The organism is Aeromicrobium sp. REDSEA-S38_B2, assembly GCF_001628525.1.
Lineage (GTDB): Bacteria > Actinomycetota > Actinomycetes > Propionibacteriales > Nocardioidaceae > Aeromicrobium > Aeromicrobium erythreum.
The window spans coordinates 1-113,439 of the sequence record NZ_LUNH01000103.1; the positions used below are offsets into that span (position 1 = coordinate 1).

Genomic DNA, 113,439 nt, shown 5'->3' on the forward strand with positions numbered 1-113,439 from the left:
CTGCGGGGTGCGCGGGTGGAGGGGCCGGAGCTGGACGGGGCGTACTGGTACGAGAACCTGCGGGGCACGGTGCGGTTCGACGCGGCGGTGCGGGCTGCGGTGGACGAGGGGCACGAGGTGTTCCTGGAGGTCAGTCCGCATCCGGTGCTCGCCGCCGCCGTGCAGGAGACCGCTCCGGACGGACTCGTGCTCGGTTCGCTGCACCGCGAGCGCGACGAGCACCTGCTCCACGAGCTGGCGCGGGCGCACGCGCACGGCGTCGAGGTCGACTGGACGGCCTTGCTGGACCGCACCCTGCCCGCCCGGCTGCCCACGACGGCCTTCGAGCCGGTGCGGTACTGGCTCGCCCCGGAGCCGGCCGACCGGTCCGTCGGCGACCGCTACGGCATCGTGTGGCGGACGGTTGCCGAACCGTCGGTTCCCGACCCCGGAGCGGCGACCCTCCTGACGCTCGGCGAGCCGCCGGCCGACCTGGAGAAGGTCCTGCAGGGCGTGGGCACGAGGTTCGTGCCGCTGGACCTCGCGGACCCGCAGGACGTCGCCGGCGCGGCGGGGGTGCTGTCCTTCGGCGGCGGGGCTGCCGAGCAGCTCGACCGGGTGCAGCGGTTCCTGGCCTGCGACGTCGACGTCCCGCTGTGGTGCGTCACGCGCGGCGCCGTCGCGGCTGCGGAGGACGACCTGGTCGACCCGGACGCGGCGATGGTCTGGGGGCTCGGCCGGGTGGTCGGGCTCGAGCGCCCGGAGCGCTGGGGCGGGCTGCTCGCCCTCCCCGCCGAGGTCACCGCCGACGACACTGGCGCGCTCCTGGCCGCCCTGCTGGGCGACGACCTGGAGGACCAGGTCGCCGTGCGCCAGGGCCGGCGGCTCTGCCGTCGGCTCGTGGCCGCCCCGGCCGACCGGAGCCGACGGCGCTGGTGGCCGGGCGACGGCACGGCCCTCGTCACCGGGGGCACCGGAGCGCTCGGGGCGCACGTCGCCCGGTTCCTCGTCGCACAGGGTGTCCGCGACCTGGTCCTGCTGAGCCGTCGGGGTCCGCACGCCGACGGTGCGCAGGAGCTGGGCGAGGAGCTGCGTGCCGCAGGGGCGGACGCCACCGTCGTGGCGTGCGACGTCGCCGACCGCGGCCAGCTGACGTCGGTGCTCGACCGGCTGCGGTCCGAGGGCCGCCGGGTCGAGGTCGTGGTCCACGCCGCCGGGGCGCCGGACGCCCGCCGGCTCGAGGACGTCGACCGCCCGGAGGAGGTCTGGCGCGCGAAGGTGGAGGGTGCGCGGCTTCTCGACGAGCTGCTGCCCGACGTGTCGTCGTTCGTCCTCTTCTCCTCCGGGGCCGCCACCTGGGGCAGCGCCGGGCTCGGCGCCTACGCCGCGGGCAACGCGTTCCTCGACGGGGCCCCTCGTGGCGGACCTGGTGCCCGACGACCCGGAGCTCCCGACGCCGCGCACCGCGGCGCCGGCCGCGCAGGCGGCGCCGACGACGGCCGAGGAGGCCGTGCACCTGGTCCGGGCGCAGATGGCGCGGGTGCTGGGCCACGCCCGGGCCGACGACGTCCCGGCGGACCAGCCGATCGGCGAGCTCGGCTTCGACTCCCTGTCGGCCGTGGGTCTGCGCAACGAGCTGCAGCGCGCCACGGGCGTCGAGCTGCCGGCGACCGTCGTCTTCCAGCACCCGACGCCCCGGGCGCTCGCGGAACGGGTCCTGGAGCTCGGCCGCGCGGCCGGCTCCCCGACCCCGTCGGCCGCCGGTGGATCCCTGGTCGAGGGGTACCGGCGTGCGGCGGAGTCCTCGCGCGTGCGTCCGTTCCTGTCGCTGATGGCCGACCTCGCCGAGTTCCGCGAGCGGTCCGCCGACCCCGACGTCCTCGCCGAGCACGTCGTCCCCGTCGCGCTCGGCACGTCGGGCGACGGGCCCGTGCTGGTCTGCTGCGCCGGCACGGCCGCGCCCTCGGGGCCGCACGAGTTCGCACGGCTCGCGGCGGCGCTGGACGGGTCGTGGTCGGTGCTGGGGCTGCCCCAGCCCGGATACCTGGCGGGCGAGCCGCTGCCCGCGTCGATGGAGGCCCTGGCCGCGGCGCAGGCCGCGACCGTCCTCCGCGCGGTGGCGGCACGGCCGGTCGTGCTTGTCGGCCACTCGGCCGGCGGGCTGATGAGCCACGCGCTCGCGACCGCGCTGACGCAGCAGGGGCACCGGCCCGACGGTGTCGTCCTGCTCGACTCCTACCCGCCCGGTCGCCAGGACGCCGTGGAGGGGTGGATCGACGTCCTGACCCGCCGCCTGCTGGACCTGGAGACCGTCCCCCTGGACGACACGCGGCTCACGGCGATGGGGGCGTACGACCGGATGCTCGGGGGCTGGGTGCCCGACGACCAGCAGGTCGCCACGCTGCTCGTGCGGGCCGTCGACCCCATCGCGGCGTGGCCCGACGACGACTGGCGGGCCTCGTGGCCCTTCGCCCACGCGACGGCCGACGTGCCGGGGGACCACTTCACGATGATGCAGGAGCACGCCGGGCAGGTCGCTGCCCGGATCACCGACTGGTGGGAGGCACGATGACCGAGACCGACAGCACCGCGACCCACGCGACCCCGGACGGGCGCGCGCAGCTGGGGCGGCGGCTCCAGATGGTCCGCGGCCTGCTCTGGGGCTGGGGCAGCAACGGCGACGTCCTCGCGTCGGTGCTCAGCGGGTCGCGGACCGACCTGCTCGACGCCGGCCCCCTGCTGCGCGGGGAGCCGGTGGCGCGCAGCCGCACGGAGACCTGGGTGGTGGGCGACCACGCGACCGCGCGCGCCGTCCTCGAGGACGCCGCGTTCGGGCGGGGCCCGGCCCGGGTCCCGGAGTGGGCGCGCGCCGCCGACGTGGCCGACGCGACCTGGTGCCAGCCGTTCCAGGAGGCGGAGCGTCAGGACGTCGCGCCCGACGTCGATCCCGACGGGGTGGTGGACCGGGTCCGCGACGCCGTCGGCGCGCGAGGGGGCCGGCTCGACCTCGTCGCCGACCTCGCGTGGCCCGCTGCCCTGGCGGCGTGCGACGTCCGCGACGCGGAGGCGGCGCGTGCCTGGCGCGTGGCCCCCGACGCGACGCTCGTGCCCCAACGGCTCGCCCAGACCGTGGCCGCGCTCGAGGTGCTCGACGCCGGGCACGACGTGGCGCGCCTGACGGTGGCGACGCTGCTGAGCGGGGTCCTCGTCGACGCCGTGCTGCTCCTGGACGGCCGCCGGGTGGCAGGTCTCGACGACGAGCCCGGGACCCGTGCCGTCGTGCGCGAGACGCTCCGGCTCGCGCCGACCCGCGCCCTGGTCCGCCGCACCGCGACCGCGGCCACGACACTCGGTGCGGCCGCGCTGGGCGAGGGCGACGAGGTCATCGTCGTGACGGCGGTCGCCGACCGCGACCACGCCCTCCTCGAGGATCCCGACGCGTTCCGGCCGGACCGGGAGCCGACCACCCCGTCGCTGTCGGACCTGCTCGCCGAGCGCGACCCGCTCGAGCGGCTCGTGCGCGAGCTCGCCGTGCTCGTGCTGCCCGTCCTGCTCGAGCGCCCCCTCGAGCTCGTGGGCCCGGTGACCCGTGACCCGCGGTCGGCGGTCGTGCGGTCCTGCCTGAGCTTCCCCGTCGTCCGTGAGGAGTCCTGAGATGCGTGTCGTGTTCTCGTCCATGGCGAGCAAGAGCCACCTGTTCGGGCTCGTGCCGCTCGCGTGGGCCTTCCGTGCCGCCGGCCACGAGGTCCGTGTCGTGGCGTCCCCGGCGCTCGTCGAGGACATCACCGCCGCCGGCCTCACCGCCGTCCCCGTCGGGGACGACGTCGACCTGGTCGACTTCATGACCCACGCGGGCTACGACATCATCGACTACGTCCGCAGCCTCGACTTCAGCGAGGAGGACCCGAGCACGCTGACCTGGCAGCACCAGCTGGGCATGCAGACGGTGCTCACGCCGACGTTCTACGCCCTCATGAGCTCGGACTCCCTGGCCGACGGGCTGCTCGAGTTCTGCCGGTCGTGGAAGCCCGACCTGATCGTCTGGGAGCCGCTCACCTTCGCCGCCTCCGTGGTCGCCGAGGTGCTGGACGTCCCGCACGCACGGCTGCTCTGGGGCCCGGACATCGCGGTCCGCGCGCGCCAGCGCTTCCTGGCCCTGCGCGAGGAGCAGCCCGAGGGGTTGCGCGAGGACCCCCTCGGGGAGTGGCTGACGTGGACCATGCAGCGTCTCGCCGGCGACCGACCGGTGCACTTCAGCGAGCGCGCGGTGGTCGGGCACTGGACCATCGATCCGGCGCCGGCCCCGATGCGCCTCGACACGGGGCTCGACACGGTGGGCATGCGGTACGTGGACTACAACGGGCCGTCCACCGTTCCGTCCTGGCTGTTCCGCGACCGGCCGTCGCGGCCGCGCGTCTGCCTGACGCTCGGGATCTCCAGTCGCGAGAACGACATCGGCCAGGTGCCGGTCGCTGACCTGCTCCAGGCGCTGGGCGACGTCGACGCCGAGGTCGTCGCCACCTTCGACGAGGACCAGCTCGCCGGCGTGGAGCGCCTGCCCGACAACGTGCGGCCCGTCGGATTCGTCCCCATGCACGCGCTGCTGCCGACCTGCGCGGCGACGGTGCACCACGGCGGGCCGGGAAGCTGGCACACCGCAGCGATCAACGGCCTGCCGCAGGTGGTCCTGCCCGACGGCTGGGACACCGGCGTGCGTGCCGCCCGTACCGAGCAGGTCGGTGCCGGCATCGCCCTGCCGGTCCCGGAGCTCACCGTCGAGGGACTGCGCGACGCGATCGTCGCCGTGCTCGAGCAGCCTTCGTACGCGGAGGGCGCGCGGCGTCTGCGCGAGGCCATGCTGTCCGAGCCGACCCCTGCCGCCGTGGTCGAGGAGTGCGTCCGTCGCGTCGAGGAGCACGCCCCGTGAGCGCCGACGTGCCCTACGTGCGGGTGGGCCGCTCGGCACTCGTGACCAGCTCCCTGTGGCTGGGCACGGTGAACTTCAGCGGCCGGGTCGACGACGACGACGCGCTGGCGCTGCTCGACCACGCCCGCGACCGCGGGGTGAACTGCGTCGACACCGCCGACATCTACGGGTGGCGGCTCTACAAGGGGCACACCGAGGAGCTGCTGGGCCGCTGGCTGGCGCAGGGTGGCGGGCGGCGCGAGGACACCGTCGTCGCCACGAAGGTCGGCAGCCCCATGGGCGACGGTGTGCTGGAGCGGGGGCTGTCCGCCCGGCACGTCGTGGCGGGCTGCGAGGCGTCGCTGCGCCGGCTGGGCGTCGACCACGTCGACCTGCTGCAGATGCACGAGTACGACCCGACGGCGCCGTGGGACGAGGTGTGGCAGGCGATGGAGACCCTCGTCGCCAGCGGGAAGGTCCGGTACGTGGGATCCAGCAACTTCGCCGGCTGGCAGATCGCCGCGGGCGAGGAGGCGGCGCGGCGCCGCCAGGGCGTCGGCACCATCAGCCATCAGTGCCTCTACAACCTCGCCCGGCGCGACGTGGAGCTCGAGGTGCTCCCGGCCGCCGAGGCCTACGGGGTCGGGGTGTTCGCCTGGTCGCCGCTGCACGGGGGCCTGCTGAGCGGTGCGCTCGACAAGCTGCGCCGCGGCGTCGCGGTGAAGTCGGCCCAGGGCAGGGCGCAGGAGCTGCTGCCCGCCGTGCGCCCGTCGCTGGAGTCGTTCGAGGCGACGTGCCGCGAGCACGGCCTCGACCCCGCCGAGGCGGCCCTGGCCTGGCTCTTGGACCGGCCGGGGGTCACGGGCGCCGTCATCGGTCCCCGCACACCGGAGCAGCTGGACTCCGCCCTCCGGGCGGCATCGACCACGCTCGACGCGTCGCTGGTGGCGGCGCTCGAGACGATCTTCCCGCCCCCGGCTCCCGTCGCGGCGCCGTGGGCGTGGATGGGGTGATCCCACCCCGACCCGTCGTCCGCACGGACGGCGGTCGTCATGAAGAGAGGACATCGAGGGGCATGGCAGCACGACAGAGCATCGTGAAGGACGTTCGTGACGTGGTCCGGTGGCACGTGTGGACGCGGGTGCGTCCGTCCACGCGGACCCGCGTCGCGTACGAGCTGTTCGCCGACGACCACGACGCCACGACCGAGGGCGCCTACATCAACCTGGGGTACTGGGAGCCGGGCTGCAGCAGTCTGGAGGAGGCCAACGAGGCCCTCGCCGACCAGCTGGCGCAGGCCTCCGGCATGGGCCCGGGCGACCACCTGCTCGACGTGGGCTTCGGCCTCGGCGCGCAGGACTTCTTCTGGTGGGAGAGCCGTCGCCCGGCCAGCATCACCGGCATCGACCTGACGCCGAGCCACGTCGCGGCCGCGCAGGAGCGGGCCGTCGCGGAGGGACTGACCGAGTCACTGTCGTTCTCGGAGGGGTCCGCGACGGACCTGCCGTTCGAGGCCGAGCGCTTCGACCGGGTGACGTCGCTGGAGTCCGCGCTGCACTACGACCCGCGAACGACGTTCTTCGCCGAGGCGTTCCGCGTGCTGAAGCCGGGAGGGACGCTCGCCATCGGCGACATCATCCCGCTGGACCTCGACGGGGAGCGCTCGAGCACGCCCCGACTGGCGCCCCAGCGCAAGGGCTCGCTGTCCGGCGGCATGCCGGCGGCGAACTGGGTCCCGCGCGCGGTGTACGCCGAGCAGCTCGAGGCGGCCGGGTTCGTCGACGTCGAGGTGCGCAGCATCCGCGACCGCGTCATGGAGCCGTGGCTGGAGTACTGGCAGCACAAGCTCGCCGAGGACAGCTTCAAGTCGAGCGTCAGCCGGCTTTTCTACTCCCAGGTGAAGCGGTCGTTGACCAGCGACGCCGGCATGAAGGGTGAGCTCCCCGCGCTGGACTTCGTGATCGCCTCGGCCCGGAAGCCGACCGCCTAGTCCAGGAGGTCCTCACGCACGAGGGCGGCCACGGTGTCGACGTGGTCGCGCAGGAAGAAGTGGCCGCCCTCGAGCGTACGGACGCGCCCCGGGACGATGGAGAGCGCGAGCCAGCGCTCGGCGTCGGCGACGGGCGTCAGCGGGTCGGCGTCGCCGCACAGGACGGTCAGCGGGGTGCGCAGCAGCGGCCGCGGGTCCCAGGTGTAGTCGCGCAGGACGCGGTAGTCGGCCCGCAGGGTCGGCAGCGCGTGCTCGCGCAGGTCCTCGTCGTCGAGCACGGTGCCGGGGTCCAGGCGCCGGACCTCCGCCAGCAGGCCGTCGTCGTCCGGCAGGTCCGTGCGGCCCGCGTGCTGCTCCGGTGCCGTCTGGCCGGAGACCACGAGACGCACCGGGGCGTCGACGGCGGCCGGCTCGAGGAGTCGCGTCGCCTCGTAGGCGACGAGGGCGCCCATGCTGTGCCCGAGCACGGCGAACGGTCGGGTCCGCGCCCGCGAGCGCCAGGCGTCGGCCACGACCTCGGCGATCGCCTGGGCTGTGGGCAGCTGCTCCTGCGTGCTGCGGTTCTGACGTCCGGGGTACTGCACGGCCCACAGCTCGACGTCCGGGGCGAGGGCAGCGGCCAGCGCCACGAACGAGTCCGCGGCCGCGCCGGCGTGCGGCAGGCACAGCAGGTCCGCGGACGCCCCAGCCTCGCGGCGGAGGCAGCGTAACCAGCCGTCGGCGTCAGTCACGGCTCACCCGCCGAGACGGACTGGCAGGCTGTCGATGCCGCGCAGCAGCAGCGAGCGACGGAACGCGACCGCGTCGAGATCGGTGGCGTGCACGTCGGGGAACCGCTCGAACAGCGACCGGAGGGCCACCTCGCCCTCCAGCATCGCCAGCGGACGGCCCAGGCAGTGGTGGATGCCGTGGCCGAACGTCAGGTGTCCCTTGGTGTCGCGGCGCACGTCGAAGCGGTCGGGGTCCGGGAAGCGCGCGGGGTCGCGGTTCGCGGCCGCCCCAGCCACGAGCACCATGCTGTAGGCGGGGATGCTCACGCCGTCGATCTCGACGTCCTGCGCGGCGAACCGCGTGGTGGTCTCCGGCGGGGCGTAGAGGCGCAGGACCTCCTCCACCGCGTTCGGCCACAACGTCGGGTCGGCCTTCAGGACGTCCAGCTGCTCGCGGTGGCGCAGCATCAGGTAGCTGCCGATGCCGATTAGGCTCACCGACGCCTCGTACCCGGCCAGCAGCAGCACCAGGGCGACGGAGACGAGCTCGTCCTGGCTCAGGCGGGCCTCGTCGACGTCCCGGGCTTGGATGAGCGCCGACAGCAGGTCGTCGCCCGGCGCGGCCCGGCGCCGCTCGACGAGGTCGAGCATGAAGTCGACCACCTCCTCGGCGGCCGCCCCGCGCGCCTCGGCCCGCTCGGGGTCCATGATGAGGATCTCGGCGCTCCATCGACCGAAGTCGCTGCGCCGGCCCTCCTCGACGCCGAGCAGCTCGCAGATCACCTGGATCGGGAGCGGGTGCGCGAACGAGGCCACCACGTCGGCGTCGGGGGTCTCGGCCATCGTGTCGAGCAGACCGTCGACGATCTGCTGCACGCGGGGCCGCATCGCCATGACCCGGCGCGCCGTGAACTCCCGCGCGACGAGCTTGCGCAGCCGGGTGTGGCTGGGCGGGTCGCTGGTGCCCATGTTGTTCACGAAGTAGTGCTTGGCGCGGTCGCTGAAGCCGAGGTAGGCCGGGAAGTCGACGTCGACGTCGGGGTACTGGGCCTTCGGGTCGCTGCTCAGGCGCAGGTCCGTGAGGGCGGTCCGGGCCTGCTCGTACCCGGTCACGAGCCACGCGTCCTGGCCGAAGAACCGGACGGGCGTGACGGGCCGACGCTCGCGCAGCTGGGCGTACGTGTCGTACCAGTCGACGTGGAAGGCGTCGGAGTCCAGGTCCGGCACCTCCGGCAGCGCCGTCATGACACGACCTCGAACCGCGGCAGGGGGAACACGAGTGATCCGCCCCCTGCCAGGAACTCGGCCTCGCGCTCCACGAAGCCGTCGCGGTAGATCCACGGCAGGACCAGCAGCTGGTCGGGCCGGCGCGCCTTCGCGTCCTCCTCCGAGACGATCGGGATGCCAGTCCCCGGCGTGAACGTCCCCGCCTTCTCCGGGCTGACCTCGCCGATGCACGGCAGGTCCTCCGCGGTCAGGCCGCAGTACTGCAGGATCACGTTCCCCTTGGTGGACGCGCCGTACCCGAGGGTGGTCCGGCCCTGCGCGCGCGACCGGTCGAGGAAGTCCACGAGCCGGTCGCGGTGCTCCTCGGTCTGCCGGGCGAACGTCTCGTACGGAGCCGGTGTCGCGAGCCCGGCAGCGCGTTCCGCAGCCCGGATCCGGTCGAGAGCCTCCGTGTTCGGCGCGTGCGGACCGCCGCGGTGCCCGAGCGTCACCCGGAGGCTGCCGCCGTACACGTCGGTGACCTCGGCGTCGATCACGACGAGGTCGCTCCTCTCAGCCATCCAGTCGAACTGGGCGAGCGCGTAGTACTCCAGGTGCTCGTGGCAGACGACGTCGTACGCGCCGGCGTCGAGCATGGAGGCAAGGTAGCTCTGCTCGGCCACCCAGAGGCCGTCTGGGGCGAGGACGTCGCGCACGTCGCGCATGAAGGCCACCGGGTCCGGCAGGTCGTAGTACATGGCCACGGAGGTCACGATCCGCGCCCGGCGCTCGCCGTACCGCTCCTGGAAGGCTTCGGCGGAGAACGGCCCGGCGACCAGGTCGGCGCCGTCGGGGTACAGGTGCCGGAACTTCTCCCCGACGAGGTCGAAGCCGACCAACGTGGGCGCGTCGGGCAGGTAGGAGCGCAGAAGCGTCGAGTCGTTGCTGCCGATGTCGACCACGAGGTCGGAGGGGCCGACGTCGACCTTGGCGCGCACGGACGCGACGAGCGAGCCGAGGTGGTTGATCATGAAGGGTCGGATGCCCGAGCGGTATCCGTAGCCGTCGTTGAACATCAGCCCGAAGTCTGCGGTGTGGCGGAGCTGGACGAGACCGCAGCCAGGCGGTGTGCACCGGACGAGGTCGAGCGGGACGGACGGCACGGCAGCGTCCGGGCGGTCCGGGAAGACGCTCGTGAGTGCCTGGTCGCCCAGGGACAGGATCGGTTCGAGGTCGGTGTGTCCGCAGATGCGGCAGGCCGAGATGCTCACGTCGACGACCCTACTCGACGCCCGCGCCGCCGGAGAAGCGCGGATTTCGTCCGTGGAGGTGCTCGCGCACGGGTCGGGGCGTCCTTCGGTTGCGTCGCGCGCCGGGCCTGTGGGCACAATGGCACATGCGCATCCTTGGGGGATTGTTCGGGATCATGATGGTGCTGTCAGCCGGTTCGACTGCTGCGGTCGAGGCGAGGCCCGCCGGGCCGGAGGAGTCCTGGGACGACCGGAAGGTCCATCGTCTGGTGACGCAGATGACGGTCGAGGAGAAGCTGTCCTTCGTCTACTGGAACTACAACCTGGACGACCCCTTGGAAAAGCTCTGGCTCCCTGGTGTCCCTCGGCTGGGGATCCCTCAGCTGAGCGGGACGGACGGCCCCGCCGGTGTGACGATCAGTCGTCCGGCCGTCGCCATGCCGGCGCCGGTGGCGCTCGCGTCGACCTTCGACGAGGACCTGGCGCGAAAGTACGGCGAGGTGCTCGGACGAGAGGGGCGTGCCGCGCGACAGGACGTGATCCTCGGTCCTATGGTCAACAACATCCGGGTGCCACAGGCCGGCCGGAACTTCGAGACGTTCAGCGAGGACCCGCTGCTCACGGGCCGCATCGCGGCCTCGCAGGTCCGCGGGGTGCAGAGCCAGGGGCTGATGACCTCGGTCAAGCACTACGCGGCCAACACGCAGGAGACCGACCGCTACACGACCGACGTCGACATCGACGAGCGGACCTTGAGGGAGATCGAGCTGCCCGGCTTCGAGGCGCCGATCCGCGCCGGGGCGTCCTCGGTCATGTGCGCCTACCCGAAGGTCAACGGCACCTTCGCCTGCAGCAACGAGACCCTGTTGACCTCGATCCTGCGTGAGCAGTGGGACTTCGAGGGCTGGGTCATGTCGGACTGGGGCGCGGCGCACGCCACCGAGGACATCGAGGCGGGCCTGGACCAGGAGATGGGGGTCGACGTCAACCCCGACGGCTCGCTCGCGCCCGGAAAGTTCTTCGGCGACGCGCTGGGCAGGGCGATCGAGGAGGGTCGCATCCCTGAGTCGCGGCTCGACACGTCGGTGACGCGCATCCTCACCCAGATGGAGCGGTTCGGGCTGCTCGACGCCGACCCGCCCGCCCGCCCCGAGCGCGACGTCGCGGGTGGCGTCGCGGTCGCGCAGCGGGTGGCCGAGGACGGCGCCGTGCTGCTGCGGAACGAGGACGACGTGCTGCCGCTCGACCCGGACGCGCAGCAGGACCTGGCCGTGATCGGGCCGACGGCGAAGGAACCCAAGGTCACCGGCCTCGGCAGCTCCTACGTCGAGCCCGACTACGCCAACGCCCCGGTCGACACCATCCGCGAGCGGGCCCAGGGCGCCGACGTCAGCTACGAGGTCGGGGAGGAGCTGCGGGGGACGCCGATCGGGCCCGACGCGCTCCAGCCCGCGTTCGAGGGCGGGCGCCTGACCCCCGATGCCGGCGGCGTGCTGTACGAGGGGACGCTCACCGTGCCCGAGACCGGCGTGTACCGGCTCGCGGTCCGGATGGACGGCGGCAACGGCGGCCTGGTGGTCGACGGCGCCGCGCCGATCGGTGTCGGCGACGTGTTCGGCCCCCTGACCAGCGTCCCGATCCGCCTGGAGGCCGGAGAGCATGATCTGCAGCTGACGGGGACCGCGCCGCCCGGAGGCGACCCGACCGTCGACGTCGACCTCACGTGGGTCACGCCCGACGCCGCGCAGCAGGCGCAGGACGCCGCCGTCGAGGCAGCGCGCGACGCCGACGTCGCGGTGGTCTTCGGCTACGACGACGGCGCCGAGACGGCCGACCGCACGTCGTTGGGCCTCCCCGGACGCCAGGACGAGCTCATCGCGGCGGTGGCGGCCGCGAACCCGAGGACGGTCGTGGTGCTCAACACCGGGTCGTCGATCACCATGCCGTGGCTCGACTCCACGCAGGCCGTGCTCGACATGTGGTACCCGGGACAGGCCGGTGCCGAGGCGACGACCGCGCTGCTCTTCGGCGACGCGGAGCCGGGGGGACGGCTGACCCAGACGTTCCCCCGCTCGGTCGAGGAGACGCCGGTCGGGGCCGACGCGCGCCGGTTCCCCGGCGTCGACGGCACCGTGCACTACGACGAGGGCATCTTCTCGGGCTACCGCTGGTACGACCAGCAGGACGTCGACCCGCTGTTCGCCTTCGGGCACGGTCTGTCGTACACGACGTTCCGGTACGGGCCGCTCACTGTGCGGCCGGCCCGCGACGGGGGCCTGGTCGCCCGCGTCAAGGTGGCCAACACCGGTGACCGCGCCGGCTCGGAGGTCGTCCAGGCCTACCTCGGGGCCAGCCCGAGGGTCGACCTCCCCCAGGCGGAGCGTCAGCTGGCGGGCTTCGAGAAGGTCCGGCTGGCCGCGGGGGAGTCGCGCTGGGTCACGGTGCGCATCGAGCCGCGCGCCCTGCAGCATTGGGACGTCGAGCGCGACGCCTGGGTGACGGGCACCGGCCGCCGGACCGTGGAGGTCGGGTCGTCCTCCAGGGACCTGCGCCGCAGCGCCGAGGTGATGGTGCGGGAGAAGCGCCGCTAGGCCTGGCCGCCGCGCGGGGGACGGGGGCGACCTCCGCGTCCGTCACCCGTGCGGCGCCCGCCCGCGTCGCGGCGCGGGCCGCCGCCCGCGCGACCGTCCGGCCGGGGGCCTCCGCCTGGGCGGCCGCGCCGCCCCCGCTGGTCGCCCGGTCCGCGCGCGGCGCCGCCACGGGACCCGTCGAGGAGCTGGAACAGCGTGATCCACTGGTCGGGGTGCACGAAGGCGACGATCTCGTCGTGGTGGACGTCGGCGCGCGCGAACGCGCTGTCGACCTTCGAGCGCGGCCACTCCCGGGTCAGCGACCGGTAGAGGCTGCCGCCCTTGCCGACGAAGCCGATCTCCACCATGTCCGCGAAGCGCGACCTCGCCGCCGCGTCGCGCAGGAGGGGCTGTGGGCGGCGGCGCAGCCGCATGATCGCGGAGTGCACGCGCGGCACCGGTGTGAACAGCGTGCGGTCGACCTTGGCGACGTACTGCCACTCGAAGGTCGGCCACGTGGTGACGGTGAGGGCCGTCCACCGTCCGTAGTCACCCGTCCGCTTGCGCGCGAACTCCTGCTGGGTCACGAGGGTCGCCGACGTCAGGGTCGGGGCGGTCAGGCACCAGTCGACGATGGCGGAGGTGATGCCGTAGGGGATCGCGCCGACGAACTGGAACGGCTCCTCGGGGTGAGGCGCGGTCAGGAAGTCGGCGTGGACGACCTCGATGCTCGTCTCCTGGGCCAGGTCGGTCGAGAGTCGTCGCGCGAGGCGCTGGTCCAGCTCGTAGGTGCGTACCCGCCCGGCGCGTCGGGCGAGCTCGCGGGTGAGCAGCCCTTCGCCGGGACCCGCCTCGACGACGAGCCCGTCGGGGTCGACGTCGGCGGCGTCGGCGATGCGCCGGATGGTCGCCGGGTCGCGCAGGAAGTTCTGGCCGAGGACCCGCCGGTCGCGGTCGCGCTGGCTGCGGCCGCCCACCGGCCGCTGCGGGCGACCGGAGGAGGGTCCGCGCCCTCGCGGACGGTCTTGCGGACCTGCCATGGGCTCCTGCTCCTCGTCGGTGCGCCGGCGGGACGGGCCCCGTCGGTACGTCTCAGGATACGGTGGGGACGCGCCGGTCCGACGCGTCGGGCGGTGCGCCTGACGCCGTCAACGCGAGGAGGAGTCGTGTCCCACGTGGTCCCGCCGATGTCCGACGAGAAGGCCCTGCTCGCCTGGCTGGCCGAGATGCGCGCGCACGAACCGGTCTGGCGCGACGAGTACGGCGTGTGGCACGTGTTCCGCCACGCGGACGTCCGCGAGGTCCTGAAGGACACCGCCACGTTCTCCTCCGACCCGAACCGGGTGATCGAGGGCTCCGAGCCGACCCCGGGGATGATCCACGAGATGGACCCGCCGGACCACCGCGCGCTGCGCAAGGTGGTCAGCAGCGCGTTCACCCCACGGATGGTCGAGAACCTGGAGCCGCGAGTCCGCGAGGTCGCACGCGATCTGCTCGACGCGGCCGGACCGCGTTTCGACCTCGTGCAGGAGATCGCCTTCACGCTGCCCGTCACCATCATCGGAGAGATGCTCGGCCTGCCGCGCGAGGACCAGGAGCAGTTCGGCTCCTGGTCGGCCTCCCTCATCGACATCCAGATGGACGACCCGACCGACCCGGCCCTGGCGGAGCGCATTGCGGCGATCCTGGATCCTCTGACGTCGTACCTGCAGCGCCTGTGCGCCGAGCGCCGCGCCGCGCCCGCCGACGACCTGGTGAGCAAGCTCGTCCTTGCAGAGGTGGACGGGCGCGGGCTCGACGACGTGGAGGCGGCGAACTTCTCGACCGCGCTCCTCCTCGCGGGCCACGTCACCACCACGGTCCTGCTCGGCAACATCGTCAACACGCTCGATGAGCATCCCTGGGCGTGGGATCTCGCCCGCGAGCACCCGGACCGGATCCCCGCCATCGTCGAGGAGGTCCTGCGCTTCCGTCCACCCTTCCCGCAGATGCAGCGCACGACGACTGCCCCGGCGCGGGTCGGCGGCGTGGACCTCCCGGCCGACGTCATGGTGAACGTGTGGGTGCTGTCGGCCAATCGCGACCCGGAGGCGCACGAGGACCCCGATCGCTTCGACCCCGACCGCGGGGTGCGCGGCGCGGCGCAGCTCTCCTTCGGCCACGGCATCCACTTCTGCCTCGGGGCACCGCTCGCGCGCCTCGAGAACGTCGTCGCGCTCGAGGAGATCGTCCGGTCCCGCGGCCGGCTCGTGGTCGACCGCGAGGACCCGTCGTTCGCGATGTTCGACCAGATCGTCCTCGGGGTGCGCACCATGCCGGTCCACGTCTAGGTCGTGGGTCTCGTCGGTGCACGTCCCGTGGGGGACGGACCGCTGCGTCGGCTCCTCGACGCCCGCCTGGTCGTCGGCGAGGCGTTCGCGCACGGGGACGAGGACGGCCTCACCCCGGCGGAGCGCCTTCTGGTCGTGGGGGCCGTGCCGGCGCGCCGACGTGAGTTCGCCGCGGGGCGCCGTCTGGCGCGCTCGGCGCTTGACGAGCTCGGCGTCCGCGCCGACTCGATCCTCTCGGGACCGCGGGGCGAGCCGATGTGGCCGGTGGGCGTCGTCGGAAGCATCACCCACTGCAGCGGCTACGTGGGCGTCGCGGTCGGCCGCCGCACGGAGGTGCGCGCCGTCGGGATCGACGCCGAGCCGGACGAGCCGCTGCCCGAGGGCATCCTGCACAGCATCGCCGACCCGACGGAGGTCTCGATGGTCGCGGACCTGACGGCGAGCGCTCCCGGACCTGCATGGGACAGGCTCGTGTTCTGCCTCAAGGAGGTGGTCTTCAAGGTGTGGTACCCGCTCGCCGGGAGCTGGCTCGACTTCGACGACGCGGCGGTGGTGGTCGACCGGGGCTCGGCGACCTTCCGGGCGACGTTGCTGCGCCCGGCTCCCGAGCTCGCCGCGCTCGGGCTGCCCTCGACGTTGCAAGGGTCGTGGGTGCGGCACCGGGGCATCCTGGTGGCCGCCGTACGCATCGACGACCTCGAGGGGAGCGCAGGATGATCGACCGCGGTGACGACGTGTGGTTCCGAAGGCTGAACGAGGGGCAGCGCGACGCGCCGCTGTTGTTGGTGCTCCCGCACGCCGGCGGGTCTGCCACCTACTACCGGCCGCTCGGTGCCCTGCTGCCAGAGCTCGAGGTGCTGGCGGTGCAGTACCCGGGCCGCCAGGACCGGCACCGGGAGGCGCAGCTGCCGTCGATCGAGGCGCTCGCCGAGGAGGTCTCGACGCGACTCGCCCCCCGTGCCGCGGCGCGGACGCTGGTGCTGTTCGGTCACAGCATGGGCGCGGTCGTGGCCTTCGAGGTTGCACGACGGCTTGAGGGTCGGGGCACGGCGGTCGCGCACCTCGTGGTGTCCGGCCGGGGTGCGCCGGGGTGGTCGGAGGCGGCGCCGGTCACGCTCGACGACGACGCGCTGCTGACCGAGCTCCTGCGCCTCTCGGGGACCGACGTCGCGGTGCTGGACGACCCGGAGATCCGCGCCCTGGTGCTGCCCGCGGTGCGGGCCGACTACCGCATCGTCCGCGCCTACCGCGGGTCGGCGGACGCCGTCGTCCAGGCCCCGCTCACCGTCATGCACGCCCGCGACGACCCGCTCGTGCCGGCAGACGCGGTTGCCGGATGGCGGCGGAACTCGCGCGGAGCGCTGACGGAGCTCACCTTCCGCGGCGGCCACTTCTACCTCGTGGACCAGGTCGCCGAGGTGGCGGAGGTGCTCAGGCGGGCCGCGACGGGCTAGGATCGACGTAGTTCTCACGGGCCAGGACGACCAGCACGATCCGACCAGTGGAGGAAGGGGGCGTCCACCGATGGAGCACGCGCCGACCTTCGTGGACACGGCTGCCGCGGGACGCGGAGCCGTGCTCGATCGAGAGCGCGCCGATCCGCGCGACGCCTTGCTCGGCTGGCTCGCCGAGCGTGCCGCGGCTCGCGCCCTGCGGGTCGAGCGGACCTCGTTCGCCGACCTTGAGCACTGGAGCCTCGACGGCACGCACGGAGCGATCCGGCACGATTCCGGCCGGTTCTTCTCGGTCGAGGGGTTGGCCGTCGCGACGAACCACGGGTGGCGGCGCGAGTGGTCGCAGCCGATCCTGCTGCAGCCGGAGGTCGGGTTCCTCGCCCTGCTCGTGCGGGAGGTCGACGGCGTCATGCACGCGCTCGTCCAGGCCAAGGTCGAGCCCGGCAACCTCGGGAAGGCGCAGCTGTCGCCGACGATCCAAGCGACGCGCAGCAACGTCCTCGGCGTGCACCGTGGCCACGCGGTGCGCTACATCGAGCACGTCAACGGCACGGCTCCGGGCCACGTGCTGCTCGACGTCCTGCAGTCCGAGCAGGGGTCGTGGTTCCTGCGCAAGCGCAACCGGAACCTCGTCGTGGAGGTGCAGGAGGACGTCGAGCCGCACCCGGACTTCCGCTGGACGCCCCTGTCGGTGCTGCGCTCGGCACTGCTCGTCGACAACGTTGTCAACATGGACCTGCGCAGCGTGATCTCCTGCCTACCGACCACCGGACGCCTCGGCCCCGTCGACGACGGCGGCCCCGTCGTCGACGAGCGCGTGCAGGCCCTGCGCCGCTCCCTCGCGGCCCGACCGGAGCCCGACCACGCGCTGCGCCGGTGGGTCACCGACATCCGGTCCCGGCGCGAGCTGGTGCAGCGGCTGCGCCCGCTCTCCGACACGGCGTCGTCCGGCTGGGTCCTCGGCGAGGACGCCATCGAGCACGTCGACGGCAAGTACTTCTCCGTCTTCGGCATCACGGTCACCGCCAGCGGACGCGAGGTCGGCTCGTGGTCGCAGCCCATCGTCGCCGCGGCGAGCCCGGGGCTCCTGGCCCTGCTCGTCACCCAGGTCGACGGTGTGCTCCGCGCCCTGGTGCAGATGCGCACCCAGGCGGGCGGCTTCGAGGTCGCCGAGCTCGCACCGACCGTGCACTGCCAGCCCGCGAACTACGCCGACCTGCCCGAGTCGGCCGCGCCCCCGTACCTCGACGTCGTCGCGACGGCCGACGAGGGATCGGTGCTGTACGACTCGTGGCAGTCCGAGGAGGGCGGACGCTTCCACCACCTCCAGAACCGGTACGTCGTCGTCGAGGTGCCGCCGTCCTTCGACACGTCGCAGACCCCGGAGCACCGGTGGGTGACCCTGGGCGAGATCGGCGACCTGCTCACGCACGAGAACTACGTCACCATCGAGCTGCGCACGCTCATGGCCTGCGCGCTCGCCCTCGCACAAGGGGAGCACCCGTGAAGCGCACCATCGACGACCTCGCCGTCTTCGGGGGGCCCGCAGCTTTCCTCAACACCGTCACCGTCGGTCGCCCTTCGATGGGGGACCGTGAGCGCTTCGAGTCGCGCATGGCCTGGGTGCTGAACAACGAGTGGCTCACGAACAGCGGCCCGTTGGTCAGCGAGTTCGAGACCGCCGTCGCCGAGATCGCCGGGGTCAGGCACTGCGTGGCCACGAGCAACGCCACAGTGGGCCTGCAGCTCGCGATGCACGCGGCGGGGGTCCGCGGCGAGGTCATCATGCCGGCCATGACGTTCGCGGCGACGCCGCACGCCGCTAGCTGGATCGGTCTGGAGCCGGTCTTCTGTGACGTCGACCCGGTCACGGGGCTGATCGACCCCGACGACGTGAAGCGGCGCATCACCGAGCGCACCGGGGCCGTCGTCGGCGTCCACCTGTGGGGCCAGGTCGCGCCGGTCGAGGAGCTCGACCGACTCGCGCACGACCACGGCCTGGTCATGCTCTACGACGCCGCCCACGCCCTGGGGTGCACGCGCGACGACCGGCCAGCGGGCAGCTTCGGCGACGCCGAGGTCTTCAGCTTCCACGCGACCAAGGTGGTCACGTCCTTCGAGGGCGGGGCCCTGGTCACCGACGACGCCACGCTCGCCGCGCGGGCCCGGAGCATGCACAACTTCGGCCTCGGCCAGGGCGGACGGGTGGAGCACGTCGGCACCAACGCGAAGATGAGCGAGGCGTCGGCCGCCATGGGCCTCACCTCGCTCGACGCGTTCGCTGAGGTCTGCGAGCACAACCGCCGCAACCACGAGCTGTACGCCGAGGAGCTGCGCGGCGTGAAGGGCCTGCGGCTGCACGAGCTCGACCTTGAGGAGCGCAGCAACTACCAGTACGTGATCGTCTCGGTGGATCCCGCGCACACCGGGATCGACCGAGACGAGATTATCAGGGTGCTCGCTGCCGAGCAGGTGGTCGCGAAGCCGTACTTCTCGCCGCCGTGCCACCTCATGGAGCCCTACCGGACCGAGACCCCCCAGCGCATCGAGAGCGCGGAGTGGCTGGCGGCGCAGGTCGTCGCCCTGCCCACCGGGCCGGGCGTCTCGGCCGAGGACATCCGCAGGATCTGCGACGTGCTGCGGCTGGTCGTCGCCGACGGGGAGCACGTCGCGCGCCGCCTGACCGCAGCGAGGAACGCACCGAGCTAGGGCCCCGGACAGGGGCACGTCCACACCTATGGAGACATCGATGAAGGTTCTAGACGTGGCACGACCCGGCGTCGACCACCACACGGCACGCGACCTCGTCGCCGAGCGACTCCGCTCGATGGGCGAGGACGGGGTCGAGGCGAAGGCGGCACACCTGGCCGCCCTCGTCTCCCACTACGGGGCGCACCCGTTCACCCCGCTGGAGCAGATGCGCCAGAGGCTCGGCCTGGACCGCGACGAGTTCGCGGCCGTGCTGGAGGTGTTCGACCGCGTGCCCGAGCTGGCGCTGGCCGTGGAGCACGGCCCGGCGGGCAAGTACTGGAGCAACACGATCAAGCCGCTCAACGAGGCCGGTGCGCTCGACGCCGCCGTCGAGCGACGCTTCGCCTTCCCCGTGAGCGTCGGCCTGTACCCGGGCCCGACGTGCATGTTCCGGTGCCACTTCTGCGTGCGTGTGACCGGGGCGCGGTACGCGGCGGACTCCCTCACCCCCGGCAACGAGGTCCTGGCCTCGGTGATCGACGAGGTGCCGAACGACGGTCGCACGACCATGTACATGTCCGGTGGGCTCGAGCCGCTGACCAACCCGGGTCTGGGCGAGCTGATCACCCGCGCCGCGAACCGCGGGCTCGACCTGACGATGTACACGAACTCCTTCGCGCTCACCGACGCGACCCTGTCGCGGCAGCCGGGGGTCTGGGACCTCGGGGCCCTGCGCACCTCGCTCTACGGCCTGAACGACGAGGAGTACGAGGAGACCACCACGAAGAAGGGTGCGTTCAGCCGCGTCAAGGCCAACCTGCAGCGGTTCATGCACCAGCGACAAGAGCGGGGCAGCGACCTGCGGCTCGGCTTCAACCACATCATCCTCCCCGGCCGCACGGGGCGGCTGATCGACCTCGTCGACTTCATCGCCGAGCTGAACGAGTCCAGCCCCGACCGTCCGCTCGACTTCGTCACCGTGCGCGAGGACTACAGCGGTCGCGACGACGGCCGGCTCGACGAGCAGGAGCGAGACGAGCTCCTCCACGGTCTCGACGCGTTCGTGGAGTACGCCGAGCGGCATACCCCGGGGATGACGATCGACCTCGGCTATGCGCTGGAGAGCCTGCGTCGCGGGGTCGACGCGGAGCTGCTCCGGATCCGGCCGGACACCATGAGGCCCACCGCGCACCCGCAGGTCGCCGTCCAGGTCGACCTGCTGGGCGACGTGTACCTGTACCGGGAGGCTGGCTTCCCCGACCTCGACGGAGCCCACCGCTACATCGCCGGGCGGGTCACCTCCGATCACAGCCTGCACGACGTGCTGCGCGAGTTCGTCGAGTCGGGGCGCGAGGTGGAGCCGGCTCCCGGCGACGAATACTTCCTCGACGGCTTCGACCAGTCGGTCACGGCGCGGTTGAACCAGCTCGACCAGGATGTCGCCGATGGGTGGGGACGCTTCCGCGGGCTCGTCAGGGCGAGTTGACGGTGCAGGCACGTCAGCTGCGCGTCGCTGGAGGGTGGGAGTTCACGCCGACGGTGCACCACGACGCACGCGGAGTCTTCGCGTCCCCCTTGCAGGAGGAGGCGTTCGTGGCGGCCGTCGGGCACCCCTTCCCCGTGGCGCAGACGAACCACATCGTCTCCGACCGCGGGGTCCTGCGCGGTGTGCACTTCACCGCGTCGCCCGGTCAGTCGAAGTACGTCCACTGCGCCGCCGGTCGGGCGCTCGACGTCATGATCGACGTGCGCACGGACTCGCCGACGTTCGGCACCTGGGAGGCTGTGGAGCTCGACCCACGGCGATGCAACGCGCTGTACTTCCCGATCGGGACCGCGCACGCCTTCATGGCGCTCGAGCCCGGCACGATCATGTCCTACCTCGTGAGCACGCCGTACGATGCGGAGCTCGAGCTGGCGATCGACCCGTTCGACCCCGAGCTGGCCCTCCCGTGGCCGGCTGACGTGCCGGCCCTGCTGTCCGGTCGTGACGAGGTGGCGATGTCCTTCGCGCAGGCCCGCGCCGGAGGGCTGCTGCCACGGTCGGGTCCGAGGATGGTGGCAGAGGGCGTCGAGCCCTAGGGTCGCGCCGCGAGCACGGCGACCAGGTCGGCCACCCGTTCGGCAGCCGGGAGCGCGAGATGCGGGCCGATGGGCAGGCTCAGCACTTCCCGGGCCAGACGTTCGGCGTGCGGGAGGGAACCGGCTCGGTGTCCGTGGTCCGCGTAGGCCGCGCTCAGGTGCACCGGGGTCGGGTAGTGGACGAGGGTCTCGACTCCGTGACGGGTGAGCTCTCGCTGCAGCGTCTCCCGGTCGTGGCAGCGGACGACGAAGAGGTGCCAGGCAGACCGGCCCTGGTCGTGCGGGGGGAGGCGGACACCAGATGCCTCCTCGAGCCGGTCGAGGTAGAGCGCGGCGATGGTCGCGCGGCGAGCGTTCCATGCGTCCAGCAGCGGCAGCTTCGCGCGCAGGACGGCCGCCTGGATCTCGTCCAGGCGACTGTTCGTGCCTCGGACCTCGTGCACGTACTTGGCCACGGACCCGTAGTTGCGCAGGAGGCGGACCCGTCGAGCCAGGTCGTCGTCGTCGGTGACGACGGCCCCGCCGTCACCGAGAGCGCCCAGGTTCTTGCCCGGATAGAAGCTGAAGGCAGCCGCGGTGGACCCGGATCCGACGACGGCGCCGTCCCGTCCGCGGGCACCCGTGCTCTGAGCCGCGTCCTCGACGAGAGCGAGACCGTGACGGTCGGCGACCCGGCGGATCGCGGCGAGATCGGCGACCTCGCCGTACAGGTGCACGACGAGGATGGCGGCCGTCCGCGGCGTGACGGCGGCCTCGACCGCCTCGACGTCGACGAGGTAGCCGTCGGGTGACGGCTCCACGGGTACGGGGCGGGCTCCGCAGCGGGAGACGGCGAGCCAGGTGGCGATGAAGGTGTGGGCGGGGACGATGACCTCGTCACCAGGACCGACGCCCAGTGCGGTCAGACTGAGCTCCAGCGCGTCGCAACCGCTGCCGACCGTGACGCAGTGCGCGGCAGAGCATGCCGCGGCGAACTCCGCCTCGAACGCCTCGGTCTGGGCGCCGAGCAGGTAGCGCCCGGACGCGAGGACCCCGCTCACCGCGGCGTCGATCTGGGGACGAAGCTCCACGTAGGCCGCGTCGAGGTCGAGGAACGGGACGTCGATGGTCATCGGCCTGCTCAGACGCGGTAGGGATCGTGGGCGTCGTCGCCCTCGTCGAGCAGGGCGCGCAGGTAGGGTCCGTAGGTGCTCGAGGAGTGCCGCTCGGCACGCTCGAGCAGCTCAGCGTCGGAGAGGAAGCCGACGCGCCAGGCCACCTCCTCGGGAGAGCCGACGAGGGTCCCTTGACGCGCCTCGATGGTGCGCACGAAGTTCGAGGCATCGTTGAGCGAGTCGAAGGTGCCGGTGTCGAACCATGCGGTGCCGCGGGGGAGGACCTCCACGTGCAAGCGGCCCTCCTGGAGGTAGAGGCGGTTCAGGTCAGTGATCTCGAGCTCACCTCGGGCGGAGGGCACGAGAGTCTTGGCGTGCTCGACCACGTCGTCGGGGTAGAAGTACAGACCCGGCACCGCATAGGGCGAGCGGGGCCGCTGCGGCTTCTCCTCCAGGGAGATCGCCCGGCCGTCCTCTCCGATCTCGACGACCCCGTACGCCTGCGGGTTGGAGGTGCGGTAGCCGAAGATCGCCGCCACCTCGGTCTGGGTGTGTCGGCGCAGCTGGTAGCCCATGCCCGTCCCGTGGAAGATGTTGTCGCCCAGGACTAGCGCCGCCGGCTCCTGGCCGAGGTGCGACTCGCCGATGAGGAAGGCTTGGGCGAGGCCGTCGGGTGTCGGCTGCACCGCGTAGCTCAGGTTGACCCCGAAGGCGCTGCCGTCGCCCAGGAGACGCACGAACAGCTCTGCCTCGTGCGGACTCGTGATGATGAGGATGTCGCGGATGCCCGCGAGCATCAGGGTGGACAACGGGTAGTAGACCATCGGCTTGTCGTAGACCGGCACGAGCTGCTTGCTGATGCCGCGTGTGATGGGATGCAGTCGAGACCCTGTGCCCCCGGCCAGGATGATTCCGCGCATGTCTCGACCCTAGCGGTCCTTCTTCGCCCGCGGGGCGGTGGAGAAGGGCGCGGTCCCTGGAGCGCGACCAGGCGGGTGTCCGACCTGAGCTGGTCGCGGGGTCCTCGATGCACTCGGCGTGAGACCGAGCGCGCCGGTGGCAGAGGAGTCCGGCGGTCGCACGGACGGAACGCGCATCCAGCCCCGTCCATCAGCCCGCGAGGCCGTCCGGTCCCCGCGGGTCGACAGCGTCCCGCAGCGTGGCGAGACACGTCCGTCGGCGGATGCCGGGTTCATCGCCCGCGCCTCGTCGTCGGGCCGGGCGCCGGCGCACGATCGGAGGTGGCGTTCGACGACACGGTCGGTCTGGGCGTCTGGGCGTCTGGGCGGGCCTGCTCGTGCTCGTGTCGCTGCTCGGTAGCACCCCGGGGACACCCGATCTCGCTCGTGCTCAGCTGCGTGGCCGCGGTCCCCGAGGTGGTCGGGTGCTGCTCGATGGCGCTCCTCGTCGCGAGGCCGACCAGCGCCACACCGCCGCTGGTCGCGGCGTATCTGCTGGTGGGCCTCGAGGACGACGACGACGGCGGCTCCGGGGTGGCGCGACGCTGGCCCGACGCCGGTCTCGACTGCGGGACGTTCGTCCGTCGCGTCGAGGACGGGGGCGGGTCCCAGGGCAGGCACGCGGACGGGTTCTCCGGCTGCGCGCGCGAGTCGCAGTCGGCGTGGAGCGTCCGGCGGCCCCGTCTGCTGGCCGACGGCACCCTCGACGTCGCGATGTGGCCGGGCCTGGTCGACGTCGACTGGCTGTTCTGAGCCGACGCCAGGGCGCGTCGTCGCTCAGCCCTCGCGGATCGTCATGCGGGTGAGCCGGTCGCCCGCCACCTCGAACGCGAAACGGGAGCGACCGTTGGCGTGCGTCGAGCGCCAGTCGCCCACGACCGTGACGTGGCTGTCGTCCTGGATGCTGACCTCCTCGACGGTCAGGATGCCCTGGGAGCCGATGAACTCCCGAGCGCTCCAGGCCTTGATCTCGTCGCGACCGGTGAAGGTGCGACCCCAGTCGTCGACGACGGCGCCGGCGGCTAAGGCGTCGAGGAAGCCCTCGTCGTCGTGGCGGTTGACGGTCTCCACGAAGGAGGCCACGGGCTGGGGCAGGTGCGGTGCAGTCATGGGGGGTCTCCTCAGGGTCAGCGGGTCGTGTATCCGCCGTTGGCGAAGATGGTCTGGCCGGTGATCCACCAGCCCTCGGTCGCGAGGAAGCGGACGATCGGGGAGATGTCCTCGATCTGCGTCAGCTGGCCGCCCATCGCCTGCGACCGGTGGAACTCGACGCGCTCGGGCGTCTCCTGGCCGTAGAAGAACGGGGTGTCCATCGGGCCCGGCGCGATGGCGGTGACGGAGATCCCTCGCTCGGCGAACTCCTTCGCCGCGGCGCGCGTGAAGTGCTCGACCGGCGACTTGCCGCCGGCGTACGTCGAGTAGCCGTCGGTGAAGGCGCCGAGGAGCGACGTGACGATCGTGATGACCTTGCCGCCGTCGGCGACGTGCCGTCCGGCCTCCTTGATGAAGAAGTACGCCGCCTTGCTGTTGATGTCGAACATCGCGTCGTACTCGGCCTCGGTCGTGTCCGCGATGGGCTTGCGCAGCACCTTGCCGACGGTGTTCACCGCGACGTCGACGCGCCCGAGCGCCGACTCGGCGTCGGCGAACAGCCTCGCGACGTTGTCGGGGACGGTGAGGTCTCCGGTGAGGATCACGCCCTTGCCGCCCGCGGCCTCGACCGCGGCGAGCGTCTCCTCGGCGTCGGCGCGCGTGGACGCGGAGTTGTAGTGCAGGGCGACGTTCGCGCCCGCCTCCGCGGCCTGACGGCTGATGAGTCCTCCGAGGTTCTTGGCACCTCCGGCGACGAGGACGGTCTTGCCCTCCAGCGTGTGCGTGGACATGGTCACTCCTTCTATGTCGAGTGAATAGGAACATGTATCAGCGATACACGAGTACTGTAGCGACATGACAGAAGAAGTGCGAGCCGATACACGGACTCGTCTTCTCGACGCGGCCGCCGAGATGATCGCGAGCGCACCCGGCGAGGAGGTCTCGCTCAGGGCGGTGTGCGCTGCGGCCGGCGTGCAGATGCCGACGCTCTACCACTTCTTCGGCAACAAGCAGGGCCTGACCGACGCCGTCGTCGAGCGTGGGTTCGACCTCTACCTCGCCGAGAAGTCGGCCGGCGAGAGCACGGGAGACCCGATCCAGGACATCCGCGACGGGTGGGACGCCCACGTCGCGTTCGGCCTGAGGAACCCCGGGTTCTACACGCTCATGTACGGGAAGGTCCGCCCCGGCTACTCGCCGTCGGCGCAGGCCCGGCCGAGCGAGCTGCTGCGCGAGCTGACGAGGAAGGCGCACGAGCAGGGACGACTCTGCACGACCCCGGAGCAGGCGGCAGCGCACGTGCTCGTCACGAACATCGGCGTCACCCTCCGCCAGATCGTCCTCGCGACCGAGGACCGAGATCTCTCGATAGCCGTGCGCGAGGGAGTGATCGCCGCCATCACCGGCTCCGCGAGCTCGTCGCCGTCCCTCCAGGCCGACGTGCGTCGCGTCCTCGAGCACGCCGTGACGCAGCGTGACCTCCTCGGAGGGGAGGAGACGGCGCTGCTCACGAAGTGGCTGAGCCGTCTCCTCGCTGTGGGGTCGGACGGCTGACTCCTGCATCGCCGACGGTGCGCCCACCCCATCGCCGGCGGACGACGCCGCGCCTGGTCCCTCGCCCCGGCTAGCGTGCCGGGATGAAGCCGGATGCGTGGGCGCGTCTCGTGCGGGCGGGTGTGCTCCCTGCCGTCGTGACCACCGTCCTGATCGCCCTCGCGCTCGGTGTCGAGAACCTCGGGGTGGCCGCGACGATCGGGGTGCTGACCGGCCTGGTCGGGTGGGCGGTGGCCTCGTCGCAGCGCGCGGAGTCGCTCGGACGGCCGATGCCGGTGCTGGCGCTGGTGCTCGCTGCGGCGGTGGGCCCGGCGGTCTGCTTCGTCGTGAGCATCTGGGTCGGCCTGGGGAGGTCCGAGGCGGCAGGCGACTGGATCGTCCGTGGGGTGCAGGTCGGAGCGTGCTGCCTGCTCGTCGCGGCGGTCCTCGGTTTGCTCGGGCCGCGCACGCGCGAGGTGAGCGTGGGTCTGTGCCTCGTCGGGGCCGTCGTGCCGGCGCTGGTCGCCGTCCCGACGGGGATCGTCGCCCTGCGTACCGACGAGCGGGTCGAGGCTGCCGTGGACGACTTCCCAGTACGCGGCCCGAGCCGCCCGGCGGACGCCGATGAAGGAGCTGACGTCGCCGAGAGCGAGCTGATCGAGGTGGTCCGCGCGTGGCCAGATGCTGATCTGGCCTGCGCCGACCTCGCGCGGAGGTTCGAGGGCTGGACGGGGCGCGCCGTGGCGCCTGATCCTGGCGACCGCACGTGCACGCTCGAGCACTCCTCGGCATGGCTCGGTCGTCGCGCCGCGCTCCGCCCCGACGGGACCTTGGTCGTCGCCGCCTGGTCGCCGACGACGTCGTGGGTCGCGCAGGTAGCCACGGACCGGTAGCTCCATCAGGGCTCAACGGGCGAGGTGCAGTGCACCGACCCGGCGCTACCGTGCCTCATGGCATCGGCCGAGTGGTGGAGGTTCGTCGGGAGCTTCGTGGCGCCCGCGGTCGGCATCCCCGTGGTCGCGACGCTGGGCTCCGGCATCGAGGTGCTGGAGTCGGCGCTGTGGTCCGGCATCGCCGTCGGGCTGCTGGCCTGGAGTCTCGTCGAGGTGCTGGTGGCGCTGTTCGGCCCTGCCCCGCAGGCGGGTCGGCGAAGGGTGCCCCGCGCGGCCCTCGCCGTCCTGGCCACGCCAGTACCGGTGGTGTGCGGGGCCGCGGGCTTCTGGATCGCGCTCGGGACGTCGGACGCCGCGGGGACGGTCATGTGGTGGGCTGGCTGGATCGGTCTCGCGTGTGCGGCGCTGGCCGTGGTCACGGCGTTGCTCCTCCCGCGCCGGCGTGGACTCGCCACCGCGCTCTGCGCTGCCGCCGTGCTCGTGCCGGTCGTCGTCGGCGGAGCGATGGCGTTCTACGCCGCCCGGGTGGACGCGCGCCTCGCATCGGCAGCTGCCGACTTCCCGTCCGAGGGCGAGAGCCGACCGGCGCAGCCCGACGAGCCTGCCGCGGACTCGTCACCCGACGAGCCGCCCGAGGCGCTGCGGGTGTGGGACGACTCCGAGGTCACCTGCTCCGAGCTCTCTGACCGGTTCGAGCGATGGTCGGGTCGGCCGGCTCTCGAGAGCCCAGTGCTCGAGGGAGAGTCGTGCGCCGTCGAGGCCGAGACGTCGTGGACGGGCTGGCGAGCCGCCGTCCGCGCCGACGGCCGGTTCGTGGTGGTGGTCTGGTCGCCGACGGCGGACCTCTTCGTCTTCTAGTCGTTGTCGTCACGGGGGCCGCCGGTGGATCGCCGTGCTTCTTCTCGTACAGGTAGCGGTGGGCGACGGGACCGATGGTGATGTCGCTCGTCGGGTCGGAGATCCACTTCGGGCTGCCGAGCTGGTCGTAGGTGGTGGAGATCGTCTCGCGGTTGCGGCCGATCTCCGCGATGAGTGCGACGGCGAACAGCCTTTGGTACCGCGGGCAGGCGCGTGACGGGTCGACGGGCTCCTACCAGCTGGGCACGCGCACGTACGACCCGTCGGATGCGGCGTTCACGACGCCGGACACGTATCGGGTGGCTGCGCCTCCGACGGACCTGTCGGTGACGACTGATCCGTTGACGGCGAACACGTACACGTACGTGAACGGCAACCCCGTCAACATGATGGATCCCGATGGTCACCGGGTGACGTGCACGGAGGGGCCGAGTCCGTGCAGCGTGACGGAGAACGGGAAGACTCGTGAGACGGGCAAGACGGTTCGTCCGGATGGGTCGATCTACACGGCGGCTGAGCTGCAGCGTCGGGGTGAGGCGGAGCTGGCGGCGTCGATGTCGCGTCGCGAGGCGTTGGCGAAGAAGGCTGCTGCGGAGTTCGACTGGAAGGGCGCGTTGGTCGATCTGGGGGTCGAGGCCTCGGGTCTGGGTGACATCAAGCGGTGCGTGATGGACCGCGACGTCGGCGCGTGTGCGTGGGCGGTCGCGGGGACGGCTGGGGCGGCGATCTTCAAGGCCGGCAAGACGATCAAGAAGGTCAAGAACTTGATCGACAACGTCCGTTCGTTCAACGCCGCGAAGCGGGCTGCGTCGGCGGCGTTGAGCAAGCTCGATGGGCAGATCTCGAAGCAGGCGGCGGAGCTGAAGTCGCTGGCGGCGAAGGTGAAGCGTTCACCGAGCAGTAGTGCTGGTGGTGCTCGCAAGGCGAGTGCGAAGACGGAGGCTCCGAGGCGCGGGGGTGGGGGCAGCAGCAAGAAGTCTGCACCTAGTGACCGAGGTTCAGGCCGAGGGCTGAACAAGTACGGTGGATCTCTAGACGAGACAAGCAGCAACGCAGCGGGCGGCCGGATCTTTACCTCGACGGGGGCCATCGATCAGGATGATCTGACTCCAATTGTCCAGTCTGCCGTCATGCGGGATGATGAGGTTCACATCCTGAGCGGTGTTCATGGGTTTGCTGACGGCACCACAGAGGGACATCGTGCGTTCTTCGATGAGGATGTCGTGGCGTTCGGCGACCTCCCTGGAGTCAGCGTCTACGACATCGACTCGATGTCGCCGGCTGAGGTAGGTGCGGTCATGGAGAAGCCGGGCACGATTATTGGGGGGTTCTGCGAAAGTCGAGCCTGTCTCAAGCGGTGATGAAACGGCAGGAGTGATGGTCTTGAGTTCTAGTCCTCTGAAGGAATACGTAGGATTCATCTGGATTGGCGACGAGCCTGGAAAAAGGCTAAGCGTGTGGGCGACGTCGCCCCGAGAGGCGCGGGCGATGGTCATCGAAGAGTTCGGCGAGGGACACGTCATCTCGCTACGAAACATTCGGGAGGCACGAACAACGCGCTAGCAAGATCCGGTGTCGCGGAATCGGTCAATCGGGCTGAGAGGTGTGGAGACGGGATATCGCCATGCTCTAGGCAGGGCCCATAGCAACCGGACTGGTTGTTCGGCGGACTGGATGGGGCTTGAGGTGAAACCCGTCGCCCGGTATCACGACAGGCTGGTCCGGCAAAGTCTCGCGAATTAATTGCAGGGCGTTCTTGGAGGTTTGGGGTGAGTGCTTCGACAGTCGCGACTATGGGTGCGCTCTCATACGAATTCCCCGACCTCCTGCCCCTACTTCAAGAACACCTGGAGGACAACGAAGGTGAGATGCTCCCGCATCTCTACCTCGCTGACGTGATGCGATGGCTTGCGAAGCGGGCGACTGCCCGAGAAGACCTCTGCCGCGCAATTCTTCGATGGCTCGAGGACGCGTACGCGACCGGAAATGAGGAGATTCGCGGATTGTTGACAGTCAGCGGAGTCGAACTTATCCCCGACCCTGGCGAACCGGGATCGGAGTTGCGGACACTTCTAGGGCCCCGGCTTCGTTCGATCGACCCCTGGCCCACGTAACCGTGGGATCGCAACGTTGCTTTTCGAGCACGGCTTGATGACGATTGAGACAGCTGCACTCGTTGATGACAACTTGATCTGACGGTGAGCCCGGCAGCGATGACGCAGCAAACTCCTAGACCAGCCGTGGTAACAACAACTCGAGAACGGGAAGAAGTGAGCTCAGAGCCGACCCGGAGAAGCGCATTCTGCAGGCAGGAGAGGGAGAAGCCGTCAATGCTGTCGCATGAGGCTAGGCGGTTTCGGGCAACGAATTGATTGTGGTAGATCCGTCAGCCGGCCGCGTGAGTTTCCGCTCTACGTCTTCAGCTGGAACGCCCAAAGACTTCGGCTATCGAGCAAGTTAAGTGCGCAGCCCGCGTGGAGAGACGGACGATATCGAAGGAGAGATCGGTGGAAGAGTTCAAGTCGCGTTTCGACGTTGCGGCCCTCGCAGAATCGATGGCTGACACGATACGGGCGGACGCGGAGGCTTGGGAAAATAACACCCTCGGGTCTTTCCTCTCAGGGCTATCTGGGTGGTTGGAAGACATGCACGGGTACTACGAGGCGCGCGGAGAGGAGACCCCGGCGCAACCGACGTTGCAAACGCTCGCTGATCTACTGCGAGCTGCCAAGGTGTACGAGTGAGCTCGTCTCCATTCCACCGCTACTACGGACGACGTAGGCCGATGCGAGGACGCTCCCGGCAACGTTGTTCGATGCAGATGGTGCGCTTCCTGATTGGCGGATCTCTCGGCGGGCTGCGGAGTTGAAGCCTCAGGCGGTGGCGGTGAACTTCAAAGGCTCGACCGCTGAGGATGTAAAGCGCGGCATTGAACTTCAAGGTCGGCCTAGGGGAGGTCTGTGGCGAGTGCTGCGACAGCGCCGATGGGTGCGCTCCCTGCAGCTGTCTCGCCGTCGGCGCTCCATGGCGAGTTCAGTACGAGAAATCCGATGGTCGGGACGCTGTTGAGTCTGGGGCGCCAGGCATCGACTGTGTGCCCCAACCTCGAAGATGCGAGGCGAGAATGACTATTGCGAATCACCTGGAACGGTTGAGCGAGACGATCCGAGAAGAGTCGTCGAAGCCCGAATCGTTGCGAGAGTCCGGGGCATCCGACGACGCTATCCGTCGGGCTGAGAATCTAGCGCTCGAGATGCGTAGGGGCATTCGATGCGGGGGACCTCAGTGCAGCCGACGCATTTGCTCAACGGCTAGCACGGAAGGCGATTGACGAGTGGTCCCCCCACTCGCGGCTGACCGAGGAGGTTCTTGCCTGCTCGACGGCACTGAGGTCTGTGAAGAAGTCGATCTAAACCTGAGACTGTCCCGCACGGCAAGACCGACGGATGACTCCTCATCAAAGGAACCAACAGACCCAGTGTTGTCCCGACAAGATCCAGGATGGACAGTATGAGGTTTCCCGCTCCAGATGACATGGCGGGGGCGCCAGCGTGGGACAACTATGTGGTGGCGCAAGTCGTCCAGGCCTCGCTCGGATTGTTGCCCTGCAACCTGACCCGGCTGGGGGTCGAGATCGACGGTTTGAAGGTTCGCCTCCACTCTTACTTCTCCGAAGTGACGGCCGTCGACGAGGAATGCGTGGAAGACATTGCGGACGAGCTGAGTGGTCTGCTCGGTCCGCAGGCAGATGTCAGCGTCCAGTGGAACGCCGAGGAAGGGCGGCCAATCGATCCGAGCGGCAGTCTTCGTTGGACGTTCCTGCGTTGGGATGGGGGGACTGTCTACGGGTAATTCCTTATCGCCGCGACGAAGCAGGAGAGCGGGTCGGCCGAGGGCGTCGTCAGACCTCGTCCAGGCTCCGTGGCATGGGGCGCTGGCGCTATCGGTGGGGAGGTATCAGAGGTGACTCGATCGGTGGGCTGGTGCGAGAAGGGCAGGTGCGTCGTGGTGCAAGCCCTCCTTCGGACGGCCTTCTTCCTCGCCCTCGCGTGGCTCATCTTGTTCATGCGAGCAGGGGAGCCGGAGAGCAACCGCCGATTTCTCGTGGGTCTCGCGTGTGTTCCCTTAGCTCTCTGTGTGCTGATGCTGTTCTCCTCGGTCCGCGACTACCAGTGGATCCGCAGGGGTAGACCGGACTGAGGTCGACGGGGCTGGGGGAGATGGCGGGAACCGTCGCTCGTTCCGTCCCGCAAGGGGGAGGTGCCCCCAGCCGTCCCACGTCCCGGCAACCCTGCACGTCTGCGGAGATGGCGGGAGCCGTCGCGGCTCGTACCTCGCCGCTCCTCCCAAATCCCGACGCCTTCGTTAAACGATCGAGGACCCCCAGAAAAGAGCGCTGGGAGTCCTCGATCATTCGGCGGAGATGGCGGGAGTCGTCGCTCGTTCCTCGCTCCTCCCAAATCCCGTCAACCTTCATCGAATGCCGAAGGCCCCCAGCAAAGAGCGCTGGGGGCCTTCGGCATTCGGCGGAGATGGCGGGATTTGAACCCGCGAGAGGTTTAACCCTCAACCCGCTTAGCAGGCGGGCGCACTAGGCCACTATGCGACATCTCCACGTCGCCGCCGGGCGGCAACCGGTACAGGATAGCGAGGCCCCGCCGCGCAGGACGAATCGGGCCGACCCTCAGGCTCTCGCCGGCACACGACGACGCAGGACGAGCGTCGCCGCGACTGCGCCCAGCAGAGCCCCCGACGTGTTCGCGACGACGTCCGACACCGTCGCGAACCGCTCCGGACGCAGCAGCGCCTGGCCCACCTCGATGCACGACGACAGCACGAAACCCGCCGCCGTCACCTGCCACCACGACAGCCGCGTCAACGCCACCGCCAGCCAGCCGAGCGGCACGAACAGCACGACGTTCGCCGCCGTCTGCACCACGTCGTAACCCGTCGGGCGCGGCATCCCGAACGACGACTCCAGCCAGCGCACCGGCCAGGAGTTCAGCACGTCGACGCCCTGGTCGACCGGGGTCGGCCAGAACGCGATCGCCGCCAACGCCGCCAGGTACGCGAGCGCCAGCACGACGTGGGTGGGGGAGCGGCGCATCCCCCGAGCCTAGGGCGCGCCCCCACATGGCCACCGCCGTTCGTGACCCAACACACCGCACCTCTGCCACCATGAGCGACATGCGCGTCGAGCACCTCAGGGCAGCCGTCATGAACCCCCTCACCCTCCCCGGGCTCCCCGCACACGTCTTCCTGCTGCACACCGACGACGGACTTGTCCTCGTCGACACCGGCTTCGGCACCGCCGACGTCACCGACCCCGCGCGCCGGTTCGGGCCCATCCGCCACCTGCTGCGACCCGATGGCGACCCCGACCGCACCGTCCTGCACCGACTTCCCCGACGCCGCCGTGCACACCACCGCCGACGAGCACGCCGCCGCCGTCACCGACCCCGACCTGCTCGACCGCACCCGCTACCGGCCGCAGCAGCTCGAGCACGGCCCCCGCTTCGTGCTGCACGCAGGCCGCGGCGACGAGTGGCGCTACGGGCTCACCGGGCACGAGGTGCTGCCCGGCGTCGTGCTCGTGCCCATGCCCGGCCACTCCCGCGGGCACGCGGCCGTCGCCGTCGAGACCCCCGACGGGGTCGTCATGCACGCGGGCGACGCGGTCTTCGACGCCAGCCACGTCAGCGACCACAGCCCCCACGGCCAGCGGCTCGCGCCCGTGCGCACCCTCCGCGCCTTCGAGCAGACCGTCGGCCGCGACCGCGCCCGCATCCGCGCCAACCACCGCGAGCTGCGACGCCTCGCCTCCCTGCCCGACGTGCTCGTCGTCCCCGCGCACGATCGGCGCATCACCGACGAGCTCGTCGACGGCGCCGCCACGTGAGCGACGCCTACCGGCACGTCGTCCTCTTCCGGCTGCACGACGGCACCGACGACGCCACCCGCGACGCAGCCGTCGCGGCGCTCGCGAGCCTGCACGACCTGCCGGGCGTCCTCGAGTGGACCGTGCGCGTCTCCGACGACACCCGCAAGGGCGTCGTGGTCGTCGAGAACGCGCTCTTCGAGAGCGAGGCGGCGTTCCGGGCGTTCCAGGCCCACCCGCGGCACGCCGAGGCCGGAGCGCTGCTGCGCGAGACCGCCGACTGGTGGGTGGGCGACTACCCCGAACCCCGGGGCCGGGACGCCGACGAGATCACGTGACCCGGTCTGCGCGAGTAGGCCACGGTGGGCCGTCCGGCCCCTAGACTCGGCCACGTGCCGAAGCCCCTGTCCCTGATCGCGCTCGTCGCGTTCGTCCTCGTCGACGTCGTGCTCGTGGTCCTGGTCTTCCAGCACGTCCACCGCGCGCCGCCCGGCAGCGGCCTCGGCCCGGCTGCCGCCACCGAGTCGCCCACCCCGGAGCGCAAGACGAACCAGCAGGCGTTCGACTTCAAGCCCGCCCAGGCCGCCAGCATGGACCTCGCGAACGACGGCACCTGGGTGTTCGCCACCCGTGGCGCCTGCGAGGGACGCACGAGCGCCACGCTCTGGACCTCGACGAAGAACGGCGCGTCGCCCACCAAGCGCGACCCCGAGCTCAAGGTCATCACTGCCGTCCAGGCACGCTCCGGCGGTGAGCTGACCGTCGTCGGCGCCGGCGAGGACTGTCAGGCCCGGCAGCGCTCGTCCACCGACGGCGGCGCCACGTGGGTCGACGACCCGATGATCACCCGCTGGTACACGTCCCCGTCCGACCCGACCGTCGCCGTGTCGCCCTCGAAGGGTGAGTCCAAGCCCGGTTGCACCTTCTCGTCGCTGTCGCAGGTCGACGACGACTTCGCGCGCGTCACCTGCATCGACGGCGACGTCGTCGGCAGCGGCGACGGTGGCGGCAAGTGGCTGCTGCTCGGTCGCCTCGACAACAGCCGCACCGCCGTGTTCACGACGTTCAACGCCGGCTACGCGCTCGCCCGCTTCGAGGGCTGCGCCGCACAGCTGTTCAGCACGAAGGACTCGGGCCGCACCTGGGCGCCCGGCGGCTGCATCGTCGGCGACCCCGCCCGCGGCATCGCCGCCAACGACACCCTCGTCGCGGCCGTGGTCGGCGAGGATCCGCAGAGCTACGTCAGCGACGACCAGGGCCAGAAGTTCACGCAGCCGTAGAGGCGGCGCGCCCGCTCCGGCGGGTGGTGAGGACGGCCGTCGCACCCACCGACAGCACGGACACGAGCACCAGCGCTCCGGCGGGGCCGAGTGCGGTCCACGGGGCGCGCTCGACGTAGGCGGAGCCCTCGGCGAGCACCAGACCCCACTCCGGGCGAGGAGGTCGTGCGCCGAGCCCCAGGAACCCGAGCGACGCCAGGGCGAGCACGATGCCGGGCAGCCGCAGGGCGGCGTGGCGGGTGACGGCCGGCACGACGGCCGGCAGCGTGTGCCGCACGAGCCGGCGCACCGGCCCGACCCCCAGCACCGGCAGCACGGCCACGTGCGGCTGCGACCCTGCCTCGCGCAGCAGGGCCGACGTGTGCGCGGCGAGCGGGGCCCAGCTCACCGCCGTCACCGCCACCGCGGCACCCAGCTGCGACGGTCCGGCGATCGCGGCCACGACGAGCCCAGCGAGCACCGGAGGTGCGGCGTTCGCGATCTCGATCGGTCCGGTGGCGGCGTGCGAGAGGCACCCGACCGCCAGCCCGATCAGCAGGCACAGGACCAGCACGACGAGGCCCGTGCCGACGGTGGTGAGCGCGCCGTGACCCACCCTCGCGAGCAGGTCGCGACGTCGCAGCACCACCACCGGCTCCGGCAGCGACAGGGCCGACAACCGCACGGCCCGGCCGAGCAGGAGGCGAGCGAGCAGCGACGCCGCACCGCCCGCGACGGCGGCGACCACCACGAGGAGCAGCAGCCCGGCTTGCAGGGCGGGCAGGTCCTGGGCGCACCGCCGTCGCCACCTCCCGTCGGGTGAAGCCGGCGCCCCGCCACGTCGTCACCCACGGCTCGGTGAACACGGCCGTCACCGCCGTGGCCGTCAGTCGGCCGAGCAGACCGCCCGCCGGCAGCCCGAGCGCCAGGGCCGGCAGCACCGCCTGGCCCGGGCCGTCCCACCCGAACGGCGGGAACCAGCCCAGCCACACCGCGCCCACGAGCAGCAGGACGGTGGCGAGCAGGAACTCCGGCAGGGCGGTGAGCAGCACCGAGCCCGACCCTGAGCCGAACGACGGGCGCCCGCGCAGGCCGGCCCGCATCGCCACCGTGACGCTCACGGTGGCCACCGCGAACGCGACCACGAGCGAGAAGCCCACGAGCGTCAGCGACACGCTCAGGTTGTCGAGCAGGCCCGGCCCGACGGGTCGCCCGCTGATCCACGACGTCCCCAGGTCGCCACGCAGCAGGCCCGAGACCCACTGGCCGAGGAGGGCGAACGGTCCGGCGTCGAGGCCGAGGTCGGCGCGGACCGCCGCGAGCGCCTCGGGCGTCGCCTCGCGGTCGGCGTACCGGGCGCGCAGCACCGTGAGGGCGGGGTCGCGCGAGGCCAGCCACGGCAGCGCGCCGACGAGGGCGAGCAGCCCCGACGCCGCCAGCAGCCGCGACGCCGCCGTGACGACGGCGTCGCGGCGCGGCCGGGGCTCAGGCACCGGCGCTGCTGTCGGCGTCGATCAGGTCGCGCTCGCGCGGGTCGCGCTCGACGCCGGACAGGCCCTGCGCCTCGCCCTGGACCACGCGCTCGTGCAGCAGCGGGACGGCGGCGTCGAGGCCCAGCACCTGCGCCTCCGCGAGCATCGTCAGGCGCTGACGCTCAGCGCCGGGCTCCACCTGCGCGGCGCGGTCGAGCGCGGCGTCGACGTCGTCGTTGCAGAGCTGGGCGATGTTGAAGCCGCCGTCGCAGCCGAAGTCGGACGCCATGTAGGCCACCGGGTCGCCGGAGTCGAGCACCGTGGCGCGCGACAGGATGAACGCGTCGAAGGCGCCGTCGAGCGCGTCGGCCTCGATGAACTGGTACTCGCGCACGTCCTGCTGCACGACGAAGCCGGCGGCCTCGAGCTCCTGCTCCAGCAGCACCGCCACCTCGGGCAGCTCGGCGCGGTCGGTGAACGTGCCGAGGGTGATCTTGACGCCGTCGACCTTCGCGGGCTTCGCACGCTGGGCGAGGAGCTGCGTGTACTCGGGGACGGAGCGCAGGTCGGCCGCCCAGGGCAGCGCCGGGCCGAGCAGGCCGCGCGCCTCGTCGGCGCGCCCCTCGTACACGTCCTTCACGAGCCGGGCGCGGTCGATCGCCTCGCGCGCCGCGGCGCGGACGGCCGGGTCCTTGAACGGGCCCTTCGTGGTGTTGAGGTAGAGCGTGTTCGTGCGCGGCATGGGCACCTCGATCACGAGATCCTCGTCGAGCTGCGCCACCTGGCCCACCGGCACCGACTCGACGACGTCGGCGTCGCCCGTGCGCAGCGCGGCGGCGCGGGCGGTGCCGTCGGGCACGAAGCGAGCATCGATGCCGGACGCCTTCGCCTTCTCGCCCCAGTAGTCGTCGTAGCGGTCGAGGGTCGCGCCCGACGTGCCGTCGACCTTCACCAGCTCGAACGGTCCGGTGCCGGCGCCGACCGGGTTCACGGCCTTGGTCGTGTACGCCTTCGGCGCGAGGATCGACAGCTGCGGGCTCGAGAGCCGCTGGGGGACGAGCGGGTCGGGCACGGCCGTCTTCACCACGACGGTGTCGGCGTCGGGCGCCTCGACGGTGAGCTCGACGCCGTCGAGGATGCGCGGCACGGGCGACGCCTGGGCCGCGGTCTGCAGCGACGCCACGACCTCCTTCGACGTCAGCGGCGTGCCGTCGTGGAAGGTGACGTCGCCGCGCAGGTCGAACGTCCACGTGCGGTCGTCGGTGCGCTGCCAGGAGGTGGCGAGCATCGGCTGCGCCACGCCGTCGGCGTCGAGCTGCACGAGCGTCTCTGCGGTGCTCCAGCGCGACAGCTTGAACGCGTCGTCGCTGAGCGGGGAGAGGCCGGAGCGCGGCGGCTGCATCATCGCGACGGAGATGCGGCCGTCGCTGGCCTGGTCGCTGCCGCCGCCGGCGAAGCAGCCGGCGGCGAGGGTGAGCACCAGGGCGGCCGCGCCGGTGCGCAGTAGTGGACGGAGGGGGGTCATCGAGGTCCTTTCGAGGGGGAGGGGGTGGGTGGTGCGGGGCTCCGGGGCTCCGCGGGGTCGAGGGGTGGTGCCGCGAGCGGACGTCGCAGGAGGAGCGCGGCGGCCACGCTCGAGCAGAGCGCGAGGCCGGCGAGCAGCGCCCACGGGCGCGAGGCCGCGAGCGACGTCGCGCTGGCGTCGGCGTAGAGCGCGCCGAGCGGGACCGACAGGACGAGAACGGCCACGCCGCCGCACGTCGCGAGCAGGCCGTAGTAGGAGCCGAGCCGTTGACCGGCGGCGAAGGTCGGCACGAGGTCGAGCGCCGCCGGCCCGACCACGAGGTGGCCGAAGGTCAGCAGCACCACCGACGCGGTGACGGGCGCGAGCGACGTCGCGGTGGCCGGGACCGCCGCGGCGACCGCGAGCACGCCGAACGACGACGCCAGCAGCCCGTAGCCGACGGGCAGCACCACGCGGCTGGGGAGGCGTCGCGCGAGGCGGGCCACGGGCAGCTGGAGGGTGATCGTCACGGCGGAGACCACCGCGAGCAGCGCGGCGTAGGCGCCGGCGCCGCGACCCACACGCTCCAGCTCCACCGGCAGCCCGAGGTACAGCTGGTTCCAGGCCAGCAGGTTCACTGCGTGCACGACGGCGAACAGCACGAACGTGCGGTGCCGCAGGCTCAGGCCCGGGCCGACGTCGCGCAGACCGGCGCGCAGCGTGTGGCCGTCGGGGCGGGCCGGGTCGGCGGGCAGCAGGCGCGCCAGCGCGAGGGCCGTGACGCTGAACAGCGCGGCACCCGATCCCGCCACGGCCGAGAACCCCCAGTCGAGCAGCAGCGCCCCGACGAGCGGACCGACGACGGCGCCGGTCTCGCCGACCACGGTGAGCCACGCGAAGAGCGTCGCCCGGGTGCCCGATGTGCTCGGGCGGGCCTGCTCCGCGGCGGCCACGAGCGTCTCGATCGCGGGGGAGAACAGCGCACCGCCGAGACCGGTGAGGACGGCGCCGGCGACGAACGTCGGCAGGTCGTCGGCGAGGGCCAGCGTGCCGAATCCGGCCACGCGTACCGCGCAGCCGGTGAGGATGAGGCGCCGCGCCCCGAGCGCGTCGACGAGCACGCCGCCGAGCAGGAAGAGGCCCTGCTGGGCGAACGTGCGAGCACCGAGCACGAGGCCGATGGCCGCGCCGGACAGCAGGTAGTCGTCGCGCAGCACGATCGCCAGGAACGGCACGACGGCGTAGAAGCCCACGTTGAAGACCAGCTGCGCCCCGAGCAGGGGTGCAGCCGTGGCTCGTCGCCTCACCCCAACGCCCCCGGACGGGACGCGTCGACGAGCGCCCGGGTCGCGGGGTGGGTGGGCGCGTCGAGCACCTGCGCGGTGCTGCCGTGCTCCACCACGCGGCCGTCGTGCAGCACGGCCGCCGTGCTGCACACCGACGCCACCGCGTGCAGGTCGTGGGTGATGAGCAGCAGGCCGAGGCCGTGGTCGACGTGCAGGTGCTGCAGCAGCGCGGCGAGGTCGCGGCGCAGCCCGACGTCGACGGAGCTGAGCGGCTCGTCGGCCACCAGCAGCGTCGCGCCGGTGCCGATCGCGCGCGCGATCGCGACCCGCTGCGCCTGCCCGCCCGACAGGCTTGAGCAGCGACGTCGCGCGAACGTCGTGTCGAGCCCGACGGCGTCGAGGGCGCGCTCGACGCAGGTGTCGTGGTCGTCGTCGATGGCCAGGCTGCGCAGCGGCTCCGTGAGGCAGGCGGCGACGTCGCGGCGCGGGTCGAGACTGCCCGCCGGATCCTGCGGCACGTACTGGAGGCAGCGTCGGAACCGTCGCAGCCCCGCGCGACGTCGGGGCAGCGCGGCACCGTCGAGCAGCACCTCGCCCGACGTCGGGCGCTGCAGGCCGAGCAGCACCCGGGCCAGCGTCGACTTGCCCGCGCCGGAGCGTCCGACGAGGCCGAGCGACGTTGCCGACGTGAGCCGCAGGTCGACGTCGGCCAGGGCGTCGGTGCCGTCGGCCAGTCGGACGCTGACCCTCTGCGCGTGCACGGTGGGGCCGGTCGCGGCTGGGGTGAGGGTGGCTGCGCTCATGCGACGAGTCCGAGGTCGTGCGCGAGGTGCCGGTCGGGTCCGTCGAGCAGCGTCGTGAGGTCGACGTCGGCGACGAGCCGGCCGTCGTCGACGAGCAGTGCCCGGGTGCAGAGCGACTGCGCGACCTCGAGGTCGTGGGTGATGAGCAGGAGCGTCGAGCGGGTGGCGCGCAGCGCGTCGACCACCTGGCGACGCGTGACGACGTCGAGCGCGCTGGTCGGCTCGTCGGCGACCAGCAGCGGACCGTCGACGGCGATCGCGAGCGCGATGCACACCCGCTGGCGCTGCCCGCCGGACAGCTCCGCGGGCAGCCGGTCGAGGACGGCGGTCGCGTCGAGGCCGACGTCGGCGAGGAGGGTGGTGAGGCGTGCGTCGAGGGCAGTGCCGCGCAGGCCGGCGGAGCGCAGCGGTCGGGCCAGCTGCCGCCGGACGGGGGTGAGCGGGTTCAGCGCGACCTGCGAGTCCTGCGCGACGAGCGACGCCCGCGGTCGGCGAGGCTGGCTGCCACCGACGCTGACGCGCCCCTGGACGCGCAGCGTCGGCGAGGTGACGTCGGCGACGGCACGCGCGATCGTCGACTTGCCGGAGCCGGAACGTCCGAGCAGCGCCACCCGCTCCCCAGCGGCCTGTCGCCAGGAGACGTCGCGCACAAGCGGGGTCGCCCCCACCCACACCGAGAGGCCCTCCACCTCCACCGCTCCCTGCGCCATCACATGGGAATGATAGTCACTTTGATGTGAGGAGGCGCCGCCGCCCCATGCCCCGGTTTCCCCCCGCAACCACCTCTCCAGTGACCGACCAGCGGAAGAGTTCGCTGGTCGAGTAGTCGGGCTCGGCGAGGAACGAGCCTGAGCCCGTCGTATCGAGACCACTCCAAGCCGTCGCTGGGGGATGGGTCGCGCTGATCTGTTGCCGGGTGGTCTCGATACGCAGGGACCTCGCAAGCTCGTCCCTGCTACTCGACCAGCGAAGGGCCCCGGTGGTCGAGTAGGCCGGCCGGCGACGAAGGAGCTCGGTCGGGCGTATCGAGACCACTCCAAGGTCTCGCTGGGAGCCGGCCCCCGCTGATCCGTTGCCGGGTGGTCTCGATACGTCAGGACTTCGCAAGCTCGTCCCTGCTACTCGACCAGCGAAGTGTCCCGCTGGTCGAGTAGGCCGGCCGGCGACGAAGGAGCTCGGTCGGACGTATCGAGACCATTCCAAGCAGACGCTGGGAGCCGGCTCGCGCTGACTGGCTACCTGACAGTCGCTGAGGCCAGGACAGAGCTGTGGACATCAGCTCGACCGACCCCGGCGACGTCGGTGCACTGACTGGATGGCCTACATGTACATCCTGCGCTGCTCCGACGGCAGCTACTACGTCGGCAGCACCCGGAACCTCGAGTCACGTCTTTACCAGCACCAGACCGGGATCGGCGCGGAGTACACCCGCTGCCGCAGACCGGTCGAGCTCGTCTACGCCTACGAGTTCGAGGACGTCGCCGACGCGTACGCCGCGGAGAAGCGGGTGCAGGGGTGGTCGCCGGTCGAGTAGTCGACGTCGCGATAAAGGAGCTGGCGGAGACGTATCGAGACCACTCCACGCTTTCGCTGGGGTTGGCTCGCGCTGATCTGTTGCCGGGTGGTCTCGATACGTCAGGGACTTCGCAAGCTCGTCCTGACTACTCGACCAGCGGTGGGTTTCGCTGGTCGAGTAGTCGACGTCGCGACGAAGGAGCTGACGGAGACGTATCGAGACCACTCCAAGCCGTCGCTGGGGACTGAGTCGCACTGATCCGTTGCCGGGTGGTCTCGATACGTCAGGACGCGCTCGCTGGCGCTCGCCGTCCTGACTACTCGACCAGCAGAACCCTTGCCTTCTCGACGAGCGGTAGGTCTCGTTGGTCGAGTAGTCGACGTCGCGACGAAGGAGCTGACGGAGACGTATCGAGACCACTCCAAGCCGACGCTGGGAGCCGGGTCGCGCTGAGCCGTTGCCGGGTGGTCTCGATACGTCAGGACTTCGCAAGCTCGTCCTGACTACTCGACCAGCAGAACCCTTGCCTACTCGACCTGCGGAACCCTTCGCTCCTCGACGAGTGGGGGTCAGGAGCAGGAGGTGGGGAAGCGGCGGTCCTGGGTGAAGGACTGGACGCCCGGCGTCGTCGTCACGACCGCGCCGCGACGTTGGTCCTTGCCGGTCGTCATGGTGGTGCGGATGGTGACGGTCTGGCCGGGCTTGATGACGTAGGCAGTGTAGGCGACGGGGCGGGTGCCGAGGCGGCCGCTCTCGTCGAGGGAGATGGCGTCGTCGGCCCTCACCTCGTCGACGGTGCCGCCGGCGGGGGCGACGACGCGGACGGTCAGTTGCTGGTCGCCGCGCGGGGCCCGGTTGCCGATGCCGGTGATGTAGCGCGGCAGGTCGGCGGCGTCGGCCGGTGCGTTCGACGTGATGGTGGTGGTGGCGACCAGCGTCTGGCGACCGTCGGTGCGACACCCCTCGGACTTCACCGTCGTCCTCCAGTCGAGGTAGTACTGCATCTTCGAGCTGGTGGTGTCGTTCAGGTACACGCCGACCCGCGGCGTGGTGCTCGGCTCGGGCAGCTCGCCCGACAGGCGCGTGCCGGCGAGGTCGTCCTCGACCGTCTTGTCAGCGCTCCACAGCAGGATGCGGCGCTCGTCGACGGCCTTCGTCAGGCCCTCGAGGGTCTTGCGGGAGTCGCCGCGTCCGCCGAGCACGGAGCTGAAGATGCGCTGCGCTGCGTCGGCGAAGAAGAGGTCCTGCACCTGCGGGTCGGGGAACCGCGCGTACACGGTGTTGAGCAGGATCTCGACGGCGTTCGCCGACGTGAGCACCGTGCCGTCGGTGAGTCGGATGGAGCCCGTGCCGTCGAGCGCGTAGGAGAGGGCGACGGGGTCGATCGACAGCACGCCGTCGACCTTGGTGCCGAGCGAGCGCTGCACCATGGCGCGGGCGATGGTGGCGACGCGGGGGAAGTCGGGCGTGATGGTGGTGTCGCGGATGTCCTCGGCGATGAGGCTTCCGAAGGTGCGCTCCTCCGCGTCGGTGATGCGCACGACCGGGTCGTCGAACTCGCCGAGCTCACGGATGGTGAACTGCTGGTTGAAGCTGAGCCGGCCGTTGCGGGCGGTGACGAGCGCGAGCGCGCCGGGGATGCCGCCGAGCGACCGCGACTCCGCGTTGTTCTGGAACATGACGAGGTAGGTGCGGGTGCCGTCGGCGCCGAGCATGCGGGGCGCGATGCGCAGCGCCTTCGCGGCGGCGTCGGCGGCCTGCTGCGCCGTACCGAGCTTGTCCTTGAGCTCCTGCACGGGCTTGCGGAGGGGGCCGACGATGGCGGAGTCGTCGATGGCGTCGATGCGGCGACGGTTCTCGGTGAGGACGTTCGCGGCGGTGCTGACGGGACGGACCAGCCCGGCGAACTCACGCAGCGGGAAGCGCCCGTCCTTCGGGCGGAAGGTGTTGGCGTCGAGCGACTGTGCGGTGTCGACGACGGGCGGCAGGGCGCGCTGGGCGATGTCGTCGAGGGCGTCGGCGGCGGTCTGCACGGCGTCGACGCTGGAGCCGACGAAGGGCACGTGGGTGGCGGCGCCCCAGAGGGGGCCGTCGGTGCGGGTGCGGGCGGTGGTGGTGCTCTGCTGTAGCGCTCGCAGGGTGTTGCGTGCGAGGTCGGTGTCGCCGCTGGTGATCTGCGACTGCAGGTCCTGCGCCTCACCGGTGGCTGACGTGATGGCCTTCTGCGCCTGCGACGCCTCGTAGCCCATCCACCCGACGACGCCGATCACGGCGAGGACGACGACGCCGAGGCCGATCCACAGCGGCTTGCGGTTGCGCTGCTTGCGGCTCTTGCGCCGTGCGCTGCCTGATGAGCGCGACGAGCGGGTGCGGGAGGCCATGGCGTGATCCTAGGGTCGCGGGTCGAGCCGACGGGTTCGGTGCAGACATGACTCCGCCACCTCCCCAGCCCGGAGGCTGGTGGAGGTGGCGGGCGTCAGGGTCGTGCTTCGCGGAGCGACGCGATCAGCTGTGACGACGGCGGGCGGCGATGACGCCGGCGCCGGCGAGCACGAGGGCTGCGCCACCTGCGAGGAGGAGGACGTTCGAGCCGCCCGTGTCGGGCAGCGCGCCGCTGGCGTTGTCGCCGCTGCCAGCGCCGGTACCGGTGCCGGCGTCAGCGACGCCCGTGCCCACGACGAGCTTGATCGTCTTGGTGTAGGTCTGCTGGACCGGGACGAAGCCGGACTTCAGGCCGCTCGCGCTGGGGGCGATGTCGTCGGCCGTCGTGATCGTCATGACGATCTCGAAGGTGCCGTTCTCGTTCGGCGCCTGGCCGGAGACGTTCCAGGTGGTGGTGTTCGTGCCGCCACCGACGTTCTGGCCGAGCAGCGTGGCGGAGTAGGACTCGACCTCGGCGCCACCGAAGGTGCCGGAGAAGGAGAACTGACCGCCCGGGGCGACCTGGACACCCGCGGCGGCACTGCCGCCCGGGATGGTGATGATGGGCTCGTCGCCGTAGGCGAACGCCGAGCCGGCGGAGAAGAGGGTGACCAGACCGGCCACGAGGCCAGCGATGGCCAGACGAGTGCTGCGCATGTGAAGCTCCGAGGGATGTAGAAGACGACCACAAAACCAGTGGTTCCCGGCTAACAGTAGCGGTGAAAAGCCCTCGCGAACCAAACTTGTCCAAACTATTCACACGGACGCAACACGGGCCAACTTGCTGGCGGCGTGTCTGGGGGATTTTTCCCGTCTTTTCAGGAAGCCGAGCTGTGACTCATGACACAAGCCGTGGGGACGTACGACCGGTCCGCACGGACTGAGACGCCCGGAAGATCAGGCCTGACGGCCCGGATCGTCGATCTCGGGGTCGTCCGGGAGGCCGCGGCTCGCGTCGAGGCGGCGGCTGGGCTCGCGACCCACGGCGTCGTCGAGGGCGTCGAGGTCGCCCGAGCGGTCGGTGCGCCGACGAGCTGTGACGGGGTGCGACTGACGCTGCTGCTGTTGCTGCGTGGTGTCGGCGCGGCGCTTGGAGCCGCGTCGGGTCGAAGCGGGTTCGGGGCGGTCCTCCGCCGCCTCCACGCTGTCGGTGTCCGTCGGCGCGTAGCCGTAGCCGTACCCGTAGCCGTACCCGTAGCGCCCGGACTTCACGGGCGTCATGTTGAAGACCGCCGCGACGGGCTTGGCGCCGACGCCCTCGAGACGTCCGACCGCGGCGCGCACCTGGTCGCTGGAGGTCTTGCCGTGGCGGACGACGAGCACGGCGCCGTCGACGACGCTGGAGATCAGCGCGGCGTCGGTGACCGGCAGGAGCGGCGGGGCGTCGATGAGCACGACGTCGTACTCGGCGCGCAGCTGCTCGACGAGGCTCACCATGGCGCGCGACTGCAGCAGCTCGGCGGGGTTGGGCGGCGTCTTGCCGCTCGAGAGCACCGACAGGCCGGAGACGCCGGTCTCCTGCATGGCGTCGGGCAGCTCCACACGGCCGACGAGCACCGTGGTGAGGCCGACGGCCTCGACGAGCCCGAGGTACTGCGCCACGCGGGGGCGTCGCATGTCGCCCTCCACCAGCGCGACCTTCTGACCGCCCTCGGCGAGCGCGAGCGCGAGGTTGACGGCCGTGGTGCTCTTGCCCTCGCCCGGCAGCGCGCTGGAGAGCACGAAGACCTTCTTGTTGGCGTCGGGGTCGATGAACTGCAGGTTGGTGCGCAGCACGCGGAAGGCTTCGGCGCGCGGGGAGTACGGGTCGATCTCGGAGATGAGCGGGGCGCCGTCGGCGCCGTTGTCGAACGGGATGGCGCCGATGACGGGCGCCTCGGCGAGCTCCTCGAGCTGCTTGTGCGTCTTGACGGAGGAGTCGAGGGTCTCGCGCAGCACGGCGATGCCGGCTCCGAGCAGTAGACCGAGGATGAGGCCGAGGCCGAGGTTGCGCAGCGGCTGGGGCGAGACGGGAGAGGTCGGTGCCGTGGCCTGGTTGGTCACGGTGGCCTTGATGGTGGCCTGGTCCTTGCCGGGCGGCGTCTCGAGCTCGCCGACGTAGCCGACGAACACGTCTGCGGTGGTCTCGGCGATGCGCTGGGCGCGCTCGGGCGAGGGGTCGGTGACCGTGATCGTCAGGATGACCGTGTCAAGCTGCGATGTGGCGGTGATCTGCTGGCTCAGCTCGGCCGGTGTCTCGTCGAGGTCGAGGTTGCGGATGACGCGCCGGGTGACCTCGTTCTGGTTCACCATCTCGGCGTAGCTCTTCACGCGCTGCAGCGAGAACTGGCTGCCCTGGAAGGCCTGGCTGTCGTCGGCGGCTTGCGAGGTGGAGATGAACAGGTCGGTGGACGACGCGTACTGGGGCGTGGTGCGCCAGGTGGCGAGCGCTGCCAAGGCGACGACACCGAGGGCCACGGACGCGATGAGCAACCAGCGGTGACGAAGGATGGTCAGGTAGTCCCGCAGGTCCACGTACAGCTCCCGAGTGGTGATGACGGCGGCCCCCGAGACCGAGGGATGCGCCTCACTCTAGGCGAGGCGGGTGGGGATCGTGGACGACTTGGCTGTGACGTCGTGCGGGCGAATCGTGCGCGATGCTCAGACGTGGGCGAGGAGGTCGAGCAGGTAGCGGCCGTAACCGCTCTTGTGCAGCCGCTCGCCGCGGGCTCGCAGCTGGTCGTCGTCGATGTATCCGAGACGCCAGGCGATCTCCTCGGGTGCGCCGACTTTGAGGCCCTGGCGGGACTCGACGGAACGGACGAAGTTGGAGGCGTCGTTGAGGGAGTCGAAGGTGCCGGTGTCGAGCCAGGCGGTGCCGCGCTCGAGGATCTCGACGTGCAGCCGACCCTCCTCGAGGTAGCGCTCCTGCAGGCCGGTGATCTCGAGCTCGCCGCGGTCCGACGGCTTGAGCTCGTGGGCGTACTCGACGACGTCGCTGTCGAAGAAGTAGAGGCCGGGGATGGCGAACGGGCTCTTTGGCTCGGCGGGCTTCTCCTCGATGGACAGCACGCGACCGTCGTCGGCGAACTCGACGACGCCGTAGGGTCGCGGGTCGGCCATCCGATATCCGAAGATCGCGGCGCCGTCCATCTGCTTGAAGCGGCCGAGCGTGGATCCGAGGCCGGTGCCGTAGAAGATGTTGTCGCCGAGCACGAGTGCGCTGTGGCTTGTTCCGACGTGCTCGGCGCCGATGATGTAGGCCTGCGCGAGGCCGTCGGGGCTGGGCTGCTGCGCGTACGTGAGCCGGATGCCGAACTGGCTGCCGTCGCCGAGAAGTCGCTCGAAACCGTCGGCCTCGTGCGGCGTCGTGATGACCAAAATGTCCCGGATGCCCGCCAGCATGAGCGTCGACAGCGGGTAGTAGATCATGGGCTTGTCGTAGACCGGCATGAGCTGCTTGCTGATGCCCTCGGTGATCGGGTGCAGACGGGTACCGGTGCCGCCGGCCAGGATGATGCCCTTCATCGGTGCACGTCCGTCTCCATGAACGGACCAACGATATGAGGAGGCCGTAGTCACGGCGCCTCGTCGCGCGGTTCGCACGGTCACGCGACCCTGAGTCGAGCCGATCTGTGATCGAGCCCTCTTGGATGGCGCGCTCAAACGCTCTCGCGCGGCACCGCGCCCGTGACACGATGTGGACGACGTGCTGGAGATCCCGGCGAGAGGGCGATCGATGAGACGTGGACCGGTGGACCTGCTCCCGGCGGGAGCGCTGCCGCTCGGACTCGGGTGCAGCAGGCTTGGTTCGGTCGGGGGAGCATCGCCGGACGAGGCGCGTACTGTCCTCGCGCTTGCGCTCGAAGAGGGTGTGCGGTTCTTCGACACGTCCAACATCTATGGCCAGGGCGACAGCGAACGCCTGATCGGCGAGGCGATGAGTCGGCGCGACGATGTGGTCGTGGTGACCAAGGCCGGAAAGTACGTGCCTTGGCCGAAGCGCGCCCTCGTGCCCGTGAAGGGGCTTCTCAGAGGCTCGGTGAGACGGTCGACCGCAGCGAAGCAGACCGTCGGGTCCGCGCGCGCCAAGCCGATGCCCACGAACTGGGAGCCCTCGCGCCTCAGGTCGAGCCTCCACGGGAGCCTTCGTCGTCTTCGGCGCGAGTACGTCGACGTGCTGATGCTTCACAGCCCTCCGGTCGAGATCGTCGAGCGAGGGGAAGCGACGGCAGGCCTCGAGGACGCCAGGCTCGCAGGAGACGTGAGGTACGTCGGCGTGTCCGTCGACGACGTCGCCACTGCCAACGCCTGCCTCGACGACGGCCGGATATCGGTGCTGCAGCTCCCGTTGCACCCAGGCTCGGACGACTACGCCGAGGTGCTCGACCGCGCACGAGTTCTGGGCGTAGCGGTGATTGCGCGGGAGGTTCTTGGCGGCATCGGCTCACTGTCGGGCCATCCGCGCCCCAGTGAGCTCGCGCAGGACCGGATCTGTCGTTCCATCAACGATCCGTTGGTGGCGATCACGCTCGTCGGGGCGACAAGGACGTCGAGTCTGGCTGCGTCGGTCGAGGCTGCCCGCTCGTGCACCGGTGGCCACCCATGAGCGCGCGGTACGAGTCTTGAGCGCGTCCTCGGCTCGTGTGATGGTGCGGGCAGCGTCGCGGCTGTCGTTGCGCCAGGTCGCCTACCACGTGAAGCGGATCGTGCGGAACCGCATCGCTCGCGCCCGACCCGACCTCTACCACCGCTACGTCGCGCGCGTCGCCCGCTCGGTGCCGCCGCTCGAGCTGGGGCGCCGACCCGCCCGGTCCACCGAGCTGGCGCGCGCCGTGGCGCCGTTCTACTACGCCGAGTACGTCGAGACGATCGACCGTGCGGCTCGGGCGGAGTTCGAGTTCTTCGGCCAGAAGGTCGACTTCCATGATGTCGCACGTATCGACTGGCACCACCGCGTCGACGCCGAGTCCGACTTCCACCTCTGGCGCATGAAGCTCGGTCACATGGGCTTTGTCTGTCCCATGCTGATCGACGGAGGGGAGACGCACCTGGCGGCGGTCGAGAGTCTCGTGCGGGGGTATCGGACGACCGCGGACTTCGGGATCGAGGGTTGTTTCTCCTCCTACTGGTTCCCCTACAGCGTCTCCCACAGGATCCTCGCGATCCTGAGCGGTTACGTGCTCGCGCTAGAAGGGCGCGAGCTGCCGACGACGCTGACCGATGAGCTCGACGAGTTCCTCCGGTGGAACGTGGCGTTCGTGCAGGTCAACGTCGAGCACGAGCTGCGCAACAACCATGTCGAGCGGAACCTGGCCGCGCTGTGCCTGTACTACAGCTACGCCCGCCGCGTCCCTCGGCGCACGAAGCGCCGACTGAACCGCGAGGTCCGCAGGTCGATGCGTGCCTGCGTCCTGCCCGACGGAGTGATCGCCGAGCGATCAGCGATGTATCAAGGTCTTGCCGTGATGGCGCTCGACGTCTTCGCCAAGACGCCGTTCCTGTCGCAGCGGGTCCGCGACGAGGCCAAGAAGACGCACGACAAGGCTCTGAAGGCCTGGGCGTCCCTCACGCATCCCGACGGCGAGATCGCGTTGTTCAACGACAGCTGGTTCGAGGAGGTCCCCCCGATCAGCGACGTCTTGGACGGGCAGGACGTCAGGCCCACCAGCGTGCTCGACTCGGCTGGATACGTCCGGCTCGAGGGCGAGGACGTCTTTGCGCTCATGGACGGGGGAGCCATCGGCCCGTCGTGGAATCCCGGTCACGGGCACGCGGACTTCCTCTCGGTCGAGGTCGACGTCGCGGGGCGGCGGTTCATCGTTGACCCTGGCACGTTCCAGTACTCCACCGGTGAACGGCGGACCCTCGAGCGGTCGGCTGCCAGCCACAACGGTCCCCGGGTGGAGGGACTCGAACCGGTCGAGTACCTCGGCTGCTTCCGTGTGGGTCGGATGGCGCGGGCTTCCATCCAGGTGGCGGACGACGAGCAGTCAGCCACGGGAGAGCTGCCGCTCCCAGGTGGCCCGACGGTCCGGCGACGCGTGAGCCTCGGGCGCGGCTCGGTCGTGGTGCGTGACAGCTGGTCGGGACGACGGGACGAGGCTGTCGTCACGCTCACCGTCTCCGACGGATGGACTCTCGTCGACAGCCAACGGGATCGCGTCCTGTTCCGCTCGGACGACAAGGAGGCCGAGATCGCCGTGACCCACGGCGACGTCGCCGGCGTGCGCGACGGCGCGTGGGCCTGTCGCTACCTCGAGAGTCGCGCCGCGACATTGATCGACCTGAAGCCTTCGCTCGACTCGAGTCACGACCTTGAGTGGCAGGTCGCCGTGAACAGCCGTCCCGTCGCAGAGCGGGTGGAGCGAAAGGAGCATCCGGCATGAAGATCGCGATCGTCGGCTGCGGATTCGTGTTCGACATCTACATGAGGACGGTGCGCGCCCACCCGGAGCTGGAGGTCGCTGGGGTCTACGACCGGCGACCAGAACGAGTGCGCGCCGTCGCAGAGCACTACGGGTTCCATGGGTACGCGTCGTACGACGAGCTCCTGGACGACCCGCAGGTCGACATGGTCGTGAACCTGACCAACATCGGGTCGCACTACGAGGTGTCGAAGCGCGCCCTGGAGGCTGGGAAGCACGTCTACTCGGAGAAGCCGATCACCACCTCCGTCGAGGAGACCCGGGACCTGTTCGACACCGCGGAGACGAATGGCGTACGGCTCGGCGCCGCGCCGTGCAACATCTTCAGCGACAGCGTGCGCACCATGTTCGAGCTCGTGCAGTCCGGCGCGATCGGGCAACCGCTCCTGGTCTATGCCGAGCTCGACGACAACCCCATCCATCTCATGGGGTTCGAGGAGGTCGTCAGTCCGACGGGAGCACCATGGCCCCTGGTCGAGGAGATCCTCGAAGGGTGCACCTACGAGCACCTGGGATACCACCTCATCTGGATCTGCGGCCTCCTCGGACCGGTGACCGCCGTGACGGCGTTCTCGAGCGAGCTGATCGAGGGCAAGGCGGGGGACGTACCCGGTCTGTCGGGAACGCCCGACTACTCCGTGGCCAACCTCCACTTTGCGAGCGGAGCGGCCGCGCGCATCACGTGCAGCGTCGTGGCACCCCGCGACCACCGCATGCGCGTGATCGGACGCGAAGGCGAGATCACCACTGACAGCTATCGTCAGTACCGGGCCCCGGTCTTCCTCGAGCGGTTCACCCGGCGGAGCCTGAACGCCCGAAAGTTCCAGACGCTCCGCGCGCATCGCGGTCTCGGCCGGCTTCTCGGAATGGGCGGACGTCGCGTCAAGCTCCTCCGGAACTCCAAGTCGCACGCCGTGGAGAAGAACCTCCTCGTGCGTCCGTCGCTCAAGCAGCGCCTCGTCGGGGCGCTCCGGAGACGCGAGGTGTACGCCCAGGACAAGTTCGCAGGGATCGCGCAGATGGCTGACGAGATCTCAGGCGGCAACCCTCAGTACCTGAGTCCGGACTTCCTGCTGCATCTGAACGAGCTCACGCTCCTGGTTCAGGGGGCGGGTCCGGGCGGGATCGCTGTGCGCACGACGACCACCTTTGAGCCTCTGGGGCCGATCCCGGACGTGGGCGCACTGACGAGCGGTGATCCGCGCCACGATCAGCCAGGTGGTGTGCGCAATGTCTGATCCAAGGAACTCGCCCGGCATTAGGATGCTGCAAGACACGCTGGATCGTCGACGTCCGCCTGCGAGTCGAGCAGCAGGTTCGGACACGCGAGCTGGGCGTTCCCCAGTACCAAGTACACGGTGGATGTGACACGTTGCGAGTCGCTGTGACAGGAGTGAGTGGGCTCATCGGGTCGGCGGTCGTCCGCCTCCTCGAGCACGATCACGAGATCGTCAAGGTGGGCCGCCGGGATGGTGACGACGTGGTCCTCGACCTCTCGGACGAGTCGACGTGGGACAGGGCCGACTTCCCCCAGATCGATGCGTTGGTGCACTGCGCCGGGGTCGTCGACGAGGACATACGCGATCACGCGGATCTTGCGTGGAAGAAGGCCGTCGGGGGTGCGAACCGTCTGGTCGACGCGGCACTCCACGCGGGGGCCCGCCACCTCGTCTACATCTCCTCCGCTCACGTCTACGGGCCACTCGTCGGTCGTGTCGACGAGAGCCGTGCCTCCAATCCGGTGTCCGACTACGCCATCGCGCACTACGCGACGGAGCAGATCTTTCGACGACGGGCCTCGGACCAGGTCCGGGTCTCGGCCCTCCGACCCTGCGCAGTCTTCGGCCTCTTGCCCGATCCCGAGCGCTTCCGCCGGTGGTCGCTGGTCCCCTTCGCGTTCCCTCGCGACGCCGTCAGCGGGGGTGAGATCAGGATCCGGTCGTCCGGCGAGCAGCGGCGGAACTTCGTCGGGAACGACGACATCGCCCGCGTGGTCGCGCGATGGCTCGGGGAGGACGGCCAGGGTTGGAGCGTCCTCAACCCGATCGGCCTGCTCGACGCCTCGATCGCCGAGGTCGCGCAGATCTGCGCTGAAGAAGCTGAGTCCGTCACGGGCCGACCGTGCCAGGTGTTCCGAGGGGGTCCGGACGTCGATCCGCCTGAACCCCTGCGGTACGAGTCGACAGCATCGTACGAGCGGGGATCGCAGTCCTTCCGCGCCACCACCCGCGACTTGCTGCGTCTGCTGAACGGTGGTGCGTGACGTGAAGCCGAGGCTGACGATCGGGCTCATCACCTTCAACGGATCGGCGTCGATCGCGCGAAGCATCGAGAGTCAGCTGAGCCAGACCTTCCGCGACTTCACGCTGCTGATCTTCGACAACGCCTCGACGGACGGGACGAGCGAGATCTGCGCCGCCTTCGCGGCCGAGGATCCGCGGGTCGTGCACGTCCGGCATCCCGCCACCGTTCCTCAGAGTGACAACTTCCGTGGCGTGCTCATGGCCGCGGACACCGAGTACTTCATGTGGGCGACCGACGACGACCTGCGCAGTCCGCGGTTCGCCGAGGACTGCATCGAGCTGCTCGACCACCATCCCAATGCGGTGGCAGCCTGCACGCCGGTGCAGTTCAGAGCGCAGGACGGTTCGCTGACCGACGCGCGCGGCACGTTCAGCATCGAGGGGACACCGGAGCAGCGGCTCAGGACGTACTTCGCGAACCCGCGTGACAGCTCTCGTCTCTTCGGCGTCTACCGAACCGATGGCCTCAAGAAGGCCTACGCCGAGGACACGTCGGTCTTCGGCTACGACTGGCTCGTCGTCGGCCTGACGATGCTCGAGGGCGACCACCTCGAGACAGGGACGGTCGGCCTGGTCCGTGCGGCAAACGCGCCCGGCAAGTACTTCGCCAGCTTCAAGCGGCACTTCGTCCGCGAGCCCGGTCCGTGGGGCGTCCTCTCCTCCTTCCTCCCGCTCCTTCCCATGACGCGGCAGCTGCGGTCCCGCCTTCCGCGCTCTGCTTGGAGAGCTTCTCGATGGCGCCTGCTGCGCCTGAACCTGCACCAGTCGCTGTTGATGCTTCGGTGGAGGTTCCCGAGGCTTGAGCCGGTGTTCCGGTTGGTGCGTCGCGTGGACCGTAGCGTCGGGAACTCGTGAGGTAGACATGGTCAAGGTCCACGACGCCAGGGCGAACAACTTCAACCTGCTCCGCCTGGTGGCGGCAAGTGCAGTGATCTTCTCGCATGCGGCAGAGATCGCTGGTGCGCGCCCCGACGCGATCGAGGAGTGGATCGGTTACAGCGGGGGCTGGATCGCCGTCTCCGCGTTCTTCTCGATCAGCGGCTTCCTCATCTACCGTTCCATGGTCAGCAGCAGGAACGTGAAGATCTTTATGGTGGCGCGAGGCCTCCGCATCTTCCCGGGCCTGTGGGTGATGCTCGTGCTCACGACGATGGTTCTTGGGCTCACGGTCGCCGCAGGCGGACCGAGCAGCTACTTCACGTCCCCGCAGGTCTACGAGTACGTCGCCGGCAACGCCGTGCTCTACGCGCCGCAGTACCACTTGCCGGGAGTGTTCGACGGTCTGCCGACCGACGGCGTGGTGAACGGCTCCCTCTGGACCCTGCGTTTCGAGTTCACGTGCTACCTCGCGGTCGTGGGGCTCTTCGTGGTGGGAGCGTTCGCGTCCAACCGTCGCTTCGCCTCCATGTGCGTGGTGTATGTCGTGGGCTACGTGGGCTTCCTCGTCGTCTCAGCGCACCTTGGCTCCCTCGATGCGGCGCTGCATGACGGTAGCGACGTCGCCAAGCTGCACCGACTCTCGCTGGCGTTCATGGTCGGGGTCGTCGTTGCCCGCCTGTCCGACCGGGCACGTCCCGCGTGGTGGTGGGTCGGCATCGGAGGGCTGCTGTGCTTGGTGAGCTTTGGCACGCCCCTCTTCCAGACCGCCCTGGTGTTGCTCGTGGCCGCCCTCGTCTTCTGCCTCGCCTTCTTCCAGGCGCAGTGGCTGCATCGCTTCCGCTCCATGCACGACTACAGCTACGGCATCTACATCTACGCGTTCCCGGTGCAGCAGGCCGTCCAGCTCTGGTTGGACCCGCGCCACGCGATCGTGAACGCCCTGATCAGCCTGGTGATCGTCGTGCCGCTCGCCGCCCTCTCCTGGCACGCTGTGGAGAGCCCGGCACTGCGACTGAAGAGCCGGCTGCAGAGACGCGCAACGCCGTGAGGACGATGCGACGCAACAGTGCATTCTCCGCGGCCGAGGTCATCGTCGGTGGCGTCTGCCTCTTCTTCATCTACCGCAACGTCGTCCAGACCCTCGGCGTCTCCATGCTCGGCGTTTGGTCCCTAGTCCTGGCGACGACGGCGTTCGGCCGTGCTGCGGACCTCGGGATCAGCGGAGGTCTGGCGCGATTCATCGGGCGATCGATCGGCGAGGGCCGACTCGAAGCCGCAGTCGCGTACATGCGGACCGGTGTCCTGTTCATGGCGGCCGCCATGGGCGTCGTCGCGCTTGCCCTCTGGTGGCCCCTTTGGCGCGGACTGGCCATCGCCCTCGACGGGCGTGAGCTTGCCGCCGCGCGAGAGGTGCTGCCCTGGGCAGTGTTGAGCCTGTGGCTCCTCATCGTGAAGTCCGCGATCGACTCGTGCCTGCTGGGGATGGGGCGCGCCGACCTGCGCTCCATCGGAGGCATGCTGGGCATGCTGGCCCAGCTGGTCGCGTCGCTGATGCTCGTGGGGACGTTCGGCCTGAACGGTCTGGCGTGGGCGCAAGCGGGGCAGTTCGTGCTCGCCATCTGCTTCGAGCTCGGCGCTCTCGCCATCGTGACGAACAGCGCCGGCGACAGGATGGCATCGCCCTGGTTCTCCGGGGCGCTCCTGCGGGAGATGCTCGGATTCGGCGTCAAGCTCCAGGCGGGTTCTCTCGCCAACCTGATGTTCGAACCCGTCGTGAAGACCGCTCTCGGAGCGGTGGCGGGCACTCACGTCCTCGGGATCTTCGAGATCGCCTACAGGATGTCGTATCAGGCCCGAAACGTCGCGATCATGGCGCTGCAGCCTTCACTGCCCAAGTTCGCAGAGCTGTCGGTGGGAGACCAGCAGGGCCTGCGGGACCTCTTCTCGCGCATCTGTCGTGCCGCAGCCCTCATGGGTGGTGGGCTCATGCTTTTGGTCGCGGTGGCCTCTCCGCTCATCTCGTTCCTCTACCTCGACGAGGTCGATCCGCTCTTCATCTACGTGGTGGGAGTGGTCTCGGCGATGTGGGCTGCGACGATCTTCGCCTCGCCTGCCTACTACCTCGGTATCGCGAGTGGCCGCGTCGTGCCGTACGTGATGAGCGAATGTGTCTCCATCGCCATCGCGGGCCTGGCGGTCGTCGTCGTGGGTGCCGTCATCGATCCGGCAGCTTCCATCGTCGGTATCGCTCTGGGAAAGATCGTGGGCAGCTGTATCACAGCGGCATGGATCCGTCCCACCTCACGACTTCGCGACTCGGCACTGCTTCATCCGGATATCCTGAAGGCGACCGTCGTCGTGTTGCTGTGCTCCGTGACTGTGGTCCTGGTGAGCTTGCACGTGCGATGACCGGAGACGAGAGGCTCGACAGATGGCTCTGACGCAGTCGAGCACCCGTCGTGGCGCGCCCGCCGTCGACACGGGCCGGCGAGGGCACCGCACGGTCTACGCGTTGATCGTCGTCGCCCTGATCGGGATGCATCTGCGGCTCTCCGTGGAGACGAGCACCGGGGCACAGGTCGTTCCGATGTACCCGCTGCTGCTGAGCGCCGCCCTGCTCTCGTTCCGTGTCGGGAACGAGCTGGCTCGACGAGCGGGTCAGCTGATCGTGGTCCTGGCCGTGTTCCTGCTCATCGAGCCGTTCGTCTCCTTCGCTCCAGAGAGTGCGAGCGTCGTCAACCTGCTCTCGGCGTTGCAGCTCCTCGCCTCGGTCCTGTCGGCCTTGATCATCATCGCGGTGTGCCGGACGCTTCCCCGTGACGGCTTGCGCAAGCTGTTCTTCGGCTTCTGGGTCGCCTTGATGGTGCTGGCCCTGTTAGAGAGCGTCGGACTTCGCGACGTGTTCACCTCGATCCGCGATGCGCTCTACTTCACCTCGCAGCGAGGGATCTACTCCGAGGCGGCACGCGACATCGTCCTCTACGGGAAGATCCGACCGACTGCGCTGGCGAGCGAACCTTCCTATCTTGCCGACTCGTACATGAGCATGATCGTCGCGGTCTTCCTCCTGGATCCTCGACGAGGGCAGTGGTCGTCCTGGGTGCGGCTCGGGCTGATGGTCGCCATCGGCTTCGCGATCGCGCCGAGCCTGAAGATCGTCTTCTACCTGCTCGCTCTCGGGATCTGGATCCTGTGGCCGAGGACGCCCAAGCGGCTGGCGCTCGCGGGTGTGGCGCTGTCGACGGTCTTCTTTGTCATGTTTGTGACCTTCGAGTTCTCGCTCGGATCGGTCCTGACGAGGTTCGGGCTGGGGGAGACCGGCAGCTTCTTCGGACGCATCGCTGTCGCGCCGCAGATCGGTCTCGAGGCCGTCACCAACCACCCGGTCCTGGGGTACGGAGTGGGGAACACAGACGGACTCCTGCCCGTCATCGACGAGGCCTGGCAGAGCAGCGGGGCATACGCCCGTTTCCCGTGGTACCAGGGATTGGGCCCGTCGGAGCTCATGTCCAACGGGTTCTGGTGGCAGTGGGCGTTCCTCGGCGTGCTGGGCGGAGCCCTCTTGTGGATCCTCCTCGTGAAGATCCTGGCGGCTATGGGCGTGGAGCACCCCTTGCGGTCGATCGTCTGTGCGTGGGTGGTGTGGTACTCGGGCTTCGCCTTCGTCGACCCGGCGAGCTGGTTCGTCCTGGCGCTCTTCGTCGTCCCTGTTGTGACGAAGACGCTCGACGCCTCGACCGTGCCTTCCGGAGCCCCGACGGGGACGGTCCGCGGGAGGACCGGCCGAACCGTGGAGCCTCGAGTAGTCGGTAGCTGAGGTAGGTGGCTGCTCCGGTGAACAGGATCCCGACGAGTCCGAGCGCGATGAAGGGCAGTCCGAAGCGACCTGGGGTCAGCGTCTGTAGAGCGATGAGGTGCCACAGGTAGAGGCTGTAGCTCGCCAGGCCGATGAGGACCAGAGGACGGAGCCGGAGCACCCGCTCGACGACGGTGTGATGGGCCCAGGAGGGCAGGACGCACAAGCCCACGCTGGCGAGCGTGACGAGGGGGAATCCCACGTATCGGTACGCGCTGGTGTACTGACCCGGTCCGACGACGGTCCACAACGCAATCAGGGCGAGTGATGCCCACCCCAGAAGCTCGGCCCACGGGCGGCTGGGCCGGCTTCGCCCGCCGGCGTCCTGGAGCAGCAGCCCGATGGCGCAACCGGCGAGGATCTCGGAGAAGCGAGGCGCGGGAGCGAAGTAGAACCAGATCGCGGAGGTCGGCAGCGCTGTGACGTAGGCGACGACCGCCAGCCCCGCCGAACACCAGCCCGCGGTTCGTGCGCTGGTGCCTCTGCGTCGCCACAGGTAGATCAGCCAGGGCCAGACCAGGTAGAAGGTCCACTCCACTCCCAGCGACCAGGTCTGTCCGAATGGCTCGGTCGACCCGAGGTCCAGCGCGTAGACCCACGTTGCTCCCTGCCCCATGCTGATCCCGGCATTTCTCGCAGCCTCCGGGAAGGACACCGGCTCGCCCATCAGTCCAACGATGCAGGTGCCGATCACGAGAAGCCCGACGAGGGCAGGGTAGAGGCGCAGGATCCTGGCGCGGATGAACCGGAGGTAGGCCTGCGACATGGGGACGCGATCATCTCGGCGTTGCCACAAGAGGCTCGTGATCAGAAAGCCGCTGAGTACGAAGAAGACGTCGACCCCTATGTATCCGCCGTCGAAGTAGGGGGTGTAACGCGCCGCCCAGTGCACCAGCAGGACCGCGCCGATCGCGACGGCGCGGACTCCGTCGTAGTAGTCGATCCGTCCGTGGGACGGCCGGATCAGCGTGGTCATGAGGACCGGTGGAGGTGCCAGGCGGGGTCGAAGTCGCGCGCGCCGGCGTCCTTCGGGGAGATCAGCGCGGGCTTGAACGGAAGCGACACGTTGAAGGTCGGGTCGTCCCACCGGACCGACCGCTCGTTCTCGGGGTCGTAGTAGGCGGACACGAAGTACATCATCTCGACGTCCTCCGTCAGGGAGAGGAAGCCGTGGGCGCAGCCGTGCGGGATGTACATCATGGTGCGGTTCTCGGACGTCAGCTCGGCGCTGAAGGAACGGCCGAAGGTCGGTGAGCCCTCGCGCAGGTCCAGCACCACGTCGAGCAGGGCTCCTCGGATCACCTTGACGACCTTCACCTCGGCACTCTCGCCGAGCTGGTAGTGCATCCCCCGGAACGTGTGCTTGACGCGACTGAACGACGTGTTGAACTGGACGAACCGAGTCTCGAGGTCGAGCGCCTCGAACTCGTCGACGTCGAAGACGCGCGAGAAGAAGCCTCGATCATCACCCCGAGGCTCAAGGTCGATCGTGTACACGCCGGCGAGTGGCGACTCGGTGAACCTCACGGTGCCGTCCTCTCTGCAGCGCCCTGTCCCAGCGCCTCGTAGTCGTCGATCTGCGCGTCGAGCGCCGTGGCGTAGTCCTGTCCGGAGTCCGTGGCCTTGATCCAGTCCGCCGTCCACTGGACTGCCTCGCGACCCGTGAGTCGTGGCCGCCAGCCCAACGACTTCTCGGCGAGTGAGGCATCGAGCGTGAGGAGCTTCATCTCCACTGGGTGGAATCCGGAGGCCTGGTGCCACGGCCGGTCTACCCCCATCGCCTCGCCGAGTGTCTCGGTCACCTCACTCACGGTCATCGGCTGGTCAGGGACCGGAGCGAAGTTCAGGGCCCGCGGCAAGGTGGGCCAGCGGTGGTCGACCATCGCCTCGACGTAGTCCAGGTAGCCGCTCACAGGGTCGAGGACGTGCTGCCACGGCCTCACAGACCGAGGGTTTCGGAGCTCGACGCTGGTGCCCGAACGCATCGCGCGCCAGATGTCGGGGACGAGTCGGTCCTCCGACCAGTCCCCTCCGCCGATCACGTTGCCTGCTCGAGCGGTCGCGAGTGCGACGCCAGCATCGTCGTAGAAGCTCTGCCTGTAGGAGGAGACCACTTCCTCGCACGCAGCCTTGGAGCTCGAGTAGGGGTCGTGGCCGCCCAGGCGGTCCGACTCGACGAACGGGGTCCCAGAGTCGTCGTTGAGGTAGACCTTGTCCGTCGTGATTACCAGGACCGCCTGGAGGCGCGGCGCATGGTGGCGGAGAGCTTCCAGGACGTTGAGCGTGCCCATCACGTTGGTCGCGAACGTCTCGGCGGGCTCGGCGTAGGAGCGGCGGACCAGCGGCTGGGCAGCCATGTGGATGGCGACGGTCGGGTCGGCGTCGGCCACCGTCGACGTCAAGGTCGTCGCGTCCGTGATGTCGCCGACGACGGACTGCAGTCCCGGGAGGTCCAACGAGGGGAACAAGGCTGGAGTGGTGTCCGGCGCCAGCGCGTAGCCGACCTGCGAGGCGCCCATGCGCGACAGCCAGCGAGCGGTCCACGATCCCTTGAAACCCGTGTGTCCGGTCAGGAGGACGCGCTGGTCGGCCCAGAACTCTGGATTCGGCACGGTCTCTACTCCCACGTCTTCCAGGGAGCCTGGTCTGCTGCCCACAGGTCCTCGAGATGCATCTTGTCCCTCAGCGTGTCCATCGGCTGCCAGAATCCGTTGTGCTCGAATGCTGCCAGCTGTCCGTCGTGAGCGAGGCTCTCGAGCGGCTCTCGTTCCCAGATGGTCGCGTCGCCGTCGATACGATCGAGAACGCGAGGATGGAGGACGAAGAATCCGCCGTTGATCTGCCCGCCGTCGCCCGCAGGCTTCTCCTCGAACTTCTCCACTCGGCCGTCCGTGATGACGGTGGAGCCGAAGCGACCGGAGGGTCGCACTGCGGTGAGCGTCGCGTCGAGACCGTGCTCGCGGTGGAACGTGGCCAACGCTGTGAGGTCGACGTCGGCGACACCGTCGCCGTAGGTCATGAGGAAGGGCTCGTCGTCGCGGAGGAACGGCCGGACGCGCTTGAGCCGTCCGCCGGTCAGCGTCTCGGCACCCGTGTCGATCAGCTGGATCTTCCAGTCAGGCAGCGACTCGTTCTCCCCGAGGAAGGACACGGAACGCTGGCGGATGTCGACCTCGATCGAGGAGTTGTGCATCGCGTAGTTCGCGAAGTACTCCTTGATGTAGTAGCCCTTGTATCCCAGGCACACGACGAACTCGTTGAAGCCGTGCTGCGAGTAGATCTTCATGATGTGCCAGAGGATCGGATACCCACCCACCTCGACCATCGGCTTCGGCCTGACCGAGGTCTCCTCGGCGAGCCGCGTGCCGAGGCCCCCGGCGAGAATGACTACCTTCATGCGATGTCCCGTCCCTTGTATTGACTCATGAGAGTGCCGTCTCGTCGGACGGGTCGAGCGCTGCGGTCAGGGACCGGGCGCGATCGTCCCACGAGAACGCCGAGCGGCAGTCGTCGAAGGCTCGATTCTGGACCGCGTCGAGGAGCGCGGGGTCGTCGATCACCGCACACACCAAGGTGGCAAGCGCGTCGAGCGACTCCGCAGCGAGGTACCCGTCGCCGGGTGGCGTCGGCAGGCCGCTGATGGCCGACTCGAGACCGACGATCGGCAGACGTTGGAAGATCTGCGAGAGCAGGCGGAGCTTGAAGCCGCTCCCTACGGTGTCCACGATCAGGCCGGCTCGAAATCCACTGATCACCGACTCCAGGTCGTCGACGAATCCCACGACGTCCACGTTCGGGTACTCGGTGACGACTCGACGCTTCAGTGACTCCGGGACGTCACCGACGACCGCCATCTCGATGCCGTGCTTGTCGAGACGCTCGTACGCGACGCTGAACCAGTCGAGAAGAACTTGCTGCTTCTGCTCGGAGCGGCGCCCTCCCAGCAGGGCGATCCGGCGAGGGGTGGTCGCGTCGATGGTTCTTCGTGGTGTCATGGGGCCGTCGTAACCCGGCGACAGCACGAGGTACTTCCGCTGTGGAGCGATGGCCCGGAACGGCCGGAGATCGGCCTCGTTGATGACCGTCACGACGTCGGTCCGCCTTATGAGCCGGTTCTCCCAATACTTCACCTTTGCGAGATCCCATCGGGCCATCACGCGCTTCGGCAGCGACATGTCGTAGCCCTGGTACTTGCCGGCGCGCGTCGGGTACTCCCACTCGTGAGAGGTGTAGAGCACCGTCGTGTCCTGATGCCTGCGACGGTGCCTCAGCGCGTCGCGGAGGAGGTGCGCGGAGCCGATGTTGTCGAGCACCACGGCGTCCCAGGTGTCGCTGCGCAGGTGGCGCTTCGCCTCGCGACGGTAGTCGCGCCGGGCGCCCTTCCAGGCGATGAGGGGGAATGTCGACAGGACGGAGGCTGCGCGACCGCGGCGTTGAGCTGTCGTGACGACCCAGGTCACGCCGTCAGCGGCGTCCTCGACCCGGGCGCCACCGTCGGCGCAGACGACGGTCACGTCCGCGAACGTCGCCCAGGTCTCGATGAGGCCACGGCTGTACACCGCGTCTCCAGCGACGGCCGGAGGGTACGGCAGCACCTTGGTGAAGTAGAGGACGCGAGGTCGGCGCGACTGTGTGGTCATGTCTCTACCGAGAACCTGCCGGCGCCCACGTCGAGTAGGTGCGTCCTCTGGCTGCCCGAAGGACGCCGAGCAGCGTGGCCAAGAGGGCGATCACGATCTCGGCGAGAGCGGCGATCGGCCCGGACTTGACCTTGGCTGCGATCACCGTGCTCGCCGCGACGGCCACCAGCGCGGCCAGCCCGAGGAACGGCGCGACGGTCGTTGCAAGGCCGATCGCGGCAACCGTACCGATGATCACGAAGAGACCTCCGAACCAGCGGATCACCTTGTGGGAGACGTACTTGAAGGTGTCGATCCTCGACATGGTCCGTAGCTGTGGCTTCATGACGCGGTGGGTGTGGTAGGCGCGAGCTGCGATTCGCGCCTTGCGCGAGAACTCGTCCTTCCTGTCGGTGACGAGGCGTTCGTGGGCTACGACGTCGTCGACCTTGAGAAGCCTCTTTCCCGCGAAGACGGCAGCCATCGACACCGTCAGGTCGTCGAGGACGGTGTCAGGGAAGTCCGGGTAGAGCTCACGACGGACGGCGAAGATCGACCCGTCGGCACCCATCACGTTCCCCGTCCGGGACTCGAGGGTCTTGATCTTCTCCTCGAGTCGCCAATAGGCGCCGCCGACGGCCGCGGTGGAGCTGTCGTCAGCGTTCACGTAGCGCAAAGTCCCGCACACTCCGCCGACTTCTGGGTCGGAGAACCAGGAGGAGAGTCGTTCCAGCGCGTCCTCGCGCAGGGTCACGTTCGCATCGGTGAAGATCAGCACGTCACCGACAGCCTGACCCGCGAGGACCTTCATGCCGTGCGCCTTCCCGAGACGACCGCTGCCTTGGAAGACCTCGACCAGGTCGGGTCGTTCGGACAGCTTCGTCAAGGTGTCGTCGAGCGACCCGTCGTCATAGGCGAGGACCTGAAGCTCGGGATCGACCTTGCGCAGCGCTTCGAGGTTGGGGATCTTCACGTCGAGCGCGTTCGACTCGTTGAAGGCGCAGAACAGGAGGCTGAACCGCATTCGCGGTGCTGGACGCGGCTCCACGGGAACCTTCGGCAGTAGCGTGAGCACTGCGGGATAGATCGCATAGGGGTAGAGGACGCCGAGGATGCAGGCGGCCAGAACCACGGCACAAGTCGCGGTCATGCTTGATGGGACGTCCGGACCGTCTGGTGGCCCCCGAGCGGACTCATGCGCATCAGTATGCGCCGTCCGATGCGAGCACGGCCTTCATGGTTCGCCACAGGATCGCGACGTCGGCGGTCAGCGACCAGTTCTCGACGTAGTAGGTGTCGAGCTGGATGGCCTCTTCCCAGGTGAGGTCAGACCGCCCGGACACCTGCCACAGACCCGTCATGCCCGGCAGGACGCGCAGGCGGCGGTGGGCGACGTGGTCGTAGAGGTCGACCTCGAACTGGCGCTGCGGGCGCGGACCGACCAGGCTCATGGTCCCGAACAGGACGTTGAAGAGCTGCGGCAGCTCGTCGAGGGAGTACCGGCGCAGGAAGCCACCGACCCGGGTGATGCGCGGGTCGTTCTTCAGCTTGGCGAGCGGACCTACCGACTCTCCCTGCTCGGAGAGGAGCGATGCGAGGCGCGCGTCGGCGTCGGGGTGCATCGAGCGGAACTTGATCATGCCGAACGGCTCGCCGTCCTTGCCGATGCGCTCCTGGTGGTAGAAGACAGGACCGCGACTGGTCATCTTGACGGCGAGGGCCGCTGCCAGGAGGACCGGAGAGAGCATGAGGATCAGTGCCGCCGCACCAGCGCGGTCGAAGATCTGCTTGGGCCACGTCGCGGCGTCGCCGTAGGTCGGCTTGTCGACGTTGAGGAACGGCATCTTCCCGACGCGGCTCAGCTGGATGCGCGAGCCCGAGACGTCGACGACGTTGGGTGACACGAGCAGGTCGACGTCGAGACCTTCCAGCTCCCAGGTCAGCTCCTTCAGGCCGGCGTGACCCAGGTGCTCCGTGTCGGTGACGATCACCAGCTCCGCCTCCGCCACGCTCAGCGCGGCGTCGAGGTTGCGCTCGGTCCCCATCACCGGAACGAAGGCGTCCGGAATCGGGAGCCACTCGCACAGCGAGGTGGCGCGGTCCGGGACCCACACGCCCGTCACCCGGACGCCGGACTGAGGGCTGTTGCCCAGGTGGCGCGTGATGTCCTCGGCCGATCGCATGCCGCCGATCACGAGGGCGTTGGTGATCATCGCCCCCCGCTGGCGCTGGCGGTTCAGCCACGAACGCCACACGCGGCGGACGACGATCAGCCCCAGGAGGCCGAGAGGGAAGGTGATGGCGAGATACCCGCGCGAGGAGTCGATCTTGAAGACGAGGGACGCGATGGCCACGAGCCCGAAGAAGGTGACGGACGCGCGGACGATGCGGCGGTACTCCTCGACGCCGTCGCCCAGGACCCGGCTGTCGCGGGTGCGGTAGGCCTGCAGCGCGACGGACCAACCCACGGCGAGAGTGGCTCCGAAAGTCCAGTAAGAGACGGAGAGCGGGCCGTTGGTGGTGGCCTCGGCGTCAGCGCCGAAGCGCAGGACGGCTCCCAGGATGGCCACGGCGAAGAGAACGGCGGTGTCGGTCAGGAAGACACGGTGTGCGACCTGCTTGTGCCATGGCGCGCGGTGTGTCGCTGAGCTGTCGATGGCGGGGTCCTCAGGGGGTTCGACGGCGACAGCAGGTCGCTGGGTTCGCCGCGCGCTCGGGAGGTCCGCATGGGTAGAGGTCGTCCGACTGACGTCCTGGATGGTCATGTGCACCGTTCTCCGAGTTTCTCAGTGTGCTCCCCCGAGCCAGCACCCGCTCAGGTTAGGGCTGATTCCGGGGCGATTCGACCACTTTGTGTGAACGAGGTGTGACATCACAGGCGCCAAACGGTGATCCTCGCCACGTCTGGGTCGTTTGCCCTCTGCAACGACAGGGCATTCGACCCGTACGGCACTCGGGCCAAAGTCAGGGGCCAATGCGGTCGGGTCGGACGGGATCGGAAATCCGTCGTACGAATGTGGAGAAACCGCTGACGGGCGTGGTGCCGGTCGGTAATGTTCTTCTCGAAGCCCCGCTGATTCACCCCCCGAGATCAGCGGGGTTTCTCTATGCCGGAATCCCACTTCCGCTGGTGATGCAGACCACCCGGAAGTGACACGTTCCTGTCATCTTTCTTCCCTACCTTCGGATCGGAAGGAGGAGGGTGATGAGACGTACCTGGAGGCGCTGGCGCTGTCGGCTGAAGTACGGATACGCCTGCCCCCACCTGGAGCTGCACACCAGGGAGGGCAGGAAGGGCCTCGGCACGCGGAGGCGCTGACGAGCGTCAGTCGACCGAGACCGTGTTGTTGCTCAGGTTCGGGTCGGTGCGACCGGGCGACGTGACCGTCGCGGAGAAACCGGAAGCCTCGGGGGGCGACCAGGACGCCACGAGCGGACCGGGGTTCGGCCCCGACGCCGTGCAGATCACGACCCTCGACGCTCCGCCTCCCGTGCACGACCATCCGTTCTGCTGCACCCAGCCCACCGACAGCTCTTGCGGGAACGTCAACGTCACCTGCGGGACGTCGCGCGTCGCCACCACCGTCAGTCGCACGATGCGCTCGAGCTCCGTGCGCTCCACCGTCGCCGAGATCGACAGGTCCTCGTCGGGGGTCGGCTCAGGCGTCGGCTCGGGAGTGGGCTCCGGGGTCGGCTCAGGGGTGGGCACGGGCTTCGTCGGTGCCGGTTGCGGGCGGGCGTGGTGCTTGGTCGGTGCTGTCGGCGCTGCGGACGGGGACGCCGAGGGCGCAGGCTGAGGCGACGTGCCGGCGACCGGCTCGAGCGACGGCGCGACCGTCGGCTCGTCGACCGGGACGTCGGCCGTCTCGGGCGTGGTCTGCGGCGACGCCGTGACGGCGCTGGGTACGTCCTTCGCGACCACGCGTGCGGTGTCGCCGCGCTGGGACACCAGCACGGCGCCCACGGCCACCGCGGCGACCAGCACGGTCGCGGCCACGGCAGCGACGACGCCGAGGCCGGCGCCGGCCAGGCCGCCGACGCCGGACGCACCAGCGGCGCCGCCGGACGACGACGAGCTGCTCGTCGACGAGCCGCCGGTCGTCGACGACGTCGCGACCAGGCCGGCGCTCAGGGCGGTGCTCGTGGCGCCGAACGCGGCCACGCCAGGTGCGCCGAGCAGAGCCGGCAGCAGGAGCAGGCTGAGGTTGGCGGTGATGCCGCCGACCATGAGTGCAGCCTCGTTGCAGCCCTCGCAGTGCTCGAGGTGCGCCTCGACCTTGGCCAGGGCGCGAGGCCGCAGCTTCCCGCGGTCGTAGGCGGGCAGCAGCTCGCGCACCTCGCGGCACTCCGGGTCGTCGGTCTGGCCCAGGTGCGCTGTCAGGTAGGCGTTGCGCAGACCCTCGCGGGCGCGCAGCGCAAGCGACGAGACCGCGTTCGGGCGGATGCCGAGCGTCTGCGCGACCTGCTCGGGCGACTCGTCGTGGATGGTCGTGTGCCACAGCACCGCCTGCCAGCGCTCCGGGAGCGTCGCGAACGCCTGGGCCAGCAGGCTCGACTCCTCACGCAGGTCGACCCCGTCACCCGCCGCCGGCACGGGCGCCTCGTCGACGTCCTCGTACAGGTCGATCCGCGACGCCGCCTTCGACGCGCGGTAGAAGCCGTTGCGCACCGACGTCAGCAGGTAGGGGCGGAAGGCGAACTCAGGTCCGGCGCCGTTGCGGATCGCGCGGAGCACGCCGACGAACGCCTCCGAGGCGAGGTCGTCGGCGGCGGAGCGGCCGGCCAGGGCCGTCGCGAGACGGACGGCCGGGGGGTGGTGGCGCTCGAACAGAGGACCTGCGGCGTCGTCGTCTCCATCGCGGTAGCGCTGGATCAGCTCGGCGTCGCTCGGGTCGAGAAAGAGGTCAGGCATGGGTCGCCATTCGGCTGGTGAACAAGGGGATCTGGGGGGGTAGCCCTGTGACCAAGAGTGCGTCGTCATCGTCCCGTCACGCAAAATTCGGACAAAAGATCAAGGAGATCCGCGTGATCGTCCCACCGTGACCCACTCCTTTCCTCTCGTCGGCGGGAACGTCCCGTCATTCCAGGGGCGAGAGGAAGCGGTACACCGTGAGCATCCGAGCCCTGCCCTGCCGACCCCCCACGCTGCGTCTCGTCGGCGGACCCGGCGACGACATCGCGCACGTCGCCGGGCTTCTGGCGCGCTGCACGCCGGGAGGCGGCTGGCAGCCCACGCTCGCGGCACGCCTCGGCCGGCTGCACGCGCAGGAGGGCGCCGACCTGCACGGCCTGCTCGCCTGCATCGACGACACCCTCCTTGCCGCCGGCCGCTCGCCGGCCACGCCGCAGGTGGCGCGCGCGGCGCTCGAGGCCTGGACCAAGGAGCGGTGCCGACGCGGAGAGGACGTCGACAACCCGCTCACCGGCACGCCGGGAGCGGAGAACCTGCGCCGCCAGCTCGAGCGGGTGTGCCTCGCGGCGTCGCCGCGCGTGCTCGTGGCCGAGGTGATCGTCGACGAGCTGGTGCAGTGCGACCGCGGCGCGCTGCGTGACGTGGAGACCGAGCTGAGCCTCGCGCTCGTGCGCGCCGTCCTCGACGACCAGCTCGGTGCCACCGACCACCTCCACCACGGACGGTGGTCGCGCCTCGGCCCGCACCGGCTCGCGGCCCTCGTCGACGTCGCCGACGTCGCGGCCCTCGTGGCCGGGGTGAGCCGGTCGCGTCGCTGGCTCGGACGGTGGCGCGCCGACATCGACGTCGCGGCCTGGTTCGAGCCGGTGCCGTCCGAACCGGGCGCACGGGGCGCGCTCGTCAGGGACCTCGCCATGTGAGGCGAACGAGACCGCCGTCCACGGACGTGACCAGGGGTGCAGGTCCGCGGTGGGGAGCACGCTCCCTCGGGGGGACGGTGCACATGAAAGACGCCGGCGGCGACCGACCGGCTCAGAGGTGCTGCGGAGGGAGCAGCACCGAGAGCAACGGCGGTCGCCGCCGGCGACGCGTGCGAAGGATCAGCTGCCGACGTCGAACTTCGGCGACGGGGCAGCGGCAGGATGCTCGGACGTCGGTCGCTTCGGTGGCGCGATCGACGTCGGACGATCTCGGACGAACTCGCGTTCCATCCAGTGCAGGCGGTTCGCGCCTGTGCGCGGATCCCAGAAGTCGCAGAGCACGAGGCTCTCGTAGGTGTGGGTGGCCATGGCGGGCACGAGCTCCTTGACCTGCTCGCCGCCGTGGTCCCAGAGGCAGCCGACCCAGACGGGCCGGGGGTTCGCCAGCGGCACCGGCGTCCCCGAGGGCGTCGGTTGCTGGTTGATCAGGAGGGACATGTCCCTAACCTATTCACTGAACAGGTTCTGACCAACTTTTGGTTGAAGATTTGTTCACCGACCAGGTCACACCAGCTCGCGGTTGGCGAACTGGTTCAGCTTCTCGCAGACGAACACGACGTGGCGGTGCAGCCACACGGTCGCTGCGGGACCGAACGACGCCGACGTCGCGTCGACCGAGTACGTCAGGCGGCTGCCTGTCAGGTGGTCGTGCAGCTCGATCGTCTCCAGCAGGTCCGCCATCGGCGTCTCGGTGCGCAGCGCGAGGCACTGACCCGCCCTGAAGTCCGCGACGTGCACCGTCGCGTCGACGCCGTGCAGGCCGTTGTGGTGCTTGCACACGTACGACGACGCAGGATCCAGGACCGTGCTGTCGGTGGACACGCACTCCTCCAGCGCGCTCCACTCGGAGATGTTCTCCAGGGACACGAGCTCGTCCCACAGTCGCTCGCGGGCGAGCGAGGACTCGATCTCGTGACCATCGATGAGCATTCCTGAACGGTAGGTCCGGTTCGACGGGTCCGCAGTGCGAGAAAACCATTGAAATCTCAACCAACTGAGCGGCTGGAGTGCGCGAGCGTCGGCACGCCTCCCCGGGGAGCGCTGGCAGCGCAGGCGCCGCGACGTGCAGGCACCCGTGACATTTCCCACTTGTTACGACCAGGTAGATGAAAACTTCTTCAACTCCGGTACGGTCACTCCAACCGATTGCGGGGGAGGACCCCCCGGAACGTGTCCCCGGACGGGGCAACGAGAGGAAACGACACGATGGCAGACGTGGCGGCGGCGCTCGACAAGGCCGGACTGACCAACACGCACGTGCGCGAGTACGTGGAGCACTGGGCGGGGGTGACCGGCGCCTCGCAGATCGAGGTCGTCTCGGCCGCCGACGACGCCCGACTCATCCAGGAGGCGCTCGACGCCGGGGAGCTCCTCCCCGCCGGCGAGGGTCGCTACTACTCCCGCTCCTACTTCAAGGACACCGCACGCGCCGAGGAGCGCACCATCGTCGCCACGCACGACGAGGCCGACAAGGGCGTCTACAACAACTGGCGTCCCGCCACCGAGATGAAGGAGAAGCTGGTCGGGCTCATGACCGGCGCCTCCGAGGGCAAGACGATGTACGTCATCCCCTACCTCATGGCACCGAAGGGCTCGCCCCTCGAGAAGTACGCGGCCGGCGTCGAGCTCACCGACAACCGCAACGTCGTGTTGCAGATGATCCGCATGGCCCGCGTCGGCGCCGAGTACATCAACGACCTCGGCGACTCCTTCGTGCGCGCCGTGCACGTCACCGGCGACCTGGAGAACCTCGGCCAGGGCACCCCCGACGACAAGCGGTACTTCGTCACCGTCGCCGACGAGCGCACCATCCTGCACTTCGGCTCCTCCTACGGCGGAAACGCGCTGCTCGGCAAGATCGCCCACGGCCTGCGCCAGGGCTCCTACGACGGCTGGAAGAACGGCTTCCTCGTCGAGCAGTTCATGCTGCTCGGCATCGTCGACAAGGAGACCGGCAAGAAGTACCACATCTGTGGCGGCTTCCCGTCCGCGTCGGGCAAGACGAACCTCGCCATGACGCTCGCCCCCGACGCCCTCGGCGACCGCTACTACGTCGAGTTCTACGGCGACGACATCGCGTGGCTGTGGGTCGGCGACGACGGCAAGCTCTACGGCATGAACCCCGAGAACGGGGTCTTCGGCGTCGCGAAGGACACCAACGAGAAGACCAACCCGACCGCCGTCGACTCCATCGTCGAGGGCACCGGCGCCATCTTCACCAACGTCGCCTACAACCCCAAGACCCAGGAGGTCTGGTGGGAGGGCAAGGGCGACAAGCCCACCGACCTCGACGGCTGGGAGGACTGGAAGGGCGACCTCATCGCCGACCGTCAGGGCGAGGAGGTCGACGCGCCGTGGGCCCACCCCAACAGCCGCTTCACCACCACGCTGGAGAACGTGCCCAACGTCGCGAAGGACTTCGAGGAGCCGCAGGGCGTCGAGATCCACGGCGTCATCTTCGGCGGCCGCACCCGCGACCGTGAGCCGCTCATCCGCGCCATCGACGACGTCGCCGAGGGCGTCTACGACGGCCTGACCCTCGGCGCCGAGGCCACGGCCGCCGCCGACGGCCTCGAGGGCGTCCTGCGCTACGACCCGATGTCGATGCGTCCGTTCATGTCCTACTCCGAGGGCGCCTACGCCGCCCACTGGCTCGAGGTCTTCTCCCGCGCCCAGAAGAAGCCCGTGTTCGCGCACGTCAACTGGTTCCAGCGCGGCGACGACGGCCGCTTCCTGTGGCCCGGCTACCGCGAGAACCTGCGCCCGCTCGTGTGGCTCATGCAGTACATGAACGGCGAGGTCGAGGGCGAGCGGACGCCCGTCGGCGTCATCCCGAAGCGCGACGAGCTGCTCCTCGAGGGTCTGGACGAGCAGGCCCTGGCCGACCTCGACACGATCCTCACGATCGACGTCGACCGCTGGCGGGAGGAGATCGGCCACCGCCAGGTGCACCTGGAGCAGTTCCACGGACTGCCCGAGGAGATCTGGGAGGCGCACCGCCGCGTCGCCGCCGCTCTGGACGACACCGCGCTCGACGACGCCTGAGCCGGTGTCTGCCACGAGCGCACCGCTGCACCACAGCAAGGCCGAGCTCTTCCGCACGCTCGGGCACCCGGTCCGCATCCGGGTGCTCGAGCTGCTGGAGGACCGGCCGATGGCCGTGCGCGAGCTGCTCGCCGACATCGAGGTCGAGTCGTCGTCGCTGTCGCAGCAGCTGGCCGTCCTGCGTCGGGCCGACCTCGTGACGTCGACCCGACGCGGAGGCACCGTCGAGTACGCGCTGGCGACGGATCGCGTCGCCGAGCTGCTCGCCGCCGGCAGGGCCCTGCTCAACGTCCTGCCCTGACCCACCCCCACCCGACCCCGCCCAGCCTCCGCTGGGCGGGGTCGCGTGCGTCGCGGTCGAGTGCGCCAGGACGGGCTGTCCGAGCGGTTTGCCAAGATGAGGCCATGTCGGCCCTGTCGAAGGCACTCGCCTACCGGCGTCTCGTGGATGAGCACGCTGCCCTGCGACTCCTGCGCGCCGACCTCGCACCCGTCATCGCAGGCATCCTCGCCGAGCGTCTGGGTGCACCCGGAATGCGCATGCCCACCGAAGAGCTCCACGCGGCCGTGGAGGCAGATCTCGAGGAGCTGCGTCTGCACGAGGAGCTCAAGCAGAACGCACGTGCCTACTGCGACGACTGGCGCAACGCCGGCTTTCTCGTGCGGCGCACCGATCGCGACAGCCGCGGAGAGACCTACGAGCTGTCGGCCGCCGCTCACCTCGCGCTCCGGATGTTCTCCCAGCTCGAGACACCTCGCACCACGATCACCGAGTCGCGTCTCGTCGGGCTTGCTGCCGCCATCCGTCAGCTCGCCCGCGACACCGACCCTGACGGCACCCGTCGACTCGAGGTCCTGCTGACCGAGCGAGACCGCATCGACGCCGAGATCACCGCGGTACGCGGAGGTGAGGTGACCACGCTCGACGACCGCCGCGCCGCCGAACGCCTCGCCGACATCCTCCTGCAGGCCGAGCATCTCCCCGGCGACTTCGCCGGGGTACGAGCTCGCTTCGAGAGTCTCAACCAGGACCTCCGCGCCAGCATCCTCGACGCCGACGAACGACACGGCAGCGTCCTCGACGACGTCTTTCGCGGTGTCGACCTGATCGAGGCCTCCGACGAAGGCCGAACCTTCACCGCCTTCGCCGCGCTCATCCGCGACCCCGAGCGGTCCGCCGCCCTCGACACCGACCTCGCCGCCCTGCTCGAGCGTGACTTCGCCCGCGCGATCGACCCAGGGGCACGTCGCGCGCTCCGCACGCTTGTCCGCGACCTCAAGCACGGCAGTCGCGACGTGCACCAGGTACTCACCGAGTTCGCTCGCGGTCTGCGCCGCTATGTCTACTCCCAGGAGTTCCAGCGCGACAGGCGGCTCCGCGACGCGCTGCGGGAGTCGCTCTCCGTCGCCGTCGCTGCCTCTCGCCGCATCAAGCCCTACGCGCGGATGCCGCGCGACATCGAGCTGTCGGCGCTCCCGTTCTCCACCGTGGGAGAGATCAGTGCGCACGACCCGTCCGACTACGACACCGGTGCCACCCTCGACGACGCGACCACCACGACGGTCGACCTCGAGGCACTCCGCGCGGTCGCGCGAGAGAGCGAGATCGACTTCGTCGAGCTCGTCCGCAACGTCAACGCCGTCCTCGACGAGGTGCCGTCCGCCTCGGTAGGCACCGTCCTGCGCCACCGCCCTGCCAGCCAGGGGGTCGCCAGCGTCGTCGGGCTGCTCTCCCTCGCCACCGTCCACGGGCGGCTCGACCCGAGGTCGGCCGAGTCGCTCACCTGGACGGGGACCGACGGTGTCCCGCGATCCGCCATCATCGCCACCCACACCTTTACGGAGAAGATCAGATGAGTCTCGCGGACCCCGCCGGCGCCCCGCGCCTCTGGAAGGACGACACGGGCAGGCTCGTCGAGGACTCGCGGCGGGCGGTGCTCGAGATCCTCAAGGGCCCGTACCTGTCAGGGCGCCGACGGCCACAGCTCTGGGCCGCCCTGATGGCCGACGAACGCGCCATCCGATCGCTCCTGCACGATCTCTTCCTCGAGCTCGTCATCGACCCCGTGGACGAGTTCGCCTTCACCCGCAAGGTCCGCACCGACGAGATCGAGGTCCCGAGCACGCTGCGCAGCGAGAGTCTCGCGTTCATCGACACCGCGATGCTCCTCGTGCTTCGTCAGCTCCTCCTCGCGACGTCCGGAGAGCGGCGGGTGATCGTCGGCCAGGACGAGGTGTACGAGCGGCTGAGCATCTACTCCGACGGCGACGAGTCCACGTTCCGTCGCAACCTCAATGCAGCCTGGGGGCGCATGATGAACAAGCTCCGGGTCATCCACCCTGCGGGCGAGGAGCGAGCCGAGATCTCACCCGTGGTCAAGTTCCTGCTCGACGAGGATGAGGTCCGCGCTCTCACCGAGGAGTACCGGCGCATCGGCGAGGGTGCCGCGTCAGGTGAGGACGTCTCATGACCCTTCCCCTCGACCTCCCGGTCCCGGCCACCGGACAGTGGCGCCTCGCCGAGGTCCAGCTCGCCAACTGGGGCACGTTCGACGGCAAGATTTACCGGCTGCCGATCGCCCGACGAGGTCACCTGGTCACCGGGCCCTCCGGGTCGGGCAAGTCGTCCCTGCTCGACGCGATCGCCGCTGTCCTCACCCCGGACAAGTGGCTACGGCTCAACCAGGCGGCGCAAGGCAGCGGCGCCCGGGCCGATCAGCGCAGCCTCGTCAGCTACGTTCGCGGTGCATGGTCGCGCACCGTCGACGACGACGAGGACCGCGTCGTCAGTCAGTTCCTGCGCACCGGAGCGACCTGGAGCGGGATCCTGTTGCGACTTGAGTCCGGGACCACCCAACCCGTCACGCTGGCCCGCTTGTTCTTCCTGCGCGCCGGCGGCTCCAGCAACGCCGACATCAACGACGTCTGTGTGCTGGAGCGATCGGCCATCGACCTGCGCGACGTCGAGCCGTTCGTCCGTAAGGGCGTCGAGGTGCGCAAGCTGCAGGCCGCCTGGCCGGACGCCGTGGTCACGAGCAACCGGTCCCACGCCCGCTTCTACGCACGACTCAGGTCCGTCGTCGGCATCGCGGACGAGACCGCCCTCCAGCTCCTGCACAAGACGCAGTCGGCGAAGAACCTGGACAGCCTCGACGACCTCTTCCGCGACTACATGCTCGAAGAACCGTCCACCTTCGCGCTCGCAGACAACGCGGTGGCGCAGTTCGGTGAGCTCCGCAGCGCCCATGACCGCGTCGTGCAGCTGAGGTTGCAACGCGATCACCTCCTGCGGCTCCGCGACGCTGCCTCCGCCCACGACGAGGCCCGCGTCGCAGCGGAGAAGGCGAAGGACCTCGCCAGCCACGTCGTCGGCTACCAGCATGCCCGCACGCTTCTGCTGGCCACCAACGAGGCTGAGGCCCTCAGGGAACGCCTGGTCGTCCTCCGGGAGGACGTCGCGACTGCACGGCTGCGCGACACCTCGTCGGACGAGGCACTGCGTCGCGCCGAGCGCCTCGCGCTGGAGCTCGGAGGTGCGGAGGCCGAGCACGTCCAACGGGCGATCGACACCGCCGAGCAAGCCGCGCGCGACACGGAGGAACGCTGGCAGACTCTGGCGCGGCAGCTCGCCGCCGCGGGCATCCAGAGTCCGCCCCGGACGGCAGGTGAGTTCGCTGAGCTTCGTCGGGCCATCGAGGAGATGATCGACGACACCGAACCGGAGACCGCGTCGTACGAGCAGCTCCAGCGCCTGTTCGAGACCCGCGCCGAACGGGATCGGCTCACCGACGACATCGCGTCGCTCCGCAGGACCGGGAGCACGGTACCCCCGCGACTCCTCGCGGTTCGGACGGCTCTCTCCGCGCACCTCGGGCTGCCGGACACGGCACTCCCGTTCGCGGCCGAGCTGATCGAGGTCGCCCCTCGTCACGTCGCCTGGACCGGTGCGATCGAGAGGGTGCTTCGACCGCTCTCTCTCGCGATGCTCGTGCGGTCCGAGCACCTCCGGCCCGTGCGGCGCTGGGTCGAGGAACACCAGCTCGACGGCCTCCGCCTGGTCTTCGAGGAGGTCCGACCGGACGCCGCGCCGCCACGACCGGCGCGCAGCGACGTGTCGCTGCTGCACCGGGTCGTGATCGCCGACGGACCATTCGCCGGGTGGCTTGGAGGGCAGCTGTCCGAGCGGTTCGACTACGCCTGCGTCGACAGCCCGGATCACCTGGACCGTCACGACAAGGCGGTCACGATCGGCGGCCAGGTCAAGACGTCGCGCACGCGGTACGAGAAGGACGACCGCATGCGCATCGGTGACCGGCGCGGGTGGGTCCTGGGCGATCGCGAGGCGAAGATCGAGGCGTTGGTCGAGCGCCTCATCGGCGCGGAGGCCGAGCTGGCCGCAGCGCAGGAGGTCGCCGCCGACGTCGAGCGGCGCCGAGCAGCGTCGATCGAACGCCGTGGTGTGCTCAAGACCGTCCGTGAGCAGCGTTGGGCTGCGGTCGATGTCGAGGGTGCGCAGAGCCGCGTGGCCGAGCTGCAGCACCAGCTCGAGGATCTCACGAGCGCCGACTCCGAGCTCAGCACCGCGGTGCAGACGGTGGCTGCGCGTCGCAGCGAGCGGCAGGCGTCCGCGGAGGTGCTGCGAGCCGCTGAGCTGGCGGTGGCGCAAGCGGAGAGCGAGCAGCGTCGCCTCGGGGAGGAGATCGATCGGCTGAACGCGTCGTCGCGCGAGGAGGGCGCGCTCGACCCCGAGGTCGTCACCGAGCTGGACGGACGGTTCCGTGCGAGGCGGCGGCACCTGGACCGGGTCGGCATCGCCGCCGTCGGACAGCAGGTCGTCCAGGATCTCCGCGACGATAGCGACGCGGAGACCCGCCGGGCCAACACCGCGGCGGAGGCCATCGTCCGCGAGGCCACGTCGTTCAACGAGCAGTGGCCTGCCGCTGCGGTCGCGGCTGACCTGACCCCGTCGGTGGACGATCGCGGCGGCTACCTCGACGTACTCGACCAGATCGTCGCGAACGGTCTGCCCCAGCACGAGGCCAGCTTTCTGCGGCTCCTGCGGGAGCGCTCGCGCGACATGGTGGCAGACCTCGTCAACGACATCCTGGCAGCGCCGCGGGAGATCGCCGAACGCATCGGCCCGGTCAACGACTCGCTGCGCAGGTCGCCGTTCGACACGGACCGCTTCCTGGGTCTGAAGGTCAAGACCCGTCACACCGACACGGTCACGCGATTCATCGCCGACCTGCGGGCCGTGGCGAGCTTGGGCTGGACGGAGGATGACCTGGAGGCCGCAGAGGAACGGTTCGCCGTGCTCAGCCGCATCATGGAGCAGCTGGCCTCCAGCCTTCCGGCGGACCGTGCGTGGCGCCGTCAGTGCCTCGACACCCGCCAACACGTAACCTTCCGGGCCGAGGAGATCGACCCCGACGGCCACGTGCACGCCACGTACGACTCGGGGGCGGCGATGTCGGGAGGGCAGCAGCAGAAGCTCGTAGTGTTCTGCCTCGCCGCTGCGCTGCGGTACCAGCTCGCCGACGCAGACGACGTCGTCCCCCGGTACGGCACGATCGTCCTCGACGAGGCGTTCGACAAGGCCGATACGAGGTACACGCGCATGGCCCTCGACGTGTTCGTCGAGTTCGGTTTCCAGCTCATCCTCGCCACCCCGCAGAAGCTTTTGCAGACGATCGAACCGTACGTGGGTGCGGTGACCTCGATCGAGAACCCCACTCGGAAGCTCTCCCAAGTCTCGAGCGTCGTCTGGGACGATGAGGTTCCGTCGTGATCGGGGTCGCCGAGGCGCGCGCGGGGGCAGCGGCCACCCTGCGGCGACGTGGCACTGATTGGGCCGTTGCTCCGCCCGACGAGCCGGCTCTCACGATCCTGCTGAAGCCGCCCACGGAGCGCGAGGCGATGGTCGATCAAGCCGGTGCCGAGGCCTGGGCGCGCGCATGGACGGACCCCGCGTTCGTCGGTGGTCTCACCGTGGAGTGGGAGGAGCGCTCGTGGCGGCGGGTGGGTCGTCAGCGGGTGCCGGTGAGACTGGTGGCCCGTCGTCCCGACGATGTCGCAGCGTTGGCGGGGGGCCGGGTCGCTTCCGAGTGGAGGCTATTCGCTGCTCGTGTGGCAGAGATCCGAGGACGGTGGGGACCGTCGGAGGAGCTCGACGCCACCTGCCGACGTCATGCGCGTGAGATCACCGGGTGGGACGAGGACCGGTTCCTGCAGGTCCTCGACGTCGCTCAGTGGCTCGCCATCCACCCCTCCGACGGGTTGCGTCCGCGGCAGGTCCCTGTGCGAGGGGTGGACAGCAAGTGGCTAGGGCGCCACCGCGGCGTGCTCACGGCTCTCACGACTGCCACGACGGGCCGGCCTGGGTTGGGGCTGGTCGATGGGGACCCGCTTCTCCGGGTGAGGTGCCTCGACTCCTCGCTCTGCATCGGTGGGCTGGCGGACCTCGCCGCACCGGTCCGTCAGCTCGCGAGCCTCGCTCTGCGCCCGGACGTCGTCTTCGTGTTCGAGAATCTCGAGACCGTCCTCGCCATGCCGCAGTGGCCCGGCGCCGTGGTGCTACATGGCTCCGGCTATGCCGTCGACGTCCTCGAGAAGCTGCCGTGGCTGGCGCGGTGTCCGATCGTCTACTGGGGAGATCTCGACTCGCACGGTTTCGCGATCCTGAACAGGTTGCGATCTCACCTCGACGGGGTGACGAGCGTGCTTATGGATGAGAAGACCCTCCTGGACCATCGTGACCTTTGGGTGATCGAGCCCCGACCGGCGCGCGGCGTGCTCGACGAACTGACGTCGGACGAGCGTGCCGTGCTAGCGCGGATTCGTGCGGAGGGTGACGTCCGGCTGGAGCAGGAGCGAATCCCCTGGGACCTCGCCCTGAGGGAGCTCAGATCGGTTTCGCGAGGCTGATGACCGAGCGCGTGGGGTGAGCGGCAGCGTCGGCGTGGGGTGGTCTCGATACGGCGACTTCTGCTCCTTCGTCGCGACGTCGCCTACTCGACCAGCGGTCAACTCGCTGGTCGAGTAGTCAGGACGAGCTTGCGAGGTCCTGACGTATCGAGACCACTCGGCAGGGGCTCAAGCGTGGGCCACCCCCCAGCGTCCGCTTGGGGTGGTCTCGATACGCCCGGAGCACGCTCCTTCGTCGCGGCTCCGCGCTACTCGACCAGCGGGTGGGGGCGGGGATGGACCGCTCGACCAGCGGTAGGGGTGGTGTCTCTTCGACCAGCGGTGGGGTGGGTCAGTCGCTGCCGAAGAGGTCGCGGGTGTAGATCTTGTCGGCCACGTCGGCGAGGTCGGGGGTGTGGCGGTTGACGACGATGACGTCGCTGCGACGCTTCAGCTCCTCGAGGTCGCGCAGGACCTCCGAGCCGAAGAACGGCTCGTCGGGCAGCAGCGGCTCGTACACGAGCACCTCGATGCCCTTCGCCTTCAGCCGCTTCATGACGCCCTGGATGCTCGAGGCGCGGAAGTTGTCCGAGCCCGACTTCATCACCAGGCGGTAGATGCCGACCGTCCGGGGCTGACGACGCAGGATGTCCTCGGCGACGAAGTCCTTGCGGGTCGAGTTGGCGTCGACGATCGCGCCGATCAGGTTCTGCGGCACGTCCTCGAAGTTCGCTCGCAGCTGCTTCGTGTCCTTCGGCAGGCAGTAGCCGCCGTAGCCGAACGACGGGTTGTTGTAGTGGCTGCCGATGCGCGGGTCCAGACCCACGCCCTCGATGATCTGCCGCGAGTCGAGGCCGTGGATCGCCGCGTACGTGTCGAGCTCGTTGAAGTACGCCACCCGCAGCGCCAGGTAGGTGTTCGCGAACAGCTTGATCGCCTCGGCCTCGGTCGAGTCGGTCAGCAGCACCGGCACGTCGTCCTCCAGGGCGCCCTCGCGCAGCAGCTCCGCGAACGCCTCGCCCTCGGCGGTGCGGGCACCCACGACGATCCGCGACGGGTGCAGGTTGTCGTACAGCGCCCGACCCTCGCGCAGGAACTCCGGCGAGAACAGGATCGTCAGGTCCGGGTGCTGCTCGCGGATGCGGGCCGTGAACCCCACGGGAACGGTCGACTTGATGACGATCGCCGCCGCCGGGTTCACCTCGCCGACGGCCGCCACGACGCTCTCGACGGAGCGCGTGTTGAAGTAGTTCGACTGCGGGTCGTAGTCGGTGGGCGTCGCGACCACGACGAACGAGGCGTCGACGTAGGCCGACGCGGCGTCGGTGGTGGCGGTCAGGTCGAGCGGCTTCTCGGCCAGGTACTGCTCGAGCTCGACGTCCTCGATCGGCGACGTGCGCGCGTTGATCTGCTCCACCTTGGCGGCGTCGATGTCGACGGCCACCACCTGGTGGCGCTGGGCGAGGATGACGGCATTCGAGAGGCCGACGTAGCCGGTTCCCACCACTGCGATCTTCATGGCCGCAGCCTAACGTCTGGCATCGCGCCCCCGACCGGACAATGCCGTGCGACCCCGCGGCGACAGGCTCCGTCAGGTGCTGTCGCAGCACCCCCGCGCGCCGCTACGATGAGCGCACCCCCGTCGCCTTCCTCACCCCTGGAGAAGGCGGCGGGGCCTCGTCGTCCCCGTCAGGGGGTCAGGACTCGTCGGCCGCGTGCGTGTCGGTGCGCTGGACGAAGCGGGTCAGCCGCTCCTGCACGAGCGCCACGTGGTCGTGCAGCCACACCGTGACAGCCGGGCCGAACATCGACGACGTCGCCGCGGCGGTGTAGCGGACCAGCGTGCCTCGACCGTCGGGCTCGAGGACCACGCGCTCGTTCACGACCGCCATCGCCGACGCCGTGCGCAGCTTGAACTCGTTCGGCGGGTCGAGGTTCGTGACCACGATCGAAGCGTCCAGCTCCTCGTCGCGGTGCTGCAGGACGCACAGGTAGGACTGGGCCTGCGCCAGGACGTCGGTGTCGGTGGACAGGCAGCGGCCGACAGCACTCCACTCCCCGAGGGTCTCCAGACGCAGGAGGTTCGCCCACAGCTGGGCGCGCGTCTGGGGGGACGCGATCTGGTACTCCTCCGCAATCATGCTTCGACGGTAAGCATCCTGCGAGGCGGGCGCATCCCAACGCGCCGTGCGGAGCATGTGGAGAGGTTGACCGTCCGTCAGATCCACCGGCGACGGCGGAACACGGCCCACAGACCGACGCTCACGCAGCCCATCAGCAGCAGCGCGAACGGGTAGCCGAGACGCCAGTGCAGCTCGGGCATCTGGTCGAAGTTCATGCCGTACACGGTGCCGATGAGGGTCGGCGCGAACAGGATGGCCGCCCAGGCCGAGATCCGCTTGACCTCCTCGTTCTGGTCGAGGCTGGCCTCGGTGAGCGCCTTCATCTCCTCGTTCTGCTTCTGCGCCACCAGGGTGGCGTTGACGGTCATGATGTCGCGCAGCAGCTGGCGGAACCCGTCGATCTGCTCGGTCACCTGCGTCAGGTGGTCCTCGACGTCGCGCAGGTAGCGCTGCAGCTCCTCGTCGATGCGGTACTTCGTGAACCCGCCGGCCAGCGAGCGCAGCACGCGGGCGAGCGGTGCGGCGGCGCGCTGGAACTCGATCACCTCGCGGGTCAGCTCGTAGATGCGCCGCGAGACGCGCGGGTCGCCGGAGAAGACCTCCGTCTCGATCTCGTCGATGTCGTTCGCGAGGCCTGCCACCACGGGCAGGTAGCCGTCGACCACGCGGTCGAGCACGGCGTAGAGGACGGCCTCCGGGCCGAGGCGCAGCAGGTCGGGGTTGCTCTCGAGGCGGCGACGCACGGCCGACAGGTCGGGCGCCTCGCTGTGCCGCAGCGTGACGACGAAGTCGGGCCCGACGAACACGTGCACCTCGCCGAACTCCACCTCCTCGACGTCGTCGAGGTAGCGGGCGGCGCGCAGCACGACGAACAGGGTGTCGTCGTAGCGCTCGATCTTCGGGCGCTGGTGGGCGACGATCGCGTCCTCGACGGCGAGGCTGTGCAGGTCGAGCTCGTCGGCGAGCGACCCGAGCTCGTGCTGGTCGGGCCGGTAGAGGCCGACCCACGCGAACGCGTCGGGGTGCTCGCGCAGCGCACCGTAGGTGTCGGCGAGCGTGCGGGGCGACGCGACGCGGTCGCCGTCGACGTAGACGGCGCTGTCGACGAGGCTCTCGCGACCCTCGGCCTGGCGGTCGGCGGCGTGCGCTGCGGTCGGCTGGTCCGCGTGGGGACGGTCGGGGGTGGGGTGCTGACGGCGCACGCGGGTGGTCAGGGTGCGCAGGGACGTGAAGGAACGGTCGGACATGACGGACTCCGTCGGGGTGGGCCGCAGGGCTGCGGCGGGCCGGTGCTGACGACGGTGCTGGTCCCGGTGCGAGCGACCGGGGCGACGACGGCGCTCAGGGGCGCGGTCGTCGACTGGGAGGTTCACCGGACACGGCAACCACCTCCCTCGTCTGCCTGCGGACGTTCCACCGACCAGGGTAGCTCGTCCCCGGCGCCTACCCGTCCGTACGGCGGACGGGCGTCACGCGCGAGAAACCTCGGGACGGCAGGATGGGTGCCATGATCTCCCCCAGCACCCGGTCGACGGAGCAGATCCTCGCGTCCGACCGCCGTGAGCCCGACGTCGCCCTTTTCGCCGGAGGGGTCGGGTCCGACGAGGAGCATGCGGCGCTGCGGGCCTCGGTGCGACAGCTGACGACGCTGCTCGGTGAGGCGCTCACCCGCCACGAGGGTGCGGAGCTGCTCGAGCTCGTCGAGCGCGTGCGCCACCTTGCGCGACGACCCGGTGCGGGGTCGAGCGAGCTGCGCGAGGCGCTCGACGCCCTCGAGCCCGAGCGCGCCGTGGTGCTGGCCCGGGCGTTCGCCCTGTACTTCCAGCTGGTCAACATCACCGAGCAGCTGCACCGCTGGCAGGAGCTGACGCTGAGCAGCGAGGGACCGCTCGCGAGCACCTTCGGGCGCATCGAGGAGGCCCTCGCCGACGGCAGCCTCTCGGCCGAGGAGCTGGCCGACGTGCTCACCCGCGTCGAGTACCGGCCCGTGTTCACCGCCCACCCCACCGAGGCGAGCCGCCGCACGGTGCTGCGCCTGCTGCGCAAGGTCGCCGAGGTCGTGCGCGACCTCGAGGACCCGCGTCGTCCGGCCGCGCACGCCGCGGCCGACGAGCGTCGCCTGGCCGAGCTGGTCGACCTGCTGTGGCAGACCGACGAGCTGCGGGTCGTCAAGCCCGAGCCGCTCGACGAGGCACGCACGGCCGTGTACTACCTGCGCTCGATCGCGTCGGAGGTCGTGCCCGGCCTGCTCGACGAGCTCGACCGGCAGACCGCGCGCGTCGGAGTCGAGCTGGCTCCGGCGGCCCGACCGCTGCGCTTCGGCACGTGGGCCGGCGGCGACCGCGACGGCAACCCCAACGTCACGCCGGAGGTCACGCTCGACGTGCTGCACCTGCAGCACACGTCGGGCCTGGCCGAGCTGGTGACGATGGTCGACGACCTGCTCACCGAGATGACCGCGTCGACGCGCGTGGTCGAGGCCAGCCAGGAGCTGCTCGACAGCCTCGCCGAGGACGCCGAGGCGCTGCCGATCACCTGGAGCACGATCCGCCGCCTCAACGCCGACGAGCCGTACCGCCTCAAGCTCAGCTTCGTGCGCGTGCGCCTGCTGCGCACCCGCGACCGCCTCGTCGACGACACCCCGCACGAGCCGGGTCGCGACTACCTCGGCTTCGACGAGCTGGTGCGCGACCTCGCGCTGGTGCGCGACTCGATGCTGGCGGCCGGCGACGAGCTGACCGGCAACGGCGCCATCCGACGTCTGCTGCGCACCGCGGTCACGTTCGGCGCGGGCCTGGCCACGATGGACGTGCGCGAGCACTCCGCCAAGCACCACGCGGCCCTCGCCGACCTCTACGCGAGGGTCGGCGAGACCGGGTACGGCGAGCTCGAGCGTCCGCAGCGCATCGAGCGGCTCGCCGAGGAGCTGCGGTCCGCGCGTCCGCTGCTGGGTGCTGCGGCGGCCGCCGACCGCGAGCGGCTCGGCGAGGCGGCGTCGGCGTCGCTGGCGCTCATGGAGACCATCCGCACCGCGCTCGACACGTACGGGCCCGAGGTCGTCGAGACCTACATCGTCTCGATGACGCACGACGTGGACGACCTGTTCGCCGTCGTCGTGCTGGCCCGCGAGGCAGGCCTCGTCGACCTCACCGGCGAGGAGCCGGTGGCGCGCATCGGCTTCGCGCCGCTGTTCGAGACCGTCGCCGAGCTCGAGTCGGCCGGGCCGCTGCTCGACGCGCTGCTGTCGGACCCGTCGTACCGCCGCGTGGTCGCGGCGCGCGGCGACCTGCAGGAGATCATGCTCGGCTACTCCGACTCCTCCAAGGACGCCGGCATCGCCGCCTCGCAGTGGCAGATCCACCGCGCGCAGCGCGCGCTGCGCGACGTCGCCCGCGAGCACGGCGTGCGGCTGCGGCTGTTCCACGGTCGCGGCGGGTCCGTGGGCCGCGGCGGCGGCCCGACGGCCGAGGCGATCATGAGCCAGCCGTACGGCTCGCTCGACGGCGCCATCAAGATCACCGAGCAGGGCGAGGTCATCTCCGACAAGTACGCCCTGCCGGGGCTCGGTCGGCACAACCTCGAGGGTGCGCTGGCCGCGGTCGTGGAGGCGTCGGCGCTGCACCGCACGTCGCTGCTGCCGCGCGAGGTGCTCGACGGCTGGAACGCGACGATGGACGTCGTCGCCGAGCAGGGCAAGCAGGCCTACCGTGCGCTCGTGCGCGACGACGCGCTGGTGCCGTTCTTCGTGGCCGCGACGCCCGTCGACGAGCTCGGCAAGATGAACATCGGCTCGCGTCCGGCGAAGCGCCCGGGCGGCGCCGGGGGCCTCGACGACCTGCGTGCCATCCCGTGGGTGTTCGGGTGGACCCAGTCGCGGATCATCCTGCCCGGCTGGTTCGGCGTCGGCTCGGGCCTGCAGGCCGCGTTCGACGACGGCCGCGAGGACACGCTGCGCGAGATGTACGGGTCGTGGGCGTTCTTCCGCACGTTCCTGTCGAACGTGCAGATGACGCTCGCGAAGACCGACCTCGAGATCGCCTCCTCCTACGTCGACGCGCTGGTGCCCGACGACGCCCGCCACCTGATGGACGTCATCCGCGCCGAGCACGAGCGCACCGTGGGGCAGGTGCTGCGGGTGACCGGCCAGACGTCGCTGCTGGAGTCGGCTCCGGTGCTGCGCCGCACGCTCGAGCTGCGCGACGCCTACCTCGCGCCCCTGCACGCGCTGCAGGTCTCGCTGCTCGGTCGGGCGCGGTCGGCGGAGTCGCCGTCGGCCGAGACCGAGCGGGCGCTGCTGCTGACGATCAACGGCATCGCCGCCGGCCTGCGCAACACCGGCTGAGCGGTCCCGTCACCACGACGACGGCGCTGCCACCCCGAGCGGGGAGGCAGCGCCGTCGTCGTGTGCGGGTGACGCGGGGTCAGCGGTAGCGGACCTTGAAGTACAGGAGTCCGCTGACGATCGACGTCTGGCGCAGGCGCTTGTCCTGGTTCACCAGCACGCGCTTGCTGGAACGCTTCGACGGCTTCGTGAAGTAGTCCTGCGACACCACGAGGTCGTCGTTGCGCACGTCGTTCGCGAGCTGGTCGGCCACGCCCTGCGCCGACGTCGGCTGCTTCGCCGGGAGCGACAGCTCGTCCTCGTCGTCGTAGTAGTAGTCCTCGTCGTCCCACGGGGCGAAGTCGTCGAAGTACTCGTCCTCGTCGTCCCAGCTGTTCGTGTTGCCGCCGGTGATGACGATGCGGCCGGTGCCGATCGCCGTCGACGCGGGACGGATCTCGGTGGTCACGAAGCGCTTGGTGGCCTTCGAGTACCGGTTCGCGCGGTCGAGGGTGATGCGCAGCTTGATCGTGCGTCCCTTGGTGGCGGTGATGGTGCCACCCTCGCGCAGCTTGACCCAGCGACGCGTCTTCGTGTCGTAGCGCTCGGCGGCGGTGGCCTTGAGCGCCTTGTACGGCGACGTGAGCGTGTCGTCGATGGTCACGTCGGTGACGTCGATGTTGGAGAACGGGTTGTCCTGCAGGGCCCAGATGTTCGACGCGACGCCGGTGCCGACGTACTCCGCGAGGGAGTCCTGTCGGCTGTAGCGGTCGGTGCGGCGCATCTCGACGGGCTTGCCGTTGACGGTGCTGGTGCCCTTGACCGTCCAGGTCACGAGCGACTCGCCACCGGCCAGCTGGTCCTGGGCGAGGGCAGCGTCGCGGAAGGCGTGCGTGGCGGCGATCTCGGCGAGGGCGTCCGGGTTGGGGACGGACGACAGGTAGGTGCGCGCCGGCTTGCCGTCGGACGAGGCCGTCGAGGTGACGGTCGTGGTGAGCGGCAGCGCGCCGAGGCGACCGAACACGCCGGCCAGGCCGTCGTGCAGGAGGGTTCCCTGCGGGGCGCCGAGGTTGGCCAGCTTGTACGACTCGCCGCCGTCGGCCTGGATCAGCGCGGTCGACGCGTTGTGCAGGGTGCGCTGGGCGTTCGCGAACTCCATGGGGTGGCCGAAGCCGACGACGTCGCCGTCGCACACGAGCGACGCGGTGCCGAGCGCGTAGGAGGCGATCGACCCGTAGGAGTCGGCGACTGCCAGGTTGCCGCCGGCGACGATGGGTGCGTCGGCGGCGGTGCCGCCGCTGGCGCCGTTGATGACGGTGCGGGCCGTGGTGCCGGCGCGCTTGGCGATGGTGGCGTAGCCGCGGGCGAGGCTGCTGGGCAGCGTGATGGCGGTGACGGGCTTGATGCTGCGCGCGCCGGTGCCGAGCTCGCTGCGGTCGGCGCCGGCGGCGACGAGGCGGTTCTTCTCGCGCGAGGTGAGCTTGATGCTCGTGGGCGCCTGGCCGCCGTTGGCGCGCAGGGCCTGCAGGGCCGCGGCGGGCGTGACGCCGGCGATCGAGGAGCCCTGCGTGCCGCCGAACGTGTAGGCGACGGCGCCGATGAGGCGGCCGTCGGCGGCGTACACGGGGGAGCCGGACATGCCCGACCAGACGCCGGCGTCGATGGTGCCGTCGGCCTTGGTGATCCGGGAGCCCTTGAGGTCGAAGACGAGGGTGTCGCCGTCGTCGCTCCTGAGGGTGTCGAGGTAGGTGCCCGTGAACGACTCCGGCTCGACCTTCGACGACGGGCGACCGGGGGTGACGCCGGCGGTGGTGAGACCGGTGACCTCCTGGCCCTCCTCGAGCTGGTCGGCGGGGTAGGTCTCGCACGCGGCGGACGACGAGGGGGCGTCGGTCGGCTCGGCCTGGGCGGGCGCGGCCACGAGGCCGACGGTGCTGGCGACGAGTGCGGCGGATGCGCACAGCGCCGGCAGCGCCAGACGACTGCTGGTCATGGGTCCTTCTCTCTCCACGGTGCCCCGCGACGGGGCGGCTGCGCTCACCGTAGTGGTCGCGGACCTGGTTCCTGGGCGGATTCACCAAACAGACACCTGTCGTCGGTGGATCGGGTGAGTCTTTGCGTGGTCCCGGCCCCGGTTGCACGACGCCGAGGGGCGTCCCGTAGACTCTTCGCTGTCCTTCGGGACGTGCGCCCGTAGCTCAACGGATAGAGCATCTGACTACGGATCAGAAGGTTTGGGGTTCGAATCCCTACGGGCGCGCAGACGAGGCCCGGAGCATCTGAGGATGCTCCGGGCTTCTGTGCTTTGTGGGGGACCCGGGGCGGTGCCTGGGTGGACGCAAGACTCCGCGTCCGCGTGCGGGGTGTCGAAGGATGCTGCGTCCGTGTCGGGATCCCGTCGTGAACGCAGCATCGTCGGGTGTCGGGGACCTCGACGCAGGACCGTCAGGTCGGTTTCAATGCATGGAGCAGGTGTCGAGATGACGGACGTGAGGGGGAGACGATGCTCGGCTCGTTCATGACCCTGGACGTCGTCGGCGAGGTCCTGGACCGGCTCGACCGCTCCCAGACCGCGGCCGCGGCGTACCGGGCGGCGTGGAAGAGCCGCGAGACGAGCGGCGACGCGAGTCCCGAGCTGCTCCTCGAGGAGATGAAGCGGCGCTCGGTCCCCGGCGCCTACGCGCCTCTCGACGATCCTCGGCTCGCCGCTCCGCTCGCCCTCTGGCAGGCCGGGGTGGAGCCGCGCGCAGCAGGTCGGTCGCTCAAGGCCGGACGGGTGCCTCACTGACTCCGCTGTCTCCCAGAGCGACAGGGGAGACGGCATCGTCGGTCTCGAGTCGTCGGGGCCGGGAATGATGCTGCGGTGCCCGGATCGGCTACGGCACCTCAGCCCGTGGGACGGACGACTGTCGCGGATCCATTTTTGACGTGATCTCGATTCACCAGCTGGTCTGACCTGTGATGGTTCGTATCACCCGCCACTGACCGGTTGCGGTTCCGATGCCGCTCGACACCAGCGGCTTCCCCATGAGAGAGCGGCCCATGCCCCCTTCCGCCCCCTTGACCGCAGTCACGACGGTCACCGCCACCGCGGTGCTCGCAAGCCTGCTCGCGGCGCCTTCACACCGCCCGCCCGTGCTCCACGGCGCGTCCGATACGTCGATCATCGCCGGCGACCACCGCGGCGAGGGCGACGGGTCGCTGCGCTCGATCGCTGACTCTGACACCGACACGTTCGAGCGTCTTCCCCTGAACGGAGACCGCACTGCGACCGCCACCACGCCGGTCCCGATCGCCTCGGGCGGCACCGGCTGGACGACCTTTCCCCGCAAGAGCAAGCGCACCGTCACCGTCGCAGGTGTCGGCTCGGTGCCCGCCAACGCCTTCGGCGTCAGCCTGAAGGTCACCGGACGTTGGACCACGAAGAAGGACCCCGGCTGGCTCGTGGTCAACGACCCTGAGCTTCCTGGCGACTACCAGATCGTCGAGAGCCCCTACGGGACTACCTATGAGAGCAGCGAGCTCATGGAGATGACCCTGTCCGAGGCCGGCACGATCGAGGTCGCCAACAACTCCGGGACCAACGTCAACATCAAGGTCGAGGTCAACGCCTGGTACGCCGACCCCGACCCGCTCAGCGACATCGACTCCGGGATCATCGACGGCCTCGAGCTGATCGAGAAGATCCCCGACTCCGAGACCGGCACGCAGGAGGACATCGACGCGTGGCTCGCCGAGCAGGGCCTCGAGCGGCCCGCCGCCGACGTCACCAGCGACAGTGACGACGCGATCCAGGCCACCTACGACCCGCGCGTCAAGCAGAACGCGATCACCGTCGGCGCCACCGCCTGCATCGGTGCGATCATCCTCGCCGTCCTGAGCAACATCTACCTCGTGTCCAAGCTCGCGAAGGTCAAGGCTGCGATCAAGACTGTCGGTGGCACGAAGGCCGCCTACAAGGCTCTACGGAAGGCGTACAAGACCTACCGCAAGGCCGGTCACGGACGAGGAGCGTCGGCGAAGAAGGCTTTCAAGCACGTCTTCACCCATGGGAGCATCGGCAAAGACGTACGCGACGCGCTGATCGACCTGGCCACGGTCGGTGGCGTCATCGAGAAATGCTTCTGACGGGGGAGATCATGGAAACGCTCAACAACTACCGCACGCTGTTCTCGATCGTGGCCGTGGCCGCGATCGCCGTCAACATCTTCGGCAGTGCCGACGCCGCGACCGGCGCCTACATCGTCGCCGCTGCGGTCGTCCTCTACATCCTCTGGGCGGCATTCGGACGGACGCAGCTGCAGCAACGGCGCGTGAAGAACGCCTCCAGCTGAACCACGACGGCACTGTGACTGGCCGATTCCGACCAGCCACAGTGCCGTCTCACGCCCCTCCGCGACGTCGCCCGAGGCGCTCGAGCTGCAGCACGGGGAGCGCGGCCTCACCGGCTCCGTCGGTGCGAGACGTCCTTCAGGACGCGCCCTGCTCCTCGCGCGGGACGGACAGCTCGACGAGGTTGCCGTCCGGGTCGCGGACGTAGACGCTGCGGATCGGTCCGGAGGAGCCGGTCCGGTCGACGGGTCCGAGCTCGACGGGCACGCCGGCGCCGGCGAGCGTCCGCTCGACCTCCTCCAGGGGGCGGTCGACGATGAAGCAGAGGTCGGCCGAGCCGGGGGTCGGTGCGGCGGCGTGCGGCTCGATCGGCGCCGCGGCCTCGTGCAGGTTGATCTTCCAGCCCGGCGCGTGGAGGGCCGTCCGTCCCTCGCCGAAGGTCCGGGCCTCGAGCCCGAGGACGTCACCGTAGAAGCGGACCGTCGCGTCGACGTCGGCGACGGTGAGGACGAGGTGGTCGAGGTGGTGCAGCACCCGTCCATCGTGCGCCACCGCGCCACGCCCGTCACGTGCCCTCGAGGTCCCGACGGCGGACGCACGCGTCTGCGTCCGCGTGCCAAGGGTCGAAGGGTGCTGCGTTGGTGACGGGATCCCGTCACCAACGCAGCATCCTTCGGGGCTGGACGCAGGACGGCAGAATCCTGCGTCCAGCCGTCCCCTCACCCCCGCCCCGGCCCCCTCAGGGGGCCGGCCATGGCGTGGTAGCCGCCGTCGACGTGCAGGATCTCGCCGGTGACGGCTCGTGCGAGGTCGGAGAAGAGGTAGCAGACCGAGTCGGCGACAGGCTCGGTGTCGCGGGGGTCCCACGGCAGGGGCGACCGCTGCTCCCACGCGTCGAGCAGCTCCTCGAAGCCCGGGATGCCGCTGGCGGCGCGGGTGTGGACGGGTCCGGCCGCGACCAGGTTGCTGCGGATGCCGATCGCGCCCAGGTCGCGGGCGAGGTAGCGGTTGAGCGACTCCAGGCCCGCCTTGCACACGCCCATCCAGTTGTAGACCGACCACGCCCCTGCGGCGTCGAAGTCGAGCCCGACGAGGCTGGCCCCCGGCGGCGGGCTCAGTCGGCGCAGCACCTCCGCCAGCTCCGCGTAGGAGACGGTGCTCGTGCGGAACGCCTGCTCGAGCTGTGCAGGGTCGACGCCCAGCATCGAGCCCGACAGTGCCGCCCGCGGCGCGAACGCGATGGCGTGCAGCGCCGCGTCGAGACGTCCGAAGCGCTCGCCGACGGCCTCGACCAGCTCCAGGCCCGCGCCCGGGCGGGTGACGTCGTAGGTGAGGACGGTGTCGACGTCGAGCGACCGCGCCGCCTCTCTCGCGCGCTCGAGGTCGCGGTCGAGGGCCGTGAGCACGACCTGGGCACCCAGCTCGCCGGCGCGTCGGGCCACGCCGTAGGCGATGCTCTCGGTGGTGACGACGCCCGTCACCAGCACGACCTTGCCGGCCAGCAGGCCCGCGCTCACGCGAGCACCCCGGCGATCGCGTGGTACAGCGGGATGCCGAGGACGATGTTGAACGGGAACGTGATGCCGAGCGACATCGTCAGGTAGCGCGACGGCAGCGCCTCCGGGATCGCGTGGCGCGCCACGGCCGGGACGACGATGTACGAGCCGCTGGCCGCCAGCACGGTCAGCAGCGTCAGGTCGCCGACGGAGAGACCGGCCAGGACGCCCAGGGCCAGCGCGAGCGTCGCGCCGAGCAGCGGCATCACGACGGCGAAGCCGATCAGGAACGGCGGGACCCCCTTGACCTCGCGCAGCTGCCGGGCCACGACGAGGCCCATGTCGAGCAGGAAGAACGCCAGCAGCCCCTTGAAGAGGTCGTGCAACAGCGGCGCCATGGTCTCCGCGCCGCTCGATCCGGAGGCGACGCCGATGACCAGGGAGCCGACGAGGAGCAGGAACGTGCCCTCGGTGAACGCCCCGCGCAGGATGCTGCCCACGCTCGCGCCGGCCGGGGGCAGGTCCGACGTCGGCGTGGCGAGCAGCACGGCCATGATCACCGCGGGCGTCTCCATCATGACCAGCGCGACCGTCATGTAGCCGCCGGGCTCGTCGCCACGCGAGGTCACGAACTGCGTCGCCGCGACGAACGTGACGGCACTGACCGAGCCGTAGGTGGCCGCGATCGCCGCCGCGTCGAAGGGCGCCACCCGCCGGCGCAGCACGCGGTACCCGACGACCGGGATGACGACGGACAGGAGCACCGCGAGGCCCATGACGGTGAGGGCGGTGCTGGTGATGCCGGTGGCCGCGAGCGCCTCGCCGCCCTTGAAGCCGATCGACATGAGCAGGTAGAGGGAGAGGAACTTCGTGACGGCCGGTGGCACCTCGAGGTTCGAGCGCAGGGTGCCGGCGAGCAGTCCGAGGACGAAGAACAGGATGACCGGGTCGGTGAGGTTGCTGAGCATGGAGAGATCCACGAGGACTCCTGGACTGGCAGGGGGATCTCGTCCGCGCGGTGTCGCCACCCCGTCCGGCGCCGCGCGGTGAGAGATCGTTAACGGGAAGCACAATACCGGTATTGAGGTTCCGGTGTAGCCTACGTGAGGCACGACACCTTCGCGGCTAGGCTGGGTGCGTGACGTCGGAGCGCTCCTCGTGGACCTTTCTCAGCAACCACGGCCACGTGCTCGTCCTCGTCGCGCGCGAGCCGGGCATCCTGCTCACCAGCCTCAGCGAGCGCGTCGGCATCTCCGAGCGCGCCGCCCGCACGATCCTGCGCGACCTCGAGGAGGCCGGGTATCTCACGCGCACCAAGGTCGGGCGACGCAACCGCTACGAGGTGCACCCCGACGGCCCCCTGCGCCACCCCGAGGAGTCGACCACCATGGTCAGCGACCTCCTCGCCGCCTTCGGTCGCTGAGCGGCGCGTCGGCCTCTACGGACGGGACGGCTCGTCGTCCCAGCCGGGCACGACGACGACGTCGATGCCCTCGGACTCCCACAGCGCGATGACGTTCGGGTTGTCGTCCCAGGCGCGGACGACGCGGTAGCGCTGGCGCACCTGCGCGAGGACGTCGCGCTTGACCTCGACGTCGGGGCGGCCGTCGTGCTCGCCGCGCAGGTAGAGGTGGTCCGACGGCACGTCGTGCAGCGCGAGCCAGAACGACGTTCCCGCGCGTCAGTGCTCGCGGCGGGCAGTGACCACGACGACGGCCCGACCCTCGCGCGCCGCGGCCCGTGCCCCGTCGACGACCCAGGCGTGCGGCGGGCAGCCGAGGGCGGCCTCGTGGAACGCCTCGAAGTTGCGTCGCTCCCCACGCACGTGGTGCCGGACGCCCGAGACGTCGCACAACGTGCCGTCGACGTCGAAGATCTCGGCCTCCCGCATGGGCAGGAGCCTACGAGGGCAGGACGGCCAGCACGCCGTGCACGAACAGCTCGACGCCGATCGCGAGGATGAGGAAGCCCATCACGCGGGTAAGGGCGCCGATGCCGGTCGGGCCCAGCCGGTCGACGACCGGCGTGGCAAAGCGCAGCGCGAGCGCGATGAGCAGACCGATCGCGAGACCCGCGACGAGGATGCCGACGCGGTCGAGCGGGTCGGGGTGGCGCGCGGACAGCGCGATGATCACGCCGATCGCCCCGGGTCCGGCCACCAACGGCAGCGCCATGGGCGAGAACGACACGTCGGCCTTCGCGGCCGCGTGCTCCTTCTCGGCGTCCGTGCTCGTCTCCCGCGGCACGATCATGCCGAAGCCCGAGTGCGCCACCACGAGGCCGCCGGCGATCTGCAGCGAGGCGATCGTGATGCCGAAGGCGCTCAGCACGAGGCTGCCGAGGAGCGCGAAGACGCCCAGGATGGTCGCCACGTAGATGCCGGTGCGCCACGCCTGGCGTCGCACCTGGTCGGCGGGCTGGCCCTCGGTGAGGGCCGCGAAGGCGGCCACGGCCCCGAGCGGGTTGGTGATCGGCAGCAGCGCCGCGAGGGCGGCGAGGGCCACGGAGACGGACGTCACGCGTCCATCGTGGCAGCCACGGGCGACTCGGGCGCGTCGGCCCTCGCGTAGTCGCCGTGGGCGGTGCGACGCACCAGGCCCTGCTCCTCGAAGGCGTCGAGCCAGCCCTGCATGGGCCACCGCCCCCACCGGTCGCGGAACAGGCGGCCGTTGCGGAGCACGTCGTCGAGGTGCTGCACCGGCGGGGTCTGCGTCGGGTGGTGCTGGTGCGAGGCCCGCGCGCCGCCCACCCATGCGAGCGGCACGCCGGCCGCCGCCGCCCGCTGCCCGAAGTCGGTGTCCTCGGCGCCGTAGCCGGCGTACGCCTCGTCGAACCCGCCGACCCGCTCCCAGGTCTGCGGGGTGAGGGCGAAGGAGAGCGACCAGAACAGGTCGTGCCCGTCCGCGTCGACGACCACGTCGCCCGCGGGCGGCGCGGGGCGCGCCGGGTGCGGCGTCGCGAGCGTGTGCACGGTGTGCAGGTCGTAGCCGCCGGCCGGCGGCGGGGGCAGGTACGAGACCGGTCCGCAGAGCACCGCGTCCTCCGCGAGCGGACGCCGCGACGCCTCCTCGTAGGCGAGGACGAGCCCGGGGGAGGCGAGGCAGTCGACGTCGAGGAGCACGACCAGGTCGGCTCCGCGCTCGATCGCCGTGCGCGCCCCGAGGTTGCGGGCCGCGGCAAGCGGCAGCCGCTCGTCGGCGAGGGGCAGGTGCACGACGTGCGGACGTCGCCCGGGCGCCGGCCACCACGCGGCGCGCGGGTCGCCCATCGCCACCACGACGTGGTCGTCGGGCGGCACGGCGCCCTCCGCGAGCGACCGTTGCTGCAGCCACAGGTGACGGTGCCGGCCGTGCACGACCGTCACGACCGCGACCCGGCCCGACCCCTGCGGCGTCATCGGCTGTCCGTCCGCGCGTGCGCCACCTCGAGGACGACCTCGGCGGCGCGGGCGGCGCCCTTGCCGTCGTTCCAGACCTCCCAGTCGCGTCCGTCGCGACGCACCGCCTGCTCCAGCAGCGCGGCCCAGTCGTCGTCGGCGGGCGCCTCGGCGACGACGACGGGCAGCCGCCCGTCGGCCCGCAGTGCCGCGGCGGTGGTCCGCTGCTCGTCGTGCGGACGCTCCTGCGGCACGACCACAGCAGGCCGACGCGCCGCGGCCACCTCGGCCAGCGCGTTCTGCCCGGCGTGGGTCACGACGACGTCGGCGCGCAGCAGTGCGGGCCACGGGTCGTCCAGCCAGGAGCCGGCGTGGCCACCGAGCACCGTCCACGTCCAGCCGGGGGTGTTGCGTCGGGCGCGCTCGAGCGAGGCGTCGTCGATGCCGGGTCCGCCGGTGCCCGACAGGACGGTCACCTGGCGCGTGGCCGGAGGCGCGACCGCGTGCGGCTCCGGGCGGTCGTCGAAGCGCGAGAACGCGCCCACGTGCACGAGCCGCGGGTCGTCGGGGGCGACACCCTCGACGACGCCCGCGACGTCGGCGGGCCACGGCGCGACGATGCGGTCGGCGAGGTCGAGGGCCAGCTGGTGCGGCCGGTCGGTGCGGACGCCGGGCTGCAGCATCTGCACCACGGGCACGCCGTGCAGGCGGCAGAGCGCGGCCACCTCGACCGACGTGTCCACGACGACGACGTCGGGGTCGGTCAGGTCGATCCACCGCGAGATCGTCGCCATGCGCGAGCGCAGGCCGTCGTGCCCGCGGGGCACCCAGTGGAAGACCCCGCCGGCGGTCGGGTCCGGCGGGAGCTCGAACGGGTCGTCGTCGGCGTCCGGGTCGAGCCCGATCCACAGCTGCGGCCAGCCGCGCGGCGCGGGCAGCGTCGAGAACCCGGTCACCTCGTGCCCTCCGAGGTGGGGCAGGAGCGTCGTCGCCCGCATGACGTGCCCGTGCCCGTGGTGGTGGACGTAGTAGCCGATCATGAGGCCTCGGCGGGCTGGGTCGGGCTCTCGGCGCGGGCGTAGAGCTCCTCGTAGCGCGTGACCATCCGCTGCACGGAGCAGTGCCGTACCGCATGGTCGCGGACGGCGGTACGGTCGAGCGCGACCGCCTCGCGGGCGGCGCGGGCGAGGTCGTCGACGTCGTCGGGTCGCGCCAGCCGCCCGGCCGACACCCCGACCACCTCGGCCAGCGCACCGCGCGCGAACGCCGCCACGGGGGTGCCGCAGGCCATGGCCTCCGCCGCGACGAGGCCGTACGGCTCGTCCCACTGCGGCGTCACGAGCGCCACGCCGGCCCGCCCGACGAGGTCGCAGAGGGCGTCGGTGTGCAGGTGGCCGACGAGCCGGGCGTCGTCGCCGAGCAGCGGCTCGACCTCGCGACGCACGTAGTCGGCGTCCAGCACGGGTCCCGCGAGGTCGATCGCGAGACCGGCGCGTCGGGCGGCGAGGATGGCCAGGTGCGGAGCCTTCTCCGGCACGAGTCGGCCCGTCCACACCGCCCGCCCGCCCCCCGGACCCGGCTGCCACCGGGACGTGTCGACGCCGTTGGGCACCACCTCGGCCTGCACGGCGTGGGACCAGGCCGCGGCGGTGTGCCGGCTGACGGCGGCGAACGTCGACGCGCCGCCCGACATCGCGATGGCCGACTCGAGCCAGCCCAGCGGCGGGGTGTGCAGCGTCGTCACCATCGGCACCGACAGCATCGGCGCCATCGCCACGGGGAGGTGGTGGAGGCTGTTGTTGTGCACGACGTCGAAGCGCGACTGCCCGCCGCGGGCGAGCCGGAGCATGAGCGCCAGGTAGGCGTGGTGCTCGCGCATCCACGCGTCAGGGTGCGCGCCCACGTCGGCCCGCGCCGCCGCGCTCGGCTCGAACGGCGGCACGTCGAGCTCCTCGACGTCGAGTGAGGGGTCGGACCCGGGTGCGGCGAAGACGCTCACCCGGTGGCCGCGGTCGGCGAGCGCGTGGGCCAGCGTGGCCGTGTGCGCCTCCAGACCTCCCTGGAACGGCTCGGCGACGGGGAAGCGGGCGGACGCGACGAGGCAGATCCTCATCGGCCACCCACGGTCGCGATGCTGCACGCACCGGTCAGCGCGTCGGTGTAGACCGTGGCGTGGGCCTCCGCGAGCTGGCGACGCTGCGCCAGCCGCTGCGCCACCGTCGGCGCCGGGGTGGGCGTCGACGCCCACGCGTCGCGCACCGCCGCGACGAGGCTGTCGGCGTCGAACCGTTGCTCGTCGAACGTGAACGCGTGCACCGGCCCCTGGTCGGCGTAGTAGCCACAGCTCGGAGCGGCGACCGGGGTGCCGACGTCGCGGCACAGCTCGAGCCAGCCCGAGTGCGTGCCGAAGCGGTAGGGCAGCACGGAGAGGTCGAGCGACGCCAGGTAGTCGACCAGCTCGTCGTCGGTGAAGTAGTCGTGCACGCGCACGTCGACGACGTCGGGGGCGTCGGCGAGCCAGGCGGCCAGATCGGCGTCGAAGCGCGCGCCGCCCGGGTCGAGCACGTCGGTGTGGCCGTCGACCTGCAGCACGCCGCCCGGCACCTCCTGCACGGCGCGGAGCAGCGTCGGCAGGAGGGTGGCTGGGTCCATGCAGGCGCGCAGGCTCTTGACGTGCAGGCCGACGCGGAACTCGCCGCCGCGCTCCGCAGGCGCGGGCCGGTGTCGGGCGAGCCGCTGCATGGTGGTGGGCTCGACGACGTGCGGGTGGGGGAGCACCAGCGCGTCGCGGTCCCACCGGCGGCGCACCTCGGCGGCCGCGCCCTCGGTCAGCGTGGCCACGACGGCGGCCGCCGGCACGAGCACGTCGAGCTGGGCGTCGTGCAGGGCGCGGTCGAGGTGGTGCGGGTTGCGCAGGTCGTGCACGGTGAGCACGAGCGGCTTGCCGTGCGTGCGCAGCGCCTCGACCAGCGCGGTGAGCTGCGCCGGGGCGAGGGCGTCGAAGCCGAAGTGCACGTGCATCAGGTCGAAGGAGCCGTGCGAGCGCTCCACCCAGGCTGGGTCGAGCATCGCCGGCGGCCACCACGGCTGGCCCGCGGCAGCCGGTCCGCCCCCGGGTGCGGGGTCGGCCAGACGGCGCACGGGGTCGTCGAGGTCGAGGTCGGGCGACGACAGGTGCCGCACGTACACGTGCCCGGCGGGCACGGACGCGACCCTGATCTCGGGACGACCCCGGCGGGGCCCCATGGACGGCCCAGTGGACGACACCGTGGATGGCCCGGTGGACGACTCCGTGTCGGCGAGCGGCATGCTGACTGACCCCCTCGAGGCTGTGGGCGACCGCGGACCGGTCGCGTCCCAGGAGGTACCCGTGGCCGAGGGGGTGAACCCTCCCCGTCACACGCGTCGGGGGAGGCGTCCAGCGGACGGCCTCCCCCGTGGCGGGTGCGCCCGACTCAGAGGTCGAGCGTGCCCACCCAGCGCTCTCCCTCGTCGCCGCCCCACGCGTCCCACGCGACGCGACCGGGCGACGGGAAGCCGTCGGAGCCGTTCTTGAAGCCCTCGGCGTCCTTGTCGACGTCGTGCCGCTTGAAGTAGGCGCGCATCTTCGTGGCCTGCTCGTCGGTGAGCTTCTCGCCGTTCGCGAGCTGGTGGGCCCGGTGCTCGCCGGTGTCGGTGAAGCCCTTGCCGGCCTTGCCGTCCTCGATCCAGCGGACGGCCCGCTGCGCGGTCTCCTGCACGCCCTTCGGCGGCTCGTGCTTGCCCTCGCTCATCGTTGGACCTCTCTCGTCGTCAGCGCGATGGTCGCGAGGTCACGGGTTCTCGACGACGCCGTGGTCGCTCTTGTACGGCTCGCCAGTCAGCTTCGACTTCACCAGGCTGATCGCGGACGCGACCTTGCTGCCGGGCGTGTCCCAGTACTCCGCCTTGTCGACGCGCACCTTGATCAGCGTCGAGTTGTCGCCCTCCGGTCCCTCGGGCAGCCAGGCCTCGGCGAAGGTGTTCCACAGCTCCTTCAGCTTGGCGAGGTCGTCGACGACCTCCGCGTGGCCCGTGAGCGCCACCCAGGAGTCCGAGGAGCTGAACGTCAGCTGCACGTCGGACCGCTTCGCGACGTCGCGCGTGTGCTCGGTGTCCTTCGCCGTGATGAACCACAGCTCGGCGGGGTCGAGGTCGGTGTCCTGGCGCGCCATCGGGATGCTGCGCAGCGTGCCGTCGTCGGTGATGGTCGTGAACATGGCGATCCGCAGGTCGGTCAGCAGGTCGTCGAGGGTCTTCTCGTCTGTCGTGTCACTCATGGTGGCTCCTCGTCTCGGGGTCGTCTCGACCGTAGGACGGGGTCGGCGGGTACGCCTCCCGAAATTCGGGGGGTTCGACATCGCGTTCCGGGGTACCGGGCCCGGTCGACGTGCACGGCCGTCGATCGTCGCCGACGGTGGAGACATGACCGAGATCAGCCGTACGTTCACCGTCCAGCCCGCCCCCGCGACCGTCCTCGAGTACCTGAAGGACTTCTCGCACGCCGAGGAGTGGGACCCGGGCACCGAGTCGTGCCAGCGCATCGACGACGGCCCGGTCGCCGTCGGCAGCCGCTGGCGCAACACGTCGAAGATCGCCGGCGTCAGCACCGAGCTGGAGTACGAGCTCACCGAGCTCGACGACACGCACGTGCAGTTCGTGGGCACCAACGACACCGCCCACTCCACCGACACGATCACCGTCCAGCCGCACGGGTCGGGCAGCGAGATCACCTACGTCGCCGACATCCAGCTGAAGGGTGCCGCGAAGCTCGCGACGCCTGTCGTCAAGCTGGTCTTCGAGAAGATCGGCAGCGACACCGAGGACGACATGGTGCAGGTGCTCAACCGGCTCTGAGGCGTGCGTCGCTGAACCGGGACGTCGGGCCGGTGCGGGGAACATCCCGCTGCCGCCCGACGTTCACCCCCAGGTCTGCGCCGTGGTCGACGATGGAGCCCACGCGCCACCAGCACGCCCGGCACCGACCCCAGGGGACCGCATGAGCACCGCCACGACCGACCCGACCGCGACGACGGACACGCCCCCGCTGCCGCGCGAGCACCTGCTCGTCATCGGCACGCTGCTGGTGGCGTCGTTCGTGGTGATCCTCAACGAGACGGTCATGAGCGTGGCCGTGCCGGTGCTGCAGGACGACCTCGGCGTGCCGCCGTCGACGGGCCAGTGGCTGACTACCGCGTTCATGCTCACGATGGCCGTCGTCATCCCGCTCACCGGCTACCTGATCCAGCGGGTGGCCACGCGCACGCTCTACGTCGCGGCGATGTCGCTGTTCACGGCGGGCACGGTGCTCGCGTTCGCGTCGCAGGGCTTCGCGATGCTGCTGGTCGCGCGGGTCGTGCAGGCCTCGGGCACCGCCGTGATGCTGCCGCTGCTCATGACGACGGTCATGACGATCGTCCCCGTCGCCCGGCGCGGCGCGATGATGGGCAACATCACGGTGGTCATCGCCGTCGCCCCCGCGCTCGGCCCGACGCTCTCGGGATTCGTGCTCGACCACTTCGGCTGGCGATGGATCTTCGGCGTCGTCGCCCCGATCGCGCTGGCCGCGCTCGTGGTTGGCGCGCGCTACGTGGTCAGCGTGGCGGCCACCGGCGACCAGCGCATCGACGCCGTGTCGGTGCCGCTCTCGGCGCTCGGCCTCGGCGGTCTGGTGTACGGCCTCGTCGGCATCGGCGAGCACGCGCAGGGGTCGTCGGGCACGCCCACCTGGCTGCCGTTCGTCGTCGGCGGCGTGGCCCTGGCCGCCTTCGTCGCCCGCCAGCTGCAGCTGCAGCGTGACGACCGCGCGCTGCTCGACCTGCGGGTGTTCACGTCGGGCCAGTTCCGCATCGCCACGGGCGCGATGCTCATCGCCATGGCGGCCATGTTCGGCTCGTTCCTCCTGCTGCCGCTCTTCGCGCAGCAGACGCTCGGCCTCAGCGCGCTCGAGACCGGACTCATCACCCTGCCCGGTGGCGTCGTGATGGGCGTGACCGGACCGTTCGTCGGCCGGCTCTACGACCGGCTCGGCCCGCGCGTGCTCGTCGTGCCGGGCTCGCTGCTCGTGTCGGCGGGCCTGTGGCTGCTGGTCGACGTCGACGCGGACACGTCGGTCGCGTGGCTGGTGGGCGCCAACCTGGTGCTGATGCTGGGTCTGTCGGCCACGTTCACGCCGCTCATGACCACCGCCCTCGGGTCCGTCGAGCCTCGCCTGTACTCCTACGCGAGCGCCGTCGTCGGCAGCCTGCAGCAGGTGGCCGGCGCCGCCGGCGCGGCTCTCTTCATCACCATCATGACCGTCGTCTCCGCCAGCGGCGTCGACGCCGGACTCGGCGAGGGTCAGGCGTTCGTCGACGGCGTGCAGCGCGCCTTCCTCGTCGGCGCGATCCTCAGCCTCGTGCTCGTCGTCCTCGTCCCGTTCCTGCGCAAGGCCGACGCACCCGAGGGTGCGCCCGCTCACTGAGGGCGCCCCCGTCGCCCTGCGGGCGGTAGGTGGCGCGCGCTTCCTCGTCGGCGGCGGTAGGCAGCACGCGGAAAGCAGCGTCGAGAGCGCTACCCACCTACCGCTGACAGGTCGGGTTCCGCGCGCCACCTACCGCTGACAGGTCGGGTTCCGCGCGCCACCTACCGCTCGGGGGGCGGGTCCCCTCGTCCTCGGCTTCGCCGTCAGCGGACCCGTGCGGCGACGCCTGCCGCCCGGCCTCGTGCGGGTGCTGGTGCTCGTCGTCAGCGGGTCGTCGGCGCTGCTGCTGCTCGTACGCTCCCTCCTCGGCTGAGTCGCGCGCCCCGGCCCGGCGACCCATCAGACCTGGGCAGAACGCGCCAGACGAACCTCTCTCGTCTACACTGGCCGGAGCAGGAGCCGTACGGCCCGCACTCGTGGGTGGGTGCTCAGCCACCGACCCGCCGCCGATGTCACTGGCGGCCGAGTCGCCGTACGCCCTGTCGCGGCGACGGGCACGACCCGTCCGCCGCCGGCCGAGGCAGACGTCCGGCCGTGGAGGAGGAGCCTGTTGGCCACGAGAACGCAGCAGCGGAACCCGCAGAAGGCACGCCAGAACGGCAGCGGGGCCCGGCGCAAGAAGCACGATGACGACACCGGACTCATGCCCGTGCTCGCGAAGGCGGTGCGCGAGGTCGAGAACGCCGTGCAGCGACGACGCGTCACCGCGTCGACCCGCGCCACCTTCCAGGCCGTCGGCCTGCTGGTGCGCGAGGAGCGCGCCCGCGTGAAGACCGCCACCGACCTCACCGAGCCGCAGCGCGCCGACCAGCTCAAGCGACTCGACGGCGTCGCCACCATCCTGGCCAAGACCGCGACGCGCGAGCCCGCGCTGCTCATGCTGCTCACCGACGACGCCGAGATCTCCAGCTCGACCCTCGCCCTCAAGCGTGAGTTGATGGCAGCCTCCGGCCTCGAGCTGGCCGTCGAACCGCCCGCCGCCACCACCGAGCTGCGGGTCGACCGCTCCGTCGTGCCCCGCTCCGTCGTCGCGCGCCAGCTCGCCAACCCCTTCATGCCGCCGGAGTTCTCGCCCGAGCCGCCGCCCCGCACCGGGCCCAGCCGCCTCGCCACGTGGGAGCTCATCGGCCCCCTGCTGTCGTCGTTCGAGCGGGCCGCCGCCGGTGCGCCCGCCTGCATGGAGCTCCCCGAGCCGCTCCCGCTGAACCACCGCGGACCCGACCTCATGCGCCACCAGGCCCAGCTCGTGTCGTCCGCCGCCGAGGGACACCGCACCTTCCTGCTCGCCGACGAGCCCGGCCTCGGCAAGACCGCGCAGTCGCTGCTCGCCGCGCACGCGGCGCAGGCCTACCCGCTGCTCGTCGTCGTGCCGAACGTCGTCAAGGCGAACTGGGCGCGCGAGGTCGGGCTGTGGACCCCGCAGCGCGCCGTCACGGTCGTGCACGGCAACGGTGACGACATCGACGCGTTCGCCGACATCGTCGTCGTCAACTACGAGATCCTCGACCGCCACGCCGGCTGGCTCGGCGACCTCGGCTTCCGCGGCATGGTGCTCGACGAGGCGCACTTCATCAAGAACACGTCGTCGCAGCGCTCGCGTCACGTGCTGCGCATCGCCGACCGCATCCGCAGCCGCACCGCGCGACCGCTGATGATGGCGCTCACCGGCACCCCGCTCATCAACGACGTCGAGGACTTCCGCGCCATCTGGCAGTTCCTCGGCTGGATCGACGAGAAGAAGCCGCTTCCCGAGCTGATGCACCGGCTCGACGAGACCGGCCTGACGCCGCTCGACCCCGGCTTCTTCCCCGCCGCCCGGCAGGCCGTCATCGACATGGGCATCGTCCGACGTCGCAAGATCGACGTCGCCGCCGACATCCCCGCCCGCCGCATCGCCGACATGCCCGTCGAGCTCGACGGCGAGGCCGGCCGCTCCATCCGCGCCGCCGAGGCCGAGCTGGCCCGTCGGCTCGTCGCCCGCTACGACCGGGCGGCCGCCGCCCGGGTCGAGGCCGGGCACCCGGTGGCCGACGTGCTCGACCTCGACCTCGTCCGCAAGGTCGCGGCGTGGGAGCGCGAGGAGGCCAACGAGTCGACCGGCGAGAACGTGTTCTCGATGGTGCGTCGCATCGGCCAGGCCAAGGCCGGTCTGGCTGCCGACTACACCGCCCAGCTGGCGCGCAGCGTCGGCAAGGTCGTGTTCTTCGCGAAGCACCTCGACGTCATGGACGCCGCGCAGAAGGCGTTCGAGGAGCGCGGCATCGGCTACTCGACCATCCGCGGCGACCAGACGGCCGCGGCGCGCGCGAAGGCGATCGACGCGTTCCAGAACGACCCGGGCACGCAGATCATCGTCTGCTCGCTGACCGCGGCCGGTGTCGGCATCAACCTGCAGGTGGCGTCGAACGTGGTCCTGGCGGAGCTGTCGTGGACCGACGCGGAGCAGATGCAGGCGATCGACCGCGTGCACCGCATCGGTCAGGAGGAGCCGGTCACCGCGTGGCGCATCATCGCCTCGCAGACGATCGACACGCGCATCGTGGAGCTCATCGACAGCAAGGCCGGGCTCGCCGCCCGCGCCCTCGACGGTGAGGACACCGAGGTCGACGTCACCGACGTCCAGCTCGAGGCCCTCGTCGGCATCCTGTCGGACTCTCTCCGCTCGCGTCGCCGCTGACCGGGCCCGCTCCGCCTGCGCGTTTGCGTGGGGCCCCACTCAAACGTGCGAGAACGACGCACGGTTGCGTTGGGGGGAGCTGGTTTACGTGGGGCCCCACGTCAACGGGCCTGAGGACGCGAGGCGGGGCGGGCCGCTCGATCAGCGCCGGGCGGTCACGCCGCGCGGGAAGGCGGGGACGTCGCCGGGCCAGTCGCCCAACCGTTCGCGAGCGGGTGAGCCGTCGTCGGTGCGCACGTTGACGAGGCTGAAGGACGTCTGCCCGGGGACGGGCTCGCCGCGCTCGACCCATCCGCCCTCGGCCGCTGCTGCGTCGACGTCGAACTCGGGGCCGTCGCCGGTGTCGACGCTGACCGTGATGTACGTGTTCGGCAGGTAGCCGGTGCGCACGGACCACGCCGACTCCACCAGGAACGTCACCAGCGCGGGTCCGTCGACGATCCGGTACCCCGGCGCGACCGTGACCCGGACGTCGTAGCCGGTGTTGCCCTTGATGTTCGGCGGCTCGCCCCCAGCCACGTCGATCGTCAGGCCGGGGATGCTCGAGACGGCAGCCTGCGCCTGGCGCAACGTCTGCCCGCCCGACGCCGCGTCGTGGGGGATGTCGTAGCGCGGGCCGCCCGCAGCACCGCAGCCTGCGAGCGCGACGAGGACGGCGACGGCCGCGACGACGCGTCTCGTCCTCGAGCCTGCGTGCGTCGTCGTCGAGGTGCCCATGCGGGAGATCCTGGCATCTCGGGGGTCTTGCTGGGGTGGGGGCCTCAGAGGTCTCGTCCTCCTGCTGCGCTGCCTCGGGATGTCTCGACGTGCTGGTGCGACGTCTGCGCGGGTCTCGGCTCGTTGCTGCGCCGCCTCGGCGTTCGCTGGGGGTGGTCTCCGAAAGGGCTTCGACCGGGCGGCTGGCATCCGCGCTGGTCTGGGGTCTCGGGCCGGGAGTTGGTGCTGGGGCGAACGCACGCGGACGCAGAAGCTTGGGTGCCCTTGGGGTTGGGGGGGACGCACGATTCTGCTTTCGCGTGGAACGGTCCACGCCAAGGCAGAATCCTTCCGGCGCGACGCCCTCCATCGGTGGATCATCAACCGCAGGGGCGCTCCTGATGTTGCAGATCCACCGATGAAACGCGCGAACGCAGAGACGAAGAATCATGCGTCACCCGAGAGCCCAGGCCAGACCCCGAGACCCGAACCCGCCCCCAGGCCCGCTGCCGGTCGAGGCCCTTGCGGAGACCACCCCCAGCGCGAGCCGCGGCAGCGCACCAGCAAGGTCAGGCTCCCGCAGGCAGCGCACCAGCAAGGTCAGGCTCCCGCAGCCGGTGCGCCGGCGGGACCCCGTCAGGCCAACGCGCGGTCGAGGTTGATGGCGGCGCTGATGAGGGACAGGTGCGTGAAGGCCTGGGGAAAGTTGCCGAGCTGGTCGCCGGTGGCGCCGATCTGCTCGGCGTAGAGGCCGAGGTGATTGGCGTACGTGAACATCTTCTCCAGCGCGACCTCGGCCTCGCGCAGACGACCGGCGCGGGTGAGGGCCTCGACGTACCAGAACGAGCAGAGGCTGAAGGTGCCCTCGCCGTCGCCCACCCCGTCGCCGTCGGCGTCGGCGTCCTCGATGCCGTCGGGGGCGGCGTGGACGTCGTAGCGGAAGACGAGGCTGTCGGCGACGAGCTGCTCCTCGACGGCCGCCAGCGTCGACAGGAACCGCGGGTCGACGGGCGAGCAGAACTTCACCATCGGCATCAGCAGCACGCCGGCGTCGAGCACCGGGTCGTCGTCGGGGGCGGCGTCCGGGTCGGCCTCGGCCATGAGGAACGTCTCGTGGTGCGGGTCCCAGTGGTCGCTGAGGATCCGCTCGTGGATCTCGTCGCGCACCCGCGACCACGCGCCGACGTCGCCGGGCAGCCCCCGGCGCCGGGCCATGCGGATCATCCGCTCGACCGCGACCCAGCACATGAGCCGGCTGGTGGTGTGGGCGCGCACGTCGCCGCGGATCTCCCACATGCCGGCGTCGTCGGCGTCCCAGTGCTCGAGCACCCAGTCGAGCACGCGCCGCAGGTCGTTCCACGCGTCGTGGCTGATGCCCGGCCCGTACTTGTCGAACAGGTAGACGGCGTCGATGACCTCGCCGTAGATGTCGAGCTGCAGCTGGTCGACGGCCGCGTTCCCGACCCGCACCGGACGAGAGTCGCGGTAGCCCGACAGGTGGTCGAGCTCGTGCTCGTCGGTGGGCGCCGACCCGTCGATGTCGTACAGCACCCGCAGCGGCCCGAGCTCGGCCTCGTCCTCGCGCTCCTCGCCGAGCCGCTCCGACAGCCAGCGGGTGAACGCGTTCGCCTCCGACGTGAACCCGAGACGCAGCAGCGCGTACAGGCTGAAGCCGGCGTCGCGGATCCACACGTAGCGGTAGTCCCAGTTGCGGGTGCCGCCGATCGTCTCCGGAAGGCTCGTCGTGGGGGCGGCGACGATCGCGCCACTCGGCTCGTGGGTGAGCAGCTTGAGGGTGATGGCGGAGCGGTGCACCGTCTCGCGCCACCGGCCGGCGTACGTCGACTGCGACAGCCAGCTGCGCCAGAACTGCGACGTCGCCTCGAACAGCGCCGACGTGTCGGTGTCGTCGCAGCCGTCGGTGGGGGTGTCGGCGTGCGGATCGAGCACCTCCAGCACGAACAGGGCCCGCTCGCCCTCCTCGAGCGTGAACTCGGCGGTCACGTCGCCGGCGTCGACCTCGAGCGGCACCGTCGCACCGAACGCCATGCGCACGCCCGGGTCGTCACCCCGGCCCTCGCACGTGAGGGAGACGCCGTGGCCCGACGCGACGTCGAGCGTCTCGAGGTCGGGCGTCGTGCGCCCGTAGTGGGGGCGGGCCGCCACCCGGGTGCGGACCACGGAGCGCCCGCGGACGGCCACCACGCGACGCACGAGGCGCTGGCGGTGGTCGGCGTCCTCCGCCCGGAGCACGGGCATGAAGTCGTGCACCTCGACCACGCCGTCGTCGGTGAGGAAGCGGGTGGCGAGGATCGCGGTGTCGGGGAAGTAGAACTGCTGCGACCGCACCGACCCGTCGACCGGCTCGAGCTCCCAGGCCCCGCCGCGCTCGTCGTCGAGCACCGACGCGAACACGCTCGGCGCGTCGAAGCGCCCGGGACAGAACCAGCCGATGGTCCCGTCGGTGCCGACGAGCGCGGCCGTGCGCAGGTCTCCGACCAGGCCGTGGTCGGAGATCGGCAGCGGCCCCGACGTCGGACCTGGTGGGGACCCCGTCATCGCAGGTGCCAGCCGCGCTCGCCCGCGAGGTCGAGCGCAGCCTGCGGGCCCCACGAGCCCTTCTCGTACGTCTGCACCGGCGGCGGGTCCTCCAGCACGGGCGTGATGACCTGCCAGAGCCGGTCGACCTCGTCGCCGCGCGTGAACAGCGTCTGGTCGCCGTGCATGACGTCGAGCAGCAGCCGCTCGTACGCCTCGAGCGGCCGGTGCTCCGGGTCGTCGTCGGGCAGCTTGAAGGTGGCCGACGCACGCGTCAGCTCGAACGTCGGGCCGGGGCGCTTCACGTGCAGCGCGGCCGTCACCTCGGGCGCCTCGCCGAGCTCGAGCACGAGCCGGTCGTCGCCGTCCTGACGCTCGTCGAACAGTGGCTCCGGAGCACGGAAGAACAGGGTCGCGGTGCGTCGGGTGGCCGCCATCGCCTTGCCGGTGCGCAGCAGGAACGGCACGCCACGCCAGCGGTCGTTGTCGACGTGCACCCGGACCGCCACGAACGTCTCCACCTCGGAGTCGTCGTCGACGCCCTCCTCGTCGCGGTAGCCCTCGTACTGGCCCCGCACGACGTCGTCGGCGCGCAACGGCTGCAGGTCGGCGAAGACCGCGGCCTTCGCGTCGCGCAGGTGGTCGGCGTCGATGCTCTCGGGCCGCTCCATCGCCAGGAAGCCGAGCACCTGCGAGAGGTGCGTCGAGACCATGTCGCGCAGGGCGCCGGTGGCCTCGTAGAAGCTGCCGCGGCCCTCGATGGTGAGCTCCTCCGGCACGTCGATCTGCACGGCGCAGACATGCTCGGCGTCCCACGACGGCTCGAGCAGGCCGTTCGCGAAGCGCAGCGCGAGCACGTTCTGCACGGCCTCCTTGCCGAGGAAGTGGTCGATGCGGAACACGCTGTCCTCGCCGGCGACCTCGTCGAGCGTCGCCTGCAGCGAGCGCGACGACTCCAGGTCGGTGCCGAACGGCTTCTCCACGACGATGCGCGCGCCGTCGGCGATGCCCGTCTCGCCGAGCATGCGGATCATCGGCTCCATCGCGGCGGGCGGGACGGAGAGGTAGACCAGTCGGCGCGCATCGCCGCCCAGCTCGGACTCCGCGTCCCGCACGGCGGCCGCGAGGTCGCTGCCGTCGTCGGCGTCGGAGGTCTGGAAGCTGGTGCGCGAGACGAGCCGCTCGGCGACGTCGACGTCGAGGTCGTCGACGAACTCCTTGAGCCCGTCCATCACCTGCTCGCGGAAGTCCTTCTTCGGCTCGTGCCGCCCCGACCCGATGACGCGGTAGTCGGCGGGCAGCCGGTCGGCGAGCGCCAGCCGGTAGAGGCCGGGGAACAGCTTGCGCTTGGCGAGGTCACCGGTCGCGCCGAACAGCACGACGACCTGCGGAGGGAGGGAAGAGGAGGAGCTCACGACACGTCCTGGCGTCAGGGAAACGGGGTCACGTTCCACGCTAGGAGCGACCGTGGGGGAGCGCATGCCGACTGGACGTGACGTGGTCGCGCGACGGACACCTGTGGTGGTCCGCCGGGTCAGGCCAGGTCAGGTCGGGTCTGGTCAGGGGGCCACGACGGGCTCGACGTCGGCGACGGTCTTGTCGGCGCGCAGGCCGCGCCAGACGGGGTGGCGCAGGTGGCCGGAGTCGGTCCAGCCCGCCGCGGTGACCTCGCCCACGAGCTCGGCTTCCGTCCACACCGCCTCCCGGGCGACGTCGCGCGGGGCCTCGACGGTCGGCTGGTCGCGGCGCAGCGGCTCGAGCCGGCGAGCGAGGTCGGCGAGCGCGCGCTCGTCGAACCCGGTGCCCACGCGACCCGCGTAGCGCAGGTCACCGGCCGCGTCGGGCACCGCGACGCCGACGCCTGGGCGTTCGAGATGAAGTGGGACGGCGTCCGCGTGGTGGGAGCGCGGCGTCGAGGTCGCCGTCGAAGGCGGCGGGCACGTCGACCCGGTCGGCGTCGTCGAGGTCGAGGCCCTCGAGCAGCTCGCGGCGCTGCACGTAGGGCAGGCCCGTGACGTCGGTCCCGCCCAGCCGCAGCAGGTCGAAGACGACGTAGCGCACGGGCACGGCCCGGCGCGCCGCGGCGACGTCGCGCGGCCGGACGAGCCCGATGCGCTGCTGGATGCGTCCGAACGACGGCGCACCGTCGTCGCCGAGCGCGACGACCTCGCCGTCGACGACGGCATCGTCGAGGTGCAGCCCGGCGAGCGCCTCGGCGACCTCCGGGTAGGTCGTCGTCACGTCCTTGCCGCTGCGCCCCACGAGCCGCACGGCCCCGCCGTCGCACGTCGCCACCACGCGGACGCCGTCCCACTTCATCTCGAACGCCCAGGCGTCGGCGTCGCGGTGCGGGTCGAGGCCGTCGGGCCGGCTCGCGAGCATGGGCGCGACGGTCTCGAGGCGGCCGGCGTCGGGCGGACCCCCGCCGTCGGGCTCGTCCGTCGTGGGCGTGGTCGTGGACGCGGTGCCATCGTCGGCTGCCGCAGTGTCGGCTGCCGCAGTGTCGGGGGCCGCCGGCGGGTCCATGCGGTGCATCAACCAGTTCTCGCCAGTGCGGATGAGGGCGAACCGCACGCTGCCGCCCAACCCGCCGTCCGCGGACCCGTGCAGCACGGCGATGACCTCGCCCTCCTTCCACTTCTCCAGCGTGTACGTGCCGTGGTCCCAGATGCTGACCTGCCCCGCGCCGTACTCGCCCTTCGGGATGGTCCCCTCGAACGTCGCGTACTCCATCGGGTGGTCCTCGGTGGGGACGGCGAGGTGGTTGCGGCTCGGGTCGGTCGGCGGACCCTTCGGCACGGCCCACGAGACGAGCACGCCCTCGCGCTCCAGCCGGACGTCGTAGTGCAGGCGTGTGGCGTGGTGCTCCTGCACCACGAAGATCGGGTCGGCGCCCCGCTCCGTCGGCGCCTCCGCGGGCACCGGCTCGGGGGGGCGCGACGCGTCGCGCATCGAGCGGTAGACCGTCAGCCGGTCCGGTGCGGCCACAGGTGCCTCGTCGCCCGACGTCGGCTGCGGGTCCAGCCCGGCGAGCGGGTCGTCGTCGCGCTCGAGCACCTCCTCCATCGTCAGGTGACGCAGGTCGGGCCCCAGCTCGTCCCACGACCGCGGCGCGGCGACGAACGGACCCTCCCCGTCGGCCGCTGCACGACCGCGCAGCGAGTACGGCGCGATCGTCGTCTTCGCCTGGTTGTTCTGGCTCCAGTCGACGAGCACGCGACCCTCGCGCAACGACTTCTTCATCGACGAGACCACGAGGTCGGGCAGCTCGTCCTGCAGCGCCGCAGCGACCTGCTTCGCGAAGGCGTTCACGTAGTCGGCATCGTGCTCGCCCGTCAGGTGCGCGTACAGGTGCAGGCCCTTGCTGCCGCTCGTCACCGGGAACGCCTCCAGCCCGACGTCGGCCAGCAGGTCGCGCGCCGCGTGCGCCACCTCCACACACTCCGCCAGCCCCACGCCCGGGCCGGGGTCGAGGTCGAGCACCAGACGGTCCGGGTGGCGCGGCGTCCCGTCGGCCTCCACCCGCCACTGCGGCACGTGCAGCTCCAGCGCCGCCACCTGCCCCAGCCACGCCAGCGCCGCCGGCCCGTCCACGAGCGGGTACACGTTCACGTGGCTCTTGTGCCGCACCACCACGCGGCGCACCCAGTCAGGCGCGGAGTCCGGCAGGTTCTTCTCGAAGAAGAGCTCTGTGCTCATCTCCGCCCGCGGCCCGGAACCCCCGCCGGGGGCCTCACCGACAGCGCCGACGCCGTCCGGCCAGCGCTTGCGGGTGACCGGCCGCCCGGAGGCGTGGGGGAGGAGCCGGTCCGCGACGGCCACGTAGTAGGAGATCACCTCGGCCTTGGTGGTGCCCGTCGCCGGGTACAGCACCTTGTCGGGGTTCGTCAGACGCAGGCGCCGACCGTCGATCGTCACGGTCTGGCTGCTCGACGAGCCGCGGCTGGGCATGCCGCCGGGTCAGGCCTTCTTGCGGGCGCGCGGCTTCGACGCGGTGCTGCCGCCCTGGCCGCGACGCTCCTTGCTCCGCTCGACGCTGCGCTTGAGCGCCTCCATCAGGTCGACCACCTCGGCGTCGTCACCGTCGTCGTCGCTCGTGCCGAACGTCGCCGCCGTGTCGATCGTGTCGCCCTGCTCGAGCTTGGCCTCCACCAGCGTCCGCAGCTGCTCCTGGTAGTCGTCGGTGAACTGCGACGCGTCGAAGTCGGCCGCGAGCGAGTCGACCAGCTGCGAGGCCATGTCGCGCTCCTTCGCGCTGATCCGCGGCACGGTCTCCAGCACGTCGAAGTCGGCGGTGCGCACCTCGTCGTCCCACAGCATCGTCTGCAGCAGCAGCGTCTTGTCGCGCACGCGCAGCACCGCCAGGCGCGACTTCTGCCGCAGCGCGAACCGCACCACCGCGCTGCGGTCGGTGTCCTCGAGGGCGCGGCGCAGCAGCGTGTAGGGCTTGATCGCCGTCTTGTCGGGCTCCAGGAAGTACGCCTTGTCGAGCCGGATCGGGTCGATCTGCTGGGCCGGCACGAACTCCAGCACCTCGATCTCCTTCGCCGACTCCGCCGGCAGCGACGCGAGGTCGTCGGCGGTCAGCACCACCGTGTTCTCGCCGTCGTCGTACGCCTTCGCGATGTCCTCGTAGGCGACGACCTCGCCGCAGACCTCGCACCGTCGCTGGTAGCGGATGCGCCCGCCGTCCTCCGCGTGCACCTGGTGCAACGACACGTCGTGGCTCTCGGTGGCGCTGTAGACACGCACCGGCACGTTGACCAGGCCGAAGCTGATCGACCCCTTCCAGAGCGAACGCATGGGATCAGTGTTCCGCACTGGAAGGTCGGCGGCCACTCCGTGACGCACGACGGGCCGGGACCCGAAGGGCGTCGCCGGCTGGTACGGCGGCGGGGGCGGGGTCTGCTTGCCCTTGAGCGTCGCGAAGGCGGCGGCACCCGCACCGATCAGCAGGCCGATGCCCACCACGCGGCGCAGACGTCGCTTCTTCTTGGGCTTGACCTCCTCGGGCAGGCGGTCGGCGACGCCCTTGGGGAGGCGGTCGTAGGTCTTCTCGCTCAGCTCGGGCGCGCGGTCGAGGAGGTCGTGCCCGATCTCGGGAAGACGCTCGCGCAGGTCGGCGACACCGGACTGCGCCTTCGCGACGACGGTGTCGCGCACCTCGGGCGCCCGGTCGGCGAGCTGCTGGCGGACGCTGTCGGCCTGGGCGACGAGGTCGTCGAGGCGGCCCTCGAGGCGCTCCTGGACCTTGTCCCGGACGGTCTTGTTCTTCCTCAGCGACATGCTGGCACGGCTCCTCGGTCGGCGTGGATGCTTCTGCTCACGACACTATCGCCGGGTCCTGGACGACGCACCCTGGCCGTCGACATGACCGGACATCCGCCCAGTTTTCGATGTTCGGCGGCGCGAGCGACCCCGTTCTTGCGATCATGGCGGGCGTCGTCGGAGTGGCGTCCAGGGGAGGTCCAGGTGCTGCGCAAGGTCGCCGAGCTGCGAAGGGCCGTGGGTTGGCCCGCCATGACGGCGGCGACGGTGCTGCTCAGCCTGACCGCCCTCTGCATGCTGGCGCTCACGCTCGCCACGTGGCAGCCGGACAACAACCCGCGCTGGGTGCTCTACGTCCTCGTGGTCGTGGCGCTCGGCGGTCTCGCCTGGACCGTGAGGCGCGGTGCGTTGCTCGAGCCGCGCGAGGTCGCGGCGATGGTGTCGCTCTGCTTCGTGGCGCTCGCCGTGCTGACGTGGGGCACCGAGCGTCAGGTCGCCGTCCTCGCCAACGGCACGAGCACGCCGACCCTGGCCGTCTTCGCCGTGTGGTTCCTGCCGCTGGCGCTGGCGCGCGTGGTGTCGTACGTCGGCACGGCGCTGTGGGTGCTGGCCGTCGCCTCGCACCACGACCCGCAGATGCTCGGGCCGACGGTCGCCGTCGTCGTGCAGGTGCTGGTGGGCACCGAGGTCCTGGGTCGGCTGCGGCTGCGGCTCGACCGGCTCGCCCGCACCGACCAGCTCACCGGCGCGCTCAACCGGTGGGGCGTGCAGGCCGTGGTCGACGCGCAGCTGGTCCGGCGCCGCCGGCTGGGGACGCCGCTGACCGTCCTCGCCCTCGACGTCGACGACCTGCGCGCTGTGAACACCCTCGGGGGCCACGCGGCGGGCGACCGGCTGCTGACGTCGGTCGTCGAGCACCTGCGCGCCGGGCTGCGCGAGGGTGACGTGCTCGGCCGCCTCGGGGGCGACGAGTTCCTCGTCGTCATGCCTGGAGCCGACCACGGCGTCGCCGACGTCGTCGCGCGGCGGCTGCAGGTGGGTGCTCCGGCATCGTGGTCGTGCGGGGTGGCGCAGGCGCGTGCCGACGACGACGTCGCGTCGCTGCTCGCGCGGGCCGACGACCGGATGTACGCGCAGAAGCAGGGGCGTCGACCGGAGTCGGGTCAGACCTGAGTGACGCCCGGCGCGGGGTCGGGGTCGTCGGCGACCGACGTGAGCAGCCCGCGGCGCTCCGCCCAGGTCTCGAACCAGATCGTGAAGAACGGCGGGATGGACGCCGCCAGCGCCAGGGCGAGGGTCTTGAGGTTCCAGCGGAACGTCGACCACGCCACGACCGCGAGCGAGCAGTAGGCGAGGAACAGGACGCCGTGGATCGGGCCCACGATCGGCACACCGCCCTCGAGTCCGGCGTGCGGGTCGTCCTGCACGACCCACTTGAAGAACATCGCGACGAGCAGCGCGCCCCACGACACCGCCTCGGCGAAGGCGAAGATGCGGAACCAGCGCCGCACCGACCGGGCCCGGTCGTGAGGCTGGGGGACGGTCTCGGGGGCCGCAGGATCGGTCACGACCCACAGCGTAGTGGCGTCACACAAAGGAAACAGCCTCGTGGTGAGATGGGGACATGGCCTTCCTGCTGCGCGTCGAGCTGCCCGACGTCCCGGGCTCGCTCGGTGCGCTGGCCACGGCGCTCGGTGGTGCGGGTGCCGACATCGAGGCGATCGAGATCGTGGAGCACCGCGCCGACGGCAAGGCGGTCGACGACGTGCTGCTCGAGCTGCCGCCGAGCGTCATGGCCGACGCCCTCGTGACGGCGTGCCACGAGCTCGACGGCGTGCGGGTGCACTGGATCTCGCGGTACAACGCGGGCGCCAACCTGAGCATGGACCTCGAGGCCGTCGAGCAGTTCACGTCGGAGCCGCAGCACGCCGTCGAACGGCTCGTCGAGGTCGTGCCGGCCACGTTCCGCACCGACTGGGCCATGGCGCTGCGCCGCGTCGACGGCGAGGCGTCGGTGCTGTTCGCGTCGCCGTCGGCCCCGAAGCTCGTGCCCGAGGCGGCGGAGTGGCTGTCGATCAGGTCGTCGTCGCGCCTGGAGGGCGTCGAGGCGTGGTCGTCGACGCTGCTCGCCGGCACGCACGCGAAGGACCGTCAGGGTCGCGGCTTCGTCGTCGTCGTCGGACGGCACGGGGGCCCGGAGTTCCTCGCCTCCGAGCTCGCCCGCCTGGGCCACATGACGTCGCTCGCGGGGTCGGTCCAGGCCTGACCCCCGCTGCGCCTTTACGTGGGGCCCCACGTCAACGCGCGCTGGGGGCCGTCGGTTGCGTGGGGGAGTTCACTTTTGGGTGGGGCCCCACGTAAACAGGCGCTGGGGGCCGTCGTTTGCGTGGGGGAGTTGACCTTTGGGTGGGGCCCCACGTAAACAGTGCGTCCCACCCCAGGACTGGGTGGGGGAGTCGCACCTGGGGTGGGGCCCCACCCCCAGGGCAGC

The 113,439-nt window shown here is 70.7% G+C and carries 98 protein-coding genes, 2 tRNA genes and 4 pseudogenes; 52 read left to right on the top strand and 52 right to left on the bottom strand.

Annotated features, from left to right (window positions below):
* Positions 1–69 precede the first annotated feature (69 nt).
* From A6Q81_RS17340 to A6Q81_RS16665, 6 genes and pseudogenes are all read left to right on the top strand, one after another.
* A pseudogene (locus A6Q81_RS17340) lies at positions 70–1,329 on the top strand (beta-ketoacyl reductase); the annotation flags it as partial.
* 67 nt (positions 1,330–1,396) lie between these two features.
* Positions 1,397–2,551 (top strand): alpha/beta fold hydrolase, encoded by a 1,155-nt coding sequence (locus A6Q81_RS16645; RefSeq protein WP_286691163.1) that lies wholly within the window; start codon positions 1,397–1,399, stop codon positions 2,549–2,551.
* A gap of 707 nt (positions 2,552–3,258) precedes the next feature.
* Positions 3,259–3,633 (top strand): annotated as a pseudogene (locus A6Q81_RS17425) (cytochrome P450); the annotation flags it as partial.
* Position 3,634: 1 nt separating this feature from the next.
* Positions 3,635–4,906, top strand: coding sequence for an activator-dependent family glycosyltransferase (locus A6Q81_RS16655; RefSeq protein WP_067860669.1), 1,272 nt, complete (start codon positions 3,635–3,637; stop codon positions 4,904–4,906).
* On the top strand, positions 4,903–5,898 hold the full coding sequence (locus tag A6Q81_RS16660; protein WP_067860667.1) for an aldo/keto reductase: 996 nt from the start codon (positions 4,903–4,905) through the stop codon (positions 5,896–5,898). Before A6Q81_RS16655 ends, A6Q81_RS16660 begins: the two co-directional genes overlap by 4 nt.
* Positions 5,899–5,960: 62 nt before the next feature.
* On the top strand, positions 5,961–6,875 hold the full coding sequence (locus A6Q81_RS16665; RefSeq protein ID WP_067860665.1) for an SAM-dependent methyltransferase: 915 nt from the start codon (positions 5,961–5,963) through the stop codon (positions 6,873–6,875).
* Here the strand turns inward: A6Q81_RS16665 and A6Q81_RS16670 are convergent.
* From A6Q81_RS16670 to A6Q81_RS16680, 3 genes are read right to left on the bottom strand one after another with little or no spacing between them, the layout of a single operon-like run.
* Positions 6,872–7,606, bottom strand: a complete 735-nt coding sequence (locus A6Q81_RS16670; RefSeq protein WP_286691165.1) for a thioesterase II family protein — start codon at positions 7,604–7,606, stop codon at positions 6,872–6,874. The two genes, A6Q81_RS16665 and A6Q81_RS16670, sit on opposite strands and share 4 nt — an antisense overlap.
* 3 nt (positions 7,607–7,609) lie before the next feature.
* Positions 7,610–8,830 carry a cytochrome P450 family protein gene (locus tag A6Q81_RS16675; RefSeq protein WP_067860662.1) on the bottom strand — a complete coding sequence of 407 codons (1,221 nt, stop codon included), beginning with the start codon at positions 8,828–8,830 and terminating at the stop codon, positions 7,610–7,612.
* Positions 8,827–10,062, bottom strand: coding sequence for a class I SAM-dependent methyltransferase (locus A6Q81_RS16680; protein ID WP_067860659.1), 1,236 nt, complete (start codon positions 10,060–10,062; stop codon positions 8,827–8,829). The genes A6Q81_RS16675 and A6Q81_RS16680 overlap by 4 nt, the downstream gene beginning before the upstream one ends.
* A 257-nt stretch (positions 10,063–10,319) precedes the next feature.
* On the opposite strand from A6Q81_RS16680, the gene A6Q81_RS16685 reads away from it, so the two are divergent.
* The gene (locus A6Q81_RS16685; protein WP_286691220.1) at positions 10,320–12,632 is read left to right on the top strand and encodes a beta-glucosidase family protein; all 2,313 of its coding nucleotides are present in this window, start codon (positions 10,320–10,322) and stop codon (positions 12,630–12,632) included.
* On the opposite strand, the gene erm is transcribed toward A6Q81_RS16685, so the two are convergent.
* Positions 12,629–13,588, bottom strand: a complete 960-nt coding sequence (erm, locus tag A6Q81_RS16690) for an ErmE/ErmH/ErmO/ErmR family 23S rRNA (adenine(2058)-N(6))-methyltransferase (protein ID WP_502692838.1) — start codon at positions 13,586–13,588, stop codon at positions 12,629–12,631. The genes A6Q81_RS16685 and erm overlap by 4 nt on opposite strands.
* Positions 13,589–13,777: 189 nt before the next feature.
* Here erm and A6Q81_RS16695 point away from each other — a divergent pair, with 189 nt between their 5' ends.
* From A6Q81_RS16695 to A6Q81_RS16725, 7 genes are all read left to right on the top strand, one after another.
* Positions 13,778–14,941, top strand: a complete 1,164-nt coding sequence (locus A6Q81_RS16695; protein WP_286691166.1) for a cytochrome P450 — start codon at positions 13,778–13,780, stop codon at positions 14,939–14,941.
* Between the two features lie 27 nt (positions 14,942–14,968).
* A complete protein-coding gene (locus A6Q81_RS16700) occupies positions 14,969–15,658 on the top strand; it encodes a 4'-phosphopantetheinyl transferase family protein (protein ID WP_286691167.1) in 690 nt (229 codons plus the stop codon).
* Positions 15,655–16,395: a thioesterase II family protein gene (locus tag A6Q81_RS16705; RefSeq protein ID WP_067860655.1), complete on the top strand. Its 741-nt coding sequence runs from the start codon at positions 15,655–15,657 to the stop codon at positions 16,393–16,395. Before A6Q81_RS16700 ends, A6Q81_RS16705 begins: the two co-directional genes overlap by 4 nt.
* 70 nt (positions 16,396–16,465) lie before the next feature.
* Positions 16,466–17,902, top strand: coding sequence for an NDP-hexose 2,3-dehydratase family protein (locus A6Q81_RS16710; RefSeq protein ID WP_286691168.1), 1,437 nt, complete (start codon positions 16,466–16,468; stop codon positions 17,900–17,902).
* Positions 17,899–19,104 (top strand): dTDP-4-dehydro-6-deoxyglucose aminotransferase, encoded by a 1,206-nt coding sequence (locus A6Q81_RS16715; protein ID WP_286691169.1) that lies wholly within the window; start codon positions 17,899–17,901, stop codon positions 19,102–19,104. Before A6Q81_RS16710 ends, A6Q81_RS16715 begins: the two co-directional genes overlap by 4 nt.
* A gap of 55 nt (positions 19,105–19,159) precedes the next feature.
* Positions 19,160–20,572, top strand: a complete 1,413-nt coding sequence (gene desII, locus A6Q81_RS16720) for a dTDP-4-amino-4,6-dideoxy-D-glucose ammonia-lyase (protein ID WP_286691170.1) — start codon at positions 19,160–19,162, stop codon at positions 20,570–20,572.
* A gap of 2 nt (positions 20,573–20,574) precedes the next feature.
* Positions 20,575–21,168, top strand: a complete 594-nt coding sequence (locus tag A6Q81_RS16725; RefSeq protein ID WP_286691171.1) for a dTDP-4-dehydrorhamnose 3,5-epimerase family protein — start codon at positions 20,575–20,577, stop codon at positions 21,166–21,168.
* Here the strand turns inward: A6Q81_RS16725 and A6Q81_RS16730 are convergent.
* Positions 21,165–22,280, bottom strand: a complete 1,116-nt coding sequence (locus tag A6Q81_RS16730) for a DegT/DnrJ/EryC1/StrS family aminotransferase (RefSeq protein ID WP_286691172.1) — start codon at positions 22,278–22,280, stop codon at positions 21,165–21,167. The two genes, A6Q81_RS16725 and A6Q81_RS16730, sit on opposite strands and share 4 nt — an antisense overlap.
* 8 nt (positions 22,281–22,288) lie before the next feature.
* Positions 22,289–23,182, bottom strand: coding sequence for a glucose-1-phosphate thymidylyltransferase RfbA (gene rfbA / locus A6Q81_RS16735; protein WP_067860648.1), 894 nt, complete (start codon positions 23,180–23,182; stop codon positions 22,289–22,291).
* 438 nt (positions 23,183–23,620) lie between these two features.
* On the opposite strand from rfbA (A6Q81_RS16735), the gene A6Q81_RS16740 reads away from it, so the two are divergent.
* On the top strand, positions 23,621–23,974 hold the full coding sequence (locus A6Q81_RS16740) for a hypothetical protein (RefSeq protein ID WP_286691173.1): 354 nt from the start codon (positions 23,621–23,623) through the stop codon (positions 23,972–23,974).
* Positions 23,975–23,998: 24 nt separating this feature from the next.
* Here A6Q81_RS16740 and A6Q81_RS16745 read toward each other — a convergent pair whose 3' ends face one another.
* Both A6Q81_RS16745 and A6Q81_RS16750 read right to left on the bottom strand, forming a co-directional pair.
* The gene (locus A6Q81_RS16745) at positions 23,999–24,331 is read right to left on the bottom strand and encodes a nuclear transport factor 2 family protein (protein WP_286691174.1); all 333 of its coding nucleotides are present in this window, start codon (positions 24,329–24,331) and stop codon (positions 23,999–24,001) included.
* Between the two features lie 17 nt (positions 24,332–24,348).
* The gene (locus tag A6Q81_RS16750) at positions 24,349–25,104 is read right to left on the bottom strand and encodes an SDR family oxidoreductase (protein ID WP_067860643.1); all 756 of its coding nucleotides are present in this window, start codon (positions 25,102–25,104) and stop codon (positions 24,349–24,351) included.
* Positions 25,105–25,168: 64 nt separating this feature from the next.
* Here A6Q81_RS16750 and A6Q81_RS16755 point away from each other — a divergent pair, with 64 nt between their 5' ends.
* The 7 genes from A6Q81_RS16755 to A6Q81_RS16780 all read left to right on the top strand — a co-directional run bounded on the left by A6Q81_RS16755 (position 25,169) and on the right by A6Q81_RS16780 (position 31,449).
* Positions 25,169–25,867 carry a TetR/AcrR family transcriptional regulator gene (locus tag A6Q81_RS16755; protein WP_067860641.1) on the top strand — a complete coding sequence of 233 codons (699 nt, stop codon included), beginning with the start codon at positions 25,169–25,171 and terminating at the stop codon, positions 25,865–25,867.
* An 83-nt stretch (positions 25,868–25,950) separates the two neighbouring features.
* The gene (locus A6Q81_RS16760) at positions 25,951–26,739 is read left to right on the top strand and encodes a hypothetical protein (RefSeq protein ID WP_286691175.1); all 789 of its coding nucleotides are present in this window, start codon (positions 25,951–25,953) and stop codon (positions 26,737–26,739) included.
* Positions 26,740–26,796: 57 nt separating this feature from the next.
* Positions 26,797–27,597, top strand: coding sequence for a hypothetical protein (locus tag A6Q81_RS16765; protein WP_286691176.1), 801 nt, complete (start codon positions 26,797–26,799; stop codon positions 27,595–27,597).
* A 131-nt stretch (positions 27,598–27,728) separates the two neighbouring features.
* The gene (locus tag A6Q81_RS16770) at positions 27,729–28,958 is read left to right on the top strand and encodes an RHS repeat-associated core domain-containing protein (protein WP_067860635.1); all 1,230 of its coding nucleotides are present in this window, start codon (positions 27,729–27,731) and stop codon (positions 28,956–28,958) included.
* Positions 28,959–29,390: 432 nt separating this feature from the next.
* Positions 29,391–29,711, top strand: a complete 321-nt coding sequence (locus A6Q81_RS17430; RefSeq protein WP_470207140.1) for a DUF7674 family protein — start codon at positions 29,391–29,393, stop codon at positions 29,709–29,711.
* Positions 29,712–30,104: 393 nt separating this feature from the next.
* Positions 30,105–30,341 carry a DUF7660 family protein gene (locus A6Q81_RS16775; RefSeq protein ID WP_286691177.1) on the top strand — a complete coding sequence of 79 codons (237 nt, stop codon included), beginning with the start codon at positions 30,105–30,107 and terminating at the stop codon, positions 30,339–30,341.
* A 766-nt stretch (positions 30,342–31,107) separates the two neighbouring features.
* Positions 31,108–31,449 carry a hypothetical protein gene (locus A6Q81_RS16780; protein ID WP_286691178.1) on the top strand — a complete coding sequence of 114 codons (342 nt, stop codon included), beginning with the start codon at positions 31,108–31,110 and terminating at the stop codon, positions 31,447–31,449.
* A 675-nt stretch (positions 31,450–32,124) separates the two neighbouring features.
* On the opposite strand, the gene A6Q81_RS16785 is transcribed toward A6Q81_RS16780, so the two are convergent.
* Positions 32,125–32,211 (bottom strand) — tRNA-Ser (locus A6Q81_RS16785).
* Positions 32,212–32,281: 70 nt separating this feature from the next.
* Positions 32,282–32,704 (bottom strand): VanZ family protein, encoded by a 423-nt coding sequence (locus A6Q81_RS16790; RefSeq protein WP_286691179.1) that lies wholly within the window; start codon positions 32,702–32,704, stop codon positions 32,282–32,284.
* A 261-nt stretch (positions 32,705–32,965) separates the two neighbouring features.
* Between A6Q81_RS16790 and A6Q81_RS16795 the strand changes: the two genes are divergently transcribed.
* Genes A6Q81_RS16795 through A6Q81_RS16805 form a run of 3 tightly spaced genes read left to right on the top strand, consistent with a single transcriptional unit; the run spans position 32,966 to position 34,755 of the window.
* On the top strand, positions 32,966–33,496 hold the full coding sequence (locus tag A6Q81_RS16795) for an MBL fold metallo-hydrolase (protein ID WP_286691180.1): 531 nt from the start codon (positions 32,966–32,968) through the stop codon (positions 33,494–33,496).
* Entirely contained in the window at positions 33,493–33,813 is a 321-nt protein-coding gene (locus tag A6Q81_RS16800) for a Dabb family protein (protein WP_067860627.1), read from the top strand. The genes A6Q81_RS16795 and A6Q81_RS16800 overlap by 4 nt, the downstream gene beginning before the upstream one ends.
* Before the next feature lie 54 nt (positions 33,814–33,867).
* Positions 33,868–34,755, top strand: a complete 888-nt coding sequence (locus A6Q81_RS16805) for a hypothetical protein (RefSeq protein ID WP_067860625.1) — start codon at positions 33,868–33,870, stop codon at positions 34,753–34,755.
* Here A6Q81_RS16805 and A6Q81_RS16810 read toward each other — a convergent pair.
* The 5 genes from A6Q81_RS16810 to A6Q81_RS16830 form a co-directional block, all read right to left on the bottom strand.
* Entirely contained in the window at positions 34,742–35,485 is a 744-nt protein-coding gene (locus A6Q81_RS16810) for an ABC transporter permease (protein WP_286691181.1), read from the bottom strand. The two genes, A6Q81_RS16805 and A6Q81_RS16810, sit on opposite strands and share 14 nt — an antisense overlap.
* Positions 35,486–36,219: 734 nt before the next feature.
* A complete protein-coding gene (locus A6Q81_RS16815; protein ID WP_286691182.1) occupies positions 36,220–37,731 on the bottom strand; it encodes an ABC transporter substrate-binding protein in 1,512 nt (503 codons plus the stop codon).
* The gene (locus tag A6Q81_RS16820) at positions 37,728–39,017 is read right to left on the bottom strand and encodes an MFS transporter (RefSeq protein WP_286691183.1); all 1,290 of its coding nucleotides are present in this window, start codon (positions 39,015–39,017) and stop codon (positions 37,728–37,730) included. Before A6Q81_RS16820 ends, A6Q81_RS16815 begins: the two co-directional genes overlap by 4 nt.
* Positions 39,014–39,799 (bottom strand): ATP-binding cassette domain-containing protein, encoded by a 786-nt coding sequence (locus tag A6Q81_RS16825; RefSeq protein ID WP_286691184.1) that lies wholly within the window; start codon positions 39,797–39,799, stop codon positions 39,014–39,016. The genes A6Q81_RS16820 and A6Q81_RS16825 overlap by 4 nt, the downstream gene beginning before the upstream one ends.
* Positions 39,796–40,509, bottom strand: coding sequence for an ATP-binding cassette domain-containing protein (locus A6Q81_RS16830; protein ID WP_286691221.1), 714 nt, complete (start codon positions 40,507–40,509; stop codon positions 39,796–39,798). Before A6Q81_RS16830 ends, A6Q81_RS16825 begins: the two co-directional genes overlap by 4 nt.
* A gap of 605 nt (positions 40,510–41,114) precedes the next feature.
* Between A6Q81_RS16830 and A6Q81_RS16835 the strand changes: the two genes are divergently transcribed.
* On the top strand, positions 41,115–41,333 hold the full coding sequence (locus A6Q81_RS16835) for a GIY-YIG nuclease family protein (protein WP_286691185.1): 219 nt from the start codon (positions 41,115–41,117) through the stop codon (positions 41,331–41,333).
* A gap of 551 nt (positions 41,334–41,884) precedes the next feature.
* Here A6Q81_RS16835 and A6Q81_RS16840 read toward each other — a convergent pair.
* The 4 genes from A6Q81_RS16840 to rfbA (A6Q81_RS16855) form a co-directional block, all read right to left on the bottom strand.
* The gene (locus A6Q81_RS16840; RefSeq protein ID WP_286691186.1) at positions 41,885–43,696 is read right to left on the bottom strand and encodes a DUF4012 domain-containing protein; all 1,812 of its coding nucleotides are present in this window, start codon (positions 43,694–43,696) and stop codon (positions 41,885–41,887) included.
* A gap of 124 nt (positions 43,697–43,820) precedes the next feature.
* The gene (locus tag A6Q81_RS16845) at positions 43,821–44,393 is read right to left on the bottom strand and encodes an LPXTG cell wall anchor domain-containing protein (protein WP_067860611.1); all 573 of its coding nucleotides are present in this window, start codon (positions 44,391–44,393) and stop codon (positions 43,821–43,823) included.
* A gap of 240 nt (positions 44,394–44,633) precedes the next feature.
* Positions 44,634–46,250, bottom strand: a complete 1,617-nt coding sequence (locus tag A6Q81_RS16850; RefSeq protein ID WP_286691187.1) for a tyrosine-protein kinase domain-containing protein — start codon at positions 46,248–46,250, stop codon at positions 44,634–44,636.
* 126 nt (positions 46,251–46,376) lie between these two features.
* On the bottom strand, positions 46,377–47,243 hold the full coding sequence (gene rfbA, locus A6Q81_RS16855) for a glucose-1-phosphate thymidylyltransferase RfbA (RefSeq protein ID WP_286691188.1): 867 nt from the start codon (positions 47,241–47,243) through the stop codon (positions 46,377–46,379).
* A 226-nt stretch (positions 47,244–47,469) separates the two neighbouring features.
* Here rfbA (A6Q81_RS16855) and A6Q81_RS16860 point away from each other — a divergent pair, with 226 nt between their 5' ends.
* From A6Q81_RS16860 to A6Q81_RS16895, 8 genes are all read left to right on the top strand, one after another.
* Positions 47,470–48,324, top strand: coding sequence for an aldo/keto reductase (locus A6Q81_RS16860; RefSeq protein WP_067860607.1), 855 nt, complete (start codon positions 47,470–47,472; stop codon positions 48,322–48,324).
* A gap of 40 nt (positions 48,325–48,364) precedes the next feature.
* A complete protein-coding gene (locus tag A6Q81_RS16865) occupies positions 48,365–50,104 on the top strand; it encodes a heparinase II/III family protein (RefSeq protein ID WP_067860605.1) in 1,740 nt (579 codons plus the stop codon).
* Entirely contained in the window at positions 50,101–51,381 is a 1,281-nt protein-coding gene (locus A6Q81_RS16870) for a Gfo/Idh/MocA family protein (protein WP_067860603.1), read from the top strand. The genes A6Q81_RS16865 and A6Q81_RS16870 overlap by 4 nt, the downstream gene beginning before the upstream one ends.
* A 155-nt stretch (positions 51,382–51,536) precedes the next feature.
* Complete coding sequence (locus A6Q81_RS17345) at positions 51,537–52,406, top strand: NAD-dependent epimerase/dehydratase family protein (RefSeq protein ID WP_353681429.1); 870 nt, start codon at positions 51,537–51,539, stop codon at positions 52,404–52,406.
* 1 nt (position 52,407) lies between these two features.
* Complete coding sequence (locus A6Q81_RS16880) at positions 52,408–53,301, top strand: glycosyltransferase family 2 protein (RefSeq protein WP_067860599.1); 894 nt, start codon at positions 52,408–52,410, stop codon at positions 53,299–53,301.
* 7 nt (positions 53,302–53,308) lie between these two features.
* Positions 53,309–54,373: an acyltransferase family protein gene (locus tag A6Q81_RS16885; protein ID WP_286691189.1), complete on the top strand. Its 1,065-nt coding sequence runs from the start codon at positions 53,309–53,311 to the stop codon at positions 54,371–54,373.
* A gap of 5 nt (positions 54,374–54,378) precedes the next feature.
* The gene (locus A6Q81_RS16890; RefSeq protein WP_067860595.1) at positions 54,379–55,734 is read left to right on the top strand and encodes an MATE family efflux transporter; all 1,356 of its coding nucleotides are present in this window, start codon (positions 54,379–54,381) and stop codon (positions 55,732–55,734) included.
* Between the two features lie 22 nt (positions 55,735–55,756).
* Positions 55,757–57,142 carry an O-antigen ligase family protein gene (locus A6Q81_RS16895; RefSeq protein ID WP_286691190.1) on the top strand — a complete coding sequence of 462 codons (1,386 nt, stop codon included), beginning with the start codon at positions 55,757–55,759 and terminating at the stop codon, positions 57,140–57,142.
* Between the two features lie 16 nt (positions 57,143–57,158).
* Here A6Q81_RS16895 and A6Q81_RS17350 read toward each other — a convergent pair.
* From A6Q81_RS17350 to A6Q81_RS16930, 8 genes and pseudogenes are all read right to left on the bottom strand, one after another.
* A pseudogene (locus A6Q81_RS17350) lies at positions 57,159–58,157 on the bottom strand (acyltransferase family protein); the annotation flags it as partial.
* Positions 58,154–58,708: a dTDP-4-dehydrorhamnose 3,5-epimerase family protein gene (locus A6Q81_RS16900; RefSeq protein ID WP_286691191.1), complete on the bottom strand. Its 555-nt coding sequence runs from the start codon at positions 58,706–58,708 to the stop codon at positions 58,154–58,156. The gene A6Q81_RS16900 and the pseudogene A6Q81_RS17350, both read right to left, overlap by 4 nt.
* Complete coding sequence (gene rfbG, locus A6Q81_RS16905; RefSeq protein ID WP_286691192.1) at positions 58,705–59,808, bottom strand: CDP-glucose 4,6-dehydratase; 1,104 nt, start codon at positions 59,806–59,808, stop codon at positions 58,705–58,707. Before rfbG ends, A6Q81_RS16900 begins: the two co-directional genes overlap by 4 nt.
* A complete protein-coding gene (rfbF, locus tag A6Q81_RS16910) occupies positions 59,799–60,578 on the bottom strand; it encodes a glucose-1-phosphate cytidylyltransferase (protein WP_286691193.1) in 780 nt (259 codons plus the stop codon). The genes rfbG and rfbF overlap by 10 nt, the downstream gene beginning before the upstream one ends.
* A 25-nt stretch (positions 60,579–60,603) precedes the next feature.
* Positions 60,604–61,821, bottom strand: a complete 1,218-nt coding sequence (locus A6Q81_RS16915; protein WP_067860586.1) for a glycosyltransferase — start codon at positions 61,819–61,821, stop codon at positions 60,604–60,606.
* Between the two features lie 4 nt (positions 61,822–61,825).
* The gene (locus tag A6Q81_RS16920) at positions 61,826–62,932 is read right to left on the bottom strand and encodes a glycosyltransferase (protein WP_202967680.1); all 1,107 of its coding nucleotides are present in this window, start codon (positions 62,930–62,932) and stop codon (positions 61,826–61,828) included.
* Between the two features lie 70 nt (positions 62,933–63,002).
* On the bottom strand, positions 63,003–64,565 hold the full coding sequence (locus tag A6Q81_RS16925; RefSeq protein ID WP_083516496.1) for a sugar transferase: 1,563 nt from the start codon (positions 64,563–64,565) through the stop codon (positions 63,003–63,005).
* A gap of 560 nt (positions 64,566–65,125) precedes the next feature.
* A complete protein-coding gene (locus A6Q81_RS16930; RefSeq protein ID WP_286691194.1) occupies positions 65,126–66,712 on the bottom strand; it encodes a sigma-70 family RNA polymerase sigma factor in 1,587 nt (528 codons plus the stop codon).
* Positions 66,713–66,909: 197 nt separating this feature from the next.
* On the opposite strand from A6Q81_RS16930, the gene A6Q81_RS16935 reads away from it, so the two are divergent.
* Positions 66,910–67,632 (top strand): hypothetical protein, encoded by a 723-nt coding sequence (locus tag A6Q81_RS16935; RefSeq protein WP_286691195.1) that lies wholly within the window; start codon positions 66,910–66,912, stop codon positions 67,630–67,632.
* Between the two features lie 180 nt (positions 67,633–67,812).
* Here A6Q81_RS16935 and A6Q81_RS16940 read toward each other — a convergent pair whose 3' ends face one another.
* Together A6Q81_RS16940 and A6Q81_RS16945 are read right to left on the bottom strand one after the other, a co-directional pair.
* Complete coding sequence (locus tag A6Q81_RS16940; RefSeq protein WP_253025173.1) at positions 67,813–68,130, bottom strand: hypothetical protein; 318 nt, start codon at positions 68,128–68,130, stop codon at positions 67,813–67,815.
* A gap of 66 nt (positions 68,131–68,196) precedes the next feature.
* A complete protein-coding gene (locus A6Q81_RS16945) occupies positions 68,197–68,622 on the bottom strand; it encodes a hypothetical protein (RefSeq protein WP_253025171.1) in 426 nt (141 codons plus the stop codon).
* A gap of 276 nt (positions 68,623–68,898) precedes the next feature.
* Between A6Q81_RS16945 and A6Q81_RS16950 the strand changes: the two genes are divergently transcribed.
* The 6 genes from A6Q81_RS16950 to A6Q81_RS16975 all read left to right on the top strand — a co-directional run bounded on the left by A6Q81_RS16950 (position 68,899) and on the right by A6Q81_RS16975 (position 77,661).
* Complete coding sequence (locus tag A6Q81_RS16950) at positions 68,899–70,737, top strand: phosphoenolpyruvate carboxykinase (GTP) (RefSeq protein ID WP_286691196.1); 1,839 nt, start codon at positions 68,899–68,901, stop codon at positions 70,735–70,737.
* A 4-nt stretch (positions 70,738–70,741) separates the two neighbouring features.
* Positions 70,742–71,038 (top strand): ArsR/SmtB family transcription factor, encoded by a 297-nt coding sequence (locus tag A6Q81_RS16955; protein ID WP_067860570.1) that lies wholly within the window; start codon positions 70,742–70,744, stop codon positions 71,036–71,038.
* A 104-nt stretch (positions 71,039–71,142) separates the two neighbouring features.
* Positions 71,143–72,594 carry a DUF3375 domain-containing protein gene (locus A6Q81_RS16960; protein WP_067860568.1) on the top strand — a complete coding sequence of 484 codons (1,452 nt, stop codon included), beginning with the start codon at positions 71,143–71,145 and terminating at the stop codon, positions 72,592–72,594.
* Positions 72,591–73,208, top strand: a complete 618-nt coding sequence (locus tag A6Q81_RS16965; protein ID WP_067860566.1) for a DUF4194 domain-containing protein — start codon at positions 72,591–72,593, stop codon at positions 73,206–73,208. Before A6Q81_RS16960 ends, A6Q81_RS16965 begins: the two co-directional genes overlap by 4 nt.
* Complete coding sequence (locus tag A6Q81_RS16970) at positions 73,205–76,525, top strand: ATP-binding protein (protein ID WP_286691197.1); 3,321 nt, start codon at positions 73,205–73,207, stop codon at positions 76,523–76,525. The genes A6Q81_RS16965 and A6Q81_RS16970 overlap by 4 nt, the downstream gene beginning before the upstream one ends.
* Complete coding sequence (locus A6Q81_RS16975) at positions 76,522–77,661, top strand: Wadjet anti-phage system protein JetD domain-containing protein (protein WP_067860561.1); 1,140 nt, start codon at positions 76,522–76,524, stop codon at positions 77,659–77,661. Before A6Q81_RS16970 ends, A6Q81_RS16975 begins: the two co-directional genes overlap by 4 nt.
* A gap of 331 nt (positions 77,662–77,992) precedes the next feature.
* Here A6Q81_RS16975 and A6Q81_RS16980 read toward each other — a convergent pair whose 3' ends face one another.
* The 3 genes from A6Q81_RS16980 to corA form a co-directional block, all read right to left on the bottom strand.
* Positions 77,993–79,159: a nucleotide sugar dehydrogenase gene (locus tag A6Q81_RS16980; RefSeq protein WP_286691198.1), complete on the bottom strand. Its 1,167-nt coding sequence runs from the start codon at positions 79,157–79,159 to the stop codon at positions 77,993–77,995.
* A gap of 178 nt (positions 79,160–79,337) precedes the next feature.
* The gene (locus A6Q81_RS16985) at positions 79,338–79,781 is read right to left on the bottom strand and encodes an SRPBCC family protein (protein WP_286691199.1); all 444 of its coding nucleotides are present in this window, start codon (positions 79,779–79,781) and stop codon (positions 79,338–79,340) included.
* Between the two features lie 77 nt (positions 79,782–79,858).
* A complete protein-coding gene (gene corA, locus A6Q81_RS16990; RefSeq protein WP_286691200.1) occupies positions 79,859–81,010 on the bottom strand; it encodes a magnesium/cobalt transporter CorA in 1,152 nt (383 codons plus the stop codon).
* A gap of 260 nt (positions 81,011–81,270) precedes the next feature.
* Here corA and ppc point away from each other — a divergent pair, with 260 nt between their 5' ends.
* Positions 81,271–84,105: a phosphoenolpyruvate carboxylase gene (ppc, locus tag A6Q81_RS16995; RefSeq protein WP_286691201.1), complete on the top strand. Its 2,835-nt coding sequence runs from the start codon at positions 81,271–81,273 to the stop codon at positions 84,103–84,105.
* A gap of 79 nt (positions 84,106–84,184) precedes the next feature.
* On the opposite strand, the gene A6Q81_RS17000 is transcribed toward ppc, so the two are convergent.
* A complete protein-coding gene (locus tag A6Q81_RS17000; RefSeq protein WP_286691202.1) occupies positions 84,185–86,077 on the bottom strand; it encodes a hypothetical protein in 1,893 nt (630 codons plus the stop codon).
* A gap of 194 nt (positions 86,078–86,271) precedes the next feature.
* On the opposite strand from A6Q81_RS17000, the gene A6Q81_RS17005 reads away from it, so the two are divergent.
* The 4 genes from A6Q81_RS17005 to A6Q81_RS17020 all read left to right on the top strand — a co-directional run bounded on the left by A6Q81_RS17005 (position 86,272) and on the right by A6Q81_RS17020 (position 88,418).
* Positions 86,272–86,344, top strand: a tRNA-Arg gene (locus tag A6Q81_RS17005).
* Between the two features lie 243 nt (positions 86,345–86,587).
* Entirely contained in the window at positions 86,588–86,872 is a 285-nt protein-coding gene (locus A6Q81_RS17010; protein WP_286691203.1) for a hypothetical protein, read from the top strand.
* Positions 86,873–87,126: 254 nt separating this feature from the next.
* Positions 87,127–88,212, top strand: a complete 1,086-nt coding sequence (locus A6Q81_RS17015; protein ID WP_286691204.1) for a hypothetical protein — start codon at positions 87,127–87,129, stop codon at positions 88,210–88,212.
* Between the two features lie 11 nt (positions 88,213–88,223).
* A complete protein-coding gene (locus A6Q81_RS17020) occupies positions 88,224–88,418 on the top strand; it encodes a hypothetical protein (RefSeq protein WP_067860548.1) in 195 nt (64 codons plus the stop codon).
* A gap of 136 nt (positions 88,419–88,554) precedes the next feature.
* Here A6Q81_RS17020 and A6Q81_RS17025 read toward each other — a convergent pair whose 3' ends face one another.
* The 3 genes from A6Q81_RS17025 to A6Q81_RS17035 all read right to left on the bottom strand — a co-directional run bounded on the left by A6Q81_RS17025 (position 88,555) and on the right by A6Q81_RS17035 (position 90,892).
* Complete coding sequence (locus tag A6Q81_RS17025) at positions 88,555–88,950, bottom strand: VOC family protein (protein WP_286691205.1); 396 nt, start codon at positions 88,948–88,950, stop codon at positions 88,555–88,557.
* Positions 88,951–89,135: 185 nt separating this feature from the next.
* Positions 89,136–89,933, bottom strand: coding sequence for an SDR family oxidoreductase (locus tag A6Q81_RS17030; protein WP_067860544.1), 798 nt, complete (start codon positions 89,931–89,933; stop codon positions 89,136–89,138).
* On the bottom strand, positions 89,930–90,892 hold the full coding sequence (locus tag A6Q81_RS17035) for a sodium-dependent bicarbonate transport family permease (protein WP_286691206.1): 963 nt from the start codon (positions 90,890–90,892) through the stop codon (positions 89,930–89,932). Before A6Q81_RS17035 ends, A6Q81_RS17030 begins: the two co-directional genes overlap by 4 nt.
* Before the next feature lie 158 nt (positions 90,893–91,050).
* On the opposite strand from A6Q81_RS17035, the gene A6Q81_RS17040 reads away from it, so the two are divergent.
* Positions 91,051–91,335, top strand: coding sequence for a helix-turn-helix transcriptional regulator (locus tag A6Q81_RS17040; RefSeq protein WP_067860540.1), 285 nt, complete (start codon positions 91,051–91,053; stop codon positions 91,333–91,335).
* A 15-nt stretch (positions 91,336–91,350) separates the two neighbouring features.
* Here the strand turns inward: A6Q81_RS17040 and A6Q81_RS17045 are convergent.
* The 9 genes and pseudogenes from A6Q81_RS17045 to A6Q81_RS17085 all read right to left on the bottom strand — a co-directional run.
* A pseudogene (locus A6Q81_RS17045) lies at positions 91,351–91,572 on the bottom strand (phosphatase domain-containing protein); the annotation flags it as partial.
* Positions 91,573–91,593: 21 nt separating this feature from the next.
* A complete protein-coding gene (locus tag A6Q81_RS17050) occupies positions 91,594–91,803 on the bottom strand; it encodes an HAD family hydrolase (protein WP_286691208.1) in 210 nt (69 codons plus the stop codon).
* A gap of 10 nt (positions 91,804–91,813) precedes the next feature.
* A complete protein-coding gene (locus tag A6Q81_RS17055; protein ID WP_286691209.1) occupies positions 91,814–92,431 on the bottom strand; it encodes a MarC family protein in 618 nt (205 codons plus the stop codon).
* Positions 92,428–93,309 (bottom strand): glycosyltransferase family 2 protein, encoded by an 882-nt coding sequence (locus A6Q81_RS17060; RefSeq protein WP_083516493.1) that lies wholly within the window; start codon positions 93,307–93,309, stop codon positions 92,428–92,430. The genes A6Q81_RS17055 and A6Q81_RS17060 overlap by 4 nt, the downstream gene beginning before the upstream one ends.
* On the bottom strand, positions 93,306–94,328 hold the full coding sequence (locus A6Q81_RS17065) for a glycosyltransferase (protein ID WP_286691210.1): 1,023 nt from the start codon (positions 94,326–94,328) through the stop codon (positions 93,306–93,308). Before A6Q81_RS17065 ends, A6Q81_RS17060 begins: the two co-directional genes overlap by 4 nt.
* Positions 94,325–95,401, bottom strand: coding sequence for a glycosyltransferase (locus A6Q81_RS17070; protein WP_286691211.1), 1,077 nt, complete (start codon positions 95,399–95,401; stop codon positions 94,325–94,327). Before A6Q81_RS17070 ends, A6Q81_RS17065 begins: the two co-directional genes overlap by 4 nt.
* Entirely contained in the window at positions 95,398–96,492 is a 1,095-nt protein-coding gene (locus A6Q81_RS17075; RefSeq protein WP_236749758.1) for a glycosyltransferase family protein, read from the bottom strand. The genes A6Q81_RS17070 and A6Q81_RS17075 overlap by 4 nt, the downstream gene beginning before the upstream one ends.
* Positions 96,493–96,743: 251 nt before the next feature.
* Complete coding sequence (locus A6Q81_RS17080) at positions 96,744–97,061, bottom strand: hypothetical protein (protein WP_067860529.1); 318 nt, start codon at positions 97,059–97,061, stop codon at positions 96,744–96,746.
* A gap of 39 nt (positions 97,062–97,100) precedes the next feature.
* Positions 97,101–97,586 carry a pyridoxamine 5'-phosphate oxidase family protein gene (locus A6Q81_RS17085; RefSeq protein ID WP_286691212.1) on the bottom strand — a complete coding sequence of 162 codons (486 nt, stop codon included), beginning with the start codon at positions 97,584–97,586 and terminating at the stop codon, positions 97,101–97,103.
* A gap of 145 nt (positions 97,587–97,731) precedes the next feature.
* Here A6Q81_RS17085 and A6Q81_RS17090 point away from each other — a divergent pair, with 145 nt between their 5' ends.
* The 3 genes from A6Q81_RS17090 (at position 97,732) to A6Q81_RS17100 (ending at position 102,446) form a co-directional block, all read left to right on the top strand.
* Complete coding sequence (locus tag A6Q81_RS17090; RefSeq protein WP_286691213.1) at positions 97,732–98,163, top strand: SRPBCC family protein; 432 nt, start codon at positions 97,732–97,734, stop codon at positions 98,161–98,163.
* Between the two features lie 142 nt (positions 98,164–98,305).
* Positions 98,306–99,769: an MDR family MFS transporter gene (locus A6Q81_RS17095; protein ID WP_286691214.1), complete on the top strand. Its 1,464-nt coding sequence runs from the start codon at positions 98,306–98,308 to the stop codon at positions 99,767–99,769.
* A 550-nt stretch (positions 99,770–100,319) separates the two neighbouring features.
* A complete protein-coding gene (locus A6Q81_RS17100; protein WP_317698522.1) occupies positions 100,320–102,446 on the top strand; it encodes a DEAD/DEAH box helicase in 2,127 nt (708 codons plus the stop codon).
* Between the two features lie 141 nt (positions 102,447–102,587).
* On the opposite strand, the gene A6Q81_RS17105 is transcribed toward A6Q81_RS17100, so the two are convergent.
* The 6 genes from A6Q81_RS17105 to ku all read right to left on the bottom strand — a co-directional run bounded on the left by A6Q81_RS17105 (position 102,588) and on the right by ku (position 110,966).
* The gene (locus A6Q81_RS17105; protein ID WP_286691215.1) at positions 102,588–103,163 is read right to left on the bottom strand and encodes a hypothetical protein; all 576 of its coding nucleotides are present in this window, start codon (positions 103,161–103,163) and stop codon (positions 102,588–102,590) included.
* A gap of 615 nt (positions 103,164–103,778) precedes the next feature.
* Complete coding sequence (locus A6Q81_RS17110) at positions 103,779–105,701, bottom strand: glycoside hydrolase family 15 protein (RefSeq protein WP_286691216.1); 1,923 nt, start codon at positions 105,699–105,701, stop codon at positions 103,779–103,781.
* Positions 105,698–107,095: a glucose-6-phosphate dehydrogenase gene (gene zwf, locus A6Q81_RS17115; protein WP_067860514.1), complete on the bottom strand. Its 1,398-nt coding sequence runs from the start codon at positions 107,093–107,095 to the stop codon at positions 105,698–105,700. Before zwf ends, A6Q81_RS17110 begins: the two co-directional genes overlap by 4 nt.
* Before the next feature lie 144 nt (positions 107,096–107,239).
* Entirely contained in the window at positions 107,240–107,527 is a 288-nt protein-coding gene (locus A6Q81_RS17120; RefSeq protein WP_286691217.1) for an ATP dependent DNA ligase, read from the bottom strand.
* A complete protein-coding gene (gene ligD, locus A6Q81_RS17125) occupies positions 107,508–109,598 on the bottom strand; it encodes a non-homologous end-joining DNA ligase (protein ID WP_286691218.1) in 2,091 nt (696 codons plus the stop codon). The genes A6Q81_RS17120 and ligD overlap by 20 nt, the downstream gene beginning before the upstream one ends.
* Before the next feature lie 42 nt (positions 109,599–109,640).
* Positions 109,641–110,966, bottom strand: a complete 1,326-nt coding sequence (gene ku, locus A6Q81_RS17130; protein ID WP_286691219.1) for a non-homologous end joining protein Ku — start codon at positions 110,964–110,966, stop codon at positions 109,641–109,643.
* A 186-nt stretch (positions 110,967–111,152) separates the two neighbouring features.
* Here ku and A6Q81_RS17135 point away from each other — a divergent pair, with 186 nt between their 5' ends.
* A complete protein-coding gene (locus tag A6Q81_RS17135; RefSeq protein ID WP_067860506.1) occupies positions 111,153–112,121 on the top strand; it encodes a GGDEF domain-containing protein in 969 nt (322 codons plus the stop codon).
* On the opposite strand, the gene A6Q81_RS17140 is transcribed toward A6Q81_RS17135, so the two are convergent.
* Positions 112,112–112,516: a DUF3817 domain-containing protein gene (locus A6Q81_RS17140; protein WP_202967679.1), complete on the bottom strand. Its 405-nt coding sequence runs from the start codon at positions 112,514–112,516 to the stop codon at positions 112,112–112,114. The two genes, A6Q81_RS17135 and A6Q81_RS17140, sit on opposite strands and share 10 nt — an antisense overlap.
* A gap of 56 nt (positions 112,517–112,572) precedes the next feature.
* On the opposite strand from A6Q81_RS17140, the gene A6Q81_RS17145 reads away from it, so the two are divergent.
* Positions 112,573–113,214 carry an ACT domain-containing protein gene (locus tag A6Q81_RS17145; protein ID WP_067860502.1) on the top strand — a complete coding sequence of 214 codons (642 nt, stop codon included), beginning with the start codon at positions 112,573–112,575 and terminating at the stop codon, positions 113,212–113,214.
* The last annotated feature ends 225 nt before the right edge of the window (positions 113,215–113,439 follow it).

What these genes read in the sequence shown, in the direction of transcription:
- A6Q81_RS16655 (WP_067860669.1), top strand. Translation starts at nt 3,635, where the DNA reads ATGCGTGTCGTGTTCTCGTCCATGGCGAGCAAGAGCCACCTGTTCGGG.
- A6Q81_RS16665 (WP_067860665.1), top strand. Translation starts at nt 5,961, where the DNA reads ATGGCAGCACGACAGAGCATCGTGAAGGACGTTCGTGACGTGGTCCGG.
- A6Q81_RS16675 (WP_067860662.1), bottom strand. Translation starts at nt 8,830, where the DNA reads ATGACGGCGCTGCCGGAGGTGCCGGACCTGGACTCCGACGCCTTCCAC.
- A6Q81_RS16685 (WP_286691220.1), top strand. Translation starts at nt 10,320, where the DNA reads ATGACGGTCGAGGAGAAGCTGTCCTTCGTCTACTGGAACTACAACCTG.
- A6Q81_RS16705 (WP_067860655.1), top strand. Translation starts at nt 15,655, where the DNA reads ATGATCGACCGCGGTGACGACGTGTGGTTCCGAAGGCTGAACGAGGGG.
- A6Q81_RS16710 (WP_286691168.1), top strand. Translation starts at nt 16,466, where the DNA reads ATGGAGCACGCGCCGACCTTCGTGGACACGGCTGCCGCGGGACGCGGA.
- A6Q81_RS16730 (WP_286691172.1), bottom strand. Translation starts at nt 22,280, where the DNA reads ATGACCATCGACGTCCCGTTCCTCGACCTCGACGCGGCCTACGTGGAG.
- rfbA (WP_067860648.1), bottom strand. Translation starts at nt 23,182, where the DNA reads ATGCGCGGAATCATCCTGGCCGGGGGCACAGGGTCTCGACTGCATCCC.
- A6Q81_RS16745 (WP_286691174.1), bottom strand. Translation starts at nt 24,331, where the DNA reads ATGACTGCACCGCACCTGCCCCAGCCCGTGGCCTCCTTCGTGGAGACC.
- A6Q81_RS16750 (WP_067860643.1), bottom strand. Translation starts at nt 25,104, where the DNA reads ATGTCCACGCACACGCTGGAGGGCAAGACCGTCCTCGTCGCCGGAGGT.
- A6Q81_RS16755 (WP_067860641.1), top strand. Translation starts at nt 25,169, where the DNA reads ATGACAGAAGAAGTGCGAGCCGATACACGGACTCGTCTTCTCGACGCG.
- A6Q81_RS16760 (WP_286691175.1), top strand. Translation starts at nt 25,951, where the DNA reads ATGAAGCCGGATGCGTGGGCGCGTCTCGTGCGGGCGGGTGTGCTCCCT.
- A6Q81_RS16765 (WP_286691176.1), top strand. Translation starts at nt 26,797, where the DNA reads ATGGCATCGGCCGAGTGGTGGAGGTTCGTCGGGAGCTTCGTGGCGCCC.
- A6Q81_RS17430 (WP_470207140.1), top strand. Translation starts at nt 29,391, where the DNA reads ATGGGTGCGCTCTCATACGAATTCCCCGACCTCCTGCCCCTACTTCAA.
- A6Q81_RS16780 (WP_286691178.1), top strand. Translation starts at nt 31,108, where the DNA reads ATGAGGTTTCCCGCTCCAGATGACATGGCGGGGGCGCCAGCGTGGGAC.
- A6Q81_RS16790 (WP_286691179.1), bottom strand. Translation starts at nt 32,704, where the DNA reads ATGCGCCGCTCCCCCACCCACGTCGTGCTGGCGCTCGCGTACCTGGCG.
- A6Q81_RS16795 (WP_286691180.1), top strand. Translation starts at nt 32,966, where the DNA reads ATGGCGACCCCGACCGCACCGTCCTGCACCGACTTCCCCGACGCCGCC.
- A6Q81_RS16815 (WP_286691182.1), bottom strand. Translation starts at nt 37,731, where the DNA reads ATGACCCCCCTCCGTCCACTACTGCGCACCGGCGCGGCCGCCCTGGTG.
- A6Q81_RS16825 (WP_286691184.1), bottom strand. Translation starts at nt 39,799, where the DNA reads ATGAGCGCAGCCACCCTCACCCCAGCCGCGACCGGCCCCACCGTGCAC.
- A6Q81_RS16830 (WP_286691221.1), bottom strand. Translation starts at nt 40,509, where the DNA reads ATGGCGCAGGGAGCGGTGGAGGTGGAGGGCCTCTCGGTGTGGGTGGGG.
- A6Q81_RS16835 (WP_286691185.1), top strand. Translation starts at nt 41,115, where the DNA reads ATGGCCTACATGTACATCCTGCGCTGCTCCGACGGCAGCTACTACGTC.
- A6Q81_RS16840 (WP_286691186.1), bottom strand. Translation starts at nt 43,696, where the DNA reads ATGGCCTCCCGCACCCGCTCGTCGCGCTCATCAGGCAGCGCACGGCGC.
- A6Q81_RS16845 (WP_067860611.1), bottom strand. Translation starts at nt 44,393, where the DNA reads ATGCGCAGCACTCGTCTGGCCATCGCTGGCCTCGTGGCCGGTCTGGTC.
- rfbA (WP_286691188.1), bottom strand. Translation starts at nt 47,243, where the DNA reads ATGAAGGGCATCATCCTGGCCGGCGGCACCGGTACCCGTCTGCACCCG.
- A6Q81_RS16865 (WP_067860605.1), top strand. Translation starts at nt 48,365, where the DNA reads ATGGTGCGGGCAGCGTCGCGGCTGTCGTTGCGCCAGGTCGCCTACCAC.
- A6Q81_RS16870 (WP_067860603.1), top strand. Translation starts at nt 50,101, where the DNA reads ATGAAGATCGCGATCGTCGGCTGCGGATTCGTGTTCGACATCTACATG.
- A6Q81_RS16885 (WP_286691189.1), top strand. Translation starts at nt 53,309, where the DNA reads ATGGTCAAGGTCCACGACGCCAGGGCGAACAACTTCAACCTGCTCCGC.
- A6Q81_RS16890 (WP_067860595.1), top strand. Translation starts at nt 54,379, where the DNA reads ATGCGACGCAACAGTGCATTCTCCGCGGCCGAGGTCATCGTCGGTGGC.
- A6Q81_RS16895 (WP_286691190.1), top strand. Translation starts at nt 55,757, where the DNA reads ATGGCTCTGACGCAGTCGAGCACCCGTCGTGGCGCGCCCGCCGTCGAC.
- rfbF (WP_286691193.1), bottom strand. Translation starts at nt 60,578, where the DNA reads ATGAAGGTAGTCATTCTCGCCGGGGGCCTCGGCACGCGGCTCGCCGAG.
- A6Q81_RS16915 (WP_067860586.1), bottom strand. Translation starts at nt 61,821, where the DNA reads ATGACCACACAGTCGCGCCGACCTCGCGTCCTCTACTTCACCAAGGTG.
- A6Q81_RS16925 (WP_083516496.1), bottom strand. Translation starts at nt 64,565, where the DNA reads ATGACCATCCAGGACGTCAGTCGGACGACCTCTACCCATGCGGACCTC.
- A6Q81_RS16930 (WP_286691194.1), bottom strand. Translation starts at nt 66,712, where the DNA reads ATGCCTGACCTCTTTCTCGACCCGAGCGACGCCGAGCTGATCCAGCGC.
- A6Q81_RS16940 (WP_253025173.1), bottom strand. Translation starts at nt 68,130, where the DNA reads ATGTCCCTCCTGATCAACCAGCAACCGACGCCCTCGGGGACGCCGGTG.
- A6Q81_RS16945 (WP_253025171.1), bottom strand. Translation starts at nt 68,622, where the DNA reads ATGCTCATCGATGGTCACGAGATCGAGTCCTCGCTCGCCCGCGAGCGA.
- A6Q81_RS16950 (WP_286691196.1), top strand. Translation starts at nt 68,899, where the DNA reads ATGGCAGACGTGGCGGCGGCGCTCGACAAGGCCGGACTGACCAACACG.
- A6Q81_RS16960 (WP_067860568.1), top strand. Translation starts at nt 71,143, where the DNA reads ATGTCGGCCCTGTCGAAGGCACTCGCCTACCGGCGTCTCGTGGATGAG.
- A6Q81_RS16965 (WP_067860566.1), top strand. Translation starts at nt 72,591, where the DNA reads ATGAGTCTCGCGGACCCCGCCGGCGCCCCGCGCCTCTGGAAGGACGAC.
- A6Q81_RS16970 (WP_286691197.1), top strand. Translation starts at nt 73,205, where the DNA reads ATGACCCTTCCCCTCGACCTCCCGGTCCCGGCCACCGGACAGTGGCGC.
- A6Q81_RS16980 (WP_286691198.1), bottom strand. Translation starts at nt 79,159, where the DNA reads ATGAAGATCGCAGTGGTGGGAACCGGCTACGTCGGCCTCTCGAATGCC.
- A6Q81_RS16985 (WP_286691199.1), bottom strand. Translation starts at nt 79,781, where the DNA reads ATGATTGCGGAGGAGTACCAGATCGCGTCCCCCCAGACGCGCGCCCAG.
- corA (WP_286691200.1), bottom strand. Translation starts at nt 81,010, where the DNA reads ATGTCCGACCGTTCCTTCACGTCCCTGCGCACCCTGACCACCCGCGTG.
- ppc (WP_286691201.1), top strand. Translation starts at nt 81,271, where the DNA reads ATGATCTCCCCCAGCACCCGGTCGACGGAGCAGATCCTCGCGTCCGAC.
- A6Q81_RS17000 (WP_286691202.1), bottom strand. Translation starts at nt 86,077, where the DNA reads ATGACCAGCAGTCGTCTGGCGCTGCCGGCGCTGTGCGCATCCGCCGCA.
- A6Q81_RS17010 (WP_286691203.1), top strand. Translation starts at nt 86,588, where the DNA reads ATGCTCGGCTCGTTCATGACCCTGGACGTCGTCGGCGAGGTCCTGGAC.
- A6Q81_RS17015 (WP_286691204.1), top strand. Translation starts at nt 87,127, where the DNA reads ATGCCCCCTTCCGCCCCCTTGACCGCAGTCACGACGGTCACCGCCACC.
- A6Q81_RS17020 (WP_067860548.1), top strand. Translation starts at nt 88,224, where the DNA reads ATGGAAACGCTCAACAACTACCGCACGCTGTTCTCGATCGTGGCCGTG.
- A6Q81_RS17050 (WP_286691208.1), bottom strand. Translation starts at nt 91,803, where the DNA reads ATGCGGGAGGCCGAGATCTTCGACGTCGACGGCACGTTGTGCGACGTC.
- A6Q81_RS17060 (WP_083516493.1), bottom strand. Translation starts at nt 93,309, where the DNA reads ATGACGCCGCAGGGGTCGGGCCGGGTCGCGGTCGTGACGGTCGTGCAC.
- A6Q81_RS17065 (WP_286691210.1), bottom strand. Translation starts at nt 94,328, where the DNA reads ATGATCGGCTACTACGTCCACCACCACGGGCACGGGCACGTCATGCGG.
- A6Q81_RS17070 (WP_286691211.1), bottom strand. Translation starts at nt 95,401, where the DNA reads ATGAGGATCTGCCTCGTCGCGTCCGCCCGCTTCCCCGTCGCCGAGCCG.
- A6Q81_RS17080 (WP_067860529.1), bottom strand. Translation starts at nt 97,061, where the DNA reads ATGAGCGAGGGCAAGCACGAGCCGCCGAAGGGCGTGCAGGAGACCGCG.
- A6Q81_RS17085 (WP_286691212.1), bottom strand. Translation starts at nt 97,586, where the DNA reads ATGAGTGACACGACAGACGAGAAGACCCTCGACGACCTGCTGACCGAC.
- A6Q81_RS17090 (WP_286691213.1), top strand. Translation starts at nt 97,732, where the DNA reads ATGACCGAGATCAGCCGTACGTTCACCGTCCAGCCCGCCCCCGCGACC.
- A6Q81_RS17095 (WP_286691214.1), top strand. Translation starts at nt 98,306, where the DNA reads ATGAGCACCGCCACGACCGACCCGACCGCGACGACGGACACGCCCCCG.
- A6Q81_RS17105 (WP_286691215.1), bottom strand. Translation starts at nt 103,163, where the DNA reads ATGGGCACCTCGACGACGACGCACGCAGGCTCGAGGACGAGACGCGTC.
- A6Q81_RS17110 (WP_286691216.1), bottom strand. Translation starts at nt 105,701, where the DNA reads ATGACGGGGTCCCCACCAGGTCCGACGTCGGGGCCGCTGCCGATCTCC.
- ku (WP_286691219.1), bottom strand. Translation starts at nt 110,966, where the DNA reads ATGTCGCTGAGGAAGAACAAGACCGTCCGGGACAAGGTCCAGGAGCGC.
- A6Q81_RS17145 (WP_067860502.1), top strand. Translation starts at nt 112,573, where the DNA reads ATGGCCTTCCTGCTGCGCGTCGAGCTGCCCGACGTCCCGGGCTCGCTC.